The organism is Streptomyces sp. NPDC020898 (assembly GCF_044333925.1).
Classification (GTDB): Bacteria; Actinomycetota; Actinomycetes; order Streptomycetales; family Streptomycetaceae; genus Streptomyces.
This window is the reverse complement of the sequence record NZ_JBIRRV010000011.1, coordinates 110,675-226,017: the sequence shown is the minus strand read 5'-3', so window position 1 is coordinate 226,017 and position 115,343 is coordinate 110,675. Positions and strand designations below refer to the sequence as shown.

General features: G+C 69.4%; 90 protein-coding genes and 6 pseudogenes (2 of these 96 running past the window's edge). 57 read left to right on the top strand and 39 right to left on the bottom strand.

Features of this window, described 5'->3' with window-relative positions:
* A protein-coding gene (locus tag ACH4TV_RS31170) for an MFS transporter (protein WP_398403947.1) crosses the window boundary here: on the bottom strand, nucleotides 1-913 show its 5' portion. It extends 356 nt beyond the left edge of the window; only the first 913 of its 1,269 coding nucleotides appear in the window; it begins with the start codon at nucleotides 911-913; the stop codon falls past the left edge of the window.
* A 478-nt stretch (nucleotides 914-1,391) separates the two neighbouring features.
* Between ACH4TV_RS31170 and ACH4TV_RS31165 the strand changes: the two genes are divergently transcribed.
* The 3 genes from ACH4TV_RS31165 to ACH4TV_RS31155 all read left to right on the top strand — a co-directional run bounded on the left by ACH4TV_RS31165 (nucleotide 1,392) and on the right by ACH4TV_RS31155 (nucleotide 5,013).
* Nucleotides 1,392-1,700, top strand: a complete 309-nt coding sequence (locus tag ACH4TV_RS31165; RefSeq protein ID WP_398403945.1) for an acyl carrier protein — start codon at nucleotides 1,392-1,394, stop codon at nucleotides 1,698-1,700.
* Nucleotides 1,697-3,322, top strand: a complete 1,626-nt coding sequence (locus ACH4TV_RS31160) for an HAD-IIIC family phosphatase (RefSeq protein ID WP_398403943.1) — start codon at nucleotides 1,697-1,699, stop codon at nucleotides 3,320-3,322. Before ACH4TV_RS31165 ends, ACH4TV_RS31160 begins: the two co-directional genes overlap by 4 nt.
* Before the next feature lie 74 nt (nucleotides 3,323-3,396).
* Nucleotides 3,397-5,013 carry a PQQ-binding-like beta-propeller repeat protein gene (locus ACH4TV_RS31155; RefSeq protein WP_398403941.1) on the top strand — a complete coding sequence of 539 codons (1,617 nt, stop codon included), beginning with the start codon at nucleotides 3,397-3,399 and terminating at the stop codon, nucleotides 5,011-5,013.
* 248 nt (nucleotides 5,014-5,261) lie between these two features.
* Here ACH4TV_RS31155 and ACH4TV_RS31150 read toward each other — a convergent pair whose 3' ends face one another.
* Nucleotides 5,262-5,699, bottom strand: a complete 438-nt coding sequence (locus ACH4TV_RS31150) for a hypothetical protein (protein WP_398404069.1) — start codon at nucleotides 5,697-5,699, stop codon at nucleotides 5,262-5,264.
* Between ACH4TV_RS31150 and ACH4TV_RS31145 the strand changes: the two genes are divergently transcribed.
* The 7 genes and pseudogenes from ACH4TV_RS31145 (at nucleotide 5,682) to ACH4TV_RS31115 (ending at nucleotide 11,708) form a co-directional block, all read left to right on the top strand.
* Nucleotides 5,682-5,831 carry a hypothetical protein gene (locus ACH4TV_RS31145; protein ID WP_398404065.1) on the top strand — a complete coding sequence of 50 codons (150 nt, stop codon included), beginning with the start codon at nucleotides 5,682-5,684 and terminating at the stop codon, nucleotides 5,829-5,831. The two genes, ACH4TV_RS31150 and ACH4TV_RS31145, sit on opposite strands and share 18 nt — an antisense overlap.
* Before the next feature lie 71 nt (nucleotides 5,832-5,902).
* Nucleotides 5,903-6,670 (top strand): annotated as a pseudogene (locus ACH4TV_RS31140) (ABC transporter permease); the annotation flags it as partial.
* 93 nt (nucleotides 6,671-6,763) lie between these two features.
* Nucleotides 6,764-7,687 (top strand): LLM class F420-dependent oxidoreductase, encoded by a 924-nt coding sequence (locus ACH4TV_RS31135; RefSeq protein ID WP_398403939.1) that lies wholly within the window; start codon nucleotides 6,764-6,766, stop codon nucleotides 7,685-7,687.
* A gap of 276 nt (nucleotides 7,688-7,963) precedes the next feature.
* A complete protein-coding gene (locus tag ACH4TV_RS31130) occupies nucleotides 7,964-8,572 on the top strand; it encodes a hypothetical protein (RefSeq protein WP_398403937.1) in 609 nt (202 codons plus the stop codon).
* Nucleotides 8,573-8,764: 192 nt separating this feature from the next.
* Complete coding sequence (locus ACH4TV_RS31125) at nucleotides 8,765-9,457, top strand: class F sortase (protein ID WP_398403935.1); 693 nt, start codon at nucleotides 8,765-8,767, stop codon at nucleotides 9,455-9,457.
* Between the two features lie 77 nt (nucleotides 9,458-9,534).
* A complete protein-coding gene (locus ACH4TV_RS31120; RefSeq protein WP_398403933.1) occupies nucleotides 9,535-10,608 on the top strand; it encodes a nitrous oxide reductase family maturation protein NosD in 1,074 nt (357 codons plus the stop codon).
* Nucleotides 10,609-10,661: 53 nt separating this feature from the next.
* Nucleotides 10,662-11,708 carry a methyltransferase gene (locus ACH4TV_RS31115; protein ID WP_398403931.1) on the top strand — a complete coding sequence of 349 codons (1,047 nt, stop codon included), beginning with the start codon at nucleotides 10,662-10,664 and terminating at the stop codon, nucleotides 11,706-11,708.
* 86 nt (nucleotides 11,709-11,794) lie between these two features.
* Here ACH4TV_RS31115 and ACH4TV_RS31110 read toward each other — a convergent pair whose 3' ends face one another.
* From ACH4TV_RS31110 to ACH4TV_RS31080, 7 genes are all read right to left on the bottom strand, one after another.
* Entirely contained in the window at nucleotides 11,795-12,127 is a 333-nt protein-coding gene (locus ACH4TV_RS31110; RefSeq protein WP_398403929.1) for a TcmI family type II polyketide cyclase, read from the bottom strand.
* A 39-nt stretch (nucleotides 12,128-12,166) separates the two neighbouring features.
* Nucleotides 12,167-12,646 carry an SRPBCC family protein gene (locus ACH4TV_RS31105; protein WP_398403927.1) on the bottom strand — a complete coding sequence of 160 codons (480 nt, stop codon included), beginning with the start codon at nucleotides 12,644-12,646 and terminating at the stop codon, nucleotides 12,167-12,169.
* 1 nt (nucleotide 12,647) lies between these two features.
* Nucleotides 12,648-12,908, bottom strand: coding sequence for a phosphopantetheine-binding protein (locus tag ACH4TV_RS31100; RefSeq protein ID WP_398403925.1), 261 nt, complete (start codon nucleotides 12,906-12,908; stop codon nucleotides 12,648-12,650).
* Between the two features lie 25 nt (nucleotides 12,909-12,933).
* Nucleotides 12,934-14,196, bottom strand: coding sequence for a ketosynthase chain-length factor (locus tag ACH4TV_RS31095; RefSeq protein ID WP_398403923.1), 1,263 nt, complete (start codon nucleotides 14,194-14,196; stop codon nucleotides 12,934-12,936).
* Nucleotides 14,193-15,461, bottom strand: a complete 1,269-nt coding sequence (locus ACH4TV_RS31090; RefSeq protein WP_398403921.1) for a beta-ketoacyl-[acyl-carrier-protein] synthase family protein — start codon at nucleotides 15,459-15,461, stop codon at nucleotides 14,193-14,195. Before ACH4TV_RS31090 ends, ACH4TV_RS31095 begins: the two co-directional genes overlap by 4 nt.
* Complete coding sequence (locus ACH4TV_RS31085) at nucleotides 15,458-15,940, bottom strand: cupin domain-containing protein (RefSeq protein ID WP_398403919.1); 483 nt, start codon at nucleotides 15,938-15,940, stop codon at nucleotides 15,458-15,460. Before ACH4TV_RS31085 ends, ACH4TV_RS31090 begins: the two co-directional genes overlap by 4 nt.
* 76 nt (nucleotides 15,941-16,016) lie before the next feature.
* Complete coding sequence (locus ACH4TV_RS31080; protein ID WP_398403917.1) at nucleotides 16,017-17,141, bottom strand: SchA/CurD-like domain-containing protein; 1,125 nt, start codon at nucleotides 17,139-17,141, stop codon at nucleotides 16,017-16,019.
* Between the two features lie 247 nt (nucleotides 17,142-17,388).
* On the opposite strand from ACH4TV_RS31080, the gene ACH4TV_RS31075 reads away from it, so the two are divergent.
* Entirely contained in the window at nucleotides 17,389-19,065 is a 1,677-nt protein-coding gene (locus ACH4TV_RS31075; protein WP_398403915.1) for an FAD-dependent oxidoreductase, read from the top strand.
* Nucleotides 19,066-19,127: 62 nt separating this feature from the next.
* Here the strand turns inward: ACH4TV_RS31075 and ACH4TV_RS31070 are convergent, their stop codons facing one another.
* The gene (locus tag ACH4TV_RS31070; RefSeq protein ID WP_398403913.1) at nucleotides 19,128-19,607 is read right to left on the bottom strand and encodes a hypothetical protein; all 480 of its coding nucleotides are present in this window, start codon (nucleotides 19,605-19,607) and stop codon (nucleotides 19,128-19,130) included.
* 516 nt (nucleotides 19,608-20,123) lie between these two features.
* Between ACH4TV_RS31070 and ACH4TV_RS31065 the strand changes: the two genes are divergently transcribed.
* From ACH4TV_RS31065 to ACH4TV_RS31045, 5 genes are all read left to right on the top strand, one after another.
* Entirely contained in the window at nucleotides 20,124-22,337 is a 2,214-nt protein-coding gene (locus tag ACH4TV_RS31065; protein WP_398403911.1) for a trypsin-like serine protease, read from the top strand.
* 194 nt (nucleotides 22,338-22,531) lie between these two features.
* The gene (locus ACH4TV_RS31060) at nucleotides 22,532-22,957 is read left to right on the top strand and encodes a GNAT family N-acetyltransferase (protein ID WP_398403909.1); all 426 of its coding nucleotides are present in this window, start codon (nucleotides 22,532-22,534) and stop codon (nucleotides 22,955-22,957) included.
* A gap of 146 nt (nucleotides 22,958-23,103) precedes the next feature.
* A complete protein-coding gene (locus ACH4TV_RS31055) occupies nucleotides 23,104-24,450 on the top strand; it encodes a hemolysin family protein (protein ID WP_398403907.1) in 1,347 nt (448 codons plus the stop codon).
* A complete protein-coding gene (locus tag ACH4TV_RS31050) occupies nucleotides 24,447-25,493 on the top strand; it encodes a hemolysin family protein (RefSeq protein ID WP_398403905.1) in 1,047 nt (348 codons plus the stop codon). The genes ACH4TV_RS31055 and ACH4TV_RS31050 overlap by 4 nt, the downstream gene beginning before the upstream one ends.
* Before the next feature lie 83 nt (nucleotides 25,494-25,576).
* Entirely contained in the window at nucleotides 25,577-26,416 is an 840-nt protein-coding gene (locus ACH4TV_RS31045; RefSeq protein WP_398403903.1) for an SGNH/GDSL hydrolase family protein, read from the top strand.
* Between the two features lie 422 nt (nucleotides 26,417-26,838).
* On the opposite strand, the gene ACH4TV_RS31040 is transcribed toward ACH4TV_RS31045, so the two are convergent.
* Nucleotides 26,839-27,144: a hypothetical protein gene (locus ACH4TV_RS31040; RefSeq protein WP_398404063.1), complete on the bottom strand. Its 306-nt coding sequence runs from the start codon at nucleotides 27,142-27,144 to the stop codon at nucleotides 26,839-26,841.
* 444 nt (nucleotides 27,145-27,588) lie between these two features.
* Here ACH4TV_RS31040 and ACH4TV_RS31035 point away from each other — a divergent pair, with 444 nt between their 5' ends.
* Nucleotides 27,589-30,819: a condensation domain-containing protein gene (locus tag ACH4TV_RS31035; RefSeq protein WP_398403901.1), complete on the top strand. Its 3,231-nt coding sequence runs from the start codon at nucleotides 27,589-27,591 to the stop codon at nucleotides 30,817-30,819.
* A complete protein-coding gene (locus ACH4TV_RS31030) occupies nucleotides 30,816-31,574 on the top strand; it encodes a thioesterase II family protein (RefSeq protein WP_398403899.1) in 759 nt (252 codons plus the stop codon). Before ACH4TV_RS31035 ends, ACH4TV_RS31030 begins: the two co-directional genes overlap by 4 nt.
* Here the strand turns inward: ACH4TV_RS31030 and ACH4TV_RS31025 are convergent.
* The 3 genes and pseudogenes from ACH4TV_RS31025 to ACH4TV_RS31015 form a co-directional block, all read right to left on the bottom strand.
* A pseudogene (locus tag ACH4TV_RS31025) lies at nucleotides 31,568-31,985 on the bottom strand (ISAzo13 family transposase); the annotation flags it as partial. The gene ACH4TV_RS31030 and the pseudogene ACH4TV_RS31025 overlap by 7 nt on opposite strands.
* Nucleotides 31,986-32,207: 222 nt before the next feature.
* A complete protein-coding gene (locus ACH4TV_RS31020) occupies nucleotides 32,208-32,921 on the bottom strand; it encodes a class I SAM-dependent methyltransferase (protein WP_398403897.1) in 714 nt (237 codons plus the stop codon).
* A gap of 27 nt (nucleotides 32,922-32,948) precedes the next feature.
* On the bottom strand, nucleotides 32,949-34,010 hold the full coding sequence (locus ACH4TV_RS31015) for a MupA/Atu3671 family FMN-dependent luciferase-like monooxygenase (RefSeq protein ID WP_398403895.1): 1,062 nt from the start codon (nucleotides 34,008-34,010) through the stop codon (nucleotides 32,949-32,951).
* 575 nt (nucleotides 34,011-34,585) lie between these two features.
* Between ACH4TV_RS31015 and ACH4TV_RS31010 the strand changes: the two genes are divergently transcribed.
* From ACH4TV_RS31010 to ACH4TV_RS30980, 7 genes are read left to right on the top strand one after another with little or no spacing between them, the layout of a single operon-like run.
* Entirely contained in the window at nucleotides 34,586-35,941 is a 1,356-nt protein-coding gene (locus ACH4TV_RS31010) for a class I adenylate-forming enzyme family protein (RefSeq protein WP_398403893.1), read from the top strand.
* Nucleotides 35,938-36,684: an SDR family NAD(P)-dependent oxidoreductase gene (locus tag ACH4TV_RS31005; RefSeq protein WP_398403891.1), complete on the top strand. Its 747-nt coding sequence runs from the start codon at nucleotides 35,938-35,940 to the stop codon at nucleotides 36,682-36,684. The genes ACH4TV_RS31010 and ACH4TV_RS31005 overlap by 4 nt, the downstream gene beginning before the upstream one ends.
* Before the next feature lie 46 nt (nucleotides 36,685-36,730).
* The gene (locus tag ACH4TV_RS31000; protein ID WP_389138425.1) at nucleotides 36,731-37,006 is read left to right on the top strand and encodes an acyl carrier protein; all 276 of its coding nucleotides are present in this window, start codon (nucleotides 36,731-36,733) and stop codon (nucleotides 37,004-37,006) included.
* A complete protein-coding gene (locus tag ACH4TV_RS30995) occupies nucleotides 37,003-42,381 on the top strand; it encodes a type I polyketide synthase (protein ID WP_398403889.1) in 5,379 nt (1,792 codons plus the stop codon). Before ACH4TV_RS31000 ends, ACH4TV_RS30995 begins: the two co-directional genes overlap by 4 nt.
* A complete protein-coding gene (locus ACH4TV_RS30990; RefSeq protein WP_398403887.1) occupies nucleotides 42,378-44,246 on the top strand; it encodes a condensation domain-containing protein in 1,869 nt (622 codons plus the stop codon). Before ACH4TV_RS30995 ends, ACH4TV_RS30990 begins: the two co-directional genes overlap by 4 nt.
* A complete protein-coding gene (locus ACH4TV_RS30985) occupies nucleotides 44,239-48,336 on the top strand; it encodes a beta-ketoacyl synthase N-terminal-like domain-containing protein (protein WP_398403885.1) in 4,098 nt (1,365 codons plus the stop codon). Before ACH4TV_RS30990 ends, ACH4TV_RS30985 begins: the two co-directional genes overlap by 8 nt.
* Nucleotides 48,336-51,737, top strand: a complete 3,402-nt coding sequence (locus ACH4TV_RS30980) for an aminotransferase class III-fold pyridoxal phosphate-dependent enzyme (protein WP_398403883.1) — start codon at nucleotides 48,336-48,338, stop codon at nucleotides 51,735-51,737. Before ACH4TV_RS30985 ends, ACH4TV_RS30980 begins: the two co-directional genes overlap by 1 nt.
* 71 nt (nucleotides 51,738-51,808) lie before the next feature.
* Here ACH4TV_RS30980 and ACH4TV_RS30975 read toward each other — a convergent pair whose 3' ends face one another.
* Nucleotides 51,809-56,167 (bottom strand): amino acid adenylation domain-containing protein, encoded by a 4,359-nt coding sequence (locus ACH4TV_RS30975; RefSeq protein WP_398403881.1) that lies wholly within the window; start codon nucleotides 56,165-56,167, stop codon nucleotides 51,809-51,811.
* Nucleotides 56,164-58,683 (bottom strand): beta-ketoacyl synthase N-terminal-like domain-containing protein, encoded by a 2,520-nt coding sequence (locus ACH4TV_RS30970; protein WP_398403879.1) that lies wholly within the window; start codon nucleotides 58,681-58,683, stop codon nucleotides 56,164-56,166. The genes ACH4TV_RS30975 and ACH4TV_RS30970 overlap by 4 nt, the downstream gene beginning before the upstream one ends.
* 169 nt (nucleotides 58,684-58,852) lie before the next feature.
* Here ACH4TV_RS30970 and ACH4TV_RS30965 point away from each other — a divergent pair, with 169 nt between their 5' ends.
* The 9 genes and pseudogenes from ACH4TV_RS30965 (at nucleotide 58,853) to ACH4TV_RS30925 (ending at nucleotide 67,741) form a co-directional block, all read left to right on the top strand.
* Nucleotides 58,853-59,089, top strand: coding sequence for an MbtH family protein (locus tag ACH4TV_RS30965; RefSeq protein WP_398403877.1), 237 nt, complete (start codon nucleotides 58,853-58,855; stop codon nucleotides 59,087-59,089).
* Entirely contained in the window at nucleotides 59,086-59,340 is a 255-nt protein-coding gene (locus tag ACH4TV_RS30960) for a phosphopantetheine-binding protein (protein ID WP_398403875.1), read from the top strand. The genes ACH4TV_RS30965 and ACH4TV_RS30960 overlap by 4 nt, the downstream gene beginning before the upstream one ends.
* 67 nt (nucleotides 59,341-59,407) lie before the next feature.
* Nucleotides 59,408-60,403 (top strand): glycosyltransferase family 2 protein, encoded by a 996-nt coding sequence (locus tag ACH4TV_RS30955; protein WP_398403873.1) that lies wholly within the window; start codon nucleotides 59,408-59,410, stop codon nucleotides 60,401-60,403.
* A gap of 27 nt (nucleotides 60,404-60,430) precedes the next feature.
* Nucleotides 60,431-61,816, top strand: a complete 1,386-nt coding sequence (locus ACH4TV_RS30950; protein ID WP_398403871.1) for a condensation domain-containing protein — start codon at nucleotides 60,431-60,433, stop codon at nucleotides 61,814-61,816.
* Between the two features lie 52 nt (nucleotides 61,817-61,868).
* Nucleotides 61,869-62,007 (top strand): annotated as a pseudogene (locus ACH4TV_RS30945) (transposase family protein); the annotation flags it as partial.
* 344 nt (nucleotides 62,008-62,351) lie between these two features.
* A complete protein-coding gene (locus ACH4TV_RS30940; protein ID WP_398403869.1) occupies nucleotides 62,352-63,590 on the top strand; it encodes an MFS transporter in 1,239 nt (412 codons plus the stop codon).
* A 45-nt stretch (nucleotides 63,591-63,635) separates the two neighbouring features.
* On the top strand, nucleotides 63,636-64,988 hold the full coding sequence (locus ACH4TV_RS30935) for an NAD(P)/FAD-dependent oxidoreductase (RefSeq protein WP_398403867.1): 1,353 nt from the start codon (nucleotides 63,636-63,638) through the stop codon (nucleotides 64,986-64,988).
* A 55-nt stretch (nucleotides 64,989-65,043) separates the two neighbouring features.
* Entirely contained in the window at nucleotides 65,044-66,855 is a 1,812-nt protein-coding gene (locus tag ACH4TV_RS30930) for an amino acid adenylation domain-containing protein (RefSeq protein WP_398403865.1), read from the top strand.
* Nucleotides 66,856-66,964: 109 nt separating this feature from the next.
* Nucleotides 66,965-67,741 carry a thioesterase II family protein gene (locus tag ACH4TV_RS30925; RefSeq protein ID WP_398403863.1) on the top strand — a complete coding sequence of 259 codons (777 nt, stop codon included), beginning with the start codon at nucleotides 66,965-66,967 and terminating at the stop codon, nucleotides 67,739-67,741.
* 77 nt (nucleotides 67,742-67,818) lie between these two features.
* Here ACH4TV_RS30925 and ACH4TV_RS30920 read toward each other — a convergent pair whose 3' ends face one another.
* A complete protein-coding gene (locus tag ACH4TV_RS30920; protein WP_398403861.1) occupies nucleotides 67,819-68,535 on the bottom strand; it encodes an LmbU family transcriptional regulator in 717 nt (238 codons plus the stop codon).
* A 620-nt stretch (nucleotides 68,536-69,155) separates the two neighbouring features.
* Between ACH4TV_RS30920 and ACH4TV_RS30915 the strand changes: the two genes are divergently transcribed.
* The 3 genes from ACH4TV_RS30915 to ACH4TV_RS30905 are packed head-to-tail and all read left to right on the top strand — an operon-like array spanning nucleotide 69,156 to nucleotide 70,844.
* Nucleotides 69,156-69,905: a thioesterase II family protein gene (locus tag ACH4TV_RS30915; protein WP_398403859.1), complete on the top strand. Its 750-nt coding sequence runs from the start codon at nucleotides 69,156-69,158 to the stop codon at nucleotides 69,903-69,905.
* Nucleotides 69,874-70,557 (top strand): class I SAM-dependent methyltransferase, encoded by a 684-nt coding sequence (locus ACH4TV_RS30910; RefSeq protein WP_398403857.1) that lies wholly within the window; start codon nucleotides 69,874-69,876, stop codon nucleotides 70,555-70,557. Before ACH4TV_RS30915 ends, ACH4TV_RS30910 begins: the two co-directional genes overlap by 32 nt.
* Before the next feature lie 47 nt (nucleotides 70,558-70,604).
* Entirely contained in the window at nucleotides 70,605-70,844 is a 240-nt protein-coding gene (locus ACH4TV_RS30905) for an acyl carrier protein (RefSeq protein ID WP_398403855.1), read from the top strand.
* 182 nt (nucleotides 70,845-71,026) lie between these two features.
* Here ACH4TV_RS30905 and ACH4TV_RS30900 read toward each other — a convergent pair.
* The 4 genes and pseudogenes from ACH4TV_RS30900 to ACH4TV_RS30885 form a co-directional block, all read right to left on the bottom strand.
* A pseudogene (locus ACH4TV_RS30900) lies at nucleotides 71,027-72,142 on the bottom strand (IS1380 family transposase); the annotation flags it as partial.
* Nucleotides 72,143-72,327: 185 nt separating this feature from the next.
* Nucleotides 72,328-72,459, bottom strand: a complete 132-nt coding sequence (locus tag ACH4TV_RS30895; protein WP_398403853.1) for a hypothetical protein — start codon at nucleotides 72,457-72,459, stop codon at nucleotides 72,328-72,330.
* A gap of 28 nt (nucleotides 72,460-72,487) precedes the next feature.
* The gene (locus ACH4TV_RS30890; protein ID WP_398403851.1) at nucleotides 72,488-72,748 is read right to left on the bottom strand and encodes a hypothetical protein; all 261 of its coding nucleotides are present in this window, start codon (nucleotides 72,746-72,748) and stop codon (nucleotides 72,488-72,490) included.
* A gap of 93 nt (nucleotides 72,749-72,841) precedes the next feature.
* Nucleotides 72,842-74,221 (bottom strand): condensation domain-containing protein, encoded by a 1,380-nt coding sequence (locus ACH4TV_RS30885; RefSeq protein WP_398403849.1) that lies wholly within the window; start codon nucleotides 74,219-74,221, stop codon nucleotides 72,842-72,844.
* A 305-nt stretch (nucleotides 74,222-74,526) separates the two neighbouring features.
* Between ACH4TV_RS30885 and ACH4TV_RS30880 the strand changes: the two genes are divergently transcribed.
* The 7 genes from ACH4TV_RS30880 (at nucleotide 74,527) to ACH4TV_RS30850 (ending at nucleotide 81,985) form a co-directional block, all read left to right on the top strand.
* On the top strand, nucleotides 74,527-74,670 hold the full coding sequence (locus ACH4TV_RS30880) for a hypothetical protein (protein WP_398403847.1): 144 nt from the start codon (nucleotides 74,527-74,529) through the stop codon (nucleotides 74,668-74,670).
* A 963-nt stretch (nucleotides 74,671-75,633) separates the two neighbouring features.
* A complete protein-coding gene (locus ACH4TV_RS30875) occupies nucleotides 75,634-76,287 on the top strand; it encodes an SIS domain-containing protein (RefSeq protein ID WP_398403845.1) in 654 nt (217 codons plus the stop codon).
* On the top strand, nucleotides 76,284-76,967 hold the full coding sequence (locus ACH4TV_RS30870; RefSeq protein ID WP_398403843.1) for a D-glycero-alpha-D-manno-heptose-1,7-bisphosphate 7-phosphatase: 684 nt from the start codon (nucleotides 76,284-76,286) through the stop codon (nucleotides 76,965-76,967). The genes ACH4TV_RS30875 and ACH4TV_RS30870 overlap by 4 nt, the downstream gene beginning before the upstream one ends.
* 267 nt (nucleotides 76,968-77,234) lie before the next feature.
* Complete coding sequence (locus ACH4TV_RS30865) at nucleotides 77,235-78,251, top strand: NAD-dependent epimerase/dehydratase family protein (RefSeq protein ID WP_398403841.1); 1,017 nt, start codon at nucleotides 77,235-77,237, stop codon at nucleotides 78,249-78,251.
* On the top strand, nucleotides 78,248-79,903 hold the full coding sequence (locus ACH4TV_RS30860) for a DUF4931 domain-containing protein (RefSeq protein WP_398403839.1): 1,656 nt from the start codon (nucleotides 78,248-78,250) through the stop codon (nucleotides 79,901-79,903). Before ACH4TV_RS30865 ends, ACH4TV_RS30860 begins: the two co-directional genes overlap by 4 nt.
* Nucleotides 79,900-80,934, top strand: a complete 1,035-nt coding sequence (locus ACH4TV_RS30855) for a hypothetical protein (protein ID WP_398403837.1) — start codon at nucleotides 79,900-79,902, stop codon at nucleotides 80,932-80,934. The genes ACH4TV_RS30860 and ACH4TV_RS30855 overlap by 4 nt, the downstream gene beginning before the upstream one ends.
* Nucleotides 80,935-80,983: 49 nt before the next feature.
* Nucleotides 80,984-81,985, top strand: coding sequence for a glycosyltransferase family 2 protein (locus tag ACH4TV_RS30850; RefSeq protein ID WP_398403835.1), 1,002 nt, complete (start codon nucleotides 80,984-80,986; stop codon nucleotides 81,983-81,985).
* Between the two features lie 224 nt (nucleotides 81,986-82,209).
* On the opposite strand, the gene ACH4TV_RS30845 is transcribed toward ACH4TV_RS30850, so the two are convergent.
* Nucleotides 82,210-82,578, bottom strand: a complete 369-nt coding sequence (locus ACH4TV_RS30845; protein ID WP_398403833.1) for a hypothetical protein — start codon at nucleotides 82,576-82,578, stop codon at nucleotides 82,210-82,212.
* Nucleotides 82,560-83,187 (bottom strand): annotated as a pseudogene (locus tag ACH4TV_RS30840) (ATP-binding protein). The gene ACH4TV_RS30845 and the pseudogene ACH4TV_RS30840 overlap by 19 nt, the downstream one beginning before the upstream one ends.
* A gap of 210 nt (nucleotides 83,188-83,397) precedes the next feature.
* Here ACH4TV_RS30840 and purB point away from each other — a divergent pair.
* Together purB and mug are read left to right on the top strand one after the other, a co-directional pair.
* Entirely contained in the window at nucleotides 83,398-84,840 is a 1,443-nt protein-coding gene (gene purB, locus ACH4TV_RS30835; protein WP_398403831.1) for an adenylosuccinate lyase, read from the top strand.
* On the top strand, nucleotides 84,837-85,388 hold the full coding sequence (mug, locus tag ACH4TV_RS30830) for a G/U mismatch-specific DNA glycosylase (protein ID WP_398404061.1): 552 nt from the start codon (nucleotides 84,837-84,839) through the stop codon (nucleotides 85,386-85,388). The genes purB and mug overlap by 4 nt, the downstream gene beginning before the upstream one ends.
* Before the next feature lie 32 nt (nucleotides 85,389-85,420).
* On the opposite strand, the gene ACH4TV_RS30825 is transcribed toward mug, so the two are convergent.
* Together ACH4TV_RS30825 and ACH4TV_RS30820 are read right to left on the bottom strand one after the other, a co-directional pair.
* On the bottom strand, nucleotides 85,421-86,146 hold the full coding sequence (locus ACH4TV_RS30825) for an ABC transporter permease (protein WP_398403830.1): 726 nt from the start codon (nucleotides 86,144-86,146) through the stop codon (nucleotides 85,421-85,423).
* A gap of 2 nt (nucleotides 86,147-86,148) precedes the next feature.
* Nucleotides 86,149-87,084, bottom strand: a complete 936-nt coding sequence (locus ACH4TV_RS30820; RefSeq protein WP_398403828.1) for an ABC transporter ATP-binding protein — start codon at nucleotides 87,082-87,084, stop codon at nucleotides 86,149-86,151.
* 108 nt (nucleotides 87,085-87,192) lie between these two features.
* On the opposite strand from ACH4TV_RS30820, the gene ACH4TV_RS30815 reads away from it, so the two are divergent.
* The 3 genes from ACH4TV_RS30815 to ACH4TV_RS30805 all read left to right on the top strand — a co-directional run bounded on the left by ACH4TV_RS30815 (nucleotide 87,193) and on the right by ACH4TV_RS30805 (nucleotide 90,321).
* A complete protein-coding gene (locus ACH4TV_RS30815) occupies nucleotides 87,193-88,386 on the top strand; it encodes a sensor histidine kinase (protein ID WP_398403826.1) in 1,194 nt (397 codons plus the stop codon).
* 14 nt (nucleotides 88,387-88,400) lie between these two features.
* Nucleotides 88,401-89,063, top strand: coding sequence for a response regulator (locus tag ACH4TV_RS30810; RefSeq protein ID WP_398403824.1), 663 nt, complete (start codon nucleotides 88,401-88,403; stop codon nucleotides 89,061-89,063).
* A gap of 100 nt (nucleotides 89,064-89,163) precedes the next feature.
* Complete coding sequence (locus ACH4TV_RS30805) at nucleotides 89,164-90,321, top strand: ROK family transcriptional regulator (protein ID WP_398403822.1); 1,158 nt, start codon at nucleotides 89,164-89,166, stop codon at nucleotides 90,319-90,321.
* Nucleotides 90,322-90,430: 109 nt separating this feature from the next.
* Here the strand turns inward: ACH4TV_RS30805 and ACH4TV_RS30800 are convergent, their stop codons facing one another.
* Nucleotides 90,431-91,192, bottom strand: a complete 762-nt coding sequence (locus ACH4TV_RS30800; protein ID WP_398403820.1) for a GntR family transcriptional regulator — start codon at nucleotides 91,190-91,192, stop codon at nucleotides 90,431-90,433.
* A 111-nt stretch (nucleotides 91,193-91,303) separates the two neighbouring features.
* Complete coding sequence (locus ACH4TV_RS30795; RefSeq protein WP_398403818.1) at nucleotides 91,304-92,197, bottom strand: RNA polymerase sigma-70 factor; 894 nt, start codon at nucleotides 92,195-92,197, stop codon at nucleotides 91,304-91,306.
* Nucleotides 92,198-92,358: 161 nt separating this feature from the next.
* Between ACH4TV_RS30795 and ACH4TV_RS30790 the strand changes: the two genes are divergently transcribed.
* The gene (locus tag ACH4TV_RS30790; protein WP_398403816.1) at nucleotides 92,359-93,201 is read left to right on the top strand and encodes an alpha/beta fold hydrolase; all 843 of its coding nucleotides are present in this window, start codon (nucleotides 92,359-92,361) and stop codon (nucleotides 93,199-93,201) included.
* A 42-nt stretch (nucleotides 93,202-93,243) separates the two neighbouring features.
* Here the strand turns inward: ACH4TV_RS30790 and ACH4TV_RS30785 are convergent.
* Nucleotides 93,244-94,101: pseudogene (locus ACH4TV_RS30785) on the bottom strand (EamA family transporter); the annotation flags it as partial.
* Between the two features lie 47 nt (nucleotides 94,102-94,148).
* Here ACH4TV_RS30785 and ACH4TV_RS30780 point away from each other — a divergent pair.
* From ACH4TV_RS30780 to ACH4TV_RS30765, 4 genes are all read left to right on the top strand, one after another.
* The gene (locus tag ACH4TV_RS30780; RefSeq protein WP_398403814.1) at nucleotides 94,149-95,579 is read left to right on the top strand and encodes a PLP-dependent aminotransferase family protein; all 1,431 of its coding nucleotides are present in this window, start codon (nucleotides 94,149-94,151) and stop codon (nucleotides 95,577-95,579) included.
* 155 nt (nucleotides 95,580-95,734) lie between these two features.
* Nucleotides 95,735-97,324, top strand: coding sequence for an alkaline phosphatase D family protein (locus tag ACH4TV_RS30775; protein WP_398403812.1), 1,590 nt, complete (start codon nucleotides 95,735-95,737; stop codon nucleotides 97,322-97,324).
* 111 nt (nucleotides 97,325-97,435) lie between these two features.
* Nucleotides 97,436-98,704, top strand: a complete 1,269-nt coding sequence (locus ACH4TV_RS30770) for a GNAT family N-acetyltransferase (protein ID WP_398403810.1) — start codon at nucleotides 97,436-97,438, stop codon at nucleotides 98,702-98,704.
* Nucleotides 98,705-98,838: 134 nt separating this feature from the next.
* On the top strand, nucleotides 98,839-100,530 hold the full coding sequence (locus ACH4TV_RS30765) for a DUF885 domain-containing protein (protein ID WP_398403808.1): 1,692 nt from the start codon (nucleotides 98,839-98,841) through the stop codon (nucleotides 100,528-100,530).
* A gap of 114 nt (nucleotides 100,531-100,644) precedes the next feature.
* Here ACH4TV_RS30765 and ACH4TV_RS30760 read toward each other — a convergent pair whose 3' ends face one another.
* Nucleotides 100,645-101,163 (bottom strand): Imm21 family immunity protein, encoded by a 519-nt coding sequence (locus ACH4TV_RS30760; protein ID WP_398403806.1) that lies wholly within the window; start codon nucleotides 101,161-101,163, stop codon nucleotides 100,645-100,647.
* A gap of 34 nt (nucleotides 101,164-101,197) precedes the next feature.
* Nucleotides 101,198-101,680, bottom strand: coding sequence for a rhodanese-like domain-containing protein (locus tag ACH4TV_RS30755; RefSeq protein WP_398403804.1), 483 nt, complete (start codon nucleotides 101,678-101,680; stop codon nucleotides 101,198-101,200).
* A gap of 137 nt (nucleotides 101,681-101,817) precedes the next feature.
* Between ACH4TV_RS30755 and ACH4TV_RS30750 the strand changes: the two genes are divergently transcribed.
* On the top strand, nucleotides 101,818-102,264 hold the full coding sequence (locus ACH4TV_RS30750; RefSeq protein ID WP_398403802.1) for an Lrp/AsnC family transcriptional regulator: 447 nt from the start codon (nucleotides 101,818-101,820) through the stop codon (nucleotides 102,262-102,264).
* 12 nt (nucleotides 102,265-102,276) lie between these two features.
* On the opposite strand, the gene ACH4TV_RS30745 is transcribed toward ACH4TV_RS30750, so the two are convergent.
* The 3 genes from ACH4TV_RS30745 to ACH4TV_RS30735 all read right to left on the bottom strand — a co-directional run bounded on the left by ACH4TV_RS30745 (nucleotide 102,277) and on the right by ACH4TV_RS30735 (nucleotide 107,315).
* On the bottom strand, nucleotides 102,277-105,261 hold the full coding sequence (locus ACH4TV_RS30745; RefSeq protein WP_398403800.1) for an AAA family ATPase: 2,985 nt from the start codon (nucleotides 105,259-105,261) through the stop codon (nucleotides 102,277-102,279).
* A gap of 148 nt (nucleotides 105,262-105,409) precedes the next feature.
* Nucleotides 105,410-106,573, bottom strand: a complete 1,164-nt coding sequence (locus tag ACH4TV_RS30740; protein WP_398403798.1) for an exonuclease SbcCD subunit D — start codon at nucleotides 106,571-106,573, stop codon at nucleotides 105,410-105,412.
* Nucleotides 106,574-106,688: 115 nt separating this feature from the next.
* A complete protein-coding gene (locus ACH4TV_RS30735) occupies nucleotides 106,689-107,315 on the bottom strand; it encodes a YigZ family protein (protein ID WP_398403796.1) in 627 nt (208 codons plus the stop codon).
* 143 nt (nucleotides 107,316-107,458) lie between these two features.
* Here ACH4TV_RS30735 and ACH4TV_RS30730 point away from each other — a divergent pair, with 143 nt between their 5' ends.
* Nucleotides 107,459-109,402, top strand: a complete 1,944-nt coding sequence (locus tag ACH4TV_RS30730) for an amino acid transporter (RefSeq protein ID WP_398403794.1) — start codon at nucleotides 107,459-107,461, stop codon at nucleotides 109,400-109,402.
* Here the strand turns inward: ACH4TV_RS30730 and ACH4TV_RS30725 are convergent.
* Nucleotides 109,399-109,950: a SixA phosphatase family protein gene (locus ACH4TV_RS30725; protein WP_398403792.1), complete on the bottom strand. Its 552-nt coding sequence runs from the start codon at nucleotides 109,948-109,950 to the stop codon at nucleotides 109,399-109,401. The two genes, ACH4TV_RS30730 and ACH4TV_RS30725, sit on opposite strands and share 4 nt — an antisense overlap.
* The gene (locus ACH4TV_RS30720) at nucleotides 109,947-110,666 is read right to left on the bottom strand and encodes a hypothetical protein (RefSeq protein WP_398403790.1); all 720 of its coding nucleotides are present in this window, start codon (nucleotides 110,664-110,666) and stop codon (nucleotides 109,947-109,949) included. The genes ACH4TV_RS30725 and ACH4TV_RS30720 overlap by 4 nt, the downstream gene beginning before the upstream one ends.
* A 381-nt stretch (nucleotides 110,667-111,047) precedes the next feature.
* Here ACH4TV_RS30720 and ACH4TV_RS30715 point away from each other — a divergent pair, with 381 nt between their 5' ends.
* On the top strand, nucleotides 111,048-112,508 hold the full coding sequence (locus ACH4TV_RS30715; RefSeq protein ID WP_398403788.1) for an MFS transporter: 1,461 nt from the start codon (nucleotides 111,048-111,050) through the stop codon (nucleotides 112,506-112,508).
* Nucleotides 112,509-112,792: 284 nt separating this feature from the next.
* Here ACH4TV_RS30715 and ACH4TV_RS30710 read toward each other — a convergent pair whose 3' ends face one another.
* The 4 genes in view from ACH4TV_RS30710 to ACH4TV_RS30695 are tightly spaced (at most 52 nt apart) and all read right to left on the bottom strand, a layout consistent with a single transcriptional unit that may run on beyond the window.
* Nucleotides 112,793-113,734, bottom strand: a complete 942-nt coding sequence (locus ACH4TV_RS30710; RefSeq protein WP_398403786.1) for an SDR family NAD(P)-dependent oxidoreductase — start codon at nucleotides 113,732-113,734, stop codon at nucleotides 112,793-112,795.
* Nucleotides 113,735-113,786: 52 nt separating this feature from the next.
* Complete coding sequence (locus ACH4TV_RS30705) at nucleotides 113,787-115,025, bottom strand: cytochrome P450 (RefSeq protein ID WP_398403784.1); 1,239 nt, start codon at nucleotides 115,023-115,025, stop codon at nucleotides 113,787-113,789.
* A 49-nt stretch (nucleotides 115,026-115,074) separates the two neighbouring features.
* The gene (locus tag ACH4TV_RS30700) at nucleotides 115,075-115,269 is read right to left on the bottom strand and encodes a ferredoxin (RefSeq protein ID WP_398403782.1); all 195 of its coding nucleotides are present in this window, start codon (nucleotides 115,267-115,269) and stop codon (nucleotides 115,075-115,077) included.
* Nucleotides 115,270-115,316: 47 nt separating this feature from the next.
* On the bottom strand, nucleotides 115,317-115,343 hold the 3' end of the coding sequence (locus ACH4TV_RS30695) for an NAD(P)/FAD-dependent oxidoreductase (RefSeq protein WP_398403780.1). The gene runs 1,164 nt beyond the window's last position; 27 of the gene's 1,191 nt are visible here — the last part of the coding sequence; the start codon falls outside the window, past its right edge — the gene reads right to left on this strand; its stop codon occupies nucleotides 115,317-115,319.

Genomic DNA, 115,343 nt, shown 5'->3' with positions numbered 1-115,343 from the left:
TCATCCCGGCCAGCGAACCGGCCACCGCGACCTGCGGCTTGAGGTACTTCATCGACAGCGGCACCAGCGAGAGGAACGCAGCCGCGAGGCCCACGCCGACGACCGAGATCAGGTTGGTGACCCCGCGCTGGTCGAAGCCCTCGTTCGCCGTCAGGTACAGGCCGATGAACTGGAAGAAGGCGGTCCAGCCCAGGGACATGAACAGCAGGGTGGCGGAGAGCACTCGGACCCCGGGGAAGGCGAAGGACTCCATCAGGTGCTTCACCGGGTTGGGGAAGGCCATACGCCCCGCCGGCTTGGGCGCCGGGGCCTCACGGTAGGCGGCGAGCAGGATCAGCAGGTTCAGCACTGTGGCACCGGCCACGAAGACGAACGGGGTCCTGAGGTTGAACCAGGAGACCAGGGAGGAGTCGCTGAGGTATCCGCCGATGAGCGGACCCACCACGTACCCGGTCGAGACGCAGAACATGATCAGCCCGATGGAGTTCACCCGCCGCTCCTTCGGCGTGACATCGAGGATCGCCGCCTGGGCGACCGGCAGGCTGCCGGAGAAGAGGCCGCTGATCACCCGTGCGGCGACGAACATGGAGACGTCCCGGTCCAGCATCGCCCAGATGGTCAGCGCATAGCCCAGCGCCAGCCCCGTCAGGCACAGCGCAAGGGTTTTCTTGCGGCGGAAGTGATCAGACAGCGAGCCGAGCAGCGGAGCGCCGAAGAACATGGCTAATGAATAGCTGCCGATGGCTACTCCGTAGAACACGTCACGAGTACCGGATCCCGCGCTGCTCATGATGCCGGCATGGGCATCGTAGGAGATAGGAATCAGCACAGGAATGATGAGACTGACACTCAAGTTGTCAATCAGGATGATGAAGTAGAAAGGGATAAGACTGGCCAACCCGTTTTTGCGCATGACGCTTTCTCCTTTTTCGGCTCGGTCGGCACCGGTGGATCGCCGGGCGCGCTGGCTGCAACGAGTCGTGGCCGGTCCGGGGGCTGTGCAGGCGGTAGCGCGGTCGTACCGTCGTCCGGAACCGGGGCGTCCGGAACCGCCTTCGGCACACAACGCGTTGGTGAAGTGGGGGATTGGATTGGTCCGCGTTGCCTTCTGGCGAGCCGGAGGGGACGGTGACTGCGGACGGCATAATAACGCACCCGCAGTGGCAGGGTGATTGCGAGTGGTGATGGCCGCGGCGGCCCGAACTCCCCTGCCGACCCCGGCTGTTCATTTTCCGCGTCGCCGCGCGAACGGCCGTCGTATCAAGCGAAGTTGCGGCGCGCGGCGAGCGGTCCCTAGGCTCGGGATCCGGCTGTCGAGTGACGGCTGTTGGGGATTGCTTCGCCTTTTCCGCCATATGCGTTGCGATCACGGCCGAAACGAGGGTGTTCTCGTGACCGAAACGAACGAGCTGGAAGCCACACCCGACGAGACCTCCGAGCGAACGCGAGTTCCTGCCTCCGCCCAGCAGGCGGAAAGCACGGTGGTGGAGACGTTCCGCGAGGTACTGGGTCTGGACACCGTCGCCCCGGACGTCCCCTTCGCCGCACTGGGCGGGGACTCGATGCGGGCCGTGCGCGTGCTGTCGCGCCTGTGGCGTGAACTGGGCGTGGAGCTGCCCGTGCACGCGCTCAAGAACGACACGACCGCCACCGAACTCGCCGCGGCCGTCCGCGCCCATGCGGAGGGCCGGCCCGGATGAGCGACGCGAAGAATCCGGGGATCGCCCTCGCCACGTCCTTCACCGCGGACGGGCTCAGGGCCGTGATGGCCCGGCTGCTGCAGGGCACGGGCCGCGAGGTGGTGGCGGCATCGTACGGCCAGATCGTGGAACCGATGCTCGACCCGGGCAGCGTGCTCCTGACCCACGCCGGGGTGAACGTCGTGCTGCTGCGAGTCGAGGACCTGGGCCGGGGTGCCACTGACCCCGCACGTGGCGACCTGCTCCTGGACGAGCTGCTCTCTGTACTGTCCAGCGCGCCCGCCCGCAGCGCGGCGACCTGGCTGGTGGCCCTTACCCCACCGTCGCCGGGGGCCCTCGCCAACCCCGGCAGGGCACAGTGGATCGACGCCGCCACGCGGCGGATCACCGACGCCGTCGGCCCGCTGCCCGGCATGCACCTCATATCGCTGGAAGACCTCACCGACCGCTACGGCGTGCCGGAGACACACGACGAGTACGCCGACCGCATCGCTCATCTGCCGTACACCGATGGGTACTTCGACGCGCTGGCCGACTGGCTGGTGCGGATGGCCGCCACGACGTGGAACAGGCCCCGCAAGGTCGTGGTGCTCGACTGCGACAACACCCTGTGGGCCGGAGTGTGCGGCGAGGACGGGCCGCTCGGGGTGGAGATCGGCCCGGGGCACCGTATGGTCCAGGAGTTCCTGCTGGGCCAGCGCGGGCGGGGAAAACTGCTCTGCCTGTGCAGCCGCAACGAGGAGGCCGATGTCCAGGCCGTGTTCACCGAGCACCCGGACATGGTCCTCACGATGCGGGACGTCACCTCCCACCGGATCGGCTGGCAGCCCAAAGCCCAGTACCTGTACGAGCTCTCCGAGGAGCTGGGGCTGGCGCTGAACTCGTTCGTCTTCGTGGACGACGATGCCGTGGAATGCGCGTCGGTGCGCGCACAACTGCCCGAGGTCGCCGTGGTGGAACTGACCCGGGACGCCGACGCGGCGCCGGGTCAGCTGGCCCGTGAGGCTGCCTTCGACCAGCTCACGGTGACCGACGAGGACCAGTTGCGGGCCGACTGGTACGAGACCGAGCCGAAGCGCCGGGCCCTTGAGCGGTCCGCTGCGGACTATGAGGAGTTCCTGGCCCGCTGCGCGATCGAGGTCACGATGGAGGAGCTTTCGGACTCCGTGCTGGAGCGCGCAGCCCAACTCACCACCCGTACGACGCAGTTCACCCTGGCGGGCACCGCCTTCACGGTGCCGGGGCTGCGGCAGTTGCTCGACGGTGGCGGCCGGGGCTGGATGGTGCGGGTCCAGGATGTGTTCGGCGACTACGGCACGGTCGGACTCGTCCTGGCACAGGCCGACGGCGACGTGCTGAACGTCCCGGTCTTCCTGCTCAGTTGCCGGGTTCTCAACCGCCGGGTGGAGACACGGATGCTGCGGATGCTGAGCGCTCAGGCCCGTGCGGCCGGCTGCCGCACCCTGCGCCTGCCCTATCGGCCCACCCGGCGCAACGCGCCCGCGCGTCACTTCCTCCAGCAGCTCTCCGGAAGGGCCATCGGCGTCGATGACGCCGCCGGCGTCATCGACGTACGGACCGACGACTGGATCGACGTCCCCACGGCAGCGGCCACGCACTAGCCGCGCAGCCCACACCATGTGTGGCCGACGTCCGGTCGGCTGCCCCGCACAAGAGGGAATGAGGGAATCACTCCATGAGATCCGGTATGAACAGGCGGCCCGCGCAGGGCCGGAAGCTGTGGGGGCGCCTTGTCGTCGCGGCGGTCGGCTGCGCTGCCCTCACCCTGGCAACCGGCGCCCCCGCCGCGAACAGCGACGAGCCCACCCAGACCAGAAGCGTCCCCGTGCAGCCCGAGTGGGCCAGCGCAGGACAGAACAACCACAACACGCACCACGCCGCCACCGAGCGCACCATCAATCCGCGGAACGTGGGCCGACTGGCGCCGAAGTGGACCTTCACCACCGCGGGAGACGTCTCCGCCACCCCCACCGTCGTCAACGGCACCGTGTACGTGCCTGACTGGGGAGGCAAGCTCTGGGCCCTCGACGCCGACAGCGGCGAGGAGGTCTGGTCGAACACCATCACCAGTTACGACGGCATCGCCGGCGACATATCCCGGACCAGCCCCGCGTACTGGAAGGGCGACCTGTTCATCGGCACCGGTACGCTGATGACGCCCGAGATGAAGAGCGCCTACGTCATCTCCATCGATGCGAAGACCGGCGAGAAGCGCTGGAAGACCAAGGTCGACGCCGACCCGACGACCGTCATCACCTCCTCCCCCACCGTGGACAACGGCATCATCTACGTGGGCACGTCCTCCAAGGCGTCGACCTTGCAGGAGAAGCCGAAGTTCCGCGGCGCGGTGCTGGCGATCGACGCGCGGACCGGAAAGATCCTGTGGAAGACCCACACCATCCCGGAGGGCTACACCGGTGCCTCCGTGTGGGGCAGCCAGCCCGTGGTCGACCACAAGACCGGCCTGCTCTTCGTGGGCACGGGCAACAACTACACCTCTCCCCCCGGTGTCTGTCTCAACCCCAAGCAGACCGACTGCACCCCGCCGGCCGATGACGACCACTTCGACAGCGTCCTCGCCCTGGACCTGAAGACCGGCAAGATCAAGTGGGCCCACCACACCCTGACCGCCGACACCTGGATGATGTACCAGCCCAACCAGGCACCGGACTTCGACTTCGGCGCGGCTCCGAACCTGTACACCACCGTGATCGACGGCACGCCGACCGACCTGCTCGGCGTGGGGCAGAAGAGCGGCGTCTACTACGCCCTCGAACCGGCCACCGGCAAGGTCGTGTGGGAGACGCAGGCCGGCCCCGGCGGTCCGCTGGGCGGCATCCTGTGGGGTACCGCCACCGACGGAAAGCACATCTTCGCCGGCATCGGCAACGGTGATCACCTGCCCTACACCATCACCGCCGCCGACGGCACCAAGACCACGATCAACAGTGGGTTCTTCGTGTCGCTCGACGCCGCCACCGGCGAGATCGAGTGGCAGACCGCGGACCCGCAGGGCAAAGACGGCCAGTGGCTGGACGACTCCTTCGTGTCCAGTGCCAACGGCGTCATGTACGCGGGCTCGTCGGCGCCCAGCGGTACCAACATGTACGCCCTGGACGCCGAAACCGGCAAGATCCTGTGGGACTTCGCCAGCGGCGGCTCCGTCTTCGGCGGGGCGGCCGTGGTCGACGGCAGTGTGTACTGGGGCTCCGGCTACTACATATCCAATGTGGGCGAGGGCCTGAGCGGCCACAACAACAAGCTCTACCGATTCACCCTCGACGGCCGCTGACACACGCCCGTGCCACGTGAAGGGCCCGGGCCATCCGGCCCGGGCCCTTCACGGCTTCCTCAGGGATAGGCCTCGGCGAGCAGTCGCCACAGCGGAGCGAGCCGGCGGTGGTCACAGCGACGCCGCAGCCAGAGCCGCACCGACGTGACCCGCGAGCGGGTCCCCGGATAGGTGACACCCACGAAGAAACAGCAGGATGGACACCACAAGAAGGAACGCGACACCCGCCACGAGCTGCTGCGGCACGGTCATACCACTCCACCGGATGACGACGAAGACCGCGCGAACAGCGCAGACCAGCGCAGACCAGCGCAGACCAGCGCCATCATGCCGAGGCCGATGACGGCCATCCACAAGCCCATGGCGTGCGGGCGCAGCGACATGCGGGCACAGCGGCGAGTCCACCGGCCGGCGACACCGAGCGCGTACATGAGGTACAGGCCGGCGCCGCCGTAGAAGAAGGCGATCTGCGGGATCGCCATGTCCGCCATGCTGAAGGAACCGGCGAACACGTCGTGCGGGACCGGCAGCGTGGCGATCGCGATCGCCACTGCCACGACTGCCACGACTGCCACGACTGCCACGACTGCCACGACTGCCACGACGAGGGCTTCGCGCCTGGCGCGGAGGTTGCCTGTTTCGTCAGTGGCAACGCGGGGGTCGTCACGATCGATCTCGACGAACACCTCACCACGGCCGCCGCCGCCCGCCTTGCCGATCTCGGCTATCGGCCCACCGTAGTCAGGGGGGATGGCGAGGCGGGCTGGCCGGGCCGGGCGCCGTACGACTGGAGTACACCAAGAGATCACTGCCCGTGACGGAGCAACTGGCGGACGAGATCTTCTCACTGCCGATGTATCCGGCGCCTCCCGTCGGTGTGCAGGACAAGGTGATCGCGGCCCTGTATGAGGGTGCTGCGCGCGCTCTGAGGTGTTTCGGAAAGGTGGGGGATGTACGCGTCGGCAGTGTGCCACCGGTGGAGTTCCCGGCCGGGGGACGGACCGAGCTGACGGTCGGCGCCCTCACCTACCAGGACAGCGCCGACGGATTCGGGACACAGGGCGGGATCTACTTCGGGATCGCCGTCGCCGAGAAGTACGTGCCCGGCGGCCAGGATTCCGCGCTGTACGTCAACGCCACCGGCGGCACGAGCGCGGACCAGCTGCGCCCCGCGCTGGAGCGGACGCTCGACCCGTATCCGCAGGTGAAGGTGCGTGACCAAGCCGACTACAAGGAACTGATCCGCAACCAGATCTCGGTGCTGCTCTACCTCGTGTACGCGCTGCTGGGCCTCGCGATCGTCATCGCGGTGCTCGGCGTGGTCAACACCCTCGCTCTGTCGGTCGTGGAGCGCACCCGCGAGATCGGGCTGCTGCGGGCCATCGGACTCTCCCGGCGGCAGCTGCACCGGATGATCCGGCTGGAGTCGGTGGTGATCGCCGTGTTCGGCGCGGTGCTCGGGCTCGGGCTGGCGCTGGTGTGGAGTGTGTGCATCCAGCGGGTGCTGGCGCTGCAGGGCATGGAGGCGCTGGCGATTCCCTGGGGCACGATCGTCGCGGTGGCCGTGGGCTCGGCGGTGGTCGGCATCGTGGCGGCGCTGCTGCCCGCGTTGCGCGCCTCCCGGATGAACGTGCTGGCGGCGATCGCCCACGAGTGAGGGGACCCCGTCCTGGGATCGCGGCGACGGGCACGTGTTGTCGTCCGCTGCCTGGGCAGGTGGCCTCAAGTCCCCTTCTGGTGAGGAGAGTTCATGCCGCGTCCATTCCGTTTCGGTGTCAACCTGCTGGTGCCCGCGCCCGCCGAGGAGTGGCGTGCCAAGTGCCGCCGGGCCGAGGAACTCGGCTACGACGTGATCCTGGTCCCCGACCATCTCGGCATGGTCGCCCCGTTCCCCGCCCTGGTCGCGGCGGCCGACGCGACCGAACGGCCCCGCCTGGGCACATTCGTGCTCAACGCGGGTTTCTGGAACCCCACCCTGCTGGCCCGTGAGGTCGCCACCACGGACGCCCTGACCGGCGGGCGCCTCGAACTCGGGCTCGGCACCGGCTACGTACGCGCGGAGCACGACACGGCGGGCCTGCCGTACGGTTCGCCGCGCGAACGTGTCGACCATCTGCTGCGTACGGTCGAGGAGTTGGACCACCTGCTCGGCTCGGACGACCTCCCCCACTCTCGGCTTCGCTCGAGCGAAGGGACCCATATGCCGCAGCCCGCGCAGAAGCGGGTTCCCCTCCTCATCGGCGCCAACGGCGACCGGATGCTGCGGCTCACCGCCGAGCACGCCGACATCGCGGCCTTCACCGGAGGGCGCCTGGTGCCGGGCAGTACGACGGGGAAGGTGGAGCCGCTCACGTCGGAGGAACTGGACGAGCGAGTGGCGGCCTACCACCGGCTGGCCGTCGGCCGCCCCGAGCCCGCCGAGCTGAACCTGCTGGTGCAACTGGTCGCCGTCACGGACGATCCCGGGGCCGCGCTCCAGCCCCTTCTGTCCCGCCAGCCGCAGCTGACCGAGGATCAGGCCCTGGAGCTGCCGATCGTCCTGGTCGGCACCCTGGAGCAGATCACCGGGCAGCTGCGGGCGGCACGGGAGCGGTACGGGTTCACCTACATCACCGTCCTGGAGCCCTGCATGGAGTCGTTCGGGCAGGTGATCGAGGCGCTCCGGGCGGAGTGAGCCGCGCAGTCGTGTCGCCGCCGATCGGGTTGTGCGTACGGCGCGGCGCAGGCCGGGAAGTGACTGCCGATCAGCCGATCAAATGCCTGGTCAGGGCCCTGTTGCTCGCCCTCGGGCGCGGTCGGACGCCGGATGGGGTACCGCCGTGCGGGTCAGCCGGGTGGGCGGCTCGAGTGGTGCGTCGGGCTGGTCTGGCTGACGGTGGATCACGTCGGGGCCGGGAACCCTCAGCTGACATCACGTCAGCGCCCCAGCCGCGGCGGAAGGACTTCGACCATGCGCTCTGCCCGCCTGCTCCTCGCTACCGCGACGGCCACGGCCGCTCTCGCGATCGCCGCCCCTGGCGCCTTCGCAGCCGACGGTGGCGACTGGGACAACGGTGACTCTTCCTACAGCAAGGAGCACGACAAGGACAGCAAGCACGACAAGCCGAACGGTGGAATGCACACGGGTGGCGGTGCCCTCACCTCGGTGAACGCGGACGACTGGGCCAAGGACGAGACCAAGGACGAGGCGAAGGACGAGAGCAGCAAGAAGGACTGGGAGGCCGACAAGGAGGAGCAGGGCGGCAAGGGCGGCTGGGGCTCCAAGCACGACAAGCCGAACGGTGGAATGCACACCGGTGGCGGCGCCCTCACCTCGGTGAACGCGGACGACTGGACCAAGGACGAGAGCAGCAAGAAGGACTGGGAGGCCGACAAGGAGGAGCAGGGCGGCAAGGGCGGCTGGGGTTCCAAGCACGAGAAGCCCAGCGGTGGCATGCACACCGGTGGCGGCGCGCTCGCGGCCCCGGGTGTCACGGCCGGCGGGCTGGCGGCCCTGGCGGTCGTCGGCGTGGGCGCGTACACGATGCGCCGCAGGAACGCGGCCGACGGGGTGTCCTGACCGATGCCTGTCATAGCAGCCGGGGCCGCCGCGTGTGCACATCCGCCTGTGCACACTGCGGCGGCCCGGCCGGTTCTCCCCTGTTCTCCCCTGCGCTCCCCTGCGCTCCCCCGGCTTTCTTCTGCTCTCCGCTGCGCTGATTCCTGTGGGCGCTGTTCGCGCTCGGCCGTGTTCCTGTGAGGTGGTTTCCCGATGGCAGCCCGGTTGCCTTCCCCTGTCGACACCGAGTCCGCGCCGTCCAGGCCGGGCTCCCGCCCCGTCGTCCGACTGATCGCCTGGTCCGTGGTGATCCTGGTCCCGGCACTGATCCTTTTCACCGGTCATGACGAGCCGTCCGACGATGCCCGCGCGCCACGCGCCGTGGCGGCGCACGCACCGTCGCAGTCGGCCGCACCACCGTCCCCCTCCGCCGCGACGCCGGCCGGAAAGCACCTTCCGCGGGCCAGGCCCACCCGGCTGATCATCCCCGACATCTCGGTGGACGCCCCCTTCACCGGCCTCGCCATCAACGACTCGGGGCAGCTCGAACCCCCGCCCGCCGACGACGTGAACCTGGTCGGCTGGCAGGCCGACGGCATCTCCCCGGGCGAGGCGGGCACCTCGATCATCGCCGGGCACGTCGACACGGCGACCGCCCCCGCGGTGTTCGCGGAACTGAGCGAGCTGGACAAGGGGGACCGCTTCGCCGTCAAGCGGTCGGACCGGCGCATGGCCGTCTTCGTGGTCGACAGCGTCGAGACATTCGCGAAGGACGACTTCCCCGACCAACGTGTGTACGCCGACACCCCGCAGGCACTGGTACGGCTGATCACCTGCGCCGGTGACTACGACCACGCGGCGAAGGACTACACCGAGAACCTGGTCGTCTTCGCCCACCTCGTCTGAACCACCGGCCCCCGACAGGGGGCCCGCCTGGGTGATCAGCAGTGGCGAGCCGGAACACCCGCTCCTAGCTTCGGTTTATGACCAGACGACAGATCACCCACCTCGTATGTACCGCAGCAGTCGTGGCGTCGGGGCTGGGTGCCGCCGCGCCGGCGGACCACCGCACGGCACACCAGGTACACCGGGTACAGCCCGGCGAATCGATCCAGCGGGCTGTGAACGCCGCCCGGCCGGGGGACACCGTGGCCCTCTCCCCCGGCACCTACCACGAGAGCGTCCGCATCACCGTGTCGGACCTGACCCTGCGGGGCTCCGGCACCCGGCCCACCGTCATCGTGCCCGGCCCGGCCACCGCCGACAGCACCTGTGCCACGGCAGGCAACGGCATCTGTGTGATCGGTACCCGGAGCAGCCCCGTCAAGGGCGTCACCCTGCGCTCGCTGACGCTGCGGGGCTTCGCCAAGAACGGCCTGTGGGCCACGTGGACCGACGGACTGACGGTCCACCGCGTGACCGCCGAGAAGAACGGCCAGTGGGGCATCGCCCAGGAGAGATCCGTACGCGGCGTGTTCAGCCGTAACACCGCCGAGCGCAACGGCGACGCAGGGCTCTTCGTGGCCAACACCGTCGACCGGGAGGACGGGGCCCAGGACTCCAAGGGCACGGTGATCAGCCACAACCGGCTGGTCGGCAACCGGATCGGCGTCACCGTGAGGCGGCTGCGGAACCTGACCGTCGAACGCAACGAGGCGACCGGGAACTGCGCCGCCGTGTTCGTCGTGGGCGACGAGGGCCAGCCGCGCGCCGGGGCGATGACCGTCCGCCGCAACCACATCCACGCCAACAACAAACTGTGTCCGAAGACCCCCCGGCTGCCCTTCCTCCAGGGCTCGGGCATCGTCCTCACCGGCACCGAGAAGACGCTGGTGACGAAGAACAGGGTCGAGGACAACGTGGGCACCTCCCCGCTGTCGGGCGGCATCGTGCTGTTCAAGAGCTTCGTGGGCGCCCCCAACGCGAGCAACGAGATCCGCGACAACGTGGTGCTGCGCAACAGCACGGCCGATCTCGCCAACCGGGACACCGGCGGCCAGGGCAACACCTTCCGCGACAACAAATGCGGGGTCTCCGAACCCGCCGGACTGTGCTGACCGACCGCTCCCGAGCCCCCCGCACGCCACGACGAACAGAGGCGAGGCCACACATGACGACCGTTGATCCGGCTCCCCCCACTCCCCCCGCTCCCCCGGCGCCCATGCGGCTGAGGGAGCTCGTTTTCGGGGCGGCCGTCGCCGCCGCCGTACGCGCCGCCGCCCGCCTGGGCGTCGCGGACGCCCTGGCCGACACACCCACGACCGTCGACGACCTGGCGGCGGCCGTGAAGACCCAGCCAGGGACCCTGCGGCGGCTGCTGCGCGCGCTGTCCTGCCAGGGCGTCTTCGCGGAGCGCCCCGACGGCACCTTCGTCCACACGGAGATGTCCCGGCTGCTGCGCGAGGACGATCCGCACAGCCTGCGGTACATCGCCCTGTGGTGCACCGAGCCGTGGACGTGGAACGTCTGGCCGAAGCTCGACGAGGCGGTGCGCTCCGGCCGCAACGTCTTCGAGGACATGTACGACAGGGAGTTCTTCTCGTATCTCAACGAGGAGGCCCCCGAGTCCGCGTACGTGTTCAACCGGGCCATGACGACGTCCAGCGAGCAGTCGGCGCGGGACGTCGCGAACCTGCTGGACCTGACCGGGGTGTCCTCGGTCGCGGACATCGGCGGCGGCCAGGGCCGGGTCGTGGCCGGTCTGCTGGAGAAGCATCCCGCGATGCACGGCACGCTGCTCGACCTGCCGGGCGTGGTGGAGAACGCCGACCCACGGCTGCGCGACGGAGGTTCACTGGCCGAGCGGGTGAGCATCGTGGCCGGGGACTGCCGGCAGGACATCCCCGTACAGGCGGATGTGTACATCATCAAGAACATCCTGGAGTGGGACGACGACAGCACCCGCAGGGCGCTGGCGAACGTGCGGAAGGCGGCGCGGCCCGGTGCGCGGGTCGTCGTGATCGAGAACCTCGTGGACGACACCCCGTCGATGGGGTTCACGACGGCCATGGACCTGCTGCTGCTCCTCAACGTCGGTGGTGCGAAGCACACCCGGCAGAGCATGGTCGACCGGCTGACCGACGCGGGTCTGGTGATCGGCGAGATCCGCCCGGTCAACGCGTACCTGCACGCCTTCGAGTGCACCGTCCCCGGCTGACTCCTCCCGGCGGACGAAACCCCGAGGCCGGTACCGCAGTCGCGGTACCGGCCTCGGGGTTTTCTCCGGATTTCTCGGGGTCCTTCTCAGGAGACGCCGTCCCGCTCCCAGCTGTAGAAGCGGTGCGCCATGGCGTCCTTGGGGCTGCGCCAGGTCTGCGGGTCGTACGCGGTGACGTACGCCGACAGTTTGTCGCTGACGCTCAGGAACTCGGGGTGTCCGGCCACCTTCGCGATGGCGGGCGCCGGGTCCTGCTCGGCCTCGATGAAGTGCAGGTACACGTCGCCGTACTGGAAGAGGCTGCGACGGGTGACACCGACGAGGTGCGGGAGTTCACCGCGGTCGGAGGCGGCGAACAGGTCGGCGATCGCCGGCGCCGATCCGGGCGCCATGCGGGCGACGATCAGGGCGTGGTGCATGGGTGTCCTTCCTGAGTCCAGGCCCTAGGGCCCGACAGCTCAGCGGGGCAGGGCGGACGCGTTCTCGCGCTCGCGGGCGGCCTGTTCGATCCGGTCGCGGATGAGTGCCATCTGCGTACGGGAGTTGCGGTTGATGTTGTCCGTCATCCAGTCGTCGTCGACCGGGGCGTCGGGCTTCATCGCAAAGTCCTGCGTCCAGCGCATCTGGGTGCCGCCGGGCAGCTCCGTGTACTGCCACAGGATGTTCATGTGGGCGAAGGGACCCGTCTCGACCCTGCGGGCCCGGACGGTCCGTGCGGCGCGGTCCACGGTCCGTTCCGACACCCAGCTCCAGACCTTGCCGTTGTCGTCCGGGTGCATGGTCAGGCGGAAGGTCGTCGTGTCGCCCTCGCGGGAGAGCACTTCGAGGGAGGCGTACTCGGTGAAGAGCCGCGGCCAGTTCTCGATGTCGTTGGTCATGTCCCAGACGAGGTCGAGAGGGGCGTCGACGGTGATGCTGTTCTCGGTGTGTCCTGTCACTTCAGGCTCCAGCCTTGAGGGTGCTGTTGACGAGGTCGAGGAACTCGCGGGGCGTCCTGCAACGCTCCGAGTCGGGGGGAAGGGACTTGCCGTACTGGTTCTCCAGCTCGCCGACGATGCCGAGCAGACCGAGCGAGTCGAGGCCGAGGACCCCGAAGGGGGTGTCCGACGCCTGTTCCAGCTCCCGGGGGTCGAAGGTGACTCCGGCTCCCTTCTTGATCAGGACGGCCAGTTCGTCGTAGGTCACTTCGGTGGTGATCATGCGGGTGTTCTCCTTCCCGCCCGGTCTACCGGGCGCGGTCGTCTCCGCGGCGCACTACCAGCGCCGCGTTGGAACCCATGAGTCCCCGGCTGAGAACCAGGGCGGTGCGCAGCTCGGCGGGGCGAGCGTTGGACATCACCAGGTCGAGGTCGTGGCAGATGTCGAACACGTTGGGCGTGGGCGGGATCCGGCCGTGCTCCATGGCGAGCACCACGGCCGCGATGTCCAGCACGGGCGCCCCGCAGTAGGCGCGCCCGATGCCGGTCTTGGGCGCCGTGACGGGGACCTTGGCGCCGTACTCCCCGAGGGCGTCGGCGATGGCCCCGGCCTCGGCGCGGTCCGCCTCCGGTACGCCCAGGGCGTCGGCGAAGACGACGTCGATCTCCTCCGGTGCGCAGCCGGCCTCGTCGAGGGCGCCCCGGATCGCGTGGGCGAGTCCCTCTCTCGACCGGTCCCAGCGGGAGGCGCCGGTGAAGGTGGCGGCGTGGCCGGCGACGGTGGCCCGGACGGCCGCTCCCCGGTCGCGGGCGCGGTTCTCGTCCTCGACGAGGAGCATGGCGCCGCCCTCCGCGGGCACGAATCCGCAGGCTCCCGTGGTGAAGGGGCGGTAGGCGCGGGCCGGGTCCTCGACGGTGCTGAGTTCGGGGTATCCGAGCTGGCAGACCATCGAGTACGGGGCGAGGGGTGCCTCGGCGGCTCCGACGACGATCGCGCCGGTTCCGCGCCGTACGGCCCGTGCGGCGTGCGCGACGGCGTCCAGGCCGCCGGCCTCGTCGCTCGCGACCACTCCGCACGGCCCCTTGAGGCCGCTGCGGATGGAGATCTGGCCGGTGCTGGCGGCATAGAACCAGGCGATGGACTGGTACGGGCCGACGTACCGGGAGCCCTGGCTCCACAGTTTCTGGAGTTCCCGCTGCCCGAACTCGCCGCCGCCGGACCCGGCGGCGGTGACCACACCGATGGAGAACGGTTCCGCGGGTTCACCGCGGCCTATTCCGGCGTCGTCGAGGGCGAGGGCGGCAGCGGCCATGGCGAAGTGGCTGAACCGGTCGGTCTGGACGAGGAAACGCTCCTCGATGAGGCCGGCGGCGTCGAAGCCGCGGACCTCGCCCGCGACCCGGAGCGGCTGGTTCTCGCAGCCCTCCCGGGTGATCTTGTCCAGCACGACGAGACCTTCGCTGACGGCCTTCCAGTAGGAGTCGGCCCGCAGGCCGTTGGGCGCGATCACACCGATCCCGGTGATGGCCGCGCGCGGAGTGCGCAGGGTGCGCGTGTGCTTACTGCTCATCGGGTCCTCCCGCCCGGCCCGGTCAGGAGCACGGCGGACTGGAATCCGCCGAACCCGCTGCCGACGGAGAGCACGTTCCTCAGCTTCCGTTGGCGTGCGGTGCGCGGCACGTAGTCCAGGTCGCACTCGGGGTCGGGGGTCTCGTAGTTCGCTGTCGGCGGTACGACCTGGTGCTTGAGGGCGAGGACGCAGGCGACGACCTCGATCGCGCCGATCGCGCCGAGCGAGTGGCCCACCATGGACTTGATGGAGCTCATGGGGGTGTCGTAGGCGTGGGCGCCCAGGGACCGTTTCACCGCGGCGGTCTCGTGGCGGTCGTTCTGTTTGGTGCCCGAGCCGTGCGCGTTGACGTAGTCGATCATCGTGGGGTCGAGACGGGCCTGGTCGAGCGTGGTGTCGATCGCCCGGGCCATCTCCAGTCCCTCGCTGGTCAGACCGGTCATGTGGTAGGCGTTGCCGTAGGTGGCGTAGCCACCGATCTCGCAGTACACGTGCGCGCCACGGGCCCGGGCATGCTCGTACTCCTCCAGGACGAGCACGGCCGCGCCCTCGCCCATCACGAAGCCGTTGCGGTGGGCGTCGAAGGGACGGGAGGCGTGTTCGGGGTCGTCGTTGTTGTCGGAGGTCGCCTTGATGGCGTCGAAGCAGGCCATGGTGATCGGCGATATCGGCGAGTCCGCCGCCCCGGCGATGCAGACGTCGGCCCGGCCCTCCTCGATGGTGTGGAAGGCGTAGCCGACCGCGTCGATCCCGGAGGTGCAGCCCGTGGAGACGGTCTGCACCGGGCCCTGGGCGCCGAACTGCTCGGCGACGACCGAGGCGAGGGTGCTCGGCGAGAACGCCCGGTGCAGCTGCGGGTCGGCCGCGCGGTGGTCGACATCCCACCGCCGGCCGCCCGCGCTGACCTTGACGTAGTCCTGTTCCAGACGGGTGGTGCCGCCGACGGCGCTGCCCAGGGAGACCGCGACGCGCCAGGGGTCCTGCCGGTCGCTGTCGAGTCCGGAGTCCCGTACGGCTTCGTCGGCGGCGACCATGGCGAACTGGATGTAGCGGTCCGCGTGTTGGCTCAGCGCCGGGTCCAGGCCGTGCGCCGACGGGTCGAAGTCGCACTCGGCGGCGATGCGCGAGCGCAGGCCCGCCGGATCGAACAGCGTGATGCCGCGGGTCGCGGTACGGCCGCCGGCGAGAAGGTCCCAGAACGCCGTCGCCCCGGTACCGCCGGGAGCGACCACACCGATACCGGTGACAGCCACCCGCCGGGTCACCGTATGGCCTCGCTTCGCTCGGACGGCTGTCCGTGGTCCGGAGCGAGCCGGTCCGGCCCGCCGACGGCGAACTCCGTGCCGGGTACGGCGGTTTCGGTCACCTCCGTGTCGACGTGGCCGAGGCTGGGGCGCGGGGCGAGCGGTCCCAGGTGGAAGACCATGCGGGCCTCCACGTCACCGACGTTGCGGAAGCGGTGCCGCACGTCGATCGGGATCAGGAGGCCCTGGTCGGGCCTGAGGGCGTGCGTCTCGCCGTCCAGATCCACTTCGAGAGCGCCGGCGACGACGTACACGAACTCCTCGGAGTACGGGTGGTAGTGCTCGCCGATGCGCTCGCCGGGCTGGACGATGGCCAGCCCCATGAAGCCGCTGGTGGAACCCACCGTGGCGGGAGTGAGCATGGCCCGCAGGTCGCCTCCGCGTCTGCGGTTGGGTTCTGTCTCGCTCAGATCCACGATGCATGGATGCTGTCTGTTCATGGGTGACACCTCCGGGTGTGGCAGGGACGACGTCCGGGCGGGGAGGGAGCGGCGCGGGAGGCGCCGCGGTGGTCCGTCAGGAACGCGCCGAGCTGCGGTCGGTGACGGGCATCATGTCGGCGTGCGACAGGAGGCGGTTGATGTTGCGGTCCGTCTCCAGGGAGCCCTCGACACCGATCGCGGCGCCGTCGAGGAATCGCTCCAACTCCGCTGCCTTCCCGGACCCCTTGAGGCCGAGGGAGGACATGGGGTCGGCGTCGAGTTCACTGGTGAGGTCGACGAGTCGGACAACGATGTCATCGCGCTGGAAGACGGTGCTGCCGTACACCGGGCTGCCCGGGTCGTCCGCCGCGGCCTCGTCCTGGTGGGCGAGCAGCCGGGCCAGGTCCATCCCTCGGCCCTCCTTCGCCGGGTAGTACAGCGCGTGCCGCCGCAGCCCGGCGGGCGCCTTCTCGCCGGAGACCACGTGGTGGACGGCCGGGAGCGCCGCCCGGGTGAAGAAGACCCGCGCCGAGTCGGGGTCGCTGAGGTCCCGGTCCTGTTCCAGGTACGGGTTGATGGCCTCCTCGACCGCCCGCACCTCGGGCTGGCGGGCGACGTGGCGCAGTGCCACGAGGAGGTCGCCCTCGACCTCGACAGCCCGTACGACCCTGTTGCCGTGCATGAAGAGGGAGGTGCGGCGCAGCCGGGTGGTGTCGTCGACCTGGGCCTCGGGCGAGGTGTAGCCGGCCAGGATCTCGGCGACCTTCGACTCGGAGCCCGGCTTGACGGTGAACGTGAGGGCGTGGCGGGCGACGCCGTCGCCCACGCGGGCGGCCACCTGCATGCCCGCTTTCGCCGCCTTGGGGGTGAGCGGGGCGTTGGGGGTCGTCTCCCGGAGGATGCTGTAGCGCATCGACCGGGTGTCCCGGACGCAGCTGTGCATCGGCCGGACGGTCTCGACGTGTTCCTCGCTGTTCACCCAGGCGAGGAAGGGCGGGGCGCTCTCCCACTCGCTGGTGATGAGCCACTGCGAGGGGTTCTCGATCGACTGGCAGAGCTGGTCACTGAGGTGACCGGGCACGGACGCGACCTGGTTGCGCATGTGTTCGTACGCGTCCAGGAACTGCTGCTGGGCTCCTTCGTACAGGTCGAGCAGCAGGATCACCCGCAGCCTGGAACCGTCGAACGCCGACTGCGATATGCGTCCCGAGTTGGTCATCCGGCGCACCTCTCCTCTTCGTCGTGGAAGTCCTTCGTCATGGAAGGCGGGGGCGACCGCCGTGTCCGGAAGGCCGGCGCCGCCATGAGCCGATCGTTGACGGGAGTCCCGCTGCGCGCGAGCCCCGCGGGGTCGGGCGGGTGAACGGTGCGCCATCTGGGTGCCCCGGGCGGGCGCAACGGTCCGCGGGCGGGCAAGGTGCATCTGATCCCTGACCCACCTCGCAGGAGACATCTGGAGGCAAGAAATGAACCGAGCGGCAGAGGCCGGCGAGATCGGTCACCACACCCCCGTCCTGATCGTCGGCGGCTCCCTGGTGGGCCTGTCCACCTCCCTGTTCCTCGGACGCCTCGGGGTGCCGCACACTCTCGTGGAGCGCCATTCCGGCACCTCGATCCATCCACGCGGGCGGGGGAACAACGTGCGCACCATGGAGTTGTTCCGGGTGGCCGGGGTCGAGCGGCGCATCGAGGAGGCCGCGTCGGTGCTGGCGGACAACCACGGCATCCTCCAGACGCCGACGCTGGTGGGCGACGTGGGCGAGTGGCTGTTCAAGGAGATCGACCCCGGCGGCGGGCTCGCCCGGTTCAGCCCCAGCGGATGGTGCCTGTGCAGCCAGAACGACCTGGAGCCGGTCCTGCTGGAGAGCGCGCGGGCGCTGGGCGGAGATCTGCGGTTCTCGACGGAGCTGATGTCGTTCGAGCAAGGCCCCGAGGGGGTGATCGCCCAGGTCAAGAGCCGGGAGACCGGCGGGCACACCACAATCCGCGCCGACTACCTCGTCGCGGCGGACGGCCCGCGCAGCCCCGTGCGCGAGCAGCTCGGCATCGGGCAGAACGGCCCCGGCGACCTGTTCCACAACGTGAGCATCACCTTCACCTCCCGCGGCCTCGCGGACGTGGTCGGCGACCGGCGCTTCATCGTCTGCTACCTGACCAGCCCGGACGCCGACGGCGCCCTCCTGCCGGTCGACAACCGGGAGCACTGGGTGTTCCACGCCCCCTGGCATCCCGAACACGGGGAGACGCTGGAGGAGTTCACCGACGAGCGGTGCCGGGAACACATCCGGCGGGCCATCGGCGTACCGGATCTCGATGTGGAGATCACCGGCCGGGCCGCCTGGCACGCCGCCGAGCGCGTCGCCGAACGGTACGCGCACGGCAGGGTGTTCCTGGCCGGCGACTCGGCCCACGAGATGTCCCCCACCGGGGCGTTCGGCTCCAACACCGGTATCCAGGACGCCCACAACCTCGCCTGGAAGCTGGCCGCCGTGCTGGGCGGCTGGGCGGGTCCTGGTCTGCTGACGTCGTACGACCTGGAGCGCCGCCCGGTCGCGGAGGCGACGAGCGCCCGCGCCTCCTCGCGGTCGGTCGAGCACAGCCACCCCGGGTACACGCCCGGTCCCGGAGCCGGTGGCCCTGGAGGCCCTGGAGGCCCCGGGGGCAGGAAGGGCGGGATCCTCAACGTGGCGCTGGCCTACCGCTATCCGCGGGGCGCGGTCCTGGGCGCCGATCCCGCGGTGCCGGTCGTGCCGGACGGTGTGCGGCTGACGGGTGAGCCCGGGAGCCGGGCGCCCCACATGTGGCTGAACCGCGCCGGCACCCGGATCTCCACGCTCGACCTGTACGAGAGCTCGCTGGTGCTCCTCAGCTCCGCGGGCACCTCCGGCGGCTGGCACGACGCGGCGACGGACGTGGCGCGGCAGCTGTCCGTGCCGCTCGACTCGTACCGGATCGGCAGCGGGTCCGACGCCGAGCTGTCCTCCGCGAGCGATCTGGAGTGGGCGGAGGTTCACGGCGTCGGCGCGGACGGCGCGGTGCTGGTCCGCCCCGACGGCTTTGTCGCCTGGCGCAGCGAAGGGCCGGCGGCGGATCCCGGGGCGGAATTGCGGAAGGCCCTTGCGGCGCTTCTGGACCGGGGCTGACCGCTCGCCTCGAAACGCCGGTGCCTCCCGACGGGAAATCCCGTGGGGAGGCACCGGCGTTTTCAGCTCATCGGGAAATCACGGTCCAGGACCGATCGCACTTCCCTGATCTCACGCTTCCATCGATCGCTCTTCATGATCTCGAGATCCCAGACGACCACGGGTTCGTCCCCGGTCACGCAGTAACCGTAGTTCTGGTCAGCGATGTCATCCGTGAAGAGATGGTCGAAATGAAAGGCCCCCTCGAACGTCAGCCACGCGATTCCCTCCGCGTGCGCGGACGCGTTCCGCAGGCACTCCCGCAGATAGCCCGGGAAATGGGGGTCATCCAGGCGCCCCTCCTCGAAGGTGAGGTCGTACTCCCAGACGGTCGCTTCCCTCTCCTTGGGCTCGCAGACCATCTCATAGAACCTGACCTGGTCCGGTCGCATGCCGGAGAGCTCGAACTCACCCGCCTCCAGGCGGGAGTCGGGTCGCCCGATCGTGAAGAGAATGACGACCGCCGGGCCGCTCCACGCGATCGCGTCCTTCAGTGAACTCACAGCAGGCCCCACTCCGCCGGCCCTTCCTTTGCCACCATGATCACCATCATGCCCTCGACTCTTTTGCTCGTCTTCTCATTAATGGCCAATTTCAACCGACCGGTTGGCCTGATTTAATCCCTGGACGGTGCAACCTCCAGGGGTGTAAAGGGCCCGCCAATTCGCCCCCTTTCCACAGGGAGGCACACCCCCTGCGGCAAGTGTGACCGACCTCATATCTAATTCCCCGGAGCTCGTCCCATTTGTGAGAGTTCACGAAGTGGACAGGTTCGGGCACGCGGGGTTACATGAGCCGTTCAAGCAGCTTTCCGGCAAGTGGGCAGGGCCTATTCATTGCCGGGAGTGGGGGGCTGCGCAGTGATTTCGGTCGCCTTCACACCCGTGCGCGGAATATGTTCCGGCCCGTTGCCTGGAGCCGACGACTACGTGACCGAGTAGCCCCCGTGACGCGCCCGTTGCCCTTCTTTCTGTCCTGGGCTGTCCAGCCCGGCAGACCTCAGCTCAAGGAATGACGTCATGTCTCACCCCAGACGTGTGCGCCTTGCCGCACTGTCCACGGCCCTGATCGCGGGCCCGCTCGCCCTCTGCCCCACACCCGTGTCGGCTGTCACCGGTCCCGCCGTGTCCGCCACCGACACCACCTACGCCTACACCGCACAGGTGATCGTCGGCGACCACGACCGCGGCTGCTCCGGCGTCCTCGTCGACCGCGAGTGGCTGCTGACCGCCGCCAGCTGCTTCGTCGCCGACCCGGTCGCCGGCCTCGCCGTGCCCGCCGGGAAGCCGGCCCTGAAGACCACCGCGACCATCGGCCGCTCCGACCTCGCCGGCACCGGCGGCGCCGTCCGCGAGATCGTCGAGCTGGTCCCCCGTACCGACCGCGACGCCGTGCTGGCCCGGCTCAACCGCCCGGTCACAGGCGTCAACCCGGTCGCCCTGGCCACCGCGGCGCCCACCGCCGGCGAGGAGCTCACCCTGGCCGGGTTCGGCCGCAGTACGACCGAGTGGGCCCCGCTGAACCTGCACACCGGCGCCTTCTCCGTCGATGCGTCCACCGCCACCGCCGCCACGGTCACCGGCAAGAACGGCGCGGCCGCCTGCATGGGCGACACCGGCGGCCCCCTCGTCCGCACGACCTCCGGCACCCCCCAACTGGCCGCCCTCAGCAGCCGGTCCTGGCAGGGCGGCTGCTTCGGCACCGACGCGGCCGAGACCCGCACCGGCGGCATCGTCACCCGCGTCGACGACCTCGCCTCCTGGGTGAGCTCCAAGACCGGCGCCGTCCGCATCACCGACTTCAACTGCGACGGGGTCGAGGACATCGCCGTCGGCGATCCCCAGGCCACCGTGGGCGGCGACGCGAACGCGGGCGTCGTACGGGTCGTGTACGGCGGTGGCAAGGGCACCGCCGAGATCAACCAGGACCTCGACTGGGTGGCCGACGGTTCCGAGGCCGGCGACTGGTTCGGCGAGCAGATCGCCACCGTCGACTACGACGAGGACGGCTGCACCGACCTGGTCGTCGGCGCCGCCGGCGACGACATCGGCACCGTCGCCGACGCGGGCATGGTGGACGTCCTGCACGGCGCTCCCGGCGGCCTCGGCACCGGCGCCACCAAGGACACCCACTTCGAAGAGGGCAAGGGCTCCGGGGCCATCGGCACCTCCACCGTCGAGGCCGGCGACCGCATGGGCGACGCCATCGCAGCCGGCACCACTGCCGCAGGCGAGCCCTACCTGATCATCGGCGTGCCCGGCGAGTCCCTCGGCACCCTCGCCAAGGCGGGCGCCGCCTACTACCTGCGCGGCACCACCAACATGAGCATCGGCCAGGACAGCACGAACGTCCCGGACACCGCGGAGGCCAACGACGGCTTCGGCGGCGTGATCGCGGCCGACGGCAACCACTTCGCCGTCGGCTCCCCGGGCGAAGCCGTCGGCAGCGACGCGGGCGCCGGCATGGTGACCGTCTTCGCCCACACCCTCAACTCCGAGGGCAGGCCCACCCCGCGCTTCGGGCTCGACCAGGACCTCGACACCATCTCCGGCAGCTCCGATGCGGGCGACCAGTTCGGCTCCGCCCTGTCCATGGCCCCGTACCGTCCCTCGGGCGCGGCGGCCGCCACCGAGTCGGTTCTCGCGGTCGGCATCTGGGGTGAGGACCTGACCATCGACGGTGCCGCCAAAGCCGACGCCGGCGCCGTGCTCACCTTCCGCATCCCCGCCTCGGGCACCTTCACCCAGCTCAACTCCTACCTCCAGGGCACCGGCAGCGACGACATCACCGGCACCTCGGCAGCCAACGACTACTTCGGCTGGACCGTGACCGCCGTCAACACCGCACCGCGCGAGGTGAGCACCACGGCGACGATGAAGCTGGCCGTGGGCGTCCCCCAGGAGACCGTCGACGCGGCGTCGAACGCGGGTGTGATCCACACCTTCTCCCTGCTGGGCCTTCCCGGCGCCAACGACAGGTGGATGAAGCCGGGCGACGGCTTCGGCATCCCGGGCATCCCCGGCGCCAACCAGTACCTCGGCCGCAGCCTCCACTTCACCGGCACCAACCTGTACGTCGGCATGCCGAACGGCCCGAGCACCTACGGCGCGCTGTACGCACTGCCGATGGCCAACGTGACCGCCGGCGCCACACCGACCGCGATCACCACCTACCAGCCCGGCACGGGCGGCCTCCCGTCGGCCGGCGTCCGCTTCGGCTGGACGGCCCGGTAGCCGCAGGCCGACACCTGCACACCGGCTGACACCAAGAGCCCCTCCGAGGAGCGTCCCCTCCTCGGAGGGGCTCTCCCTTGCACCGAAGTCCTTTTCGTCGACCTCCTGTTGAGCCATGTACGCGTGGGTCCGCCGGTTCCCCGGCAGCCACAAGTCGTTCGCCACACAGGCAAGCGCACTGCTTGACTCACCCCATGAGTGATCTCGACATCCGCCCTGCCACCCTCCCGGACATCGACACCGTGCTGCGGTTCTGGCGCGACGCCGCCGAAGGTACGAGCATCAGCGACGACCACGACGGTGTCGCCCGGCTCATCACACGGGATCCCGAAGCCCTGCTCCTCGCCCTGCGCGACGATCTGCTCATCGGAACCGTCATAGCCGGCTTCGACGGCTGGCGCTGCCATCTCTACCGGCTCGCGGTGCATCCGGAGCGGCGTCGGCAGGGCGTCGGCTCGGCGCTGCTGGCCGCCGCCGAGGAGCGGTTCGTCCGGTTGGGCGGGCGGCGCGCGGACGCGATGGTGCTGGAGCGCAACGAGAGCGGGCAGCAGGCGTGGCGGGCGGCCGGGTACGGGCCCGAGGAGCAGTGGCGTCGCTGGGTGAAGCCCCTCACCGACTGAGCCGCTTTGCGCGTCCTTTACCATTGGCGGACGATTTACTTCTCCAAGGAAAGGTGTGAGCGTCCGCCCATGGGCGAGCCTCCCAGTAGCACTGGCCATCGAGCGATCCCCCCGACCCTGCCCGATCATGGGACGGAGGTGAACCGATGACAGAAGTGCTCCTTCTCCTGGTGGCGATCCTGCTCTCCCTCGCCTGCGGTGCCTTCGTCGCGGCGGAGTTCTCACTGACCACGGTCGAGCGCAGCGAGCTGGAGCGCGCGGTGGAGCGCGGCGAGCGGGGTGCCGCGAGCGCCCTGAAGGCCGTGCGGAACCTGACGTTCCAGCTCTCCGGCGCGCAGCTCGGGATCACGGTCACCAACCTGGTCGTCGGCATGCTCTCCGAGCCGTCGATCGCCGCGCTGATCGCGGGCCCGCTGGAGTCGCTCGGCGTCTCCGCCTCCGCGTCCTCCTCGCTCGCCCTGGTGATCGGTACGGGGCTGTCGACCGTCTTCCTGATGGTCGTCGGCGAACTGGTGCCCAAGAACTGGGCGATCTCCTCACCGCTGGCCGTGGCCAAGCGGGTGGCGACACCGCAGCGCTGGTTCAGTGCCGTGTTCCGGCCGTTCATCTCGCACCTCAACAACACGGCGAACCACATCGTGCGCCGTTTCGGCCTGGAGCCCGCCGAGGAGCTGGCCTCCGCGCGCGGCCCCCAGGAACTGGCGGCGCTGGCCCGGCACTCCGCCAAGGCGGGTGCCCTGGAGCCCGACACCGCGGAACTGTTCGTACGGACCCTGAACCTCGCCGACCTGACCGCGGAGAACGTGATGACACCGCGCGTCCAGGTCGTGGCCCTCGACGCCCAGGCGACCTGCGAGGACGTGGCGAACGCGACGCGCGCGACCGGGCTGTCCCGGTTCCCCGTCTACCACGGCAACCTCGACTCGGTCGTCGGGGTCGCGCACATCAAGGACTGCCTCGCGGTGCCCGCGGAGCGCCGCCCCCGGGTGCGGGTCTCCGAACTGATGCGCGAGCCGCTGCTCGTCCCCGAGTCACTGACCGTCGACCGGCTCCTCGACCGGCTGTCCGGCAAGCGCACGATGGCCGTCGTCATCGACGAGTACGGCGGTACGGCGGGCGTGGCCACGCTGGAGGACATCGTCGAGGAGGTCGTCGGCGAGGTGCGGGACGAGCACGACCCGCACGAGACGTCCGACCTCGCCCCGGCCGGCATGGACGACGAGGGCCGCGCCCTCTACTCCGCGGACGGCGCCGCCCGCACCGACCAGCTCGCCCGCGTCGGCCTGCGGGCGCCCGAGGGACCGTACGAGACGCTCGCGGGCCTGGTCGCGACCGAGCTGGGCCGTATTCCGCGGGCCGGTGACACCGTCGAGGTGGCCGACTGGCGCCTGGACGTGCTGGACGCGTCGGGCCGCAGGGCCGCACGCGTCCTGCTGCACGCGCCGCATACGGACAAGGACTCCGAGGAAGACAAGGAAGGGGAGGCGAAGTGACCACCATCCAACTGCTGATCGGGCTGGCGACACTGGTCGTCAACGCCTTCTTCGTGGGCGCCGAGTTCGCACTGATCTCCGTACGCCGCAGCCAGATCGAGCAGTATGTCGAGGGAAGCGCGGGAGGCGCCGAAGGGGACCGTGCGGACGGCGACCGGCGGGCGAAGAGCGTGCTGTGGGGCCTTGAGCACGTGTCCGCGCTGATGGCTGCCGCCCAGCTCGGCATCACCCTGTGCACGCTGATCCTGGGTGTGGTCGCGGAACCGGCGATCGCGCATCTTCTGGAACCGGTGTTCCACGCGGTGGGCGTCCCCGAGGGCGCGGGCCACGCGGTGTCCTTCGTGATCGCCCTCGCCCTGGCGACCTATCTGCACATGCTGCTCGGCGAGATGGTGCCGAAGAACATCGCGCTCGCGGAGCCGGTGCGCACCGCGCTGCTGCTGGGCCCGCCCCTGGTGGCCCTGGCGCGGGCGCTGCGACCCGTGATCTTCACGATCAACGCCTTCGCGAACACGCTCCTGAAGTTGCTGCGCGTCGAGGTCAAGGACGAGGTCACGGCGACCTTCTCCGACGCCGAACTGGCCCGGCTGGTCCGGGACTCCGGCGAGGCGGGACTCATCGACGACCGGGCGAGGGAACGGCTGCACGACGCCCTGGAACTGGGCCGCAGGCCTGTGCGCGATGTCGTGCTCCCGCTGGAACGCGTCGTCTACGCGCGCGTGGGGGTCACTCCGGAGGCTCTGGAACGGCTGTCGGCCGAGTCGGGCTTCTCGCGCTTCCCGGTGGTGGACGAGGGGCGCCGGATCGTCGGCTATCTGCACGTCAAGGACGCGCTGGACGCGGCCCCGCGGGATCTTCCCTTCCAGGTGCGGGACATGCGGTCCATCGCGAGCGTACGGGCGGACACTCCCCTGGACGACGTCCTCACGGCGATGCGGCGCAGCCGTACGCACCTGGCCGCGGTACAGGGCGAGGACGAGCGGCTCGCGGGCGTGGTGACCATGGAGGACGTGCTGCGGGAGCTGTTCGGGCAGCCTGTCTGAGAATCCGTGGACATCGTGGACATCTGTGAGTAAGGAGGCCGACCGACCGCCGGGTATGTGAACGGGCTATCATCTCTGACGCCATGCAGACGAACGCCTCATACACCAGCCTGGTCGCGGTCGGCGACTCCTTCACCGAGGGCATGTCGGACCGGCTGCCGGACGGCTCCTACCGCGGCTGGGCCGACCTCCTCGCAGCCCGGATGGCCGCCCGCACGCCCGGCTTCCGGTACGCGAACCTCGCCGTGCGCGGCAAGCTGATCGCGCAGATCACCGCCGAGCAGGTGCCCGTCGCGGCGGCCATGCGGCCCGACGTGATCACCCTGGTGGGCGGGCTCAACGACACGCTCCGCCCCAAGTGCGACATGGGGCGGGTCCGCGGGCTCCTGGAGGAGGCCGTGGAGCAGTTGGCGCCCGCGTGCAAGCAGCTGGTGCTGATGCGCAGCCCCGGTCGCCAGGGCCCGGTCCTGGCGCGTTTCCGGCCGCGCATGGAGGAGCTGTTCACCTGCGTCGACGATCTCGCGGCCCGGCACGGCGCCCTCGTGGTCGATCTCTACGGAGCCCCCTCGCTCGGCGACCCCCGGCTGTGGGACGTGGACCGGCTGCACCTGACGGGCGAGGGCCACCGGCGGGTCGCGGAGGCGGTCTGGCAGACCCTCGGGTACCAGGCCGAGGACCCGGAGTGGCGTACGCCGGTGCCGGCCACGGCGCCTCCCGGCTGGGGCGTCCGCCGCGTCGAGGACGCCCGCTTCGCCCGGCAGTACCTGCTGCCGTGGATCGGACGCCGGCTGACGGGACGCTCGTCCGGGGACGGCCGGACAGGCGCCCAGTTCAGCGCTGAGCTGGGCAAAGCCTTTTGGGTCACCCCTGTGGACCACACAAACCCCGGTCCTGTGACGGAATGGCGACAGACGGGGCCCTGACCCGGAGCCTCGCCCTGGACCGGTGACGCGGTCCGTTCGGGCTGGTACGCCGAAGGCCTGCGGTATCCGGACGGGGGGGCTGACCGCCGAGCAGCGCAGGCGCCGGGAAGAGGTACGGATGCGGGCCGTTGACCTCTTCGAGGACGGCGTGGAAGTCCCGTGCATCACCCGGGAGTTACGGGTGAGTCCTGGAGGACGGGCGGACGCGAGGCACTGCGTTCCAGAGGCCCCTCCGGCTACGACTGCCGCGCACGGCTGGAAGGACGACCAGGTGTGGACCGCGGCAAGGGTACGCAGGCTGATCGGGCGCAAGTTCCGGGTCTAATGGAGGCTCGATTCTCTGAGAGGACCGAAGGTGACGGAGGTGTCGGTCAGGTCCAGTGGTGCCAGCGGCGGCTGGAAGTGGGTGGTTTCGTTCGCCTTCACGCCGACTTCGGCCTGACCGCGGACAGCAGGTGGCGGCGGGATGCGTCCAGGCGGGCCGAGCCCTTGAGCGCCTTGCCGTCCACGGCGATGACACGCCGCGGTCCGGGAGTGGAAGCCGAGGGCGGCGTGCCCTCAACGGCCCCCAGGACGCGGCCGATCGTGGCCTGCGAGGGTGCGCGCCGCCAGCCGAGCAGATGACGGCGCACACCGATGGCCTCCAGTAGTACGTGCGAGGCCCGCGTACCCCACTCGGCGAGCTCGTCGAGGCTCCTCGCACCGGAGACTACCGCGCAGGCACACATCACCAAGATCGCTGTCAGCGAGTATCACCTGCCCGCAGCGAACGCGGATCGGGCACCGCATCGAGGTAGGGGAGAAGACCATGCGTTCGACAAGGGGAAGAAAGTCGTGCCAACTCCAGAGGCCGGGCGCCCCATTGCGGGGCCACCAGGAAGGAAAATGGAGAGTGGGGGCGCAGAGGTCGCAGCTCAGGTGACGTTGCCCACCACTATAACCACGTCCTGTCTAGCCGGCGAGACAGGATTCGGCCCTGTCCCGCAGTGTAATAGATAACTCCCCTTTGACGCCTGCGGCCAAATGGCTAGGCTTTCCCGGGTCGGGATGGGATGTTGCCTGGTGGGTACGGTTGATGGGGCCGCACAGGGTATGCACGTGCAAGCAGGAGAGAAGGTCCCTGTTTCCCCTTGAAGTTACGATTGATTGGTTGGCGGACTTCTATGTCTCAGATGCATCACGCGAAGGGGCAGGACGACCATCATTCGCGTGTGGTTCGCGCCTCATCCGCACAGCGGAGAATGTATTTCTCCTCAATCGTGCGACCAGCCAGTTCGGCTGATACCTGGGGGACCGCCCTCACCGGCGACGGGGATCTCGACATAAGCAGGCTTGAGTGCGCCCTACAGGTGCTGCGCGGCAGACATGAGACACTGCGCACCACATTCCTGGAACGCGACGGTGAAGTTCTCCAGGTCGTGCACGATGCGAACGGGGACGTTGCCAAGTCTTCGTTGCTCGACATCGTAGAAGCCGAGGGGGACTCGCACAGCAAGCGCCGCGACTGGGCGGAGGATGAGGCCAGGAGACTGCTTGACATTTCCTTCGACATTTCATCAGGGCCGCTCTGGAAAGCAAGCGCGATACGGGTGTCATCCCGGCTGCACCTGATAATCCTCGTGTTTCATCACATCATTATCGACGAAATTTCCGCACAGGTCTTCGCCGAAGAACTACGCCTCACTTACGCTGACGCAAGCGCGCTTGCTGTCGCGGCGCCGGCCGTTCAGTACGCGGATTTCTGTCTGGCGGAGAATGCCTCCGGGGTGGATCCTGCCGGCCTGGACTACTGGCGTGGCCAACTGGACGGTATCCAGTCGCCCCGGCTGCCCGAGGACAGCAGGGAAGACCCGGGCGTGATCGTCGGGTCCCGGATCCCGGTCGCCGTTCCAGAGAATGTGGTAGCGGAATTCGAAGAATTCTGCAAAGATCGCTCGATCACTCCGTTCATGGGAATGCTCGCAGTGTATTTCATTCTGTTGCAGCGCTGGGCGAGATCGAGCGATATAGCAGTGGGCACTCCGGTACTCAGCCGACCGGACTCGCACTTCTTCAGAACGATCGGATTCTTCGCCAACACGGTGGTACTGCGCTGCCCGGTAGCACCGACACTGACCTTCGATCAGTTTCTCGACCACGTGAGTGAAACAGTTCTGGACGCGCTCGACCACCAGGACGTGCCGTTCGAAGCAGTCGTAGAGGACATTGCCCCCCACCGGGACGCCGATCGCAATCCCCTCTTCCAGGCCGCTATCGGCTACGGCACTCTGGACCCGAGCGATACCTGGGCACTTGACGGCCTCCAGGTGACGCCCATGCCAGACCCCATGGAGTTGTCGCGCATCGAGTTTGACCTGCGTCTGGACATACAACGACTGGCGCACGAAACCTCACTCACCATCGAATACAGTCGTCAGCGGTTTTCCGAGGCAGCCATGCAGAGGTTTGCCGATGCCTACGGAAACCTGCTGCAGTCACTCAGCCGGGCACCCGATGTCCCGCTCGGGAGCATCCCGGTCCTCGACCAAATTTCCCTGGACGAAACGCTGGCGCTCGGCGCGAGTGGTGATACGCAGGACGGCCGTGCCCCCGCGGAATGCACATCCGCATGGGACCTCTTCGAATTGACGGCCGCAGCTGTTCCTGAACGGGAAGCAGTCGTTGCGGATGGGGAACGGCTCACCTTCGCCGAACTGGCCGGTCGGGCCCGGACGATGGCCACGGCATTACGCGCCCGCGGCGTACGGTCCGGCACCATGGTGGGGATCTGCCTGGCCAGGCGCAGCGATCTGATCGTCGCGATGCTCGCCACCTGGGGTGCGGGCGGCGCCTTTCTCCTGCTGGATCCACAGCAGGACGAGGCCCGCCGCCAGCTCCTTGAGGAGGCCGGCATCGCCCTGGTCGTCTCGGACGAACGCTTCGCCGAGGTGGAGACGGTCTCAGCGGCCGCGCTCCTCGCAGATGCGGCGACGACGGTCGGGGGCGATTCCACGCACGCGGTCGATGCCGCTCGTCGCCCGGCGACTGCTCCGGCCTGCATACTTTTCACAGCAGGTTCCACGGGACAGCCAAAGGGCGTGGTCATCGATCAGGCGAGCCTCGTCGCTCTCGCCACCACCCAACTGGCGCCGATGTACGCACGGCTGTCCGAAGGGCGCCAGGTGAATGTCGGCGCGCTGAGTTCCGTGACGTCCGACGTGTTCATCAACCAGTGCCTCGGCATGATCGCCTTGGGGCACCGGCTGCTGTTGATCGACGAAGAGGAGAGGACGGATCCGCTCCGGCTCCTTGCCCGAGGGTCGGATCCTGAATCATCGATTGACGTGTTCAACTGCACCAGCAGACAGATGGAGAGCTTGGTCGACGCTGGTCTCCTGACCCTTCCGTACCCGCCGAAGATGGTCGTCATCGGTGGCGAGAGCGTGTCGGACCGGCTGTGGCGGCGTCTGCACGACCAGCCTGGACTCCTCGCGTTCAACACGTACGGCCTGACCGAGTGCACTGCCGATTCGGCCAGGGCCGAGATCGGCGAACACGCACACCAGGTGGCCGGGCGCGCGGTGGGCGCGGCTCAGATCTACATCGTCAACGACCAACTGCACTTGCTGCCGCCCACGTTCGTCGGAGAGATCTGCATCGGTGGGCTCGGTGTGGCCCAGGGCTACGCGGGAGAGCCCGCGTACACCAGTGAACGGTTCATAGCCGACCCGTTCAGCCGTGTCCCCGGACAGCGCATGTACCTCACCGGTGACAAGGGCCGACTGCGTCCTGATGGGCAGTTGGAGTTCTGGGGCCGTCTCGCCGACCAGGTGACGGTCCGAGGTCTGCGCGTCGCGCCGGGTGAGCTGGAGGCTCTGCTCGACAGCCATCCCGCCATCGCCGGCGCCGCCGTCATCGCGACCGACCCAGGCACGGGCATGGCTCAACTGGTGGCGTATGTCGTGCCGGGCGACGGAGGCCGGGACGGGCTGACGTACTCCGCCGTACGGGAATTCCTTCGTGGCAAGCTGCCCTCCGCACTGTTGCCCGACCGGGTAGAGGTCCTTGAAGAGTTCCCGGTCGCCTTCAACGGCAAGCTGGATCGCAGGGCGCTGTCGGGCATCGAGTCGTCGGGCACCCTGCTGGAGGCCGGCCAGGGGACGACGCTGCTCGACATCTCCCGGGAACAGCGTCTGTGCGAGATCGTGGCTGAGGTGGTCGGAGTACCGCAGGCCAGCCCTGACGACAATTTTTGGGTACTCGGCGGAAACTCGCTGCTCGCCATGCAGGTCATCGGTCGAGTGCGCACCGCCTTGGGCTGCGAGTTGAGCGTCCGAGCGATTTTTGAAGCCGATTCGCTCGGGGACATGGCGGTTCAGCTGGTTGCCGTCGACGACAGCACAGAGAAAGGTGACGGCCGATGACCGCCACCGTGGAGAGCTTGCTGCGCTGCCGTTCCCCTCATCCGGACCCTGCCATGCGGCTGTTCTGTCTTCCGTGGGCCGGGGCCGGGGCGCTCGGATACAGCTCCTGGAAGTTGCCCCCTGACATGGCTGCCGAAGTGTGGGCCGTTCAGCTCCCCGGACGCGAGGACCGGGCCGAGGAACCTCCGCTGCCCTCCATCACCTCGATGGTCGACGTCCTGCGGGGTGCTGTGGAACCGCTGCTGGACCGACCGTTCGCGTTCTTCGGCCACAGCATGGGGGCTCTGGTGGCCTTCGAACTGACCCGCGCGTTTCGAGCCACGGGCGGACCGGCCCCTGCCCAGCTGTTCCTTTCCGGGATGCGTTCACCCGACCTCACCCCCTGGCGCCCGGCCGCGAGTGTTCTGGGCGACGAGGCCCTGCTGCATCGGCTGAACGAGATCGCCGGCCCCTCGGTCTCGGCTGTGCGCGACCGCGATGTGCTGCTGTGGCTGGCTCCCGCGCTGCGTGCCGACTTCGCGGCGTGCGAGAACTACCAGTACCGGGACGAACTGCCGTTGGACATACCGACCTGCCTGCTCGCCGCCGGCGACGACGCCGAGGTCCGGGTGGACGAGGTGTCCGCATGGCGGCGGCACTGCAGTGCCGCCGACTCTGTACGCGTCTTCGAGGGAGGCCATCTCTACCTGCTCGACCAGCGGGCGGAAGTGCTCTCCCTCATCGCCGCAGAACTCCAGGGGCCTGCCGATCAATAACTCGTCGATCTTGGTGGGGATTGCGGGAGGGTGGGGTCGTGCCCGGCGATCGCGGCGAGTTGTTGTGCCGTGGTCACGGTGAGGGCGCCGGCCGGGATTTGTGCCCGAGCGCGGTGAGCACGGGGGTGACCTCCTGGAGGGTCGCGCCGATTCTGCTCTTGGCCAGGCTGGTCGCCTCAGCGAGAACGGCGTTCGTCATGGACCAGCGCCTCTGGAAGACAACAAGCTGGTCGGAGACGGAGAGCCGTCTGCCGTCGGCGCCGGGGCCGCCGTCGGGGCGTTTCCCGGACAGGAAGATCGGCGGGTACTCGGCACCCGCCAGGCTCGGTAGCGGACGGCGAGATCGTCAAAGGCGGCGGGCTCGAGTCCGGCGAGGCTGGGGTGCCGCAGCCAGGCGGGGGGCTTGTCCCCGAACGCGGGCCGCGGCGCCCAGCGTCAGGCGCTGCTGGCGCTCATCGAGATGCGGCAGCAACAGCCCGAACGCATCCACCAGCTCCTCTGCCTTCGTCCCCTCCGACACCCCCGCAGTCTACGAACCAACAGCCCACGAAAACCGAAGAGTTATTGATCGGCAGGCCCCTGCGAAGAACTCGCACTCGGAAGGCCCCGGTTCCGCCCGCTGAGTACCCAGGATCAGCCGCCGGTGCCCCCACCAGCTTGGACTGCGAAAAGTCGCGCGTCGAAGTAGTGGGCATTCGGTGATGGCACCTCGGGTCCGTAGGGCACCCACACCTCTCGGCCTTCGACGGTGGGAACAAGCGCCCGCCCGACTAGACAGACAATGGCTGCTCGGGGGACACGGCTGATGGAGCGCTCGATGTTTTCCAGGACCTGCTCCGCCACAGCTGGACTGAAGGGCTCGTAGAAGTAGAACACTCCCGCACCGTCCGGGATCTCGAACTCGGTGGCGTCCTGGTGACATATCTCGATGGCACTGCACTTCTTGGACTTGGAGTCGTACCGCTGTACATTTTGCGCGGCAATCTCGCAGAGATGCCTGGAATGCTCGACTCCGATGATCCTCTTGAACGGAAACTCCGAAGCGACCAGCAGTGCGCGACCTTTTCCTGAGCCGAAATCGATGAACGTCGCCTCCTCGTACTTGACTGGAACGCGCGATATCACCTCCCTTATGGTCCCGGCAGGTGACGGGGAGTACCGATAGTTGTGAAGCAGGTCGGCCTCGTCGGCCTCGTCGATGTCCCAGGTCTCGAAGGGAGCGCTCGTTTCGACTCCGAATGAGGTGTCGAATTTTTCGACCTGATCGACCTCGGCGACCTTGGCGTCGAAGGTTTCCTTGAAGTCCAGGTAATCGAGGAAGTCCTGCCGCTTTTCGTCATCGGTCACTACACCCTCCTGAAAAGTCACAGACATTCACGTACCGCTGCCGCCGGCGACATCGCGCAGACGCTGGAGGTGCGTCAAGCCCGACATCACCTCGTCCGTCGAAAGCCCGAAGTCAACGAGACAGGCGATCTCATCCACACCGATCTCCGCGAGTCGCGCGACGACTTCCTTTGCTTTTTCGACCGAGCCGAGAAGGCCGATGTTGTCGAAGTAGTGCTCGAATGATCGCTCGACCAGGAAATCGACCTCGTCGTTTTCGAGGTTTTCGGGATCCTCCGAGCTGGAGCCGGGGTCCGAGGCCAGGATGAGATTGAGCGCGCTGCGCATGTAGGCCGACAGCGCCGGCCTGACCAGCTCACGGACCGCCTCGTTGTCCTCACCCAGGAAGGTGTGCACCATGACCACGACATGGCCCGTCCATGCACCCTGACTCGCCTCGGCCGCAGCCTTCCGGTACTCGGAGATTTTCTCGGCCAACAGCTCGGGGCTTTGGCCGAGCAGGTGGGTCAGCAACCCAGCGCCTATACGGCCCGCGCTCCGGAAGGTCTCGACGTCACCGACACTGGTGATCCAGACAGGCAATTCCTCCTGTACCGGCGGAGGAAAGGACCGCACCTTCGCCGGGTTTCCCATCCCGTCAGGGAGATCGACGGTCTCGCCACGCCACAGGGACCGTACTTGCTCGACCCGCTCGTACATCTCGGTCCGGCGGTCCGCGTAGGCCGACGGGTTCAGCACAAAATCAGTGGCGTGCCAACCTGAGGCAAAGGACACACCGACGCGGCCGTGCGAGATGTTGTCCACCACCGACCATTCCTCGGCGACCCGCAAGGGGTGATGGAGGGGTGCGACAACGCTACCTGCCCGAATTTTGATGCGTCTGGTGATCGCGGCAATCGCCGCACTGGTCACCGACGGATTCGGATAAGTGCCTCCGTAGTGATGGAAATGACGTTCCGGCGTCCATACGGCTTGGAAGCCGTGCTCGTCCGCGAAAAGAGCGCCTTCGATGAGCAGCTTATACCGATCACCCTCGGCGTTTCCACTGTCATTGGCGAAGTAGAAAAGACTGAAATCCGTAACACTCACACCCCTCATCGGTCAGCATGGAACCGGTGCCAGAATGCGCCGACATCAGTGACACGCATAGGCGCCCTACTGTGCGGCGGCATCGAAGGCAAGTCCAGCGTTGACTTAATCGGTGGCACGGCCATGTGCCACCGCTTGTCTCGCCGGCGGGACAGGCTCGACACACGGCTCCACGGCAGGCTCGCGGCGTATATCGGCCGACAATGACTGGGCGGAGGTGAAGATCGCCGTATCGCCGGACCGGATGAAACGCAGGTAGTCTCCGTGATCAGTCCGCACATAGACAGTAGATATGCGATATATCCGATCGGTCGGAGGGCTTCTTCGCGTTTGGCTGCAGCTTCTTCGAGTTCGCCGGGAATTGCCCGCCGGCTATGGGGGTCGTCGGTCGAGTGCGCGCTGTCCTGGGGCACGGTTTCCCTGGCCCGCCCGCGGTACTGAACCGAGCCGCGGTGTCACCGACCTGCCGCGGCGTCACCGGTCGGCCGTGACGCGGAGATCGCCCGAACACCCGGCTCACCACACGATCGTGCTCCGGAGTCGGAAGCAAGCACATGACGGTTAGGGGAGGCGCGATGGATTGGCTGTTGTCGCAGCTTCGGGGTCGAGCCGACGCCGAAGCCATGGTCGGACACGGCGGCAGGGTCACGTACGCCGACCTCGCGGAGCGGGCCACTGGCTGGCTGGCCGAGCTGGACCGGCTCGAAGTAACGGCCGGCGAGATCGTGGCGGTGGTCGGGAACACCTCACCGAACACCGTCGCGCTCTTCACGGCGCTCGCCGTCCGAGGCGCTGTCGTGATGCCCTTCGCTCCCGCCGATCCGCCGAGGGATCAGCGGAAGCGCCGGATCGAGACGGCACACGCGACCCGTGTCGTCGAGTTCAGCGGTCCTGACGAGTGGACGGTCCAGACCATCGCGGCACCGGACGTGCCACGGCCACGCCTTCTGACCGAGCTCGCCACCCTCGGGGAGGCCGGGCTGCTGCTGTTCTCCTCGGGCTCGACGGGCGAGAGCAAGGCCGCGCTGCTCTCGCTCCCCCGGCTGCTCGGCGGCTTCCGTGCGTCGTCGCGCCCTCGGCGAACGCTGCAGTTCATGGCGCTCGACCACATCGGTGGAGTCAACACGCTGTTCCGTACCCTCATCAGCGGCGGCACGGTGGTCACCGAGCCGCAACGCACCCCCAAGCACGCGTGCGAGGCCATCGAGCGTCACCGCGTCCAGGTGTTACCGACCACACCGACCTTCCTCAACATGTTGCTGGTCTCCGGCGCCTACCGGGACTACGACCTGTCCTCACTCGAACTGATCACCTACGGCACGGAGCCCATGCGCGAGGTCACCCTCGCGCACGCGGCCACCGAGTTCCCCCGTGTGCAGTTCAAGCAGACCTACGGCCTCACCGAGACCGGCATCCTGCCCACGCGATCGATCTCGTCGGACTCGTTGCGGATGGACGTCGGAGGGCGGGGATTCGGGACGGAGGTGCGCGACGGGGTGCTCTGGATCAAGTCGCCGAGCGCCATGCTCGGGTATCTCAACGCGCCCAGCCCGTTCGACGAGGACGGCTGGCTCAACACCGGAGACGCGGTCGAGGTGGCCGAGGACGGCACCCTCCGCGTACTCGGGCGGCTCTCGGCGCTGATCAACGTGGGCGGAGAGAAGGTGTCACCGGCCGAGGTCGAGAACGTGCTGCTCCGGGCCGTCAACGTCTGCGACGTCATCGTGACCGGACGCCCGAACGCCGTCACCGGTCACATCGTCACGGCCACGGTCGAACTGGCCGAGCCGGAGGAGCAGCGGGCACTGAACAGGCGGCTGCGCCAGTTCTGTACCGACCACCTACCGCCCCACAAGGTTCCGGCCGTCGTCACCGTCTCGGACGTGCCGTTGCACGGCGAGCGATTCAAGCGCATGGGGGGTGCGGTGTGAACGGCACCGTGGATCAGCGTCCGGTGGCTGTCGTCAGCGGAGGCAGCCGAGGTCTGGGACTGGCGCTGGTGACCGACTTCCTGGAGCGCGGTTACCGAGTGGAGACCTTCAGCCGGTCCGAGTCCGCCGAGCTCATCGCGCTGCGCAAGTCGACCGCTCCGGACACCCTGTTCTGGTCCTCGATCGACGGAACGAACGCCGAAGCCGTCGAGGAGTTCGCCCGCGCGGCCGTGCGTCGCCATCGCCGTATCGACACGCTCGTGAACAACGCGGCGATCGGGCTGGAGGGCCTGCTGACACTGACCGCCCCGACGGCCATCGACACGGCACTGCGGACCAACGTGACACTGCCGGTTCTGCTCACCCGGGCCTGTCTGAAGCCCATGCTGGCCCGTCGGGCGGGTGTGGTGATCAACCTGTCCTCCATCAACGCGCTGCGCGGGCAGACCGGCGTCGCCGTGTACGGCGCCGCGAAAGCGGCGCTCGACGGGCTGACGCGAGGTCTCGCCCGTGAGGTCGGCCCTGCCGGGGTCCGCGTGGTCAGTGTCGCCCCCGGCTACTTCGACAGCGAGATGACCGCGGGTATCGGCGAGGCCCAGCGCCGCCGCATCGTGCGCCGGACGCCGTTGGGCCGGCTCGGCTCGATAGAGGACGTGCTCGGCGTCATCCGGTTCCTCACCTCGCCCGCGGCGAACTTCATCACCGGCCAGACCATCACCGTCGACGGTGGCTACACCTGCTGAACCCCTACCGCGGGGGCTGGGTACATATGAACGGAGTGTGATTCCAATGAACAAGCGGGACACGGTCAAAGCCGCACTGCTCGAGATCGTGAACGAGGTGGCCGGGCCGGTCGAGCAGCTGGACGAGGACCAACTGCTCGTCGATCAGCTCGGTCTTGAGTCGCTGCACCTGGCGCGGCTCGTCGCCGTACTGGAGATGGAACTGGACACCGACCCGTTCTCCGACGACGTTCCCATCACCAGTGTGCGCACGGTCGGTGACCTGCTGCAGGCGTACGACCCGGTCGTGCTGCCCCGACTCGGTGCCGGCGAGCCGTCATGACGCAGCGCGCCCCGGGCGGGGAACCGATCGCGATCGTCGGCATGGCCGCCCGTTTCCCCGGAGCCGCGGACCTGGACCGGTTCTGGGACGCGATCCTGGCCGGACGCGAGGCGATACGCGACCTCGGTGACGAGGAGTTACTGCGCGGTGGGGTGAACCCGGAGTGGCTGACGAACCCTGATTACGTGAAGGCGACCGCGTCGATGGACGACGTCGACCTGTTCGACGCGGCCTTCTTCGACATCTCCGGCCGCGAGGCCGCTGTGACGGACCCTCAGCAGCGGATCTTCCTGGAGACGTGCTGGCACGCTCTCGAGAACGCGGGCCTGCGCACCGCGGCCGGGACGGGGACCTCGGTCGGTGTGTTCGCCGGCAGCGGCGGTGTTCTCACCAGCTACCTCCCCCAGGTGTTGAACAGCGTCGGGACGCTGGAAGATCCCACGGCTTCACTCGAACAGCTCGGGACCGACAAGGACTTCCTCGCCACGCGGGTGTCGTACAAGCTCAATCTGACCGGGCCCAGTCTGACGGTGCAGACGGCGTGCTCCACTTCGCTGGTCGCGGTGCACCTCGCCGTCCAGAGCCTGTTGCGCGGCGAGTGTGACGCGGCACTGGCCGGCGGCGTGAACATCCGGCTCCCCCAGGCCGCCGGGTACTGGCACCGCCGGGGCGGCATCCTGTCGCCGGACGGCCGGTGCCGCCCCTTCGATGTCGGCTCGCAGGGAACGATCTTCGGCAGCGGCGTGGGCGCCGTCGTCCTCAAGCCCCTCGCCGACGCGCTGCGCGACGGTGACACCGTCTACGCCACCATCCTCGGAACCGCGATCAACAACGACGGCGGCGGCAAGTCGAGCTACGGCGCCGCGAGCCTGCCGGGCCAGCTGGCCGCGATGCGTCAGGCGCTCCACGTCTCCGGCGTCGATCCCGCCACGATCGGCTACATCGAGGCGCACGGCACCGGGGTACCGCTCGGCGACCCCACCGAGATCGGCGCGCTGAAGCAGGTCTTCGGACAGGACGCGCCCTGCGCCATCGGCTCGGTGAAGGCGTTGATCGGGCACATGGAGGCGGCATCGGGCATAGCGGGCCTGATCAAGGCCGCACTGTCCCTGTACCGGGGGCAGATCCCGCCCAGCCCGTACTTCACGGAGCCGAATCCCCGGCTGAAGCTGGACGACACAGGCCTGTTCGTCAACCCGGCGCCGCTGCCCCTGCCCGGGACTCCCCGCCGGGCAGCGGTCAACTCCCTCGGCATCGGCGGCACCAACGCCTTCGCCGTGCTCGAACAGGCGCCGGAACGCACGCGGGCGGGCCGGCGTCCGGGGCACGACCTCATCACGATCAGCGCCAGGAGCGCGGACGCGCTGCGGGAACTCGCGGACCGGTGGGCGAACCGCCTGCGCGAGCCGGACGCGGCCCTGACAGACCTGGCCTATACGAGTCAGGTCGGTCGCCGCGCGCTGCGTCACCGGCTCAGCGTCGTCGCGGACACCGAGCACACGGCAGCCGAGCGCATCGAGTCGTGGCTGCGCGACGGAACCGGGCCGGCGGACACGGGTGAATCCGGGCGCGCCAATCCGAGGGTCGGGTTCCTCTTCCCCGGTCAGAGCTCCGAGTACGCCGGCATGGCGGTCGACCTCCACCGAGAGCATCCGACCTTCCGCGCGGCACTGGACCGCCACGCGGACACCTTCCGCCGCCTCACCGGCGTCGGCCCTCTCGACGTGTTCGCCGACCCCGCGGCCCAGACGCGGGCCGAGCTGCTCCAGCCTGCGGTCTTCCTCCTGCAGGTCACGCTGGCGGAGTTCTGGGCCGCGTGCGGAGTACGGCCGGACGCGGTGGTCGGTCACAGCCTCGGCGAGTACGCGGCCGCCTGCGTGGCCGGCGTGTTCGGCGTCGAAGAGGGACTCGAACTGGTCTGCGCGCGCGGCCGCGCCTTCGCGGCTGTTCCCGGCAGCGGCCGGATGGTCGCCGTCGGCTGCACCGACGTGGCCGAGCTGGAACGGCTGGTCGAGGCCAAGGGCGGTTCGGCGGCAGTCGCCGCGTACAACGCGCCGGAACGGATCACGGTCTCCGGCTCGGACACCGAGATGAGCGAGCTGGAAGCGGAATTCCGACAGCGGGGCTGGCCAACGATCCCTCTGGAAACGACGCACGCCTTCCACTCACCGTTGGTCGCCCCGGCCGTCCCCGCACTCGTCCAGGCCGCGAGCCGGATCACCCACCGGCAGCCCGTCGTGCCGATGGCGCTGAACCTCACCGGCACCTGGGCGGGCCGTGCCGAGCTCGGTGCGGAGTACTGGGGACGGCAGCTCACCTCACCGGTCAGGTTCGCGCCCGGCATCGGCGAACTGCTCGGCGGGGGATGCACGGTTTTCCTCGAAGTGGGCCCAGGCCGGACCCTCACGACCTCAGGGCGCGTCCAATCCGACGACGGTGCCGTCTGGTTGCCCGGCCTCGCCCCCAGGACCCCGGACCCGGTCACCGTGCTCACCCACCTGGCACGCCTGGACAGGGCGGGGATACCGGTCGACTGGGCGGCGTACTACGCCCCGTTGAAGGCGGGCAAGACTTCCGCTCCGCTCTATCCCTTCGCCCGGACCCGGCACTGGACCGCACCGGCGCTACCCCATGCCGCCGCGGCGTCCTCCGGCGCCGAGCTGTCCGCTCAACCGGCCGGGAATCTGCCCGAACTGAGCCGGCTGGCGCTGCCGCAGTCCACGCAGCGGCGTTACGAGACCACGGTGGCCGCGACGGCTCCGCGGGCGCTCGCCGATCACGAGATTTCCGGCCGCCTCGTCGTGCCGGGGGCCTACCACACTGCCTGCCTGGTGGAGGCTGTGGCCGGCGACGACTCCGCTGTGGTCATCGAGGATCTGGTCTTCCCGCGAGCGCTGGAGGTCGACAAGGCGCAACGCCGACTCCACCTTGTGCTCACCCCGGCCGGGAACCACCGGTTCGTCGCCCAGTCGCTCAGCCTGACCAACGCGGACGACCCGCTGGCCGACGAATCCTGGCAGGTGCACGCGGAGGGGCGGATCCAACGGACTGACGCCCTCGCACAACCAACGGATCCGGCGGCCCACCTCGCCGGCCGGCCGGTTTCCTCGGCTGAGCTCTACCCGCTGTTCGAGGCGGCGGGCTTCCGGTTCGGTCCGGCGTTCCAGTGGATCGAAGAGCTGCGTCTGGACGGTGAGGACAGCTCCGGCGACCTCGGCTTCGCGGCGGACTCGCCGCGAGAGCGGACCATGGCACTGCTTGACTCCTGCGTTCAGCTGGCGATCGCGGCACGGATCGTCCGCGCGGCCCCCGAGGACGGCGTGCTGTTGCCGTTCCGGATCGAGCGGGCCGTGTTCCACCCCTCCGACCACGCTGTGGCATCAGGTGTCGCGCTCGTCCGGCACCGCGAGGCCGATGCCTCTGGAGCACTGGCCGACGTCTCACTGACCGACCGCGAAGGCAACCCGCTGGTCGAGCTCATCGGCCTCCAGCTGAGAGCGGTCTCCTTCCGTTCGCCCGAGGCCGCGGTCTACGCCGACACCTGGGAGTTGGTCGAGGCGACCGGTGACACGTCGCCCACGACCGGCACGTGGATCGTGCTCGCCGACCGTCAGGGGCACTGGCGTCCCGCGGTCACAGCACTGGAGGCAAGCGGCAGCCGGTGTGTGATCGCCGAGGTGGGCACGACCTTCGCCCGCCTCGACGATCATCGATTCGCGCTGGATCCCACCGACGCGGATCACCTGGTCCGGCTGTTCCGCGAGAACGGGCCGGCGAGCGTGCTGCACTGCCTCGGCCTGGACGCCCAGAACACCCGCACCGCCTGCGGCAGCGTGCCCGCGCTCGTGCAGGCCACCGAGCGCACGGACTGGACGCCCGATTCCGTGGTGCTGCTGACCCGCGGTGCGGTGGCCGTACGCGAGCCCGCCGAGGTCGGCGACCCCTACGGGTCGATGCTGTGGGGCCTTGGCCGGAGTGCGGCACTGGAAACACCTCAGCTAAATGTGCGGCTGCTCGACGTGGACCCACGGGACGTCACCGGCGCGCTGAGCGTCCCGTCCGCATGGCCCGGCGCTGAAGCCGCGATCCGCAACGGGCTGCTCTACCGGCCCACGCTGCACCGCGAGTCGGGGCTGCCGACACGTCCTGGCCGACTGAGCGGCCACGGGTGCTACCTGATCACCGGGGGGACCGGAGCGCTCGGTCTGCGTACCGCGGCGTGGCTGGGCAGACGCGGGGTGCGGCACGTCGTACTCGCGTCACGACGTGCCGACGAGGCACGGGTCGAGGAGCAGGTCCGCGACCTGGAAAAGTCCGGGCTGAAGGTCACCCTGGCCGGCCTGGACGTCACGGACGAGGCCGCGGTCAACCGGCTGGTCGAGCGGGCGCAGCGGGAGTGGGGCGGCCTCAAGGGCGTCGTCCACGCGGCCGGTGTACTCGATGACGCGGTGCTGTCGCAGCTGAACTGGGACCGCTTCCAGTCGGTCCTGGACCCGAAGGTCGCCGGTGGTTGGCACCTGCACCGCGCCACCCTGGATCTCGACCTTGAGCACTTCATCCTGTTCTCCTCCACGGCCGCCCTGCTCGGGGCCCCGGGGCAGGCCCATTACGCGGCCGCCAACGCCTTCCTCGACGGGCTCGCCCACTACCGGCGCGGGTTGGGACTCCCCGCCCTCAGTGTCGGCTGGGGGCCATGGGAGGCGGGCATGGTGGCACAACTGAGCGAACGGCTCCAGGCCCGGCTCCTGGAGGGTGGGTTCACCCCACTGGAAACCGCTCCGGCATTCGCCGCGCTCGACCGGCTCCTGGCCGGGCCCGGTGCTCAGTACGGGGTCTTCTCCATGGACTGGTCCCGCTACCTGGACCGGTTCCCCACCGGGCGCGCGGTCGCCATGGGTGAGGGAACGCCTGCCGGGGACGGGGCGGAGGCGGTCAGGCGGCTGCGGCGGGACTGGCTCGGCGCCACGCCGGAACGTCGTCGCGAGCTGGTGCTCGCCTACCTGCGCGCCATGCTGGCCACGCGACTAGGCGTGGCCGAGGCCGCCATCGACGAGGACCTCTCGCTCCACGAAGCTGGGCTCGACTCGCTGGTGGCGGTCGAAGTACGCGGCCAGATCTTCCGCGACCTGGACGTCGACCTGCCGCTCACCGGTCTCCTCCAAGGCAAGGCCCTGCGACTGCTCGTCGATGAGCTGTCGGAGCGCCTGCTGCTCGACGCCCCGGCCCAACCCACCGCGTCCACGGCGGCGCCGACCGCCGTGGAGCCCTTCTCACCGGAGGAGGCCGAACGCCTCCTGGCCAACCTCGACTCGCTGACTGAGGACCAGATCCAGGCGCTGCTGCCCTGGCTGGCCGACCAGGACGGAACCTCATGACCTCCGACGACTTTCCAAAAGACGACCCTCAGCAATGGGCGATACGGAAGAAGCTGGAGGCGGCACTCCGGGCACGTGCCGGCCAGGCGCGGACCGAGCACCCGCTCTCGTACGCCCAGCGCCCGCTTCTGTTGCTGCATCGGATGAACCCGGACAGCGCGTCCTACAACGTCGGGTTCACCGCCCGGTTCACCGGCGGATTCGACTCCGCCGCGTTCCGCAGCGCGGTGTCGTCGCTCGTCGGACGGCACGCGGCCCTGCGTACGACCTTCCACGGCACCGACGGCCAGACAGTGCACGGGTGGCTCGAACCCGACTTCGCCGAAATGGACGCGAGCCAGTGGGACGAGCAGCGGATCGAGGACGCGGTGCGCCGCGCCTATCGCGAGCCGTTCGCCTTCTCGACCGGGCCGCTGGTCCGCGTACGGACGTATGCGGTGGCGCCGGGAGAGGCTGTGGTGCTGCTGGCCGTGCACCATGTGGTGTGCGACTTCTGGTCGCTCAGTGTCGTCGTGGCGGAGCTCGAACAGCTCTACCTCGCGGAGACCGAACGGCGTCCGTCGCGGCTGCCCGGACGCAACATCCCCTACAGCGACTTCGTCGCCCACCAGCGGGAGCTGATCCAGGGGGAGAAGGGCAGCGAGGCTCGCGCCTACTGGCACGCTCAGCTCTCCGGCCGACTTGAGCCGGCCGAATGGCCCCGCTTCGAACCCGACCCGGGTGCCGACGGGGGCGGATCGATCCTGTTCCCCATCTCCGCGGAGCTCGCCGACCGCGTGTTCGCGCTGGCCAAGGAGGAAGGGGTCACTCCTTACGCCGTGTTGCTGACTGCCTTTCAGGTCCTGGTCAGTCGCTACACCGGTCGGCGTGACGTCCTGGTGGGGTCCCCCTTCGCCGGCCGGACCAGTCCGACGATGGCCGAGTGCGTCGGAAACTTCGTCAACCCCGTCGTCCTGCGCGCCGATCTGAGCGACGCGGTGTCGTTCCGGGAGCAGCTGGGGCGGACTCGCCGTACCGTCATCGAGGCGCTGGAGCACCAGGACTACCCGTTCGAGCTGCTGGTCGGCGAGCTGGCGCCGCGCCGGGTGGACGACCGTAACCCGATCTTCCAGGCGATGTTCAGCTACCAGAAACCCAGCCGGTACCCGGCACTGGCGGGCCTGTACGTGGCTGACGACGCCGCGGCGCCGGCCGACTGGGCGGGGCTGACCGCGGTGCCGTTCCGCCTGGACCAGCAGGACGACCAACTTGAGCTCGTACTCGAGGTCGTGCACGACGGCGACCGGCTTGTCGGGCTGCTCAAGTACCGCAAGTCCGTCTTCTCGGCCCAGGCGGCTCGTCAGGTGACCGGGAACTATCTGGCGCTGCTGCGGGCCGCGCTCGCGGACCCCGGTCGTGGTGTGGCGGAGCTGCCGATGGCGTCCGAAGTCACCCCCGGCATCAGCCGGCGCACCGCCGCGGTGCGCGAGTCCGTCGGCGCGACTCCGCGGAGCGGCACCGCTCTGCGGGGTATCGAGCAGCGCATCACGGCCGTCTGGCGGCAGGTGCTGGGGCGCGAGGGTGTGGGGCCGGATGACAACTTCTTCGATCTCGGTGGCAACTCGATGCTGCTGATGCAGGTGCACGAGATGCTCGCCGACGAAGCCGCGGATACGCCGCTGAAGGTCAACGAGATGTTCCGCTATCCGACGGTGTCCGGTCTGGCCCGGCGCCTCGGCCAGACCGGACACGGGGCCGGTACGGACCCTGGCCGGGGCCGGGCGTCCAACAGACGGGCCCAGTTGGCGGGCGGAACGGCCCGCAGCGCTCGCCTGCGCGCGCGGGAGCGTCATGTCCAGGACACCGATGGGGGCAACGATGTCTGACGGTGGCATGGCCGATCCGACGGCTCGGCAGAATGACGTGGCCGTGATCGGCATGTGCGGCCGGTTCCCCGGCGCCGGGGATCTGGCTCAGTTCTGGAACCGGCTGCGTGCCGGGGACGACCTGCTGACCACCTTCACGGACGCCGAACTCGCGGCTGCCGGGGCGCCGGAGCAGGTGCTGCGTGATCCCGCCTATGTCAAACGGGCCGCGGTCCTGCCGGACGCGTTCGACTTCGACCACGAGTTCTTCGGCTTCACCAAGCGCGAGGCGAAACTGCTCGATCCGCAGCAACGCATCCTGCTTGAGGTCGCGTGGGAGCTGCTGGAGACAATCGGCTACTCGGGTGGAGCGGATGCTCAGGCCATCGGCGTGTTTGCCGGTGCGTCGATGAACACGTACCTGACGAATGTCGTGGCTCGTTCCTGTGACCCGCTGGGCTACGCCGGCACCGAGCTGATGATCGCCAACGACAAGGACTACCTGACCACCAGGATCTCGTACAAGCTGGATCTCAACGGGCCGAGCATCAACGTGCAGACCGCCTGTTCGACGTCGCTGGTCGCTGTGCATCTGGCCGTGCAGAGCCTGCTCACAGGTGAGTGCGACATCGCCCTGGCGGGCGGGGTGTCGGTCATCGCCAACAGCTATCCGGGCTACGTCTTCAGCGAGGGGATGATCCTCTCCCCGGACGGGCGGTGCCGGCCGTTCGACGCCGACGGAGCAGGGACGACCTTCGGTGACGGGGTGGGGCTTGTCGCCCTGAAGCGGCTGGCCGAGGCCATCGAGGACGGCGATCAGATCCTCGCGGTGGTGAAGGGATCGGCGATCAACAACGACGGCTCCGACAAGATCGGATACACCGCTCCGAGCATCGGCGGGCAACGGGCCGTGATCACCGAGGCGCAGGCGGTGGCGGAGGTGGACGCCGACACCATCACGTACGTCGAGGCGCACGGCACCGCCACGGTGCTGGGCGACCCCATCGAGTTCGCCGCGCTGAGCGAGGCCTTCGCCGACGGCGGGGCCCGGCCGGGCCAGTGCGCCCTGGGCTCGGTCAAGGCGAATGTCGGGCACCTCGCCGCCGCGGCGGGAATCGCCGGCTTCATCAAGGCGGTACTGGCGCTGCGGCACCGGGAGATCCCGGGTCACCCGGCATTCGACCGGCCCAACCCCCAGATCGATCTGGTGGGCAGCCCGTTCCACATCAACACCCTGCCGATGGCCTGGCCCTCGGGCGAGACCCCCCGCCGGGCCGGAGTGAGTTCGTTCGGTATCGGCGGCACGAACGCTCATGTCGTCCTGGAGGAAGCACTCCCACTCCCCGGCCGGCCGGCGACGACGGGCGGCCCGCAGACGCTTGCGGTGAGTGCCCCGAGCGACTTGGCGCTGCGCGAGCTGGCCGGTCGACTGGCCGATGTACTGGAGGGACCGGAGGCACCCGAGCTCATCGACGTGGCGTTCACACTGCGGCAGGGCCGACGCAGCCATGCACATCGTTGCGCCGTCACTGCGGCGGACCGCGCCACCGCCGCGGCCGGATTGCGCGCGCTCGCCGAGGGCGAGAGCGCGGGCGGGCGGGTGGCGGAGACCACCCCGGGCGTGTCGTTCCTCTTCGGCGACGTCCCGGCCGAGGAGTTCCGTGCGTTGTTCGCGCAGTTGCCCGCGGTCGCCGACATCAGGGAGCGGTCTTCCGGGGGTGCCGGGGGCGCCGTCCCAAGTGCGGACGACCCGTCGGCGGCTCTGGCTCTGGTGACCGCGAGCCAGGTGCTCGCGACGCTGTGGACGGAGTCCGGCGTCCGGCCGACGGCGGTCGGAGGGGCTGGAGTGGGAGAACTCCTCGCGGCCTGTTACGCCGGCGTCCTCGAACCGTCCGAGGCACTGGCACTGCTGTCCTGGCGAGCAGGACTGACCGACCACGCCCCCGAGGTGCGCCCGAGAGTTCCGGACATTCCCCTTCTGTCGGCCGTCGTGGGCGGTGAACTGCCGCAGGAACGGGTGCTCGACCCGCTGCACTGGACCCGGGACGTCTGGGAGGGCGACCGGCTGGCCGAGGCGTTCACCGGCCGCGCGGCGGACGGTGCGGCCGTGGTGGCTGTCGGCAACCCCCCCGTACTCCCGGCAGGCTCCGGCCTCGACGACGAACAGGCCCTGCCGCCCGTGGCCAGGCTTCTGACCGCCGCGGCACGACTGTGGACCGCAGGCGTGCCGGTGAACTGGTCCGGCTGGTACGGCGGACAGCGGCACCGCGTCCCCCTGCCGGTGCACCCGCTGCAGCGCACCTTCCTCCGTCTCGAACCGCCACCCGCATCCGGCCACAAGGAGCCGAGCCGTAGTCAGAACCCGGCCGAGTGGCTGTACACGCCGTCATGGCAGCGCCTCGGCCCGGGACCGGGCGTGCCCGCGGAAAGCACGTTGCCCGCCGGCCCATGGCTGCTGTTCGGGGACTCCGGTGGGGTCGGCGACTCGCTCGCAGGCTCCCTGCGCGAACGAGGCGCCGCCGTGGTCGTAGTACGTCAGGGTGGTGCTTTCCGCCGAGTCGACGCCGCTTCCTTCGTCGTCGATCCCACGGATTCCGGCGACTACGAGAAGTTGTTCGACGCGCTCGCGGTGGATGGGCTGACCCCCGAGCGGGTCGTGCATCTCTGGTCTCTCGACATCGCTCCGGGGCACCTCACGACCGACAGTCTGGACCAGGCCTGCGACCTCGGGCTGTTCTCCGTTCTCGACGTCGCCAGGCGGCTCGCCCGTGGTCCGGGCCACGAATGCGCGCACATCGGGGTGGTGGTCCGCGACGTGCACGACATCACGGGCGGTGAAACCCTCGCGCCCGCCGCCGCGATGACCGAAGCCGCGCTGAACCGTATGTCCCAGGAATTCGCCGGGCTCCGTTGTCGAGGCATCGACATCGGCGGGATCCCCCTCACACCGGAAACCCTCCTCGCGGAGATCGTCGGCCCGACCGGGTCCCCGGTCGCGTTTCGGCACGGGCACCGTTGGACGCGGCATCTCGTTCCCGCAGCGGCCGGCCCCGGCCCGTCGGTCCCGACCAGTCGGCTGCGCCCCGGCGGTGTGTACCTCATCACCGGCGGTCTCGGGCAGATGGGTCTGGCCCTCGCCGGCCACCTGGCCCGCGTCGCCGGGGCCAAGCTGGTGCTCACCGGGCAGTCCCCGCTGCCACGACCCGACGCGTCCGACCGGTGGATCGCCGAGCACGGAGCAGCCGATCCGGTCAGCCGGAAGATCGAGGCCGTCCGCGGCGTCGAACGCCTCGGCGCCACCGTCATGGCGGCGGCCGTCGACGTCACCGACGCGGGGGCGATGCGGGAGTTGGTCGGCACCGCCCGTCAGCGGTTCGGCCGGATCGACGGATGGTTCCACTGCGCCGACTCGCCACACGACCAGGGCGACCGCGGGGTCGACCCCACCGACCGGGCGGCCTGGCGGCAGGCCCTCGCCCCGAGGGTCCGCGGAGCGCTGGTGCTGGCCGAGATCTTCGCCGACACGCCCGTCGATTTCGGCGTCACGATGGGCTCCCTCACCTCGGTGCCGGGCGGCGGCGACCCGTGGCAGGCGGCGGCCGACCGCTTCCTCCATGCCCAGGCATCGGGCATGGACGGAGTGATCAACATCGACTGGGACGGCTCCCTGCCACCAGGGCAGCGTGCCAACGTCCTTGACCTTGTTCTGCGTTCCGACATGCCGTCCCTGCTCTCGGTCTCCACGACCGACCCGAACCGCCGCGTCCAGCAGCCGTCGGCCCTCACGGAGCCGGCGCGCCCCGCCCTCGCCTCCCCCAGGCCCAGGCAGCAGCTGAGTGGCGACGAGCTGAAGGCGGCGCTGGCGAATCTGTGGTCCGAAGTACTGCGGACCGAGATCAATCGGTACGACTTGAGCATTTTCGACGTGGGTGGCGACGAGTTGCTCGCGGTCAGGCTCGCCCGGCGCATCGAGGAAGAGCTCAGCCTGCCGCTGACGGCAGTCGAACTCCTCGCGAACCCGACGATCGACCGCCTCGCGGCAAGCCTGGCCGCGGGACGAACGGCAGCGCCGTCCCGCCGCCGCGTCGGCCGCCGAAGGGAAACAGCCTGATGTTCGACCACGAGGAGAGCACAGTGGAACCCCTGCTCCAGGAACTCGCCACCGTCGTCGGCGACTATTTCGACATCCAGCCCGAACAGTTGGACCCCAACCTCGCGCTCACGGAACTCGGGGACTCGATGTCGCTGCTCGGCATGTTGCAGCGCCTGGAGGACCGCTACAGCTGCAAAGTGCCGCTCCGGCAGCTTTTCGGTGACGTCCAGACCCTGCCCGACCTCGCCGGGTACCTTCTCGCGCACGCACCGGTGGAGAAGCTGCCGGGAGCGCGGACGGTACCGCCCTCGCCTGCTGTTGTGTCCACCACCGATGCCATGGCCGCCGTAGGTTCCGTGGCTGCCACAGCCGCCGTGGCTGACACGGCGCCGGTACCGGCACTCTCGCCGGCGGCGCCGATCGACAGCGCGCCAGCAGTCGCAGCATCATCGACCGCGTTGCCGATGCCAGGTGGTGCCTCGGTGCCGGGCGTCTCGACGGCCGTGCAGGACCTGATCAAGGAACAGCTCCTGGTCATGCAGCGCCAGCTCCAGCTGCTGGCGGGCAACGGGCCGACCGCCACGGCCCCCACGGCCGGCCCGGCCACCGGGCCCGCGTCCGAAGCCGGCGTGTCGGCGCCCGTGGCGCTCTCCCCTGAGCGGCCGGCACCGGCGAGGTCGGTGGTGCCGCTCGCACCCGGCGCACGGAGCAGCGCGATCGGCCCCGTGGAGACGCCGGAACGCGCCCGCTACCTGAAGGAGCTCGCCGACCGTCTCAGCGCCCGGACCAAGGGCTCCAAGGAATTCGCCCAACGGTTCCGGACGATGGTCGCCGACAGCCGGTCCACTGTCGGCTTTCGCCCCTCGACCAAGGAGATGCTGTACCCGATCGTCGCCGAGCGCGGGCAGGGCTCACGGCTGTGGGACATCGACGGGAACGAGTACGTCGACCTCACCCTGGGATACGGCGTCCACCTCCTCGGCCACAATCCACCCGTCGTCATGTCGGCCGTCCGCGAGCGGCTGGACGTCGGTTTCAGCCTCGGGCCGCGCACCCAGCTGGTCGAGGAAGTCGCCGCCGGAATACTCGAACTCACCGGCATGGAGCGCGTCGCCTTCCTCAACAGCGGCACGGAAGCGGTCATGACAGCGGTCCGGCTCGCACGGGCGGCGACCGGCCGCGACAAGATCGTGGTCTTTTCCACCGCGTACCACGGCCACTTCGACAGCGTGCTCGCCGTGCCCTCCCATGAGAACGGCGTGTTCGGCACCCGACCACTCGCACCGGGCGTCTCGCCGCATGCCGTGGAGAACGTGTACGTGCTCGAGTTCGGCTCCGACGACGCTCTCGACTTCATCAACAGGCACGGAGCGGACCTCGCCGCGGTTCTGACCGAGCCGGTGACGCTGCGCACTCCTGGCGTGCAGAAGCCCGATTTCCTGCGCGCGGTCCGGGAGATCACCAGGAGGCACGGTACGAAGCTCATCTTCGACGAGATGGTCACGGGTTTCCGTTGTCATCCGGCGGGCGTCCAGGGGCTGTACGGCATCGAGGCCGACCTCGCAACCTACGGCAAGATCGTCGGAGGCGGCATGCCGCTAGGCGTGATCGCCGGACGCGGTGGGGTCATGGACTCGATCGACGGCGGCGTCTGGAACTTCGGCGACGACTCGGGCCCGAGGGTGGAATCCACCTTCTTCGGCGGCACGTTCAACCAACATCCGCTGACCATGGCGACGGCCAAGGCGGTCCTCGAACACCTCCGCGCAGAGGGACCGGACCTGCAACGGAACCTCGACCGCACGACCGCGACGTTCGCGGACCAGCTGAACGCCGACTTCCGCGAGCTCGACGTGCCGATCGAAGTCCACAGGTTCTCCTCGCTCTTCAAGTTCGAGCACCAGGCGAACATGGACCCGTTCTACTTCAACCTGCTCGACCGTGGCGTGTTCGTCTGGGAGCTGCGCAACTTCTTCCTGTCCACCGCGCACGAGCAGGCCGACCTCGACCACATCCGTACCGCGGTGCGTGAATCGGTCGAGGAGCTGCGGGCCCACGGCCTACTCGGCAGCAGCCGTACGAATCCGGCCGGCCCCGTGCCTCATGCGGCAGCGCCACGCAGTACCCGCGCGCAGCGGCAGCTGCGGGCCCTCGACCAGGGCGCCGTGCCCGCCTTCGAGATGTCCGTCGGGTTCTGGCTCGACGGCCCGCTCGACCGCGACGCACTGCGCACCGCCGTGCGGGACCTGGTCGCCCGCCACGAGACGCTGCGGACCACGTTCGGTTCGGACGGTGACACGCTGGTCGTCCGTCCCGCGTCGGCGACACCTCCGCGCGAGGTGCTGACCGAGCACACCTGCGGGGACGAGGACGAACTCAGGCGCTTCCAGCGGAGCTGGGCCGAACGGCCGCTCGACCCGGTCGACGGGGAGGTGTTCCGCGCCGCTGTGGTGGAGGTCGGCCCGCAACGGCATCTGCTGTTGGTGACGGTGCATCACGCGATCGTGGACGGCTGGTCCTACAGCGTTCTGCTCAGCGACCTCGCCGCGATGTACAACGCCAGGTGCCGTGGCACGAGCCCCCAACTGCCGCCGGCCACGCAGTTCCGGGACTACCTCACCTGGCACCGGCGGGTCGCCGCCGGCCCCACCGCCGTCGAGCACCGCGACTTCTGGCGGTCCCTCCTGAAGGACGTTCCGGCGCTGGAACTGCCGTCGTCGGGGCAGCCGAGCGCGTTCCCTTACCGCGCGGTACGGCACAGCCTTCTCCTCGACCCCGAGTTCTGCGGTGAGATGCGCGCTGCCGCCCGCAACGAGGGCGTCACGGTCTTCGCCTACCTGGTGGCGGCCTGGGGGGCCTTGCTGCAGCGGCTGACGGGACAGGACGACGTCCTGGTGCCGGTCGCGGCCGCCCGGCGTCCGCCGGAGCTGGACCAGGTGGTCGGATACTGCTCGAACCTGCTGCCGCTGCGCCTGCGCCGGCCGGCGGACATGCTCGTCGGGGACTACGTGGCCGAGGTGCTCACGCAACTGGTCACCGGACTCGAGCACCAGGACTACCCGTTCGCGGACCTGATCACGGACTTCTCCCCGCCCGGGGCGGGTCTGCGCAGCGACTTGTTCACCACGTCGATGTCGTTCTACCGCCAGGTCGTGGTGCCCCCCATGGACGGGCTCACGGTCTCGGAAGCCGACCCGCTGCCGATCACCCACACCGGCAATCCCCTGGCACTGAACATCGTGGACGGCACGGACGGATTCCGGTGCGAGTTCGAGGCCGCAGGCGACCTCGTCGACTCCGACCTCGTCGAGCGCCTCCCGCAGTACTACCGGAACCTGCTCAGCGCCATGGTCGCCAACAGCGAGCGGCCGGTGGACGAACTCGACCACGAAGGCCAGGAAGCCGTGAACGCGAGCTAGGTACGAAGACAGGTATCTGCCTCCCGTGAGGCAGATACCTGAGCTTCCCCGCCGGTACGTGGCCGGAATCCCTACTCCGGATGCTTCCTCTCCTGCTGCCGACGGTTCTGCCGGCGCCGCGCGGCTGTGGCGTTGCGCGCACGAGGGCTTGTGGACTGTCCGTCGAAGGAACGACGTTCCACTTCTGGTTGGAGAGTTTCAGCGAGTGCGGTGATCGTCGGGTAGGTGAAGAAGGAAGTCAGCGGGACGTCGATACCGTGCCGGTCACGCAGTTCCTGGCGTATCCGCACCACGAGCAGTGATGTGGTGCCGGCGTCGAAGATGTTCTCCGTGACGCTGACGCGGGACACGTCCAGCACTTCGCTCCAGATCTCGTGCAGAAGATTCTGAACGGGTCCGCTGGGCAGGACTTGGTCCGTGCTGGAGACCTGTTGCCGGGCGAGGGCCTTCAAGGCGTTCCGGTCGGTCTTCCCGTTCGGGGTCAGCGGCAGTGCCGGCAAGGTCAGTACCCGGTTCGGCACCATGTACTCGGGCAGGCTCTGACGCAGAAACGCCCGCGCGCTGTGCTTCAGCACCCGCAGCAGAGCGCCCTGCCTGGGGTCGTTGCTGACGGGCCCGTCGACCGTCGGCCGCTCGTGGAGGAAGTCTCCGCCCCACTGGCCGCGGCGAGTGAAGACCGTCCGAATGCGTCCTTGTTCCGGGAGGCGAGGGGACCAGGCATGGTGAGTCTCCCAGCCGTGCCGGGCCGCAGCCTCGTCGAGTTCCTCCGGCGAACACGTGGAGTGGGGCGCCTCGTCACCCGCCACGAGCTGCGCGAAGCGGGCGACGCGGGTGTTCGGGATGCCGTCGACGACGACCGCGACCGAGCTCGACGTGTCGAGCAGCCCGTCCAGGCCTGCGAAGTCGGATACCTCCTCCCAGCCGCGGTACTCGCAGGGCTGCGGCTGTTCCGGTACCTCCCCGCCGACCTTCAGGAGGACGTCGTAGCGGAAGCGCGTCATTTCGTTGTCGAACCCGGAGGCCTTGAGCGAGACCTGAATTCCGGTCACCGCCGGAAGCGCGTCCTGCAGTTCCGCGAAATAGCCGGGGTCGATGAGGAGTTCGTCTTCTTCCAGTGCGTGCCGTGCGGCGAGGGCGCGCAGTTCCTCGGCGCCTATCCGGTCGTCCGTTTGCAGCACGCCGGCGTGGAACGCCTCTGCCAGCTTCAGGCTCCGCAGGTCGCCGACGAAGATGTGACCGCCGGGAACAACGATCTTGCTCGCTTCGGTCAGGACCTCCGTGAGGTAGTCCCGGCCGGGGAAATACTGGGCTACGGAGTTGATCACCACGCAGTCGAAGAGCTCTCCGCCGGCCACGTCCCCGATCTCCGTGGCAGCGGCCGTGGCCAGCCGCACCTGGTCGGCGAGCCCCCTTCGGGCAACCGCGTCCCGCACATGACCGATGGCTTCCGTGGAGAAGTCGATCCCCAGACAGCGGTCGGCCGCAGGGGCCAGGCGCAGCAGCAGCAATCCGGTGCCGCAGCCGATCTCCGCGAAGGTGCGGGCGCCCGTTTCGGTGATTCGGTCGACGGTCCGCGTCACCCAGTCCCGCATGTCCGTTTGCGGTAGTGGCTGCTTCGAGTAACTGCTCTGCCAGCCCTTCAGGTTGAAGTCGTCTTCGGCGGCGGGTTCGCCTTCGGCATAGGTGGTCTCCCAGATGGTGCACCAGTCCTCTGTGGTGCCATCGGCTCGCTCCGCCACGCTCTCCGGCGTCACGAAGGTGACCATCTGCTCCTCCCCTGCGGAGGTCGTTACGGCCAGCGTGCAGCCGTCGCGGACGCCGGGGCAGGCTCGGGCCGCGGCATCGACTTCCCCGGGTTCCACGCGGTGCCCACGGATCTTCACCTGGTCGTCGAGACGTCCGAGGTACTCAAGGTTCCCGTCGGACCGCCACCTGACAAGGTCTCCCGTGCGGTAAACGGGCAGCCCTTCGACGTCGACGAACCGCTGCGCGGTCAGTTCGGGGCGGCCGAGGTAGCCCAGTGCCAGCCCCGCACCGCCGATGCACAGCTCTCCAGGTACCCCCATGGGCGCCTGGCGGCCGCCGGCGTCGAGGACGAACAGGCGGGTGTTCGCAATGGGTCGCCCGATTCCGGTGACGGTGTCGGACCGCCCCAGCACCGCACGCGTCGACCATATGGTCGTTTCCGTCGGCCCGTAGAGGTTGTGCACTTCGGGCCCCATCGCTGTCAGCGCTCGGGCGAGCGAGTGCGGCAGGTGCTCTCCGCCGCTCCATATCTGCCGTAGCGCGGGCGGCGTGACGCGCTGGGACGAGGCGTAGAGCTTCCAGGTCGCCGGGGTGGCCTGTACCACCGTGATCTCCTCGTCGGAGAGCAGCTTGTGCAGGCGTTCCGGGTCGCCCCCGACACCTGGAGGCCCGATCACCAGCGTCCCGCCGGCGAGCAGTGGGAGCCAGAGTTCCAGTCCTGCGATGTCGAAGGACAGGGAGGTCAGTGCGAGCAACCGGTCTCGCGTGCCGAACCCGGACTCGGACACGAAGTCGTCCAGAAGGTTCCCGAGGCTCTTGTGGTTGACCATCACGCCCTTGGGGCGGCCGGTCGAGCCAGAGGTGTAGATCACGTAAGCCACGTCGTCGCCGCACGGCACGCAGGTCGGCTGTTCGGCCGGGAGCGGGAAGGCGGGCCAGTCCAGCAGCAGCACTTCGGTTCCCGGGGGCACGGGGATGCGGTCGGCGAGGTCGCGCATGCTCAGCAGCACCTTGATGCCGGCGTCCTGCGTCATGTGCTCCAGCCGGGCGCCCGGGTACGCCGGGTCGAGTGGTACGTAGGCTCCTCCCGCGGCCCAGACGCCGAGCAGGCCCGCCGGCAGGTCGCGGCCGCGGGGAAGAGCCACACCGACCAGATCGCCCGGCCGCAGCCCACGTGCCGTCAGCGCCGCACCGATCGCCTCCGCTCGTTCGACGAGCTCCGCGTAGGTGTAGGTGCCGTCGGACGCCTTCACCGCGACGGCGTCCGGTCGGCTGTGCGCAGTCGCGAACAGCCTGACGGGGAGCGCGCGAGCGTCGACCGGACGCGTGGGGCCCGTGCCCAGTGTGGCGAGTACGGCCCGCTCCTCCGCGTCCGCCAGGTCGATGTTCTCGACGAGGACGTCCGGGTTGACGGCGACGACCTCCCACAGCCGCCGCAGGTGCCGGACGAACCGCTCCGCCGTGTCCTGGTCGAAGAGATCGGTCGAATACTGGAGTCGGCAGTCGAGACCGTCGCTGAACGGAGTGACGTCGAGTACCAGGTCGAACTGTGAGGTTCCCGTCTGGTTGTCGATCAGTTCCAGTTCGGCGTCCGGCAGTTCCGTCTGACGGACGGAGCCGTCCTGGAATGCCACCATCACCTGGACCAGCGGGTTGTGGGACAGGCTGCGCTCGGGCGCGATGCCGTCGACGACTTCCTCGAAGGGGACGTTCCGCGACTCGACGCTCCGGTACACGTCACGTACACGCTCGATGTACGCGGCGAACGTTGGATCGCCGGTCATGTCCGTCGGGATCACGAGGGTGTTGGCAAAGGAACCGATCAGCTCTTCGGTGTCGACCGACGAACGGTTGTCCACCGGGGTTGCCACCAGCAGCCGTGACTGCCGCGACCACAGACCCAGTACTGCCGAGAACGAGGCCAGAACCGTCGTCCGGAGGGTCGCGCCGTGCTCTCGTGCCGCCTTCTCCAGCTCGCGAACCAGCGAGGGCGGGACGCGCCAGGACGAGGACGCCCCCGCGAAGGTCTGCACGGCCGGCCGAGGGCGGTCGGCCGGCAGATCGACCACCGTCGGGAAGCCCGTGAGCTCGCTTACCTGCGCGGCCCGTCGTTCCATGGCCTCCGGCGTGTTCGCCCACTCGCGCTGCCGTCTCGCGAAGTCGACGTAACGGGTGGGCGGCAACTCGGGCAGGTCAGGGACATCGCCTGCCCTGTCCTTTCGGTAGAGCTCGGCGACCTCGCGCAGAAAAATGTCCAGAGACCGGGGGTCGGCCACGACGTGATGCAGCACGAACACCAGAACTCTGGTGCCACTGCTGCCCTGCACCAGGCCTACCCGCACCAAGGGAGCGTCGGTCAGGTCGAACGGTTGGCGGGCGAGTTCTTCCGCTTTGGCGAAGACCGACGGTTCGTCGGACGCGTCGAGCTTCTGCACGGTGATGCGTGCCTCGTCCAGCACCTCCTGGACAAGGGCGTCCTCCAGGATGCCGAAGCGAGTCCGCAGGACCTCATGCCGTTCGATCACGCCGTTGACCGCATGCTCGAGAGTGGGTACGTCCAGTTCGCCGCGTACGACGAACCGCGCGCACAGGTTGTTCCGGGAGGTCCCGGGCAGCAGCTGTTCGGTGAACCAGAGCCGCTGCTGCGACAGCGAGGCCGGGTTTGCACTTGCGTCGAACGTCATCGGCTGACCTGCTTTCCCGACAGTTCCGCCGGGTCGATCCCGGGGCAATGCTCCAGCAGTGACGGATGCAGACAGGGGGTCCGCTCGAAAGTCCGCGGTGCCATGTCGATCCGGAGCGCATGATCACGCTCGGCGTAGGCCTGCCAGTCGATCCGCACACCACGTTCCCAAAGGGCTCCGACCGCCTGGAGCAGCGAACGTCGGCTGTCCGAGGCTTCTCCGTCGGACACCAGGGCCAGGGCAGCGTCTTCACGGAGCTGGGCCGTCCTCAGCAGACTCGTCCCGCCGTTCAGCTGGAGGTACACCGCCTCGGGGTGCTCGGACACCACCGAGCGCAAGGCCTCGTCGAACGGGGCGTGCTCACGCAGTTGCGCTCCCCAGTACCCGGGATCACAGGCCTCCTCGCTGGTCAGCCATGTCCCGGTGACGCAGGAAACCGTCGGCGTCGTGGGAGAGTTCAGCCGCACGTCGCGCATCCGACGGGTGAAGCGGACGGCGGCTTCGGCGCGTTCCGCAATATCTGACATGGTCTGGCTGCGCCAGCACACCGCCCGCGCCGCGTCCTCGAACGAGAGGACACCGCTCAGCTGGGCAGCGGTCAGCTCGCCGACGCCGTGTCCCACCAGCAGGTCCGGTCCGACTCCCAGGTCGCTGAGGAATGCGTGCTGTCCGACGCCGAGCAGGTGCAGCACCGGTTGAGAGACGTGCGTCACGGTCGGATACCTGCCGTGGAGGAACGCATCGCGCACGGCCGCGAACGTCTGGGGAGGCAGTACCTGTTCCATGGCGGCGAGGCCGTCGTCCACGGTCGATCGGAAGACCGGCTCGGCCTCGTAGAGAGCGAGCGCCGCATCCGACGCGCCGGCCTCCTCGCCGGGGAGCATGAAGACGAGTGTCGGCGTCCCTTCGGGAGCCGTATGGAACTGCACCGGCTGCGGCCACCTCACGCTGGTCGAGGTGTCGTCGACCGGGATCAGCGCGGCCGCGCGTGTGGTGAGTTCCGGGCGACCGGTGCGCCACGTGTGGCCGATGTCCTGTCGCGCCTCGGCCGATGCTCCGTCCACGGCCGCACGCACGGTGTCGACGGCTTCGGTGAGGCGTTCCGGGTCGTCCGCGGACAGCGGAAGCAGTTGCCAGGACCGCCCCTTGCGGGAGGCGAGCCGCAACTCCGGCTCGGCGTCGCCGATGATGACATGCGCGTTCGTCCCGCCCAGGCCGAACGAACTGACCGCCGCATAGCGGCTTTGGTCCGACCGTTGCCAGGCGGCCGTCTTGTCTGCCAGCTTGAACGGTGTGCCCCGCAGGTCGATGGGCGGGGCCCCCTCCACCAGGGGTGCGTTGGGAGGGATCTGGCCATGGCGTAGGGCCAGAAGGCAACCGATGATGCCTGCCGCGCCGGCCGCCGCGGTGAGGTTGCCGATATTCGCCTTGACAGAGTGGAGTCGGCACTCGCCGGTGCCGGAGCCGACGCCGGCTCCGCTGGATCGAAAGGCCTGGGTCGCGGCGTCAATCTCCAGCGCGTCCCCGATGCTCGTGCCTGCGCCGTGCCCCTCCAGCAGGCCGATGCTGGAGGAGTGCAACTCGGCGACGTCGAGGGCTTCTTCGATCAATTCGGTCTGACCGGCGACTCCTGGTGCCGTGAAGCCTGCGCGCTCTCGGCCGTCGTTGTTCACTGCGGTACCGGCGATGACTCCGAGGATCGGGTTGCCCGCGGCCAACGCCGCGTCCAACCGGCGTAGGAACAGGACGGCAACGCCATTGCCGTCCACCGTGCCGTCGGCTGACGCCATGTATGGCTCGCAGCGGCCTCGCCGTGAGTAAATGCCGCCCTCGATGAACGTATATCCCGCGTCCCGTACGTCCAGGGCGACGCCGCCCGCCAGTGCCGAGTCACACTCACCGGCGAGAATCGCCTGACAGGCGAGATGCACTGCCACACTTGAGGACGAGCAGGCGGTCAGGACCGTCATCGAGGGACCGGTGAGACCGTAGGTGTAGGAAACTCTGCTCGACATGTAGTCGGGATCGTTTCCAATGGCCAGACCGGCGAGATCCACATTGCTGTCGGCTGCGGCCGAGTAGTGTTCGATCTGCGCACCGTGGCCACTCGTCCGTGATCCGACGAACACTCCGACGCGATCCGGCAGCGAACCGATGAAGCATCCCGAGCTTTCCACTGCCCTATAACAAGCTTCCAACATGGCCCGATGCTGCGGGTCGGTCAGCTCCGCCTCGGACCGGCCGAATCCGAATGCCTTGAGATCGAACCCGAGGTAATCTTCCATGGAATAAGCAACGGGCACGTATGTCGGGTCCTTGTATCTGCGGCCCGGAATCCTACGTCGCACCAGTTCCGCATTGTCGATTTCACGCCGCCCGGAACGTCCCGTGCTCAGGAGTCGCCAGAAGTCCGTCGTGCTCCGCACACCGGCCGCACGAATCGACATTCCTATCACGGCAACACGATCAGACATTACCCTGCCCACCTCACCCATAGCGTCGACCAGGTCGCCCATGCGGACGACCAGGCGTCCGGCTCGCGATCAAGCTTGTCTCGCTGGCGAGACAAGCACAATAATCAGACTGGTGAGGCATGCCGGGTATAGCGGGCATACCTGCGCCCCATTTCGACACTTTGTCACCCTTGCGCTGCAAGGTCGTAGATTGATTCAGAAGGGGGAGCCCGTGGCGAATCCACTCGAAGACGACGAGGGCGTTTACCTGGTTCTGGTCAACGATGAGAACCAGCACTCCCTGTGGCCTGCGTTCAGATCAGTGCCGGCCGGCTGGAAGGTGGCACACGGAGAGGACACTCGAAAGAGCTGTCTTGAGTATGTTTCCGCACACTGGACTGATATGAGGCCGGCCAGCCTGGTCAGGGCTATGGACGACGAACCGCGCAGAGAGGCCTCGGGAGCATGACGAACGACAGCGAGTTCCGCAACTCCATGGACGCATTGATAGTCGACAGCGTGCGGAAACTGACGGGCAACGCCGGCATCGGCCTTGATGACGACTTCTTCGACGTGGGCGGCAACTCCATCATAGCCATCCGACTCGCACAGGCCCTGAGTGAGGAACTCGGGATACGCCGGAATGTCCGCATCGTTTTCAAGAATCCCGTACTCAGGGACCTCAGTGATGCCCTGGGAGCTCTTGACACGATCTCGTGAAGGTGCCCTGATCGCGTCCCAAGTCATCGACGGGCAACGAGTTGAGCTGCTGCACCGGTCGTAATCCATGGGAAAGGGTTGGTGTGCCATTCCGCCGACACTGAGCGTCGTCATTCCGATGTTTGACGTCGAGCCCTACGTCTCCGCCTGCCTCGAGTCGTTGCTCGACCAACAAGTCGCGGACGTCGAGATCATCGTGGTCGATGACGGGTCCACGGATCGCAGCCGCAGCATCGCCGAACAGTGGGCGCGCAAGAGCTCGCGTGTTCAAGTGCTCCAACAGCCGCATTCCGGAGTGAGCGCTGCCCGAAACGCCGGCGCTCGGGTTGCCCGCGGACGCTATCTCGCTTTCTGCGACGGTGACGACATCGTGCCGACCACCGGCTACGCCTCGCTCATCCGGTCGCTGGAACACACGGGATCCGACCTCGCTTCCGGAGACGTACGTCGACTGCACAGCTCCGGTGTGGAAACGTATTTCGGATACCAGGACGTGTTCGAGCAGGACCGGCGACGCACACACATCCGGAGCCACACCGCGCTGGTACGCGACCGTATGGTCTGGAACAAGGTGTTCCGGCGCTCGTTCTGGAATGCGCGAGATCTCGTATTCACCCTGCCCGAATACGAGGACGCGCCGGTGATGATACGCGCGCACATCGAGGCGTCGTCCGTCGATGTGGTGTCGGAGGTCGTCTATTTCTGGCGTATCCGCGAAAAGGGCTCGCTGTCGATCACTCAGCGGGGCGAAGAACCGGAGAACATCGCGGCCTGTATGCGGATGGTGCTCGACACATTCGAGGTCATCACGGATCTCGCCCCGGAACTTGTCCCCCCGTACGCGGACGACATGTGCCGCGGCAACGTTCGGCGGGCGCTCCGCACGCTGCATCTGCACAGTGACGCCACACTGCGCGACGCGCTGTCGCCCGCCCGCTCGTTCGTCAGGAGTCTTCCCGCCGACCTTCTTGACGCGTTGCCGGCCACGGACCGGCACCTCATGGCTCTGCTGGTCCGCGGTGAACTGTCGGAGATCCGTCGCCTGGTGGAGGAACCGGAATAAGTAGTGGCCGACGCGAGAGGCGGAGCAGTGTCAGAAAGTGTTGAGAACCCGACGGGGGAACGAGAAGGCCGTCTGAACTGGCCCCAGGCCGACTGGTTCGCCGAGCGCCCCACCGATCCTGAGGCGCTCAAGAAGCACAACGAGGATACTCACGAGGACAACCTGTACACCGTGGTCGACGGAAAGGGAGCCACGGTCCCTCAGGTGCTTCAGGCACTGACCCGGTTGGTCGCCCGGCACGAGTCGCTGCGCACCCTGCTGTCGTGGGGCGGAAACAGCAGTGACAGGCAGCGGGTCACCGCGGTGTCCGCCCCGGCGGTGGAGGCCGTCGTCTCGGTGAGCAGCGTCCAGGCAGCCGAGGAGCTCTTCAGCCGGGTCCGGCATTCGTCCTTCGAGCTGTCGTCGAAGTGGCCGTTCCACGCGGTTCTGTCGACCACGGGCGGGCGCGTCGAGGAGATCGGCCTGGTGACCGACCACAGCGCGGTCGACGGGTGGGGCATGAACGTGCTGCGGCAGGATCTTGACGGCTTTCTGCGGGGGGTGCCTCCCGCCGATCCGGACGTCACGCAGCCGTTGGACGTCGTCCGCTGGGAGGACTCGGAGGCGGGCAAGCGCCACCGCCGACAGGCTCTCGAGTACTGGACCGATCAGTTCCAGGAGCTGCGGAAGGCGGTGGGGCCACAAGGCGGCGTCGATGCGGGCTCGTCGGTCCTTTCCACGGACTCGGACCGGTATGCCGGCTGCATGCTGCGTTCCACCTCCCTGCTCAAGGCGACCGAGGTCGCGTCGGCCAGGCTCCGGGTGCCGGTGGCCACGGTGCTGCTGATGGCATACGGTGCGGCGCTGTGCCGTTTCTCCGGCACTCCGTCGATCGGCGTGCTGGCCCTCTCCCACAACAGGTGGCTGGAGAACGTCCGGTCCAGTGTGAGCAAGATGTTCCTGCAGGCTCCGGTGCTCGTGTCCAGTCCGTCGCCGGAGGGCCTCTCCCGCGCCGCGAGAGACACCTTCCGCCGGCACACCCAGGCCAACCTGTTCGCCCACATCGACCGTGCGGAGGCCGAGACCGTCAGGGATGAGCTGCTGCCCGGCGCGCACTCGATCCGGGTCGCCGACGCCCTGTTCAACTTCATCGACATATCGATGTTCGATCTCCACGTGGATCCACAAGGGCCTCTCGCGTCCTCCCTCGCGCCGCGGCTCCTCCCCGACGAGGAGATCGTCTTCGAGGAGGAGCGGAAACACGGTCCGCCTCTGATGCTGTTCGCCTGGCAGGAGTCGGACAGCATCGCCATGCGGCTAGCCTGGCGCCTGAACGGAGAACTCACCCGCCCGGGCGACCTCTTCCTGCGTGACATCGGCGACGCGGTCACAGCCCTGGCACGCGGCTTCGATCCCCACGCCGGCGCGTCGTGAGGCCGTCCAGGATGAGCGCCTGGCCACGCACCGGATACGGATCACGTCGCCATGGCGAGGGCTGACAGCGGGGTGTCAGGCCCTCCTCACTCTCGCGCATCTGCGGTACGGCGACACCTACGCCCAACTCCCGGCCTGGTTCGGCACAGGCATCGCCACCGTGTGCCGCTACGTCCACGAGGCCGTCGCCATCCCGGACGGCACCCCGCCGCCGCAGATCAGCGACCGGGTCGCCGCCGACCGCCTGTACTGCTCCCGGAAGGCTTTGCAACCGCGCCGCCCGCACCCACGGCTGCGGCGCCCCACCACCACGCACGCCAAGCCCCGGTGCGTCGGCGAACAGGCCACGGCCACGCTCCAGGGGGCGTGCGGGCCGCGGACCTGGGCCTCGGTGCCGTCGATCCGCAGGGGCACGTCTGCCGCGCCCGCGTAGGCGAAAGCCGGGGTGCCCATGAGTGGGCAGCAGCACACCCAGCCTGGTGCGAGGCCTGGATCCCGTTGACTGGCACGCCGCCCAGCCCTGACGATCAGGCCCATGTCTGCCGCCCTGGCGCCGCTGCGCCACCGTCCGTTCCGTCACCTCTTCATCGGTACGACGGCCAATCTGCTCGGCAACGGGGTGGCGCCGATCGCCCTGGCCTTCGCCGTGCTCGACGCCACTGGTTCAGTCGGCTCGCTCGGGTTGGTGGTCGGCGCCCACTCCCTCACCAGCATCCTCTTCCTGCTGTTCGGCGGGGTACTGGCGGACCGCCTGCCGCGCGGCCCGCTGCTGGTAGGCAGCAGCCTGATCAGCGCCGCGAGCCAGGCGGTGATCGCCGCCCTGGTCCTCACCCACAACGCCGCCATCCCCCTGCTCATGGCGCTCGCCGCGGTCAACGGGGCGTCGAGTTCCTGCTACCAGCCCGCCGCCCAGGCCCTGCTGCCCCAGACCGTGCCGGCCGAGTCCCGCCGCGCCGCCCTCGCGCTCTCCCGGATCGCGGGCAGCAGCGCGACGATCGTGGGCGCCTCGCTGGGCGGCGTGCTGGTCGCCGCCGTCGGCCCCGGCTGGGGCCTGGCCGTCGACGCACTCAGCTTCGCGCTCGCCGCCGCGGCCTTCGCCCTGGTCCGCCTCCAGGCCACGCCGCCCGCGCCCAGCCCCGGCGTGGTGCACGAACTGCGCGTCGGCTGGCAGGAGTTCACCTCCCGCAGCTGGGTGTGGGTGATCGTGGTGGCCTTCTGCTTCCTCAACGCCGGCGTCACCGCCTCGTTCACCGTCCTCGGCCCTGCCGTCGCCGACACCACCGGGATCGGCCGCAGCGGCTGGGGCCTGGCCGTCGCCGCGGGCTCGCTCGGCGCGGTCGCCGGCGGCATACTGTCGCTGAGATGGCGGCCCCGGCGCGCGATCCTGGTCGGCTGCGCGCTGATGGGCCTGACGGCGATGACCCCGCTGCTGCTCGCGCTCGCCCCGTACACCTGGGTGCTGGTCGTGGCCAACTTCGTGGCGGGCGTGGGTATCGAGCAGGCCGGCGTCGCCTGGTACTCGACCCTCAACGAGCAGATCCCCGAAGACCGCCTTGCCCGCGTCTACGCCTACGACGACCTCGGCTCCTACCTCGCGCTCCCGCTCGCCCAGTTCGCCGCCGGACCCGCCGTACTCCTCCTCGGCCTCCAAGCCACCCTCTACGCGGCCGCCGCGCTCATCCTCCTCGCCACCCTCGCCATGGTCGCCACCCCCTCCATCCGCGCGCTGGCCCCGAAGACCGCAGAACCACTGCCCGCCACCGAAGCGGTGTGACACGGGCCCCGGCGTGCCCCCTTCCGGAACACACAAGGAGACGAGTTGCCGACCAACGTATTGACGGTCGATTACCTGGTCATCGGCGCTGGTGCGATGGGAATGGCTTTCGCCGACGTCCTCGTCGGCGAAAGCGCGTCCACGATGGCCATCGTGGACCGCAATGATGCCCCGGGCGGTCACTGGACTGTTTCCTATCCATTCGTCAGGCTGCACGGGCCCTCGAACTTCTACGGCGTCGTTTCCCGGCCGATGCCCAGTGACGAGGGAACACGAAGCCTCGCGTCCCGCAACGAGATCCTCGACTACTACGACCGTGTGATGCGCGAGACGCTGCTCGCCTCGGGGCGCGTCACCTATCTGCCCAAGCACCACGTCGACGTGGCGGAGCCCGGCCGCCTGGCCAGGGCCCGCTCACTGGTGACAGGGGAGACGACGGAGATCGTCGTGCGCAAGCGCGTCGTCGACGCCTCGTACATGAACATCACCGTCCCCGCGATGCGGCCCGCCGGTTTCGACGTCGACGACGCGGCGACCGTGATCCCGATCAACCAGCTCGCCGAACTGGACCGCTCGCCCGAGCGGTTCACCGTCATCGGCGCCGGCAAGACCGGGATCGACGCCTGCCTGTGGCTGCTGGAGCGGGGCATCGACCCTGACCGCCTCACCTGGATCGTGCCCCGTGACGCGTGGCTGATCGACCGTGAACTCGAATGGCAGACCGGCGGCTCCCAGCCGCTGCTGAACCTGCTGGCGTGCCGCTCGGCCGACGAGGTGATCAGCGTCCTGGAGGAGAAAGGCGTCGTCATACGGCGTGACCCCGATGTCGAACCGGCTGCCTTCCGGTGCGCCACCGTCGACGCCGAGGAACTGGTCCAGCTCCGCCGGATCAAGAACGTGGTGCGTCTGGGACGGGTGCGTGCCGTCGGTGCCACGATCGTGACGCTCGACGAGGGAACGATCCCGACCACGCTGGAGACGGTGCACATCGACTGCACCGCGGACGGCCTGACGCAGAAGCCGCTGAAGCCGGTGTTCGAGGACCGCGCCATCACGCTCCAGCCGCTGCTGCCCTGTCTCCTTTCGCCCAGCGCAGCCATCGCCGCCCGCCTGGAGTGCATGGACGGCGACGACGAGTGGCGCAACGGCCTGTGCCCACCGGTCGTCAACCCCGGCTCCTCACGCGACCTGCTGTCCTTCTACTCCCTCAGGCTGAAGCAGATGGCGCGGTGGGCGCGGTCGCCCGAACTGTTCGAGTGGCTCGTCACGTCGCGCTTCGTGTCCGGGGCCGGACCGGAGAGGATGGCCGAACCGGACGCACAGGCCGCGGTCTTCTTCTTCGCCTCGCACATGGAGGGCCTCCTCAAGGCCGACGCCGCCGTGTCCGTCGCCGGGTGACACGGAGCCCCCAATTCGCAGCCGACCATCTGGAAAAGGCGCAGAGGGACCGAGAATGACATCGACCGCTGAATCGGTGCACGCGGCTTTTGAGCGGCGGGCGGCCACCTTCCCGGACGCAGTAGCGATATCCATGAGCGTCCAATGTGTCACCTATGCGGAGCTCAACGCGCGGGCCAACCAGCTCGCCCGGCACTTACGCGGTAGGGGAGTCGACGTGGAGACCCCGGTCGGGGTCTGCATGGAGCGATCCGTCGACACCGTCGTCGCCCTGATCGCGGTCCTGAAGGCCGGCGGGCACTACGTCGCGCTCGACCCGCGCCAGCCGCGCGAGCGTCACGCACTTCTGACGGCGGAGGCAGGCATCCGTCTGGTCCTCACTCAGGAGCGGCTGCTCGCGCAGGTTTCCGGGCTGGCCGACGTCCTGGTGCTCGACTCCGACGCCCTCGAACTCACCGGTCTGTCCACCACCGACCTCGCGCTACCCGTACAGCCGGACCATGCGGCGTACGTGGCTTACACCTCCGGGTCGACCGGCAGGCCCAAGGGCGCGTGCATCACGCACCGCGCCGTGCTTCGTCTCGTCCGGAACAGCAACTTCCTGGCGGTCGGACCCGACGACGCCTTCCTGATGTTCGCTCCGCTCGCCTTCGACGCCTCGACGCTGGAGATCTGGGCCCCTCTACTGGGCGGCGCCCGGCTGGCGGTCGTCCCGCCCGGAGAACCGTCCTTGGCGGAGCTGGCCGAGACGGTCGTACGGGAGCGGGTGACCGTGCTGTGGCTGACCGCGGGTCTCTTCCACCAGATGGCCGAGGGCCCGATGGCCCGGATGACCACGCTGCGTCAGCTGCTGGCCGGCGGAGACGTGCTCTCCCCGCACCACGTGGACCGCACGTTCGCCGCCCTTCCAGGAATCCGTCTGGTCAACGGCTACGGCCCGACGGAGAACACCACGTTCACCTGCTGCCACGTCATGGAGGCGCGGGTCGAGGGCGACACCGTCCCGATCGGCCGACCCATCACCGGCACCGAAGTGTACGTACTCGACGACCGTCTGCGGCCGGTGCCGGACGGCGAGAGCGGCGAACTCTACGCCGGAGGGGCCGGCGTGGCCCGCGGATACGTGGGACACGCGGACCTGACCGCGGACCGCTTCCTGCCCGATCCATTCAGTTCCGAACCCGGCGCACGGATGTACCGCACCGGCGACCTCGTGAGGCGCCGGGCCGACGGGGTCGTCGAGTACCTCGGCCGCCTCGACCACCAGGTCAAGGTCCGCGGCTTCCGCGTCGAGCCCGGTGAGATCGAGACGGTGCTGCTGGCTCACCCCGGCGTCAAGGACGTCTGCGTCGTGGTCCATACGCACACGGAGGCGGGAAAGCGCCTGACCGCCTTCTACGTCTGCGCCGAGAACGTCGGGGCTGCGGACCTGCGCGAGCTCCTCGGCCGCTCACTGCCGCCCTACATGGTTCCGGCGGTCTTCGCCCGGCTCGAAGCCCTGCCCCTGACGAGGAACGGCAAAGTCGACCGGGCCGCACTCGCGGCACGCCAGATCCGCGAGCGCCCCGAGACGAACGCCGACTTCCGGGCCGCGCGGACGCCGGTCGAACGGCAAGTCGCCGACTTGTGGGCCGATTTGATGGGGCTGGAGGAGGTCGGCGTGGACGACGACTTCTTCGAACTGGGCGGTGACTCCCTGCTGGTGACTCGGATCGTCACCCACATCGCCGAGCGCTACGACGTGGAACTCCGCCCGCGCGACCTCTACTTGAGCTCGACCGTCGCTGAACTGGCCGAGATCATCGACGAAGCGCTGCCACCGGGAGCCCCGGCCCCGTCAGGAGCGGACGCGGCGACGACGGACTGACCACGTTCCGCCTTGCCCCGCCGCCAGCTGCTTTCATCACCACTCGCCCCCCGTTTCCCGCTCTCCCGCCCCCCATTCCGACGTTCCGACGTTCCACATGAGGAGAAGGATGACTTCCGCCCAGCGTCCCTCGAAGTGGCTGCTGCGCCGCCCCAAGGACGACAGCCCCGCCCGCATCTTCCTGTTCCCCTACGCAGGAGTGGGAGCGTCGATGTATTCAAGATGGCCGCGGTACATCGGCGGCGCCGAGGTCTGCCTCGTGCAGTTGCCCGCGCGCGAGAACCGGCTGCGGGAACCGCACTTCGGCACCTACGACGCCCTGGCCGGCCCACTGTTGGAGGGGCTGGAGCCCTACCTCGACCGCCCCTTCACTTTCTTCGGCCACTGCAGCGGGGTCCTGCCCGCGTTCGTCGTCACGGTGGAGCTGGCCCGGCAGGAGCGGCGGCTGCCGGACCGGCTCTTCGTCTCCTCCCAGGTGGCCCCGCACGACGGCCCGTACGGGCGCCTGCTGGAGCTCGCCGAGGGCGAACTCCCCCAGGAGATCGAGGCCATGACCCGGGCCATGGGCGGCGAGCCGCATCCCGACCTCGTCGAGCTCGGCGTGCAGCTCCTCGCCGCCGACATCGAGGCCAACCGCCGGTACCGGCCCACCGAGCCGGTGCGGCTCGCAACCGGCATCACCACCATCGGCTGGCGGGAGGACACGGTAATCCCCGCCGGGCTCATGGACGGTTGGCGCCAGTACGCCGATGAGGGGCGCGTCCGCGAGGTACTCCTGGACGGCGCCCACTACGACTTCCTGGGCGCCCCGGACGCGTTGCTCACCGAGCTGGCCCACGACATGGAGAACAAGGAGGCCGGCTGGACAGCGGGATCGTACAGGTGACCTTCGGCGCGGGTTGGGTGGCCGGAGCCTTCTTGGCCTGGTCCACCCAACCGCGTACGCTCTCGGAACGGATGTGCTCAGGAACAGGCGATGGCGCGCCGTACGATCTTCGCCGCCCAGGTCTCGATCGGCTCGCCGTCCCTCCTGGCGGCTCTCTCCAGACCCTCCAGGTCCTCGGCCGAGAACTGGAGTTTCAGCGGGCGCGCTTCGGGCGCGGAGGTGGTGTCGAGCAGAGCCGGCGTCGACGTGGACCCGGCCGCTGCGCGGTCGATGCCGCTTGCCTCTTCGTCGCTGTCGGCATCTGAGGGCGTCAGATTGCCTTGCCGCATGAGCAGACTGCTGCGAACCTCACGGCGCAGCTTGTTTCTGCTCCAGCCCAGTTCTTCCGCCTTCCCCAGCCAGTAGTCCTGCTCCGGCTGTTCAAGGGCCACGACTTCGAGATGGTGGCTGAAGCTCAGGGCTTGACGCCTGCGGGACAACGAAAACGCACGCGCAACCCAGCTGTAGTTGCGCAGGGTCTGGTAACTGAGCGACGTACGCCTGATTGCTTCCTCGTAGCGGTCGTGGAACACGGACTCGCCGTAGACCAGCCAATCGGCGATCCACCAGGTGGAGGAGTCGGCGAAGGAGGACAGTTCGGTACCCAGATCTTCCCAGGTGCTGAAGCTCTGCTTGGTCGTGAACAGTAAGCCAGATTTGTGGAGCTGGACACCCGAGCCCCGCGGTCGCCACGCAACACTTGCCGTTGCTGTGTGCCGTGCGGCTTGGTTTGTCGAGCTGACAACTTTACGCACCGCTACCCCCTGGAAACGTTCCGTGCATCGTCCGGCCATCGGCGATGGTATCGATCACCGAAGGCCGTACGTACGGCCTATCGGGAAAATCTCACGCCGTGATCTTCTCGGTTGGCACCTTTCCCCAAAGTCTGGCATTTAAAGCCAGCTGAGTTACATAAAGATGTGACTGTCGGTGGGGCCACCGCGAAATAGCACTCGGCCGCACCTTGATGGCGCGATCACTGCGGGTCACTGCACCAACTTGACGCAACACAGGGGCGTCGACCGAATAATGGGTGATGAACTGCTCTTTCGTTAGCCTGTCGCGGTCTTCACGCCGGTTCTCCGGCCACCTGACGCTTGACGGCGGGTAGTCAAGGGCTCGAAAGATCCGCCGGACCCTTGACGAACTCTCGAGGTTCGAAGCAAGATCGACGGCGTAATGCAACCGGTTGCCATCGGCAGGCCACTCGACGCGATCCACCTTGTTCGGTATATCAAACACGCGGTACGGGGGCGCGCTTATCCCCTTACATTTCGCCCCCTCTCGGGTCATCGTCGCGAATCGGAAGGAAGGTAATTCCATCAGCGAGCGCATATTCCTGTACGGCCCGCCGTCCTCTGCAGCCGACCTCCGGATGTTCTGCCTGCCGTATGCGGGCAAGGGCGCCAGCCTCTATCGGCAGTGGTGGGAGGGCTCGGACCAACGGATCGAGTTCGTTCCGGTCCAGTTACCGGGCAGGGAGAACCGTTTCCGGGACAGCCTTGTCCACGACATGCACGAGCTGGTGGACTCCCTTGCCGCCGACCTCGCGCCGCATACGGATCGGCCTTATGCGCTGTTCGGCTACTGCATGGGGGCAGGCATCGCGTTCGAGCTGGCGTACAGGTTGTCCGACCTCACCGGGAACCGGGCCCAGCACCTGGTCGTCGCCGGGGGCGCCCCGCCGCACCGGCTGCAGGCCGCGCCGTCGGCGCAACCGCGCACGGACGAGGAGTTGATGGCCGAACTGCGGGGACTGGGAGGCACACCCCAGGAGGTACTGGACGACGAGCGGCTCCTCTCGTTCGCCCTGCCCGTGCTCCGCGCGGACTGGCGCGTCGTCGACAGGTACGGCTACCAGTCCAGACCGGCACTGGACATCCCGATCACGGTCCTCGGCTCCACCGACGACCCCGGTCTCCCGGCGGACGAGCTCCAGCACTGGAACCATCACACCCATGCCGGCACCAAGGTCCACGTCTTCCCCGGCGACCACTTCTTCGTGGACCGCTGTCGTGAGGAAGTCCGAAGCCTCCTGGTCAGCGAGCTGACTGTCGACACGAACGCGTCGCGCGCGGCACTGCACGACCTCGATGCCGCCGACGAAACGACATGCTCGTCGTGACGGACGATGCGGACAGACTGGTCCGGATCCGGCCGACAACGACCGGATATCGAAAGCGTGCGCAACGCTTGGCCACGTCGACGACCTGCGCGACAGGACTGGAACTGCGCTGGCCCGGATTCTGGAACTCGGGGACGGCATCGGCGCTGCCACGGATGACCTACTACCGAAGCTGGCCGCCACTGGGATCGAGCTGCGTTACGTTTACAGCGATATCTCACCGGAGTTCCTCGATGCGGCGCGCGAACGCTTCGCCGCCCACCCGTTCGTCGAGTTCGAGTGGCTCGATATCAAGGGGAAGAGTGGGCCGGCCGCACCGCCGGCTGACGTATTGCTGTCGGCGAATGTGCTCCACGACGCCCACGATGTCGGGGCGACGTTGACGCAACTACGGTGGATGACCGCGGACCGGAGCTGTTCATGCTGTCCGGCCCCCGAGGGAAACCCCCGGCCCAGCCCGGCCGACTTCCGGTCCGCCGAGAACCACGTTTCCCTCACCCCCGCAGAGTGGCACGAGCAATTGCGTCTGGCCGGCTTCACCTCGAAAGCCACAATGCCGGACGGAAGGGGGCTCTGCGGCGGTGCTGAAACAGCATCTCTACGTAGCCATCCCCCGGCGCGGCAGCATGACATGGGATTGCAGAGAATCTAGCGGGTCAGGAGACTGCATTGTCCTCGCACAGCAGCACTCGGGATGTCATGTCCCAGATGTGGCTCCAGAGGCTTGGCCGTTCGACCGATGGTCAGGTTGAGGATCACGAGAAGTTCTTCGGATGCGGAGGTGACTCGATCGGCGCGATCAAGCTGTACATGGAAACGGAAGAGCGGCTTGCCCCTCTCGTTGATGCCGCCGAATTTCTGGGGACCCTTGCGGAAGGCGATTTTGGGGACATCGTGCGTCTGGCGGAGGGCGCCGGGGGTGAAAAGGCTTCCGCGTAGGCCTTATAGCCTCGATCGTTCATGAGTCCTTGTCGGTTTGTTGACGGGGACTCTGCGTTTGTGTGGTGGGGTCTTTTCGGGGCTGGGGCAGGCCGAGGGCCCGGCTCTCGCGTCGGATGGGCGCCGGGTTCCACTTCACCGGTGTGGTGGTGCGGGTTTGTCGGGACGGGCGATGTGGCTGGTCAACCGGGGTTCGCCAGGGCGTGGAGCCTGACGATCGCGTGGCTGATGACGGCGGTCCAGGGCCATCGGGCGGGCAGGCGGAGCCAGCGGCGACGGCCGGTGTTCACGAGCTGCGCGGCGGCGGATAACAGCCGGAGCCGGAGCTTCTTGGGTTCCCAGCGGCGGGCCTCGCCGGTCAGCGCGAGCATCGGCATCCAGGCGAGGAGGTCGAGCGCGAGGGAGACGATCTCCAGCCAGATCCGGTTCTGTGCCGTGTCGTGCAGGGGCAGATTGCGCAGGCAGGTGGCGCGGGCGCCTCGGATGCGGTCCTCGCAGCGGGCCCGCCTGCGGTGGCGCAGTTCGAGGTCGGCGAGCTGGCCGCCTTTCGTGTTGGTCGCGAAGCAGGTGAGCCGTAGGCCGTCGAGGTCGGTGAAGCGCAACTGGGCGCCGGGGTGCGGGCGTTCCTTGCGGACGATCAGCCGCATGCCCGTGGGCCACGTGCTCAGATCGGGCATGCCGGTAATCTCGGCGACCCAGGCGCCGGGCCGCTCGGTGCCGCCGGCGTCGTAGGCGGGTGTCCATGCCTTCTTCGGGATCTTCAGTACGGCCTGGTGGATGGCGTCGGTGGTGGTCATTCCGACGGAATACGACAGCCACCGGCCCCGGCGGGAAAGCCAGTCGAGGAAGGTGTGGGTGCCGCCGGCGGAGTCGGCGCGGATCAGTGTCTGCCGTCCCCGCCGCAGGTGTTCGGGCAGCTGAGCCAGGGCGAGTTGGGTGGTTTCGATGTGGTCGGCGGCGGTGTTGGAGACCGCGTTGCCGGGCCGCAGCAGGGCCGCCACCGGTTCCCCGGACCCGGCTGGGCCGTGATCGACGAACGCGACGAGCGGATGATGACCGAAGGTCTTCTTCCAGGTCGGGGTGGCGTCCTGCTTCTCGGAGTGGGCGAGCACCAGCACCCCGTCGATGTCCACGATCACCTGCCCGTCGGCGGCCGGACTGCTTGCCCCGGCCAACTCCCAGACCCGCGTGCGTACTTCGGAACGTGCGCCCCGGATTGCCGCAAGAGCTTTCGGGCCGGACGCGGCGAGCGCGTCGACGAGGCGGGAGACAGTCGGATCGGAGGCCACCGGACCGAACGTACTCGTCCAGAGTGAAGCTCTTGTTCTCCTTCTTGCGGCCGTGCCAGGTGTGCAATCGGTAGGCGAAGCGCGGTCGGTGGCCGCCGGGGCGGTAGCAGGCCGCACGCCCGCGCTGGCGTACATGCACTCTGACACCTGCGGGCGAGCCCCACGCCTGGCCCAGGTCCGGCCCCGCGGCGGGCTCAGCCCCTGTCCCGACTCGTCGGCGAAGCACCTGTAGGCGCCGAGCTCGCCGGCGGTCTTTCCACGCCGGGCCAGGTCTCCTCCCGCCAGTGCGTGATCTCCTCCTCGTCGCGTGCCGCCGAGCGGCGCACCGGGACCTGCCAGGAGTAGCCGTGCCGGTCAAGCAGCGCTCATTCCGGTCAGGGTGTAACTGACATGGCAGATCCGGCCGATCAGGTCGGCGACCCGCGCCAGCGTCCAGCGCTGATCGTCCTCGAAGCCGCACACGCCGGGCCCGGCGTCCCGTAGCGCAGCCACCTTCGTCCACTGCCGCTTGCTCAGCCGCTCCCGCGCCACGGGCCCCGTCGAACACAGGGCCTGCGCTTCACCCTGCTTCCACGCCGCCCGCCAGCGCTCCACCGAGCGCTTGGTGACCCGCAACTCCTGCGCGATCTGCGCAGAGGATCATGAACCGTCACCACCCGAGGCGACGCTACAAGTTCAACCTGAGTGAACCCCGGCGCCCTTGTCTGATCAGCCGCCCCCTTGACTCACGACTGTTTCACCGGTCGGCATGGTGATATCGGAATTCAATATCCCGGCCGATTCGGCCAGGGAAAATTCCAGCCCCTTCAAGAACTCGACTATTCGAGCAGAAGGAAAGAGTGCCGTATCGGCGCGCAACAAGAAATAATACCCATCCATTTCATCGAAGACTTCTATGAAGAATTTCATATCGTCATAAACATATGACCTCACTTCGAAAAATGATGTTTCATCGCTCCCGGTCGAGGATGTATCGTACTTGAATCCGGAAAAGTGCGCATTGAATGCATATGAAACATCCGGGGCGGACCCGTCAGCCTCCTCAAGGCTGTCGATCACAGCCAGTGCAGCCTCCGGGTCACATTCGCAAGATAGTGAAGTTTCCAGCATTGCCTGATGAGTCAGGCGAACCTGTTCATTCATATCGGCACCCGTGTGCTCCAAAGCCACTGGAACGCTCTGCGTGAGCGGTCCGGAGTAACTTAGATCCGTTGGCCCGAAACGGTTGTGCGAGAATACCATAAAACCGCACCGCGTCTTGCCGTAATTTTCCTTGAGTATCTTGTGCACATAAGTAAGCAGCACGGCGGCAGGGCTGGACCTAAACCTTGCCGATAGCAATGTGACAGCCAGGGCCGCCCGTTTCGACCGCATGGAGTGCTCTTCAAACCTGGCTTCAATGGTTACTTCTGGCACTACTTCACCAGTCCACCGCGGAAACCTTTCCAGCTCCCTCTTCCAGAACTCCAGGGCCAGCCGCGAGCGGGCCACCCCTTCAGGCCCCTGCTCGACTTGAACTCTGTCTATCGGCTGCACGATGTCACCCAGGTCGGGTTGCCCGGCATGGATTGCAGCCGCCTCCATGAGTTGCTTCATCTCGGTAGTGACAACTGGAATACTCCAGCCGTCTACCGCCATGTGGAATATGGACAAAATCACAAACCTTGGCAAGTCGAATTCCGCGACGATTGCGGCTCGAATTGATATCTCGGGCATGGTGAACGGAGCACTGGTCATTTCCAGCTCAAGCTGCTTCGCCAATTCAGAAGGGGACGATCCTTCGACATTGCACAGCCGAACATGAAGCTTTCCTGAAGATGAGACGACTTGTTTCGCAACGCCTTGATCATCCACAAAATATCGCGTTCTCAGCACCTCATGGCGCTCAATCATTTTAGACAGCATGGCCAATACTCCGTCCACATTGCACCCAGGCGGCACCTCCACTCGGATCGGTATACCAAGGTGAGTATAATGCGGAGCTTGCGTGGAGACGGCCCTCCATAGCCATTTCTGCCCCCACGTCAAGGGATATATGCCGGACCTGTCTCCTGAATAGGGGATCTCTATGGCGCTCAACTTGGTCATCCAGGCCCTCCCATAATGGAAAGTTCATTTTGATGATCCAACAATAGTGCGACGATCACCACCCGTCAGCTCCGGCTGTCTCGCTGGCGAGACAGCCACCCACCAATGCCCGGCAAATTGTCAGGATCACTGTTGACAGGCGCCGCTCCAGACGGTGATCTATGCCGTATGCGCAGTTCTGCGGAAAAAATCGTCGCAACAACCCGAATAGGCGACAGTCTGGGAGAGATCGTCGACACCCATGGACACGTTCCGTATATCGACTGACCTTCGGCGATCGTGTCGATCACCAAAAGTCGTGTGCGGTGAAGGCCCTGGAAGACGACATTGCCGCGTGGATCGGCACCTGGGACGACAACCCACGGCCCTTCACCTGGACCACCAAAACCGCGGCGCGGTCGTTAATTCGGGGTATTCAAGCCGCCGAAGGGCCAGAGCCGGCGCTGTGATCAGGTGAGTAAATGCTCTCCGCCGCCAACGCCGGGAAATCGCGGCACCTTGAGAGCCGTGGCGTGTGCCACTGAGACTCCTGGTCTGCCAGCTGGAAAATTTTGCGAAGGCGACCGAACTCGGTGTTCCTGGCAGGGGTTCGAGTGGGTGATTCGGCACAGACTCTGGATGATCTATTCATGTTATGACTGAACGTCATTGGATCCGGACTCTACATGTCTCCCCATGTCTCCCCCTTTTTTCCGTGACAACTGCAATCACGAGAAATCGAACTCAGGGAAGAAATTGTCAGACCTTGCTGACTTACCTACAGGGCGTCTGCTGAAACTGTCGTGGGACTTTATATGACCGTTAGGCGATCGGCAAGAGGAAGGATCGGTGAGGGGTGCGTGTATTTTTTTCCGTCTCGGGGGTATCGCCCTGAGGTCCGCGCATGCCGGCCATGTCCCCGGCGACACCTGCTCCCGCTTGCGTACGGCACTGGAACTGGCGAAGAAGGCCGACTCTGCGGATTGCGCCCGGCCGGCCCGCGGTCAACTTCGTGGCTCACCTCTTGACTTGACCTCGAAGCGCTGTGATCATTGTGTGCGCAGTAAGCGCTCACTATGTGATGCCCTCTCGCCGCCCAGAGTCGAATCTTCGTGAACCATGAAAAGTGGTCTCCGAAGGGATGATGTCAGGATTGAATCATCAAATTGCCCCGTAGCCTTTCCTTTTTCCCTGGGAAGGATCATGCTGAGCCTTGGGCACGGCAGTACAAATAAAATCGTCATCGATCGCGGTGAAGAACACGTTTCTCCTCCGCAGCGTCCGGCGCGATGCAGAGCCTCAAATAGCTGATACCGCCGCGATGGTCCGCCCCATCACCGACATCCCTCGGACGATCATGCCCTGGCTCACCGTCAGGGATTCGACCGCCGAGCAATGTGACAAAGATCGCCCCCGTATGCAGAGGAAATACTGTGGTCTCTGAGCTCTCGTTACCCGTCGCGGCGGTAGAACAGAATTCCCACTACGCGTCGATCGTCGCCCAGTACCTGCGCCACCTCGCGGACGGCGCGCTACTCGTCGACGCCAAGGCTGTCGGCGATGTGGCGGCTTGTGTCGTCGAGACGATCTCCACCGGCCGGACCGTATTCGTCGCGGGTAATGGCGGCAGTGCGTGCACAGCCGACCACATGGCCTGCGACTGGGCGGTCAGTGCGCTCCGTGCGGGGCACCGCGTCGCCAGGGTGATCAGCCTTTCCGGTAGTTCGGCGTATGTCACCGCACTGGCCAACGACATCGACTTCACTGAGGTGTTCGCGCAACAGGTCAGAGCCATCGGTGCGGAGGACGACCTCCTGGTGCTCCTCAGCGTGAGCGGCGACTCGCCGAATCTGGTCCAAGCCGCCAAGGCGGCCCAGGAGCGAGGGCTGACCGTGGTGGCCCTGCTGGGCAATGCCGGCACGTTGGCCCAGCATTGTGACCTGGTGGTCGAGGCGGGCGCCGGGGACTACGGCCTGGCCGAGGACCTGCATCTGGCCCTGAACCACGCCATGGTGCGTATCTTCCGCGCTGGACGACCTCACCGGTACGGCTGGGGCGGCGACCCTGCCCAGGAGGAGGCGCAATGAGCACAGACGCCGTACCTCCCATCGTGATACGCGGCGCCGGTCCGTCCCGGTCCATGGACGAATACGGCCCCGGTGAACCCGGCCTGCTCTGCGACCGAGACGGCACGATCATCGAGAACCGTGCCGAGTACGTCCTGCGGTCCGAGGACATCCGGATTCTTCCGGGCGCCGTCGATGCGCTACGCGATGCGGTACGCGCGGGGTTCACCATTGGCATCATCTCCAACCAGTCCCCGGTCGGCCGCGGGTTGCTGACCGTGAACGAGGCAGTGAGTCTGCACCAGGAGCTGCTTGCCAGACTCGCCGCGGCCGACGTACCAGTGGCAGCGAGCTACCTGTGTCCGCACAGGCCCGAGCATCGCTGCCACTGCCGCAAACCGGAGCCCGCGCTGATCCGGCGGGCGGTGACAGAACTGCGACTGGACCCGGCGCGGACTTGGTACGTCGGGGACGCGGCGGCCGATGCGCTGGCGGCCCGAACGGCAGGCGTCCACGGCGCCCTCGTTCGGACCGGCCGGGGGGCCGCAGAGTCCCGCACTCTCGATCGCCATGGCCTGACCGGCCTGCCGGTCGTGGACGACCTGGCCGCAGCAGTGGAACTCGCGGGTCGTCGGCTACGCGCAGCGGGGGAACCCGCCTTCGACCGGTCCTGCCGGGAAACGACTTCATATGCCGAATAGCTCAGCCCCGCTTATCGCCGGCCAGCACCGTGACGTTCCCGGGTACTCCGACTCGGGCGTGACTCCCGGCGTGTGATCGCGAGACGGGGCACACCTCGGTGCTCGGGATCCAGGTACTGATTGCCGGGCATGGCCGGACCAGCTCTGGTCACAACCGGACCTGCGATGTCGCAGCCGATGACCACATGTGCCGTGACCACACCGACCTGCTGACCGTCGACGTGCTCGACGCTCGGACGGTCGTCTCCCTGAACCGGAGGTTGACGCATGACCCGCATGGTCGTCACTGGAGGCGGAGGATTCATCGGCTCGCACGTGGTGGAGCGGCTGGCTGCCCAAGGCCACACGGTGACTGTGGTGGACGACTTCTCCACCGGTCACCCTGGCAACCTGGCCCCGGTGCTTCAGCTTCACCCCGATGTGACCGTCCACGAGGCCGACATCGCCACCCCTTCAACGGCGGACCTGGTGCGTGAGGCGCGCCCCGAGGTCGTCCTGCTGCTGGCGGCCCAGATGAGTGTGAAGGTTTCCATGCGCGACCCGGTCCTGGACGCACGGCTCAACGTCGAGGGGCTGGTGCGCATGCTGGAGGCCGCCCGGACGGCGGGTGCGCGGAAGGTCGTCTTTGCGTCGAGCGGCGGAACGATCTACCGCGAGTCGATGGACGGTGAGGGACCCACCACGGAGACGTGGGAGCGTGTGCCCCGTTCCTTCTACGGCCTGACCAAGTCGGTGGCTCTGGACTACCTGCGGCTGTATGAGGAGGTGCATGGACTGTCGTCAGCGGCCCTGGCCCTGGGCAACGTCTACGGGCCGCGGCAGGACCCCGGCGGGGAAGCCGGGGTTGTCGCCATCTTCGCGCGTCGGATGCTGCGTGGTCAGCAGTGCGTCGTCAACGGTGACGGCCTGACCACAAGGGACTTCGTGCATGTCGACGATGTCGCGGAGGCCTTCACCCTGGCCGCCGAACGAGGCAGCGGGCTGATCAACATCGGTACCGGCCAGCCCTCGTCGGTACTCGACATCCATGCCGCACTGGCGGCCGCGACCGGTTTCACGAAGGCTCCGGTCTTCGGCGCTCCGCTGCCGGGAGAGATGCGGCACGTCCGCCTCAGCACGGAGCGGGCTGCAGAGCAGCTGGGATGGCGAGCAGGGATCGACCTCCAGAAGGGTGTGGACAGCGTGGTGCGCTGGGTTCGGGAGCACTCCGAGGGACCTGCGGAGGTACGGCATGTCGCCCCGCATGACAAGGCGGTCGCCTCCCCCGGAGAGGAGACCACGTGAGCCTCGTGACCAGCCGCTCGGGACGCCTCCGCTCGGCCCGGCCCCTGCGGCCGGCTCAGTTTCGGCGGCTGCCGACACGCCCCAGCCCGTGGCCCGACGGCTCGCAGGTGCTGCTCCGGCAGGTCCGTGCCGAGCACACTCGGCGCCTGCTGCCCGTCACCGTGCTGTACGACGACGGGCAGAGGTTCGTCTTCCGCGTACAGGCAGGCTCGACCTGGCTGGACGCGGTCCGCCCCGGTGCCGACCGCGCGCACGGTCGGCGCGGAAGCCGGCGACTGACCACCACCGCCGGGTCGGAGTACAACCTGACGTATGTGATGGACCGCGGCAGGTCGTACGCCGTTGCCATGAGCACCGACCCCGTCAGCGGTGAGCTGGTGAAGTGGCACGTCAGAGCCCAGAGCCTGATACGCCGACGATCCTGGGGCTTCGACGCTGTGGAGCGGGAGCTCGATCTCGAGCTCCCGCCGACGGGCGGAACGACGTGCTGGAAGGACCAGCGCCTGCTGGCGAGCCTCGTGGCGGAAGGCGCCGTCACCCCCACCACGGCCAGCCGGCTGAAGCGCGAGGCACGGCACGCGGTGGGACGCCTGGCCGATGCGGATCAGCGGGCCGCCCTGGTGAACTGGACCCGGCCGCCGGCGGACCCGCTCAACGTGCATCACGTGATGGACCGGTTGGCCCCGATATCGGGCGTACCCACATCCGGCGGGCCTGAGCCGACCGGGGCCGTTGCAACTGGCACTGCGGTGCCGGGCCCGGCCGCCTCCCCGGTGCTCGTGGCCGACGACCTGACACCACGTCGCGTCTACGTGGCGAGCGGGCGCGCCCGGCGTCCGGTGAGTGTCGCGGAGGGGTGCCCCTTCTGCCCCGGAGGCCGTGAGGTACCCGCGGACTTCGAGACGACTGCGTTCCCGAACCGCTGGCCGCCGATCGCGACCGGCCGCTGCGAGGTGCTGGTGCACAGTCCTGACCACGCCCAGGACTTCGCCACCATGTCCAGGGGTGAGGCACGCCGCGTGGTCGACCTGTGGGCACGGCGCGGCGAGGCGCTGGCCGGCCTCGACGACGTCCGGTGCGTACTCGTCTTCGAGAACCGTGGAGCTGCCGCCGGAGCCACTGTGGAGCACCCGCACAGCCAGATTTTCGCACTGTCCGTCCTTCCCCCCTTGCTGGGACCGGCGCAGGAGCCGGGCCCGTCGGCTCCGCCGTGCCCGGCCTGCGCCGAGCCGGACGCCGCTCTGCTGGTCGAGGAGAGGGACGGCTGGCGTGCCGCTGTGCCGCCCGCCCCGCCGGCGCCGTACACCGTGCGGCTGACCGCCCCGCGGCACGTGACGTCGCTGGCGGAGTTGGACCCGGCCGAGCGTGACGGGCTCGCCACGGCCCTGGTCGGTACCGTGCGCCGCCTCGACCGGTTGTTCCACGAGCCGATGCCGTACCAGCTGTGGACGTCTCGTTCGGCGCACGGATCACCGGGCGGCCATGTGTCGGTGACTGTCGCCGGACTGCTCTCCCGCCCCGGGCGGCCCCGGATACTCGGCGCGGCGGAACTGGCAACGGGCCTCTACTTCACCCCGGTCGGGCCGGCCGAGACGGCTGCGGCGCTGAGGGCCACCGATCCCCACTCGCAGCTACGGGAGGTACGGCGGTGACAGCGCGAGACACGGCCACGGACCGCGCCGGGTCGGCAGCGCGCCTGGTGGTGGCCCGTGCCCCGCTGCGCGTCTCCCTTGCGGGCGGTGGCACCGATCTGCCCAGCTACGCCGACCGCTTCGGAGGCGTGGTGATCAGCCTGGCCATCGATCGCTACGTCAGCGTGACAGCCTTCCCCCGTTCCTTCGGCAGTGGTGTCCGGGTGTGCTGGGAGGACGTCGAGCAGGTCGAACACGCCGAACAGCTACGCCATCGTTTCGCGCGTGCCGCCCTGCTGGACACCGGCACGCTGCGCAACATCCAGCTGGCGTCGTGCGCCGACGCCCCGAGCAGTTCCGGCCTCGGCGGTTCCGGAGCGTTCACGGTCGCGCTTCTGCACGCCCTCCTGCACCAGGACGGCCCTGATCCCCGGGAACTCGCGGAGCGTGCCGCTGCGATCGAGATGCGCGACCTGGGCCGTCCAGTCGGCAAGCATGACCACTACATGGCGGCCCTCGGCGGTTTGCGCATGCTGCGGATCAGCAAAGACAGGAGGGTGAGCCCGGAGGCGCTGCCGCTCCACAGTGCGTTCGAGGCCTATGTCCGGGAACGCCTGCTGTTGTTCTTCACCGGTGTGAGCCGGGACGCCGGCCAGGTCCTCACCGCTCAGGATCGGCTGACGCGTCGCGGCAACGTCGACACACTGCGTGCGCTCCAGTCCATTCACGCGCTGGTCGCGGAGATGCTCATCGCCGTCTCCACAGGCCGGGTCGACGACATCGGTCCCCTGCTTGACGCTCATTGGCAGGCGAAGCGCGGGCTCAGCGAGGGCATCTCGAACGACAGGACGGAGATGCTCTACAAGGTCGGCCGTGAGGCCGGTGCCGACGGCGGCAAACTCCTCGGCGCGGGCGGCGGTGGCTTTCTCCTGCTCAGCAGTGGACCAGGCAGAGCTGACGAGATCCGGGCCGCGATGGCTGAACAGAACGCTCAGGAGCTGCCGTTCGGGCTGGACACCACGGGCTCGCAGGCGGTGGGACTTTCCGTATGACGACGTCGATGCCCAGCAGGTGTGGTCCCCCAGGGAAGGTATGTGCGCCATGTCACCAATGTTGAGTGTCATCGTGCCGATGTTCAACGTCGAGCCTTACATCTCCGCCTGTCTCGAGTCACTGCTCGGCCAGCACTTCGCGAACGTTGAGATCGTCGTCATCGATGACGGGTCCACGGACGCAAGCCGGGTCATCGCCGAACAGTGGGCGCGCCAGGACTCCCGTATCCGCCTGATCGGGCAGCCGAACGCCGGATTGAGCGCCGCTCGAAACGTCGGCGTTCGTGCGGCACGAGGACAGTACCTCGCGTTCTGCGACAGCGACGACGTCGTGCCGGCAACGGGGTACGCCTCGCTCATCGGGTCCTTGGAGACCACGGGGTCCGACATCGCCTGTGGAGACGTACGTCGGCTCCACAGCGCCGGCTTGCGACCGCATCCCGGATATCACGACACGTTCGCCTGTGCCCGGAGCCGCACCCACATTCGTCGCGACACCTCGCTGGTGCGCGACCGCATGGTGTGGAACAAGGTGATCCGACGCTCGTTCTGGGACGAGCAGAAGCTGTTTTTCGAGTTGTCCGGGTACGAGGACGCCCCCGTCATGATCCGCGCACACATCGAGGCGTCAGCAGTGGATGTACTGACAGAGGTCGTCTACCTCTGGCGAATCCGCGAACAGGGGCCGCTATCGGGGACGCAGCGACGCGATGAACCGGACAATGTCGCAGCCTGCATGCGCATGGTGCTCGATACGTTCGAGGTCATCAGGCTACGCGCCCCGGAACTCATCCCTCCATACGCAGTGGACATGTGCTGCGGTGACGTCCGGCAGGGGCTCCGCGCGCTGCACTTGCACGACGACGAAGCTCTGGGCGAAGCACTGTCACTCGCCCGTTCCTTCGTCAGGGCTGTCCCCGAGAGCGTTTTCGACGAGTTGCCGCCGACAGACCGGCAACTCATGCGCCTGCTGGCCCAGGGTGACCTGACGGGGATCCGGCGGCTCGTGGAACATCCTGCTTCAGCGGTGGATTACTTCCGCGGTTGGTGACGGGCCGGATGTCCACCATGGAGAGCATGGGGGAGCAAAGCCTGATGTGCCGCCCTCCGGTGGCAGGATCCTGTCGGCGGTGCGGTGTGGCTCGACAGGAGTGTGCCGTGGCCTGACGCTGGTATCGGTCGATCCGCCGGCGGCTGGCGGAACTGACCGTCTGTGGACGGTCACGTGATTCCCCAGGTGCTGGGAGCAGGGCTCCGCTCTCGCGGAGCCCTGGGTCAGTCCCGCCAGTCGAGTTGCTGTTCAGGGACCCCGACGGAGCGCCCGTAGTCCTGGGCTTCGCGGCGGCCCTCGGCTTGCCCACGTGGATAGCGGAAGACCTTGTTGGCAAAGATCACGAACGTGTCGGACGAGGTGTGGAAGTCGGTGTACCAGCCTCCCGTTGAAGAGAGGCAGGAAGCCAGCTGATCTGCGAGGTGCTGGGCCTCGGGCTCCTCGGCGGCGAAGTCCAGCAGGGTCCAGAGCCGCGGCTGGTCATCCCCGGCGTCCGTCATCTCGATCCGTGTCAGCTTGGTGATCCGCAGTGGGATCCCGGTCAGCTCGGCTCCAGCCTTCAGGCTTTCGGCGATCAGCACACCTTCGAGCATCTGAACCTCCTTGATGTCGGTCGGGGGCGAGACCAACTGCCGTTCTTCGGGCGCTTGTCGGGGCGGTAGCTGGGGCCGTTCACGATGACCTGGTGGCTGGCGTTGATCAGCCGGTCCAGCAGCGACTCCGCGACGACCGGGTTGGGGAAGAGCGGATACCAGTCGCTGGGCGCCCTGTTGCTGGTGATGATCGCGGATCCGTTTGGTCCAGGTGCGGTCCGCGTGGCCGCCGGCCAGGTCCGCGAGGATGCGGCTGGTCTTGGCGAAGCGGACGTTGGCGCCCTGGCGGATGGCGAGATGGCCCAGCGCCTGGGCGATATGTGTCTTCCCGACCCCGACCGGGCCGAACAAAATGACCGACTCTCCAGCGTGGAGCCGGCGCAGGGCCCTCAGGTCGCGGATCTGGGCGGCAGGGAGCTTGGAGGAGGCGGCGAAGTCGAACTCTTCCAAGGTGGCCTGTTGCTCGAACCTCGCCCGGTGCAGGCGACGTTGGAAGGAGACGGTCTCGCGGCGGATGATCTCGTCCTGGCAGAGGATCTGGAGGAAGTCCAGGTGGCCGAGTTCGCCGCCGTGGGCCTGGGCCAGGCGGGCGTCGAGGGTCTCCAGCATGCCCGAGAGCCGCAGAGCCTTCCGCGAGTCGCGCAGGGCGGTGTCCATCACGCTCATCGTCGTGGAGGGAACCTGGGCGGGTGTCACACCGTCCGGGGACGGGCTGCCGGCGAAGCGGCCGGAGCTGTCGCCGTACGACCACCTCTCGTAGCTTCCTCCGAACATGCCGGTGGCGCGGACCTGCAGGAACCGCCAGTAGAATCCGTACACGTGACCGCCGCACCCGCAAAGCCCCGCATCCCGAACGTCCTCGCCGGACGTTACGCCTCCACCGAGCTCGCCGTGCTCTGGTCGCCCGAGCAGAAGGTGAGGCTGGAGCGGCAGCTCTGGCTCGCCGTGCTGCGGGCCCAGAAGGACCTCGGTATCGAGGTGCCCGACGCCGCCCTCGCCGACTACGAGCGGGTCCTCGACACCGTCGACCTGGCGTCCATCGCCGAGCGCGAGAAAGTCACCCGGCACGACGTGAAGGCGCGGATCGAGGAGTTCAACGACCTCGCCGGGCACGAGCACGTCCACAAGGGCATGACCTCCCGCGACCTCACCGAGAACGTGGAGCAGTTGCAGATCCGGCTCTCGCTGGAGCTGATGCGCGACCGTACGGTGGCCGTGCTGGCGCGGCTCGGCAAGCTGGCCGGGGAGTACGCCGAGCTGGTCATGGCCGGCCGCTCGCACAACGTGGCCGCGCAGACCACCACCCTCGGCAAGCGCTTCGCGACCGCCGCCGACGAGCTGCTCGTCGCGTACGGCCGGGTCGAGGAGCTGCTGGGGCGCTACCCGCTGCGCGGCATCAAGGGTCCGGTCGGCACGGCGCAGGACATGCTGGACCTGCTCGGCGGCGACGCGGCCAAGCTCGCGGAACTGGAGCAGCGGATCGCCGGGCATCTGGGCTTCTCCACCGCCTTCACCTCCGTCGGTCAGGTCTACCCGCGCTCGCTGGACTACGAGGTCGTCACCGCGCTGGTGCAGCTGGCCGCCGCGCCCTCCTCGACCGCAAAGACGATCCGGCTGATGGCCGGGCACGAGCTGGTCACCGAGGGCTTCAAGCCCGGCCAGGTCGGTTCGTCCGCGATGCCGCACAAGATGAACACCCGGTCCTGCGAGCGCGTCAACGGGCTCATGGTGATCCTGCGCGGCTACGCCTCGATGACGGGCGAGCTGGCGGGCGACCAGTGGAACGAGGGCGACGTGTCCTGCTCGGTGGTGCGCCGGGTCGCGCTCCCCGACGCGTTCTTCGCCCTGGACGGGCTGCTGGAGACCTTCCTGACGGTCCTCGACGAGTTCGGTGCCTTCCCGGCGGTCGTCGCGCGTGAGCTGGACCGCTACCTTCCCTTCCTCGCCACCACCAAGGTGCTGATGGGCGCGGTGCGCGCGGGGGTCGGGCGCGAGGTCGCGCACGAGGCCATCAAGGAGAACGCGGTGGCCTCCGCGCTGGCGATGCGTGAGCAGGGCACGGAGCGCAACGAGCTGCTCGACAAGCTGGCCGCCGACGAGCGCATCCCGCTGGACCGCGCGCAGCTCGACGCGCTGATGGCCGACAAGCTGTCGTTCACGGGCGCCGCGGCCGACCAGGTAGCCGCCGTCGTCGCCCGCGTCGAGGAGATCGCCAAGCAGCACCCGGAGGCCGCGGCCTACACCCCCGGAGCGATCCTCTGACCCGCTCGCCCCGCTTCACCCAGGCCGAACTGGAGGCCGCCCGCGACCGTCTCGTACCGGACGTCGTCGCGGACGGCCTCGGTGTTCTCTTCTGCGGCATCAATCCCGGCCTGATGACGGCGGCCACGGGTCATCACTTCGCGCGGCCCGGCAACCGCTTCTGGCCCGTCCTCCATCTCTCCGGTTTCACTCCGAGGCTGTTGAAGCCCGCCGAACAGGGCGAGTTGCTCTCGTACGGGCTCGGCATCACGAACGTCGTCGCGCGGGCGACCGCACGGGCCGACGAGCTGTCCGCGGAGGAGTACCGCGAGGGCGGACGGCTGCTGGCCGCGAAGGTGACACGGCTGCGGCCCCGCTGGCTGGCCGTCGTCGGCGTCACGGCGTACCGGGCCGCCTTCGACGACCGCATGGCCCAAATGGGCCCGCAGGAGCGGCAGTTCGGCGACACGCGCGTATGGGTGCTGCCCAACCCGAGCGGCCTGAACGCCCATTGGACGGCGGCGACCATGGCCGAGGAGTACGGGCGACTGCGGGAAGCGGCTTCGTAGGATGTGCGGCGGGTGGGGTGCGTGCACCCCCGTCACGCGTCCCGGCGCCGCACGCTCCACGCCCCCGCGAGCAGCGCGGCCGCCGTCCAGAGGGCGGTCACCGCGAGGCCGGTCCAGGGGCCGAGGATGCTGTCGGACGTCTCGTGGAGGATCACCTGGCCTGCCCGGTCGGGCAGGAAGTCGGTCAGCCCACCGGCGACGTCCCCGATCACGAACGAGATGATGAGGACGAACGGGATCAGGATGCTGAGCGTGGCGACGCCGCTGCGCAACAGGGCGGTGAGTCCGGCCGCGAGCAGCGCCATCAGCATGAGGTAGATCCCGCAGCCCACGACACCGCGCGCCTGTTCGCCCAAGGTGAGTCCGCTCGCCTCGTCGCCCAGGCCAGCTCGGCCGGCGGCGAGCGAGGTGGCGCCGGTGACCAGCCCCACCAACAGGGCGGGTACGCCGATGGCGGCGGTCTTGGCCGCGAACCACCGTCCGCGCTGTGGCACCGCCGCCAGGGAGAGTCGCAGGCCGCCGCCGTGGAACTCTGACGAGACGGCCGTCGCGCCGAAGGCGATGGCGGCGATCTGACCGGGCCCGACTCCGGAGAGCGCCATGAACAGCGGGTCGAACTCCGGGTCGGACGTACTGGAGACGCCGGCGAGCGCGGAGAACACCGTGGAGACGGCGAACACCGCCAGCAGTGCGCCGCAGAGTGAGCGGAGCGTCCGGATCTTCAGCCACTCGGAGCGCAGAACGGGTGCGAACGGCATGGTCAGGCCTCCTGTGGCTGCGCCGGGGGCTTCTGGCCGGCGAACTCGGTCTCGGACATCGTCAGATCGAGGTAGGCCTGCTCCAGCGTGCCTTCCTCCGTGGCCAGTTCGAGGACCGGCACATCGGCGTCCGACGCGAGCCTGCCGATGTCGTCCACGCGCGCGTGGTGCACGGTCAGGTGCCCGTCCTCGTGCTCGGTGGCCTCGTATCCGTGGCGAGCGAGGACCTCGTTGAATGCGGTGCCCTTTGTCGTGCGCACCCGCACACGTGGCTGTACGCGCGCGTGGATGAACTCCCGCATCGGGGTGTCGGCCAGGAGACGGCCGCGGCCGAGGACCACGAGATGGTCGGCGAAGGAGGCGGTCTCGTTCATGAGGTGGCTGGACACCAGGACCGTCCGCCCCTCCCGGGCCAGGCGGCGCAGCAACTCCCGGATCCAGATGATGCCTTCGGGGTCGAGGCCGTTCGAGGGCTCGTCGAGCAGCAGTACGGGCGGGTCGCCGAGGAGGGCGGCCGCGATGCCCAGGCGTTGGCGCATGCCCAGGGAGTACGTCTTCACGCGGCGCCTGGCGGCGGACGCGAGCCCCGTCTCGTCCAGGACCTCGTCCACCCGGCGCTCCGGGATGCGGTTGCTCACCGCCAGCGCCCGCAGATGGTCGCGGGCCGTGCGTGAGCCGTGGGCGGCCTGTGCGTCGAGGAGGGCGCCGACCTCGCGGAGGGGTTCGTCGAGGGTGGCGTAGGCCCGGCCGCCGACCGTGGCGGTGCCGGACGTCGGCCGGTCCAGGCCGAGCACCAGCCGCATGGTGGTCGACTTTCCGGCGCCGTTGGGGCCGAGGAAGCCGGTGACGCGGCCGGGCAGGACACGGAAGGTGAGGTGGTCGACGGCTCGCGTCGTGCCGTACTCCTTGGTGAGGTTCTGGACGTCGATGCTGGTCATGGCAGCAGCCTGACCGCCGGCCGGGGTCGGGCGCCTCCCCCGTCGGAGTGCTCCGTCTCCCCCGCCCGGGGGAGGCCCGTTGTCAGTGGCGGCTGTCAGGATGTCGGGATGGTCCGCATCCTGCGCCCGTTCACCCGGGCCGTCACGTACACACGATGGCTCCATCTGTTCATGGCCATCGTGTGGCCGGCCATGTGGCTTTTCATCGAGGACGAGTGGTGGATCTGGCTCCTGTCGGCCGCGCTGCTCGGACTCGCCGGGCTCGTGCCCGCGATGCGGACCGTGGAGGGGTTGCAGGCCAGACTGCTGCTCACCGACCACCGCCAGGACAGCAACAGTGAAGGCGTCGGCGACAGGGGCGATTCGGAGATAGTCGCCGTCTCGTCCGTCACCTGGGGCGACCGCGGCCGTACGGTGCTCTGGCTGGAGGCCCGGCTGGTACTCGGGGGTCTCGTCTCGATGCTGACCGTCCAACTGCCCATCACCACCCAGAATCTGATGGTGACCGCGCTGGGCGACACCCCGGGCGACGGTGCCCTGCTCCGCGTCGAGGGCCACCACTGGTGGTACGCCCTGCTCACGCCGCTGCCCCTGACCCTGCTGGCCGCGGTCGTGGTCGGTGCGGGCGAGCTGATCACCCGGCTGGCCGGGCGTCTGCTCGGCCCCTCCCCCGCGGAGCGGCTCGCGGCCATGGAGGAGCGCACCGAGCAGCTCCTGGAGCGCAATCGCATCGCCCGTGAGCTGCACGACTCCATCGGCCACGCGCTCACGGTGGCGGTGGTGCAGGCGGGCGCGGCCCGTGCGGCCGGCGATCCCGCGTTCACCGACCGGGCGCTGGAGGCCATCGAGGAGACCGGCCGGGCCGCGCTGGTCGACCTGGAGCGCGTCCTCGGCGTCCTGCGCGAGTCGGGCAGGCCGGCGAGCAGCCGTCCGGCGCTCACCGAGGCCGACCGTCTCCTGGAGTCGGCGCGCTTCTCCGGGGCGAAGGTCGACATCGAGGTGTCCGGCCCTCTCGACGGGGTGCCGGGGCCGGTGTCCCGCGAGGGCTACCGCATCCTCCAGGAGTCGCTCACCAATGTGCTGCGGCACGCGGGGGCCGTTCCCGTCCGGGTCCGTATCGGGGTCGCCGACGACACCCTCGCCCTGGAGGTCCGCAACCCGCTCACCGCCGGGATACCCGGCCCCGGCCGGGGCAGCGGCCTGCGCGGCATACGGGAGCGCGCGGCGCTGCTGGGCGGCCGCGCGCGCACGGGGCCCGACGAGGGCGACTGGCAGGTGCACGTCGAGCTGCCGCTGCGCTGATCTACGCTGGCCGGATGCCCATCACCGTGCTCCTGGTCGACGACGAGCCCCTCGTACGCGCCGGTCTGCGGGCCGTGTTGGAGGCGCAGCCCGATATCGAGGTCGTCGGGGAGGCCGCGGACGGGGCCGCCGTCATTCCGTTGGTCAGGCAGGTGCGGCCCGATGTGGTCGCCATGGATGTGCGGATGCCGTTGATGGACGGCATCGAGGCGACGCGGGCGCTGCTGCGGACCGTGCCGGAGCCGCCGAAGATCCTGGTGGTGACGACCTTCGAGAACGACGAGTACGTGTACGAGGCGCTGCGGGCCGGCGCCGACGGGTTTCTGCTCAAGCGGGCCCGGCCGGCCGAGATCGTGCACGCGGTGCGGCTGGTCGCCGAAGGGGAGTCGCTGTTGTTCCCGGCCTCGGTACGGCGGCTGGCGGCCGAGTACGGCGACGGGGGCGGGAACCGGGCCGCACGGGCCGTGCTGGAGCGGGCGCGGCTGACCGAGCGTGAGGCGGAGGTGCTGCGGCTGATGGCGCGCGGGCTGGCCAACGCGGAGATCGCCGCCCGGCTGGTCGTCGGGACCGAGACCGTGAAGTCGCACGTCAGCGCGGTGCTGGCGAAGCTGGGGGCCCGGGATCGTACGCAGGCGGTCATCGTGGCGTACGAGTCCGGGTTCGTGGCGCCCGGATGATCCCGGGCCGCCGGACAGGTCGGGGTCGTCCGGCTCTCGCCCGGGTGCTCCGCGCCGAGTACGATCCGCCCCACACTTGCACGAGCTGGGAGGACGTACCTTGGGGCAGCTGACCGGCGGGGATCCCTCGCTGCTGCGAAGGATCAACTCCGCGGTGGTGCTGCACGCGCTGCGTGCCACGGACTGCGCGACACTGACCGAGATCACCCGGGTGACCGGGCTGTCCCGGCCGACCGTCGAGGGCGTCGTCGAGGGGCTCATCGAGGGCGGGTTCGTCGTCGAGAAGGCCGCCGACGAGAGTGTCGCCCGGCGGCAGGGGCGGCCCGCGCGGCGGTTCCGGTTCCGGGCCGAGGCCGGGCATCTGCTGGGCCTGGAGATCGGGTCCCATCGGGTGGCCGCGCTGCTGTCCGACCTGGACGGGCGTCTCCTGGGGTCGATCGTGAAGGACGTCGACGAGGCGGCGCCCGCGGACGAGCGTCTTGAGCGGCTGCGGTCGGCGGTGGCCGAGCTGTTGCGCCGCGCCGGGGTGGCCCGCGACTCGCTGCGAGCCGTGGGCGTGGCCACGCCGGGGATCGTGGAGGCCGACGGAGTCGTCCGGCTGTGCTCCGCGCTGCCCGAGTGGACCGGGCTGCGGCTCGGTGAGCGGCTCAGCCGGTCCTTCAAGTGTCCTGTCCTGGTGGAGAACGATGCCAACGCGGCTGCCGTCGCCGAGCACTGGAAGGGCGCCGCCGTCGACTCCGACGACGTGGTGTTCGTGCTGGCCGGGCTGAGTCCCGGCGCCGGTTCGCTGATCGGCGGGCGGCTGCACCGGGGGTACGGCGGGGCGGCCGGGGAGATCGGCGCACTGCATCTGCTGGGCCGGGGGGCGACCCCGGAGGCGCTGCTGTCGACCACGGGCGAGCCGCTGCACCCCCTCGACGAGGTGGCCGTCGCCGAGGTGTTCCGCCGCGCCCGCGAGGGCGACGAGCAGGCCCGCGCGGCTGTCGACCGCTTCATCCAGCGGCTCGTCCATGACGTGGCCGCGCTCGTCCTGGCCCTCGACCCCGAGCTGGTCGTCGTCGGCGGCTGGGCGGCGGGACTGGACGGCGTACTGGAGCCGTTGCGCGACGAACTGGCGCGGTATTGTCTGCGACCGCCGGGCGTGGCTCTGTCGCTCCTCGGGGAGGCGGCGGTGGCTACGGGTGCGCTACGGCTGGCCCTCGACCATGTCGAGGAGCAGCTGTTCGCGGTGGAGGGGACTGTGACGGCCCGGCGTTAGCGTTCCGCGTGGAGTGGGGGGTAGTGACTGCGGTGTAGCGGCTGCGGGTTCGTCGTGGCTGGTCGCGCAGTTCCCCGCGCCCCTTCGGGGGCGCGGGGTCGTTCGACGGTCAGGACGCGCGGCGTTCCGGGCCGTGGTGTATTTCCACTCCTCCGGAGTCGCCGAAGGTCAGGCGGCATGTGTCGGCGCGGTAGGTGGCGACGGAGAGGGCGGCCGTGCGGCCCTGGGCGAAGAAGCGGGTCGTGACGACGAGGACGGGGGCCCCGGGGAGGCGGTCCAGTTCCTTGGCGTCGTCCGCGCGGGCCGAGCCGAGTTCCACGGCGCCGTCCTGGCCCTCCAGTTGCAGGCGCTGGAGCTCGCGCAGCACCGCACGCGCGCGTGCCGCACCGGACGGGGCGTCGATCGCCGTCAGGTCGGGCACCGAGGAGGCCGGGACGTAGAGCAGCTCGGCGGCGACCGGCTGGCCGCGCGAGACGCGGGAGCGGCGCACGGTGTGGACGGGCTCGTCCGGGCCGGTCTCCAGGGCGGCGGCCACGGCCACCACCGGTACGGTCAGCGCGCTGTCGACGGGCTGCCAGGAGTCGTCCGCCGTGCCCGGCCAGGCGTGCTGTGCCGTGCCGACGGCGACGCCCATGCGCGGCGGGGCGACGGTCGTACCGACACCGCGGCGGCGCTGGAGGCGGCCTTCGAGTTCGAGCTGTTCCAGTGCCTGGCGGAGCGTGGCGCGGGCGACGCCGAAGCGGGCCGCGAGATCGCGCTCGTTGGGCAGGATCTCGCCCACGGAGAACTCGGAGTCCAGTGCCTCACTGAGCACGGTCTTCAGATGCCAGTACTTCGGCTCCGGCACCGTTTCCAACTGCGTGGTCCCCACCCTGTCCTCCGCAATCGCCGTGGTCCGGCGGCGTTTTAGCGCCTTTGTTTATTAAAGGTTGTTGCACTTTCCTGCGACCATAGGGCGGCCCCGGTACTTGGTCAAGACCAATCAGTGTGCGTGGGGAGCGGCCAGGGCGCGCATCTTGTCCGGGTTGCGGATGATGTACACGCACTGGATACGGCCGTCCGCCACCTCCATCTGGAACACGCTGTCGGGCTTGTCACCGGACAGGACCAGCAGCGCGAGGCCGCCGTTGACCTCCAGGAAGCGGAACGACACGTCCGCGAGGCCCTTGCCCGCGGTGCCGACGATGAAGCGGCCCACATGGTCGGCCGACTCCAGGATCCGGCGCGGCGCCCGCGCCAGGCCGCCGCTGTCGGCGACGAGGCGGACGTCGGGGGCGAGGAGTTCCATGAGGCCCGCGAGGTCGCCCTGCTCCGCGGCGACGAGGAACCGTTCGGTCAGGTCACGGCGCTGTTTCGGGTCGACCTCGTACCGCGGGCGCCGTTCGTCGACGTGCCGGCGGGCGCGTCCGGCGAGCTGACGCACCGCCGGTTCGCCGCGGTCGAGCATGGCGGCGATCTCCGCGTACGGGTAGGCGAAGGCCTCCCGGAGCACGAACACCGCGCGCTCCAGCGGCGAGAGGGACTCCATGACGACCATGACCGCGAGGGACACCGTGTCGGCGAGCACGGCCCGCTCGGCCGCGTCCGGAACGGTGTCCACAAGGTCCGTCACATACGGCTCGGGCAGCCACGGGCCGACGTACGTCTCGCCCCGCGCCTTCACCTGGCGCAGCCGGTCGATGGCGAGCCGGGTCGTGACGCGCACGAGATAGCCGCGCGGTTCGCGTACGTCGGTCCGGTCGGCGGCGAACCAGCGCAGCCACGCCTCCTGGACCACGTCCTCGGCGTCGGCCACCCGGCCGAGCATGCGGTAGGCGACGCCCATGAGGACGGGCCGGTGCTCTTCGAAGACGTCGGTCACGGTGTCGGCGGTCACGGGTCCATCCCAACCCGGCACCGAGGGCCGTGTCCAGCGAGTTGGCGGCCGGTTACCAACGGGGGCTACCCGTCGGTAGCAGTTGCTGACAAGCTGTCTACGCATGCCCGCGCGCAGCCGCACAGACCACCGCACAAACACGTACGACGAGGAGCAACCGCATGTCCGCCACCGTCACCTTCGAGGTCCCGTCTCCGTACGGTCCGCGGGACGAGACCACGACCGTGAAGCTGTCGTACGCGCGCGTGGGCGCCGGCGAACCGCTTCTGCTGCTGCACGGCATCGGGCACCACCGGCAGGCCTGGGACCCGGTGATCGACATCCTGGCCACCGAGCGCGATGTGATCGCCGTCGACCTCCCCGGGTTCGGCGCGTCCCCGGCGCTGCCGGACAACTTCGTGCACGACCTGCCGACGATGACCGCGGTCTTCGGCGCCCTGTGCGAGGCGCTGGAGCTGGACCGGCCGCATGTGGCGGGCAACTCGCTGGGCGGTCTGCTGGCCCTGGAACTGGGCCGCGAACAGCGCGTCCGGTCCGTCACCGCCCTTTCCCCGGCGGGGTTCTGGTCGCAGGCGGAGCGGCGGTACGCGTTCGGGGTGCTGCTCACGATGCGGCGGGCCGCGCGGAGCATGCCGTTGCCCCTGGTCGAGCGGCTGTCGCGCTCGGCGGCGGGCCGAACGGTTCTGACGAGCACCATCTACGCCCGTCCCGGCCGCCGTTCACCCGCTGCCGTCGTCGCCGAGACGCTCGCCCTGGCGAACGCCCAGCGGTTCGGCGAGACCCTCAGGACCGGCCGCGACATCCGGTTCACGGACGACGTGCCGGGCATCCCGGTCACCGTGGCCTGGGGCAGCCGGGATCTGCTGCTCGTGCGCCGGCAGGGCATCCGCGCCAAGCGGATCATCCCCAAGGCCCGGCTGATCAGGCTGCCCGGCTGCGGACACGTCCCGATGAACGACGACCCCGCGCTGGTCGCCCGCGTCCTCCTCGACGGCAGTCGCTGACCGGCGTACGCGAGTGAACGCACCTGATCCCAGGGCGACTCCGGCGCCGACGAGGGCGCTTCCGGCGGCCTGGGCGGCGCCGTAGGAGCCCGTGCCGACGAGCGGGGCGGTGCAGGCCGCGGCGACCGGGATGAGGCCGGAGAAGAGCGTGGCGCGCTCCGCGCCGATCCGCTGCATGCCGATGTACCAGCACACGAAGCCGATGACGGTGACGACCGCCGCCTGCCACAGCAGCGCGGCGGCCTCGGTGGCGTCGGGCACGCGCAGCCAGGCGGCACCGTCGAGGAGCACCCCGGCGAGCGCGGACTCGGCGGCGGCGAGGCCGCACACGGTCGCCGACAGCAGCCGGGGCCCGAGGGGCCGTACCAGGGGCACGGCGAGCACCGCGAACCCGACCTCACCGGCCAGCGCGCACCCGGAGAACGCGATGCCCACGCCGTCCGTACGGCCCCACCCCTGGACCGCGAACGCGCCCACGGCGACGGTCAACGCCCCGTACAGCACCGCCCGTCGGGGTCGCCGCCCGGCCAGGAAGGGGACGAGGACCGCCACGACCACGGGCGCGCAGCCCACGAACACCCCCGGCACCGCCGGTTCCGCGCTGCGTTCGGCGGCGATGACGGCCAGGTTGAAACCGACCATGCCGACGGCCGCGAGCAGCGCGAGGCGGGTCCACCGGCGGGCGGTGAGCGAGCGCAGTGGGGCGGCGCCTCCCTTGCCCACCAGGGGCAGGAGCAGCAGACAGGCCAGTCCGTAGCGCAGGAACTGGCCTCCCGCGTACGGATACTCGCCGAGGACGCTGTTGGCGGTGAAGGAGCAGCCGACGAGGACGGCGGCGAGGGCGGTGAGGAGGGCCCCGCGCGCGGCAGTGATGTCGGCGGGTCGGGCCGTGGCGTTCATAGAGGTGACGCTAGGGAGCGCGGAGGGCCGGATTAAGGTCCACTTGCATGACGTCATCGGGGACCAGTCCGAACGGCCTGCCGGGCTCCGCCGCCTGGGAGTTGCTGCTCCCGGCGGCTTCCGCACCGCCGCGCGCGCGTGGGCGTTCGCTTCAGGAGGCGTTGCGGGAAGCGGTCCGCTCGGGACGGCTCGTACCGGGGACGCGGCTGCCGTCGAGCCGGGATCTCGCGGTCGATCTCGGGGTGTCGCGGGGGCTGGTCACGGAGGCGTACGAGCAGCTGACCGCGGAGGGCTATCTGCGCAGCGGGCGCGGGGCCGGCACCTGGGTGGGCGGTGCCGCCCGGGCCGCGAACCCGCGCGCGCGGGACCTCGCTCCGCGCTCCCCCGGTGCCCGGGCCGACTTCCGTCCCGGCACCCCGGACCTGTCGTTGTTCCCGCGTGCCGCGTGGGCCGCCGCTCAGCGCGCGGTGCTCGCGGAGGTCCCGCACCACGCCCTCGGCTACCCCGATCCGCGCGGGCTGCCCCGGCTGCGGACGGCACTGGCGGAGCTGCTCGCGCGACGCCGGGGCGTGGTCGCGGACCCGGAACGGCTGGTGGTCGTCTCCGGGGTGGCGCAGGCGACGACGCTGCTCGGACACGTGCTCCACGCGCGCGGGATGCGTGACATCGGCGTCGAGGACCCCGGGAGCCCGGAACACGGCTCCCTCCACACCTCGGCCGGCCTGAACGCCGTACCGCTGCCCCTGGACGACGAGGGCCTCGACCTCGACGCGCTGCGGGCCTCCGGGGTGCGGGCGGTGGTGACCACGCCGGCTCACCAGTTCCCGTCCGGGATCGCCTACTCCGCGGGCCGCCGTACCGAACTCCTCGACTGGGCGCGGTCGGTCGACGGGCTGGTGATCGAGGACGACTACGACGGGGACTTCCGGTACGACCGTGCGCCGGTGGGTGCCCTCCAGGGGCTCGATCCCGAGCGGGTCGCCTACACGGGGTCCGTCAGCAAGTCGCTCGCACCCGGGCTGCGGCTCGGCTGGCTGCTCGTACCGGAGTGGGTCGCCGAGGACGTCGTCGAGCGGAAGCGGACGATGGACCTGGGCCATCCCGCCCTCGACCAGGAGCTGTTCGCGCGGTTCGTGGAGCGCGGCGACTACGACCGGCATCTGCGTCGCTGCCAGCGCGCGTACCGCGAGCGCCGCGATGTGCTCGTGGCGGCGCTGGAGGAGCACTTTCCCGGGGCGGAGGTGTCGGGGATCGCGGCGGGCCTGCATGTCATCGCCGCGCTGCCGGAGCGGTACGGGCCGCAGGACCGTTTCCTGGAGCGGACGTCGGCGGCCGGGGTCGCGGCACGGCCGCTGACGGACTTCGCGCACGCGCCCGTGAAGGGTGAAGGTGTGCGGCTGGTGCTGGGGTACGCGCAGTTGTCGCCCGCGCGGATCGCGGCCGGGGTCCGGCTCATGGCCGGTGCGCTGGGCGGGTGACCGGTTTCCTTGCCTGCTTCCCCTCTCCGCCTTCCCTTGTCCGCCTTCCCTTGTCCGCAGGGCAGTTGTTCACTCGTGGTTTGCGTGGGCGCTGCGGGGCGCGAGTAGTTGTGGCTGTGCACACTCGCCGGATCCCGTCCCCGGAGGCACACCCCATGTCACCTTCTCCCCTGCCCGGTCGTCGCAGCGTGCTGCGCGGCTCGCTCGCCGCGTCGGCGGCCCTGGCCCTGCCCGCCGCCGTCGGTTCGGCGGCGCCCGCGTTCGCCCTGTCCGGGCGGCCGAAGGCAGGGTGGGGTGTCCAGACGGGCGATGTGACCGCCGACTCGGGGCTGGTGTGGGTGCGATCCGACCGGCCGGCCCGGATGGTCGTCGAGACGTCCGCCACCGAGTCGTTCCGCAACGCCCGCCGGTGGCACGGTCCGCTGCTCGGCGCGGACAGCGACTTCACCGGTACGACACGGCTGCGCGGGCTGCCGCCGGGCGAGCAGATCCATTACCGCGTGCTGCTGGCCGACCCGGACGACCCGCGCCGCACCGGCGAGCCGGTGTCGGGCACCTTCCGTACGGCGCCGGTCCGGCGGCGCGACGGAGTGCGGTTCCTGTGGTCGGGGGACCTGGCGGGGCAGGGCTGGGGCATCAACCCGGACCTCGGCGGCTACCGGATCTACGACGCGATGGGCAAGCTCGACCCCGACTTCTTCCTGTGCAGCGGCGACAACATCTACGCCGACGGCCCGATAGCCGCGACCGCCGCGCTGCCCGACGGCAGCACCTGGCGGAACATCACCACCGAGGAGAAGGCGAAGGTCGCGGAGACCCTCGCCGAGTTCCGGGGCAACTTCCGGTACAACCTGCTCGACGAGAACCTCCAGCGGTTCAACGCCCAGGTCCCGTCGATCGTCCAGTGGGACGACCACGAGGTGCGCAACAACTGGTACCCGGGTCAGACGATCCTCGACTCGGACACCCGTTACACCGAGAAGAGCGTCGACACCCTGGTCGGCCGGGCCGAGCGGGCCTTCAGCGAGTACTTTCCCGTCTCCACGCTCCGGCCGGGTGCCCGGGACGGCCGCGTCCACCGCGTCCTGCACCAGGGGCCGCTGCTCGACGTGTTCGTCCTCGACATGCGGACGTACCGCAACGCCAACTCGCCCGACGACCAGACCGTCGACCCGCAGGGCATCCTCGGCGCGGAGCAGCTGGAGTGGCTCAAGCGGGAGCTGTCGTGCTCGCGAGCCGTGTGGAAGGTGATCGCCGCCGACATGCCACTGGGCCTGGTCGTGCCGGACGCCACCGAGGGCAAGGCCAACATCGAGGCCGTCGCCCAGGGCGACCCGGGTGCGCCCCTCGGACGTGAGCTGCAGATCGCCGAGCTGCTGCGGTTCGTCAAGCACCGTCGGATCACCGGCACGGTCTGGCTGACCGCAGACGTCCATAACACCTCGGCCCAGCACTACCAGCCCTCTCGGGCCTCCTTCACCGACTTCGAGCCGTTCTGGGAGTTCGTGTCGGGCCCGCTGAACGCCGGGGCCTTCCCCGCCAGCGCGCTCGACGGCACGTTCGGTCCCGAGCGGGTCTTCGTGAAGGCGCCGACCACGGCGAACATCTCACCCGCCGGCGGCTACCAGTTCTTCGGCGAGGTCGACATCGACGGCGACAGCGGAGAACTGACGGTGCGGCTGCGCGAGCAGGACGGGACGGTGCTGTTCACGAAGGTGCTGCAGCCGGGACGGGTGGGGCAGTAGAAGCTCGCGATGGCAATCGTATAAAAGTTGACGAAATGTATGAAATGTGACTTAACCCTTAGGTCACAGTCCGTTCGTGATCACGCAACACCGGTACCGCAAGGTGGCTGCATGACTCGAAACATGTGTGACGAAACCTCCGTGAACAACGGGCGTCCCGTGCGCCGCTGGCGGCGGGACGCGGTCGAGCTCGCCGCGCTGCTGCGCACATGGTGGGCAAGCCGCCACGGTCATGCTCCACCGGCAGAGGACCCCGGTGTCGAAACCGGCACCGCCCCCGACACCGGCGCGAGTGTGCTGTGGCGGATGCGTACGACGGTGAAGGACGAGCCGGGATCGCTCGCCGCGCTGTGCATCGCCCTCGCCGAGCGGCACATCGACATCCTCAGCCTCCAGACGCACCCGCTGGCCCAGGGCACTGTCGACGAGTTCCTGCTGCGTGCCCCCGGTGACCTCGGCGCGGCCGAGATCTCCGAGTCGGTGTCCGGGGCGGGCGGCACCGGGACGTGGATCGAGCGGGCCGACGCCCACGATCTCGTCGACGCGCCGACCCGGATCCTGGGCCTGGCCACTCGTACGGCCCTGGACCGGGCCGAACTGCCGTTGGCGCTGCGTCAGTTGCTGGGCCGGTGCACGATCCGGTCGCTGCCCGGCGGCGACCAGCCGGCGCGGGCGGGCGTACCGGTCGAGGGAGCCCTCGAAGAGACGGACACGGTGATGCGGCTGCGCGCGCCGGAAGGCGGAGTGATCACTGTGGAGCGGCCGTATCTGCCGTTCACCCCGACCGAGTTCGCGCGGGCGCGGGCCCTGGTGGAGCTGGACGCGCGGCTCGGTGCCCGCGTCCCGCACGGCCAGGACGTGCTGACGCTGCCGCGCGGCAACGCCATCACCGTACGGCGGGCCGACGCGGGTGACCTGGACGCGGCGAAGGCGATGCACGAGCGCTGCTCACCGCGCACCCTCTCGCTGCGCTACCACGGCCCGATGGGCGACGCCGACCGCTATCTGGGCCACCTGCTCAGCCCGCGCTTCGGCCGCACCCTCGCCGTACAGACGGCGTCGGGGCGCGTCGTCGGCCTCGGTCACCTCCTCTGGGACGGCGACGAGACCGAGATCGCGCTGGTCGTCGAGGACGAGTGGCAGCGGCGCGGTATCGGCGGCGAGCTTCTTCGCCGCCTGGTGTCGATGGCGCGTGAGGCGAACTGCGAGCACGTGTACGCCGTCACGCAGTCCTCCAACACCGGCATGGTCGCCGCGATGCGCGGCCTCGGGCTGCCGCTCGACTACCAGATCGAGGCGGGCACGCTGGTGATCACAGCACGCCTGGACGCGTCCCCGGTGGCCGCTCCGCTGTCGTACGACCACAGCGTGCGGGACTGAACGCTCCGTCAAGTCCCGGTGCTCTGTCGGCGGGTCCGTCGTGGCCGAACCGCGCCTCGCCACGCCGGACCCGCTGGGCACGGTGGCGTCGAATCGACGTGACGCCAACCGTCGTCGCGTACGAGGATGGGCCCATGTCAGATACCAAGAGCCCGCTGCCCCGTGAGGTCGCCGACGCCTATGTCGACGAGCTCATCGCCCTCGACCCGATCACCGGTACGTACCTCGGCGTGAAGGAGAGTTCGAGCAGGCTTCCGGACACCTCGCCCGCGGGTCAGGAGGCCCTGGCGGAGCTGGCCCGGACGACGCTGGCGCGGCTGGACGAGGCCGAGCGGCGGCCCGGTGCGGACAGTGACATCGAGCGGCGCTGCGGGCGCCTGCTGCGGGAGCGGCTCACCGCCGAACTCGCCGTGCACGAGGCCGGCGAGGGCCTGCGCGCCGTCGGCAACATGCACACGGCCGCGCACTCGGTGCGGGAGGTGTTCACGGTGACGCCGGCGGAGACGGACGAGGACTGGGCGGCGATCGCGCAGCGGCTGCGCGCGGTGCCGACCGCACTGCGGGGCTACCGGGAGAGCCTGGCCCTGGGTCTGGAACGCGAGCTGTACGCGGGTCCGCGTCCCACCGCCACGTTCATCGAGCAGCTCGGCGAGTGGTCCGACCTGGACGGCAAGGGCATCGGCTGGTTCGCGGACTTCGCGTCGGCCGGCCCCGAGGCTCAGCGCACCGAGCTGGACGAGGCGGCGCGGATCGCGGACGAGGCCGTCGTCGCACTCCAGGACTGGATGCGGGACGTGTACGCGCCGGCCGTCGAGGGCGCGCCGAACACCGTGGGCCGGGAGCGGTACGCGCGCTGGTCGCGCTACTGGAACGGTACGGATCTGGACCTCAACGAGGCGTACGCGTACGGGTGGGCCGAGTTCCACCGCCTCCTCGGCGAGATGAAGCAGGAGGCGGAGAAGATCCTGCCCGGCGCCGCGACACCGTGGGTGGCGCTGGCGCATCTCGACGAGCACGGCAAGCACATCGAGGGCGTCGACGAGGTCCGCGAGTGGCTCCAGGGCCTGATGGACCAGGCGATCGAGGCGCTGGACGGCACGCACTTCGAACTCGCCGAGCGGGTGAAGAGGGTCGAGTCGCGCATCGCGCCGCCCGGCAGTGCGGCGGCGCCCTACTACATGGCCCCGTCGGAGGACTTCTCCCGCCCCGGCACCACCTGGCTGCCGACCATGGGCCTGACCCGCTTCCCCGTGTACGACCTCGTCTCGACCTGGTACCACGAGGGCGTCCCCGGCCACCACCTCCAGCTCGCGCAGTGGGCGCACGTCGCCGAGAACCTCTCCCGCTACCAGGCCACCATCGGCGGTGTCAGCGCCAACTGCGAGGGCTGGGCGCTGTACGCGGAGCGTCTGATGGACGAGCTGGGCTTCCTCACGGACGCCGAGCAGCGCCTCGGCTACCTCGACGCGCAGATGATGCGGGCGGCCCGCGTCATCGTCGACATCGGCATGCACGTGGAGCTGGAGATCCCGGCGGACTCCCCGTTCCACCCGGGCGAGCGCTGGACGCCGGAACTGGCCCAGGAGTTCTTCGGCGCCCACAGCAGCCGCCCCGCGGACTTCGTGGAGAGCGAACTGACCCGGTACCTGACGATCCCCGGCCAGGCGATCGGCTACAAACTGGGCGAACGGGCCTGGCTGCTGGGCCGCGAGAACGCCCAGCGCCGCCACGGCGACGCCTTCGACGCGAAGGCCTGGCACATGGCCGCGCTGTCGCAGGGGTCGCTGGGGCTGGACGACCTGGTGGACGAGCTGTCACAGCTGTGAGCAACTGACGCCGACGCGGCCGTGAGGTAACTCGGCGGGGCGGTACGGGGGTTGTGGGGCTCGAGGTACGCCCCGCACCCCCGGCCCCCGTCCTCGCGTAAGCCCTTCAACCGGTCAGCCGGTCAGCCGCCGCAGCTGTACGAGCCCCACCCACGTCTCCGGCCCCGGTTCCACGTACGCCGCCCGCACCGCGTACCGCCCCGGCGCCAGTTCCACGCGCAGATGATCGGTACGGTCCGTCTCCTTGCCCGGCCAGGCCGAGTCGAAGAGGAGCACGTCCCCCGGGATGTCCCACGCCCTGTCCGCCTCCCACTCCGCCGCGGCGAGCGCTGCCGGGACACTGGCCAGGAGTTCGTCCTCGGAGTCGGCGGCGCACCACCGTACGAAGGTGTCGTGCTCCGGCAGGAACGCGGTCGAGGCGGGTTCGTCGCCGAGGACGAGAGCCGTCATGTCGCCGACGGGCACGAACCCGATGCGACCGTCCACCTCGCAGGCCCGGTCGTAGTCCGTCGACAACTCGTCGCCGTCCGCGCCGGACCAGAACGGCAACACCGCTTCCGGTACCACGATGAGCGGTCCGCCGCCCGACTCCACCCACTCAACTGCCGCGCCAGCATTCGCGTTTCGTGCCATGCACAGCAACCTACACGCAGTGCGCACCCGTAAATCAGCAACCGCAGTCAGCCGCCTCCACCGGGGCCGTCAGCATGTCGGGGTCGCGGCGCTCGCGTCCCTCCCAGGTCTCGAACTCGAAGCCCTCGCGCACCCAGTACTCGAAGCCGCCAAGCATCTCCTTGACCTGGTAGCCGAGTTGGGCGAGGGCGAGGGCGGCGCGGGTTGCACCGTTGCAGCCGGGGCCCCAGCAGTACGTCACCACCGGTACGGACCTGTCGAGGAGGCGGTCGGCCTGCTCGGGGATCAGGGCCGTCGGCAGATGGAGTGCGCCAGGGATGTGGCCCTGGTCCCAGGACTCGGTGGAGCGCGAGTCGAGGACGACGAAACCGGGCTCGCCGTCGGCCCCGAGCACGGCGGCCACGTCGGACACGTCGGCGTGGAAGGCGAGGCTGGCGCCGAAGTAGGCGGCGGCCTCGGCCGGGGAGGCCGGAGCTACGCGCAGGACGGGGTTGACGACGGTCGTGCTGACGCTCATGGTCCGGCCTTTCCCTGGTGGGAGCCCCGGGCAGGACTCCATGGCCAGAAATCTACGGCCGGTGATCGCTTCACCTGAAGGTGTGATCCACGGCCTTCAGCTTGATCAGCCGGGGATTACCCTGCTATTCCTCGGGCATGAGCACGTTTTCCCCGGACGCCACCGACTGGCGCATCCTCGAAGTCCTCCAGCGCGACGGCCGCGCCACGTTCGCCGAGCTGGCGCGTGCCGTCGCGATGTCCGCGAGCGCGGTCACCGATCGGGTGCGGCGGCTGGAGGAGGCCGGTGTCATCCAGGGGTACGCGGCGGTGGTCGACCCGGAGCGGCTCGGGCTGCCGATCCTCGCCTTCGTACGGCTGAGGTACCCGAACGGCAACTACAAGCCCTTCCACGACCTGGTCGCCGTGACGCCCGAGATCCTGGAGGCGCATCACGTGACCGGCGACGACTGCTTCGTCATCAAGGTCACCGCGCGTTCGATGCGACACCTGGAGGAGGTGTCGGGGAAGATCGGCGCGCTGGGGTCCGTCACCACGAGCGTCGTCTACTCCTCGCCGCTCCCCCGCCGTCCCCTCGGTCACTGAGCGTCGGCGGGCTCACTCACCGCCCCGTTGCCGCACCACCGACCCCGATCTCCCCTTCACCACCTCCAGCTGGGCGTGGATCCGCCGGCGCAGGTCCGGCACATGGCTGACGATGCCGACGCTGCGGTCGCGCTCACGCAGCGAGTCGAGGACGTCGAGGACCTCGTCCAGGGTCTGTTCGTCGAGGCTGCCGAAGCCCTCGTCGATGAAGAGGGTGTCGAGGCGGACCCCGCCGGCCTCGTCCGTGACCACGTCCGCGAGGCCGAGGGCGAGGGCGAGCGACGCGAAGAAGGTCTCGCCGCCGGACAGGGTCGCCGTGTCCCGCTCGCGGCCGGTCCAGGCGTCGACGACGTGCAGGCCGAGACCGCTGCGGCCCCGGCCGGCCCGGTCGTCGGAGTGGACGAGGGTGTAGCGCCCGGACGACATGCGCCGCAGCCGTGCCGTCGCGGCGGCGGCCACCTGTTCCAGGCGGGCCGCGAGGACGTACGACTCCAGCCGCATCCTGCGTTCGTTGTCCGCCGAGGTGCCCGCGGTGAGGGTGGCGAGGCGGGCCACCCGGTCGTGGGCCGCACGCAGCGGCGCGAGCCGTCGGACCGCCGTGGCCGAGCGGGCGGAGAGGCGGTCGAGTTCCACGCAGCGGTTCGCGGCGGCGTCGCGCGCGGACGCGGTCTCCCGCAGGCGCCGGGCAGCTGCCGAGGCCGCCTGTTCGGCGCCCGCGAGGTCGGCGGGCGGCTGCTGGGCGGCGGCCGCGGTGTCCGGCTCGGCGAGGACGGCCCGTACGGCGGCTTCCTCGGACTGCCAGGCGTCCAGCCGCCGTTGGAGTTCACGGTGGGCCGCGTCGTCCAGCAGGGCTTCCGCCGCCGCCCGCGGGGTGTCGAATCCGGCGCGGTAGGCGGCGTCGGCGAGGCGGGCGTCGGCGTCCTTGAGGCGCTGGGCGGTGTCCTCGGCGGTGCGGGCGGCCTCGGCTGTCTCCGTGAGCAGCGCCGCCCGCCGCTCCAGTTGCGCGGCCCGCGCGGAAACGCTGTCGGCGCCGCCCCGGGCCTGCGCCAACTCCTCGTCCAGCGTGGCCTTTTCGCGGTCGAGGGTGTCCCGGTGGGCGACCCGGGATGCCGTCCTGAGTGCCGCCTCCTGCTGGGCGAGGGTGCGGCGCTCGTGCTCCTGCTCGGCCCTGCGCAGTTCCTCGCGGGCCGGGTGCAGCCCGGAGGCACCCCGTCGGGCGTCCTCGTACTGCCGCTCCAACTCCTCGGTCTGCTCGGCGAGTTGTGCGGTGGGCGCGTCCCCGGCCTCGGCTGTGGCGGCGGCCAGCGCCTCGCGTACGAGGCCCAGTCGGCGTTCGGCCTCGGCGCGCCTTTCGTCGGCCCGCTGGTAGGCGGCCAGCGCGCTTTCCTCCGCCTCGCGGTCGACGTGCCCGGCGATCTTCCGTGCGGGGGCCGGGTGTTCGGTGGCTCCGCAGACGGCGCAGGGTTCGCCGTCGGCGAGGTTGGCGGCCAGTTCGGCGGCGATGCCGTTCAGGCGCTGTTCCTTGAGGTCGAGCCAGTGTGCCTTGGCCTCCGTGGCGCGCTCGCGGGAGGCCAGTACGTGTGTCTGCGCCTCGTCCGTGTCCCGGGCGAACGCGTCGCGCTGCCGGGCTGCCCTGAGCCGGATCTGGGCGGGTTCCCGCTGGACGGCGAGCTGTTCGGCCCGGGTGGCGTCCTCCTGCGCCGACTCGATACGGCTCTGGAGGCCCGCCCGCGTCGCCTCCCACCCGCCCAGCCAGTTCTCGGCGTCGTGCAGCACGTCCTCGTCGGCGCGCTCCTGGCGGTCCAGGCCGGCGCGCTCGTCGATGACATGGGCCAGGCGTTGCTCCGCGCGGCGGGCCGACTCCAGCCCGCCCAGTTCCTCGGCGGCCCGGCGTGCGGCGGCGGCGAGTCCACCGGCACCGGCGTCGGCGAAGGTGTCCGGCAGCAGGGCACGCGCGCGTGCCTCTCCGTCGGCCGCGCGCCGGTGCTCGGCCTCGGCCTCCTCCCGCAGCTCCAACGCGGGCGCCACCGCCTCCGCCTTGCGGGCCCGCTCCATCCGCAGCCGATCCTCCCGGTGCGCGTCCGCCCGCTCCTCCAGCCGCCCGGCCCGCTCCCGCGCCTCCGCGAACCGCCGCTGCAACCGCGCCACTTCGCGTACGGCGGCCAGCGCGCCGTCGGCCGCGGCCTGCGCGGACTCGGCGGCGGCGCGGGCACAGTGGGCGATGGTGAGCCGCTCGCGCGCGGTGGAGCGGGCGACGGCGGCGGCTCCCATGATGGCCTCGGCCAGCCCCGGTTCACCCGGCGTGAGGCCGGGCAGCTCCATGGCGTCACCGGCTGCCTGTTGCATCCGGTGGGCGTCGGCCAGCAACTCCGCGTCCCCGTCGCGCACTTCGGCCTCGGCGGCGCGCCGGCGATCCGCGAGGCGTTTCTCGACCTCGGCGAAGCGATGCGTGTCGAAGAGACGGCCGAGCAGCTTGCCGCGGGCCTCGGCGTCGGCGCGCAGGAAGCGGGCGAAGTCGCCCTGGGGCAGCAGCACGACCTGGCAGAACTGCTCGCGGCTCATGCCGAGCAGCTGGGTGATCTCCTCGCCGATCTCCTGGTGGGAGCGGCTGAGGTCCTTCCAGGCGCCGGCCGAGGCGTCGTACTCGCGCAGCCAGCTCTGGGCCTTGTCGAGGGTCGTGCCCGCGCCGCGCTTCTTGGGGCGCTCCCAGGGCGGCTGCCGGGTGAGCTCCAACCGGCGTCCGGCGACGGTGAGTTCGAGGGTGACCTCCGTCCGGGTGCCGGGCGCGGCGTGGTCGCTGCGCAGGGAGCCGCCCTGGCGGGCGCCGGGTACCGAGCCGTACAGCGCGTAGCAGACGGCGTCCAGGACGGAGGTCTTGCCGGCGCCCGTCGGACCGTGCAGAAGGAAAAGTCCGGCGGCCGACAGGTCGTCGAAGTCGACCTTCTGGGCGCCGCCGAAGGGCCCGAAGGCGGTGATGTCCAGCCGGTGCAGCCTCACCGGGCGCCCTCCTTGTGCGGGGCGATGCCACCGCGCCGGTCCGTCCGCGCGCGGCTGCCCGTATCGTCGCCCGAGCCGGCCCGCGCGGGCACTGCCCTGCGGCTCCCGCCTCTGCCACCGCGCCCGGTCCCGTCAGCCCCTGCCGGATTCACCGGGCCACCTCCCGCACCGTCTCGTCGGCGCGCACCGCGTCGAACGCGTCCCGCAGCACGCCCCGTTCGTGCTCGTCCGCTCCCGCGCCCCGCACATGCATGACGAAGTCCTCCGCGATCTCCTGGTCGTCGCGCCCTTCCAGGCGCCGCGCATACGTCACGTCAGGGTCCTCCGGTGACCGCGCCGGGTCGAAGGCGAGGCTCAGGGTGTGCGGGAACCGTTCCATGAGCCGGGCCATCGGGTCGGCCGGGCGCACCGCGTCGGTGAGCGTCGCCTCGACCCAGGCCTCCTCGTGCCGGGCGAGGCCGGGATCGGCGAGCAGGTCCTCCAACGGCCCCCGGATACGGGCCAGCGCGCGAGGCACCGGGCAGTCGACGCGCTCCGCGGTGAGCGAGCCGTCGCCCGCCAGGTCGATCAGCCACATGCTCTTGCGGTGGTCGGCCTCCGAGAAGGAGTACGGCAGCGGGGAGCCCGAGTAGCGCACGCGCTCGGTGATGGTCTGGCAGCCGTGCAGATGCCCGAGGGCCACATAGTCGACGCCGTCGAACACCCCGGCGGGCACGGAGGCGACCCCTCCGACGGTGATGTCCCGCTCGCTGTCGCTGACCTCACCGCCGGTGACGAAGGCATGGGCGAGGACGACGGAACGGGTGCCCTCCGCGCGCGTGGCGAGGTCGGCGCGGACCCGGTCCACGGCGGCGGCGAGGACGCTCTCGTGGCCCGCCTTCTCCACCCCGAACTCGTCCTTCACCAGGGCGGGTTCGAGATACGGCAGGCCGTAGAAGGCCACGTCGCCGAAGGCGTCCCGGAGCACCACCGGGGTACCGGCGGCCGACGGGTCGGTGCGCAGGTGGATGCCTGCGCGGTCGATGAGCCCGGCGCCGACGCCGAGGCGGCGGGCCGAGTCGTGGTTACCGGAGATCATCACCGTCGGCACACCGAGGCCGGCGAGCCGGTGCAGGGCGTCGTCGAAGAGCTCGACCGCGGCCAGCGGGGGCACCGCCCGGTCGTACACATCACCGGACACGACCACCGCGTCGACCTCGCGCTCGCGCGCGACGGAGACGAGATGGCCGATGAACTCGGCCTGCGCCCCGAGCATGTTCACCCGGTGGAAAGCGCGGCCGAGATGCCAGTCGGACGTGTGCAGCAGCCTCATGATCCCCGAAACTAACAGCCGGGTCTGACATCACGGGCGGTTACTCCCGTATCGGCCCGATGTGCGGCCCCCGAGGCCACCGTGACGCACACGCACCCGAGTCCACTCACACCCGTCACGCGTCCCCGTAGGCCTCTGAGCCGAGTTCGAACCCGGCCGTCCCCGCTGTCGCGTCCGCCAGCCACGACCGGAACGTCTCCACCTCGGCGTCCGGGAGTCCGATCTCGATCGTGACGGCCTCCCCGTACCGCACGTCCCTGACCTCGCGGCCGGTCGACCGCAGGTCGTTCTGGACCTTGCCGGCCCGTTGGTGATCGACGGTCACCGTGGCGAGCCGGAAGCGGCGGCGGGTGCGGGTGTCGAGGGTGTCCAGGGCTTCGCCGACCGCTCCCCCGTACGCCCTGATGAGGCCGCCCGCGCCCAGTTTGACGCCGCCGTAGTAGCGGGTGACGACGGCGACGACGTACCGCATGTCGCGGCGCAGCAGCATCTGGAGCATGGGGACGCCTGCCGTGCCGCCCGGTTCGCCGTCGTCGCTCGCCCGCTGGACGGAGGCGTCGGCGCCGATGACGTACGCGTAGCAGTTGTGTGTGGCGTCCGCGTGTTCCCTGCGGACGGCGGCGACGAACGCCTGGGCCTCCTGTTCGGTGGCCGCCGGGGCGAGGGCGCACAGGAAGCGGGAGCGGTTGACCTCGGTCTCGTGCACTCCCGCGTGGGCCACTGTGCGGTACTCGTCCGGCATCCGGTCACCCTACGGGGGTTGGCGTGGTGGATACTCACTCCTCGTTGCCCAAAGGCCGCAGGCCAGGCCGAATACACAGAGACATCAACAAAGAAGTAAAAGAAGTAAACAGCAGACAAAGAAGACCTCAAGGAGATCACCGCATGACCGGCGTCCAGGTGCAGAGCAAGTGGCGGTCCTGGCTGCTGGAGGGGCTCAGTGAGCGGTCGGCCCGGCATCCGGGGCCGCATGCCGCTCCGGCCGAGGACCATCAGGGGCACAGATGGTGGCGGGTCATGTGCCTCACCGGCGTCGACTACTTCTCCACCCTCGGCTACCAGCCGGGCATCGCCGCGCTCGCGGCCGGTCTCCTGTCGCCGCTCGCCACGCTCGTGCTGATCGCGCTGACGCTGCTCGGCGCGCTGCCGGTCTATCGGAGGGTCGCGCGGGAGAGTCCGCACGGCGAGGGCTCGATCGCCATGCTGGAGCGGCTGCTGCCCTGGTGGTCGGGGAAGATCTTCGTGCTCGTGCTGCTCGGGTTCGCGGCCACGGACTTCATGATCACGATCACGCTGTCGGCGGCGGACGCGTCCGCGCATGTCGTGGAGAATCCTTTCGCCCCGCACTGGATGCACGGCGGGAACGTCTGGATCACCCTCGTCCTGGTCGTCGGGCTGGGTGCGGTCTTCCTCAAGGGCTTCAAAGAGGCCATCGGCATCGCCGTGGTGCTCGTGGGCGCCTATCTCGTCCTCAACGTCGTCGTCCTCGCCGTCTCCGCCGGGGAGGTGCTCAGTCACCCCGTCCTGGTCGGTGACTGGACCGACGCGATGACCGGGGAGCACTCCTCGCCGCTGGCGATGATCGGTGTGGCGCTGCTCGTCTTCCCGAAGCTCGCGCTCGGCATGTCCGGCTTCGAGACCGGCGTGGCGGTGATGCCGCAGGTCAAGGGCGATGCGACGGACACGTACGAGCGGCCCGAGGGGCGTATCCGCGACACCCGCAAGCTGCTCACCACCGCCGCCGTGATCATGAGCTGCTTCCTGCTGCTGTCCAGTCTGGCGACGACGATCCTGATCCCGCAGTCCGCGTTCGAGAGCGGCGGCCCGGCGAACGGACGCGCCCTCGCCTATCTCGCGCACGAGCACCTCGGCGAGGCCTTCGGCACGGTGTACGACGTGTCGACGATCGCGATCCTCTGGTTCGCGGGCGCCTCCGCACTCGCCGGCCTGCTGAACCTCGTACCGCGCTATCTGCCCCGCTACGGCATGGCGCCCGAATGGACGCGGGCCGTCCGGCCGTTGGTGCTGGTGTTCATGGCGGCGGCCGTGTTCATCACGCTCTGGTTCAACGCGAACGTCGACGACCAGAGCGGCGCGTACGCGACCGGGGTGCTGGTGCTGATGCTGTCCGCGTCGTTCGCGTCGGCGGTCGCCGTGCACAAGCGGGGGCACCGGGCCGCCACGATCGGCTTCGGCGTGATCACCGCGGTGTTCGCCTACACCCTGGTCACGAACGTGATCGAGCGGCCCGACGGCATCAAGATCGCGGCGATCTTCATCCTGGCGATCCTCGTCACCTCGTTCGCCTCACGGGTGCGCCGCGCCTTCGAACTGCGGGCGGCACAGGTCACGTTCGACGAGACGGCGGCCCGGTTCATCGACGAGGCGGCGGCCGGCGGACCGCTCCTCGTGATCGCCAACGAGCCGCAGGAGCACAGCACCCGGGAGTACCGCGCCAAGGAGTACAGCCAGCGCGAGCAGACGCACATCCCGGACGGCCGTCCCGTGCTGTTCCTTGAGGTGTTCGTGCGGGACTCCTCCGACTTCACCGCCGATCTCGCCGTGCGCGGCGACGAGAAGCACGGAGCGCGCCGGCTGCGGGTGGAGGGCGCGACCGTGCCGAACACCATCGCGGCGGTGCTGATGCAACTGCGCGACCGCACCGGCCAGGTCCCGCACGCCTACTTCAACTGGACCGAGGGCAACCCCTTCAGCCATCTGGTCCGCTTCCTGATCTTCGGCCACGGCGAGGTCGCCCCGGTCACCCGCGAGGTCCTCCGCCGCGCCGAACCGGACCTGGAACGACGCCCACACGTCCACGTGGGTTAGGGGCGCTTCTTCTTCCTGCCGCGCGGCACGGTCATGCTCGTCAGCAGGGCCGTGCCGGGTGCGAGGTCGCGCCAACTGTCGCCGTGCCAGGCCAGAACGGCGATCGCGGAGGTCGGGAACTTCGTCCGTACGTCGTCCAGCGCGTCGTCGAGCCCGTCCCCGGCCAGTTCCAGCACCAGTTCCTCCAGGCCGGGGTTGTGCCCGACCAGCAGCAACGTCCCCACCTCGGGCGGGGCTTCGCGCACGGCAGCCAGCAACTCCGGTACGTCGGCCCCGTACAGCCGCGGATCGTCCCGCACCGGCGGTGGGGTGCCCCACTGGGCCGCTGCCAACTCCCAGGTGCGGCGGGCCCGTTCGGCGGTGGAGCACAGGGCGAGGTCCGGCAGGCAGTCGGCCTCGGCGAGCGCGCGCCCGGCGGCGGGAGCGTCCCGCAGGCCGCGTGGCCCGAGCGGGCGCTCGTGGTCGTCGACGCCCGCCGGCCAGGCGGACTTGGCGTGCCGCAGGACGACCAGCCGGCGCAGCGGGCCCGCGCCGTGGCGGGCGATCACGCCAACGACCCGATCTCACGGGTGAGTTCGAGGCCTAGGACCCGGTCGGCGTAGGCATACGCCTCGAAGCGGGCCCCGTCCGGCAGCCCGCCGAGGGTCTCGACGCGACGCAGGACGTCCAGTACGGCGGGCACGTCCAGGTCGTCCTCCCAGGCGGCTCGCAGGTCGTGGCGTACAGCGTCGGGCACCGGCCGGGACGGCTGCCGGGCCCAGGCGGCGACCGACCGGCGCCAGTGCGCGAGTGTGTCGCCCGCGTCGGCCAGCGCGGCCCGGTCCAGGTGGACGGGCTCGGAGCGGGGGCGGGCGAGCAGGGCGAGGCGGAGGGTGGTGGGGTCGACGTCTTTGGGGACGCCCACGGAGTCGACGGCGGCGACGTCGAGCCGGACGCCGCCCGTCACGCCGTCACCCCGGTTCACCACGTGGATCACCTGGGTGTGCGCGGGCTCCGGTCCGACATCACTCCGGTCCTCGAAGGGCCGGATACCGAGAGCCGCGGCGCCCGCCCGGAGTTCGGCCACCTGTTCCTCACCGGCCAGCACGGCCCACACGGGGGTACCGCCGACCTCCAGGGCACGGAAGAGGACATCGGCGACCAGGAGCACACGCAGGGCCGTGGTGTCGAAGCCCGGGGCGTGCGCCTCGACACGGGTCAGGGCCCGGCGGGCCGGGGCGGCGACTACGGACTCGCCGGTTCGGGCGTCGAAGATGCGGAGCACGGTGTGAGCGTAACGCTCCGCTGGTCGGGCGGTTCGATTTGGCGCGGGTCCGGGTCGGTGGGCTGGTCGCGCAGTTCCCCGCGGCCCCTTTCATAGGCGGTTCATCTGGTGCGGGCAGTGGGGGCTGGTCGCGCAGTTCCCCGCGCCCCTTTGGGGCGCGTTCCGCAGGTGGGCTGGTCGCGCCCACGCGGCGGAGCCGCAGATCGACACAGCCCCGCGCCCCTTTGGGGCGCGTTCCGCACCGACATCTTCGTCCCGCTGAGCGGGATCGGTCGGGTCCGGAGGGCTCTTTACGCGCACCTTATTGATTGTACCGACCGTTGGGTCTACAAAATCGCGCCAACCTCCCCTCCGCTCACCCCTGCCCTGGAAGAGCCGCCCATGTCACAGACACAGACCGCCGCCGCTCCGCAAGAACACGAGAGACCGCTCTCCACCAGACGTAACGTGCTCGTCGTCATCGCCCTCGTGTGGACCGTCCAACTGGTCGCGCTCATGGCCGCGTTGTCCGGCATCTCGCAGGCCGAGGTCGCGATCCACTTCCGGACCACCGAGATCGCGTGGTTCACCCTGATGACCCTGCTGACCGGGACCTTCTTCCTGCCCTTCGCGGTCAAGGCCGCCGCGCTCTTCGGCAAGAAGAAGGTGCTGCTCGTCGCCATCGGTCTCGGCTTCGTCGGCGACCTGATCGCCGCCTTCGCCACCGATTACCGCACCCTGCTGATCGGGCGCGGCATCGCGGGCGTCTACGCGGCCACCGCTCCCCTCGCCTACGCGATCACCCGTGACGTGTTCCCCCGCCGCTGGGTCGGACTCGCCAGCGGAATCCTCGCCGGCGGTGTCGGCCTGGTCGCCTTCGGCGGGCCCTTCCTGTCCGGTTGGCTCCTGGACGACCACGGTTTCCGCGGCGTTCTGTGGTTCATGGCCGTCAGCACCGCCGTGAGCTTCGTGCTGGTGGCCGCCTTCGTGCCCGAGAGCCCGATCCGCGCGGCCGGCGGCCGGATGGACTGGATCGGCGGAATCCTCCTCGGCGGAGGGATCACGGCGCTCGTCTACGCCGTCGGCCAGGGCTCGCACTGGGGCTGGGACAGCGCCAGGTTCGCCGCCTGGGTCGCCGGGGCGCTGATCACGCTGGTCGTCTTCGTCCTCGTGGAGCGCCGCGTCGCCGAACCGCTGTTCCCGCCGGCCATGACCGGGCGCCGCCCGGTGTGGACCGTCCTGCTGGCCACCTCCATAGCGGCCGGTTCGCTCAGTGCCGTCGGCGTCGTGCTCCAGATGCTGATCCTGATGCCGAAGATCCCCGACGTCTCCGAAGGCCTGGGCTGGTCCGGCACCCACAACGCGATCGTCACCAGCCCCATCAGCGCCATGATCATCGTGGCGGCCGTCGGCACCGGCTTCCTCGCCCGCCGGACGGACGCACGGATCCTGCTGGGCGTCGGCTCCGCGCTCACCGTCCTCGGCTACGGCATCGGCACCCAACTGCACCACAGCGCCGGGGAGATCGTGGGGATGGGCCTGATCGCGGGCACCGGAACGGGCATGGTCATGGCCATCGTGCCCATCATGATCATCGAGGTCGTCACCCCCGAGGAACAGGCGCTCGCCAACGGAGCCCAGACCCTCGGTCAGGGCGTCGCGCAGATCGTCGTGTCCCAGCTGGCCTTCGTCGTGATGTCCCAGCACGGGGCGGTCATGCACGGCACGCAGTTCTACCTCGACACCGGCTTCACCAACGGGCTCTGGCTCGTGGTCGGATGCTGTGCCGTGGGCACGCTGCTGACCTTCCTGATCCCCAGGAGCAAGCGCCTCGACGAGGTCCAGGTCGGCCAGGCGGTCTGACGCCACGGTTCCCCCTCTCCCCTCCTCACGCACCACACGGCACCGGCCCGACCGCTTCCCCGAAGCGGCGGGCCGGTCCCGCGTTCCCCGGTGCCTCACCGCGTGCGGCGGTGAGAAGGTGCCGGTCAAGGGGGAGGCCTTACGGACCCCTACGGCTGGCTCAGTGATCGACGGCCGGGAGGGCGCCCAGCACTGAGCCCGACCTCCCGGGGGTCCTGCGGCAAAGCGCCGCTCACCGGCAGATCGGGCCCATGGTCACCGGCGGCCGCCGCCGGTGCACGTGCCTACGGGGCCGCGGGATCCGCGCTCTGCGCGAACTGGTGCTTGAGGAAAGAGCCGGACCACGCCATCAGGTCGGTCGGCACGTAGTAGTCCTTCTCGTCGTTGATCGTGTCCCAGTTCGCCGCGACGTCCTCGACCGTGGCCCGGCCGTCCTGGTGGGCGTAGCCCTCGGTCGAGGCGATGAAGAGGCGTGCGAAGCGGCCGGCGCCGGCCGTGTAGATCTCGCCGCTGACCGGGCAGCTCTCGTGCGCGAGGTACGCCACCATCGGCGCCACCGCGTTCGACGGCATGTGCGGCATGCCGGGGACGGGCTGCGCGTCGTCCGGCTGCTCGCCCCCGCCCATGCGGGTCATCGCCGCCGGCGCGATCAGGTTGACCTTGATGTTGTGCGGCTCCCCCGCCAGTCTGGCGCTGCGGGCCAGCCCGACCGTGCCGGCCTTGGCAGCCGCGTACGACAGGTTGTTGTCGAGCCCGAACATGCCGCTGGACGTGGTCAGCACGACCCGCCCGTACCCCTGCTCGACGAAGTGCGGCCAGGCGGCCCGCAGGGTGTTGAACGAGCCGACGAGGTGTACGGAGAGGTGGCGCTCCAGGTTCTCCGCGTCGATCTCCGGCAGGCCGGCGTACCTGATGATCCCGGCGTTGTTGACGAGGATGTCGATACGGCCGAAGTTCTCGATCGCGGAGTCGATGATCGCCTGGCCGCCGGCCTGCGTGGACACGTCGTTGGTGTCGGCGACGGCCGTGCCGCCCGCGGCGGTGATCTCCTCGACGACCGTCTGCGCGGGGCCGATGTCCGCGCCGTCGCCCTCCATCGACCCGCCGAGGTCGTTGACGACGACCTTCGCGCCCCGCTCCGCCAGCAGACGGGCGTAGGCCCGGCCGAGGCCGCGGCCCGCGCCGGTGACGACGGCGACGCGTCCTTCGAAGCTGAACTCGCTCATAGGTGACTCCTGTTGCGCTGCGGGTGTGGGAAGGTCGCCGTCCGGCGGGGTACTACCAGGTAACCGGCAGCTCGCTGATCCCGAAGGCGAGCGCGTCGGCCGGACGGAAGTCGAGCTCGTCGCGGTCGACGGCGAGGCGCAGGGTCGGGACGCGCCGGTAGAGCGTGCCGTAGACGACCTGGAGCTCGATACGGGCGAGCTGCTGGCCGAGGCACTGGTGGATGCCCCAGCCGAAGGCGACGTGGTGGCTCGCCTTGCGCGCGAGGTCGAGCTTCTCCGGGTCGGGGAAGGCCTCCGGGTCCCAGTTCCCGGCGGGCAGCGCGGCGATGATGCCGTCGCCCGCCTTGATCTGAACGCCCTCGAACTCGAAGTCCTCGGCGGCGATCCGGCGTTGCCCGAGCTGCGGGACGGTCAGGTAGCGCAGGATCTCCTCGACCGCGTTCGCGACGGCCTTCGTGTCGTCGATCGCGCGCAGGTTCGCCAGCTGCTCGGGGTTCTCCAGCAGCAGCGCGGTACCCAGCGTGATCATGCTGGAGCTGGTCTCGTGACCGGCGATCAGCAGGATCATGGACAGCATGACGGCCTCGGGAAGGGTGAGGTCACCGTCCTTGATCCGCGCGGCGAAGTCCGAGAGCACGTCCTCGGCCGGCTCCTCCATCTTCTTCTGGAGCAGTTCGGCCAGGTAGCCGCCGAGCGCCGCGTTCGCCGTGTTCTGCTGCTCGACCGTCTTGTCGCTCCTGGTGGCCCACTGGGCGTGTTCCTGGAAGAAGTCGTGGTCCGCGTACGGCACACCGAGCAGCGCGCAGATCATCAGCGAGGGCAGCGGCAGCGACACCGCGGTCACCAGGTTCGCCGGCTTCGGGCCCGCGAGCATCTTGTCGATGAGTTCGTCGGTGAACTCCTGGATCTTCGGCCGCAGCGCCTCCATCCGGGGGCGCGTGAACGGACGGGTCATCATGCGGCGGATACGCGTGTGGTCGGCGCCGTCCGCGTTGAAGATCGTGAGCGGGTGGTGGGGCGCGGACTCCGCCATGACGTGGTTCGGATACGGGAACCCGGCCTGCTTGTCGTCCGAGCTGACCCGGGGGTCGGACAGGATCGCGCGCTGCGCGGCGTGGCCGGTGACGAGCCACGGGGTGCTGTCGTCCCAGATGCGGGCCCGGGTCACCGGGGCCTTGTCGTTCAGGGCGCGCAGCCCGGGAGGCGGCGCGAAGGGGCACTTGGCGTCCCGGTCGTCCTGATAGAAGTACGTCTGCTCGTCGGGGGCCGGCCCGGTCTCTGTCTCAGCCATGGATTCTCCTCCAGTCGTGTGGGGGTACGCGCGAAAAGCTCGGGACGCTCTATTCCTCGATGCGGATGGCCAGCGCCGGGCAGACCGCGGCGGCGTCGCGCACGTCGGCGGCCAGTTCCGCGGGCGGGTACTCGTTCAGGAGGACGACGATGCCGTCCTCGTCACGCTGGTCGAACACGTCCATGGCGGCGGACACGCACTGCCCGGCGGCGACGCACTTCTCCTCGTCGACGACAACCTTCATGGCATCTCTCCTGATCGTTCTGGGGGCGTCGCCCGGTGGGCGATCGTTCAGTGGCCGGCGGCCGGAGCCGGGGC

Excerpts from the sequence above, each read along its gene's own strand:
- ACH4TV_RS30825 (WP_398403830.1), bottom strand. The coding sequence starts at position 86,146 with ATGCCGTTCGCACCCGTTCTGCGCTCCGAGTGGCTGAAGATCCGGACG.
- ACH4TV_RS30980 (WP_398403883.1), top strand. The coding sequence starts at position 48,336 with ATGTTCGACCACGAGGAGAGCACAGTGGAACCCCTGCTCCAGGAACTC.
- ACH4TV_RS31100 (WP_398403925.1), bottom strand. The coding sequence starts at position 12,908 with ATGATCACCACCGAAGTGACCTACGACGAACTGGCCGTCCTGATCAAG.
- ACH4TV_RS30865 (WP_398403841.1), top strand. The coding sequence starts at position 77,235 with ATGACCCGCATGGTCGTCACTGGAGGCGGAGGATTCATCGGCTCGCAC.
- ACH4TV_RS31055 (WP_398403907.1), top strand. The coding sequence starts at position 23,104 with ATGACAGAAGTGCTCCTTCTCCTGGTGGCGATCCTGCTCTCCCTCGCC.
- ACH4TV_RS30820 (WP_398403828.1), bottom strand. The coding sequence starts at position 87,084 with ATGACCAGCATCGACGTCCAGAACCTCACCAAGGAGTACGGCACGACG.
- ACH4TV_RS30775 (WP_398403812.1), top strand. The coding sequence starts at position 95,735 with ATGTCACCTTCTCCCCTGCCCGGTCGTCGCAGCGTGCTGCGCGGCTCG.
- ACH4TV_RS31080 (WP_398403917.1), bottom strand. The coding sequence starts at position 17,141 with ATGACCAACTCGGGACGCATATCGCAGTCGGCGTTCGACGGTTCCAGG.
- ACH4TV_RS31125 (WP_398403935.1), top strand. The coding sequence starts at position 8,765 with ATGGCAGCCCGGTTGCCTTCCCCTGTCGACACCGAGTCCGCGCCGTCC.
- ACH4TV_RS31160 (WP_398403943.1), top strand. The coding sequence starts at position 1,697 with ATGAGCGACGCGAAGAATCCGGGGATCGCCCTCGCCACGTCCTTCACC.
- ACH4TV_RS31000 (WP_389138425.1), top strand. The coding sequence starts at position 36,731 with ATGAACAAGCGGGACACGGTCAAAGCCGCACTGCTCGAGATCGTGAAC.
- ACH4TV_RS30870 (WP_398403843.1), top strand. The coding sequence starts at position 76,284 with ATGAGCACAGACGCCGTACCTCCCATCGTGATACGCGGCGCCGGTCCG.
- ACH4TV_RS30995 (WP_398403889.1), top strand. The coding sequence starts at position 37,003 with ATGACGCAGCGCGCCCCGGGCGGGGAACCGATCGCGATCGTCGGCATG.
- ACH4TV_RS31060 (WP_398403909.1), top strand. The coding sequence starts at position 22,532 with ATGAGTGATCTCGACATCCGCCCTGCCACCCTCCCGGACATCGACACC.
- ACH4TV_RS30740 (WP_398403798.1), bottom strand. The coding sequence starts at position 106,573 with ATGAGGCTGCTGCACACGTCCGACTGGCATCTCGGCCGCGCTTTCCAC.
- ACH4TV_RS30930 (WP_398403865.1), top strand. The coding sequence starts at position 65,044 with ATGACATCGACCGCTGAATCGGTGCACGCGGCTTTTGAGCGGCGGGCG.
- ACH4TV_RS30885 (WP_398403849.1), bottom strand. The coding sequence starts at position 74,221 with ATGACCAAGTTGAGCGCCATAGAGATCCCCTATTCAGGAGACAGGTCC.
- ACH4TV_RS30960 (WP_398403875.1), top strand. The coding sequence starts at position 59,086 with ATGACGAACGACAGCGAGTTCCGCAACTCCATGGACGCATTGATAGTC.
- ACH4TV_RS31130 (WP_398403937.1), top strand. The coding sequence starts at position 7,964 with ATGCGCTCTGCCCGCCTGCTCCTCGCTACCGCGACGGCCACGGCCGCT.
- ACH4TV_RS30735 (WP_398403796.1), bottom strand. The coding sequence starts at position 107,315 with ATGCCGGACGAGTACCGCACAGTGGCCCACGCGGGAGTGCACGAGACC.
- ACH4TV_RS30700 (WP_398403782.1), bottom strand. The coding sequence starts at position 115,269 with ATGAAGGTTGTCGTCGACGAGGAGAAGTGCGTCGCCGCCGGGCAGTGC.
- ACH4TV_RS31075 (WP_398403915.1), top strand. The coding sequence starts at position 17,389 with ATGAACCGAGCGGCAGAGGCCGGCGAGATCGGTCACCACACCCCCGTC.
- ACH4TV_RS30750 (WP_398403802.1), top strand. The coding sequence starts at position 101,818 with ATGAGCACGTTTTCCCCGGACGCCACCGACTGGCGCATCCTCGAAGTC.
- ACH4TV_RS30790 (WP_398403816.1), top strand. The coding sequence starts at position 92,359 with ATGTCCGCCACCGTCACCTTCGAGGTCCCGTCTCCGTACGGTCCGCGG.
- ACH4TV_RS30845 (WP_398403833.1), bottom strand. The coding sequence starts at position 82,578 with ATGCTCGAAGGTGTGCTGATCGCCGAAAGCCTGAAGGCTGGAGCCGAG.
- ACH4TV_RS30810 (WP_398403824.1), top strand. The coding sequence starts at position 88,401 with ATGCCCATCACCGTGCTCCTGGTCGACGACGAGCCCCTCGTACGCGCC.
- ACH4TV_RS31095 (WP_398403923.1), bottom strand. The coding sequence starts at position 14,196 with ATGAGCAGTAAGCACACGCGCACCCTGCGCACTCCGCGCGCGGCCATC.
- ACH4TV_RS30955 (WP_398403873.1), top strand. The coding sequence starts at position 59,408 with ATGGGAAAGGGTTGGTGTGCCATTCCGCCGACACTGAGCGTCGTCATT.
- ACH4TV_RS31035 (WP_398403901.1), top strand. The coding sequence starts at position 27,589 with ATGCATCACGCGAAGGGGCAGGACGACCATCATTCGCGTGTGGTTCGC.
- ACH4TV_RS30910 (WP_398403857.1), top strand. The coding sequence starts at position 69,874 with ATGCCGCCGACGAAACGACATGCTCGTCGTGACGGACGATGCGGACAG.
- ACH4TV_RS30705 (WP_398403784.1), bottom strand. The coding sequence starts at position 115,025 with ATGGCTGAGACAGAGACCGGGCCGGCCCCCGACGAGCAGACGTACTTC.
- ACH4TV_RS30815 (WP_398403826.1), top strand. The coding sequence starts at position 87,193 with ATGGTCCGCATCCTGCGCCCGTTCACCCGGGCCGTCACGTACACACGA.
- ACH4TV_RS30765 (WP_398403808.1), top strand. The coding sequence starts at position 98,839 with ATGTCAGATACCAAGAGCCCGCTGCCCCGTGAGGTCGCCGACGCCTAT.
- ACH4TV_RS31030 (WP_398403899.1), top strand. The coding sequence starts at position 30,816 with ATGACCGCCACCGTGGAGAGCTTGCTGCGCTGCCGTTCCCCTCATCCG.
- ACH4TV_RS31110 (WP_398403929.1), bottom strand. The coding sequence starts at position 12,127 with ATGCACCACGCCCTGATCGTCGCCCGCATGGCGCCCGGATCGGCGCCG.
- ACH4TV_RS31155 (WP_398403941.1), top strand. The coding sequence starts at position 3,397 with ATGAGATCCGGTATGAACAGGCGGCCCGCGCAGGGCCGGAAGCTGTGG.
- ACH4TV_RS31115 (WP_398403931.1), top strand. The coding sequence starts at position 10,662 with ATGACGACCGTTGATCCGGCTCCCCCCACTCCCCCCGCTCCCCCGGCG.
- ACH4TV_RS31120 (WP_398403933.1), top strand. The coding sequence starts at position 9,535 with ATGACCAGACGACAGATCACCCACCTCGTATGTACCGCAGCAGTCGTG.
- ACH4TV_RS30770 (WP_398403810.1), top strand. The coding sequence starts at position 97,436 with ATGACTCGAAACATGTGTGACGAAACCTCCGTGAACAACGGGCGTCCC.
- ACH4TV_RS31135 (WP_398403939.1), top strand. The coding sequence starts at position 6,764 with ATGCCGCGTCCATTCCGTTTCGGTGTCAACCTGCTGGTGCCCGCGCCC.
- ACH4TV_RS31045 (WP_398403903.1), top strand. The coding sequence starts at position 25,577 with ATGCAGACGAACGCCTCATACACCAGCCTGGTCGCGGTCGGCGACTCC.
- ACH4TV_RS30915 (WP_398403859.1), top strand. The coding sequence starts at position 69,156 with ATGTTCTGCCTGCCGTATGCGGGCAAGGGCGCCAGCCTCTATCGGCAG.
- ACH4TV_RS30755 (WP_398403804.1), bottom strand. The coding sequence starts at position 101,680 with ATGAGCGTCAGCACGACCGTCGTCAACCCCGTCCTGCGCGTAGCTCCG.
- ACH4TV_RS31010 (WP_398403893.1), top strand. The coding sequence starts at position 34,586 with ATGGATTGGCTGTTGTCGCAGCTTCGGGGTCGAGCCGACGCCGAAGCC.
- ACH4TV_RS31065 (WP_398403911.1), top strand. The coding sequence starts at position 20,124 with ATGTCTCACCCCAGACGTGTGCGCCTTGCCGCACTGTCCACGGCCCTG.
- ACH4TV_RS30985 (WP_398403885.1), top strand. The coding sequence starts at position 44,239 with ATGTCTGACGGTGGCATGGCCGATCCGACGGCTCGGCAGAATGACGTG.
- ACH4TV_RS30780 (WP_398403814.1), top strand. The coding sequence starts at position 94,149 with ATGACGTCATCGGGGACCAGTCCGAACGGCCTGCCGGGCTCCGCCGCC.
- ACH4TV_RS30975 (WP_398403881.1), bottom strand. The coding sequence starts at position 56,167 with ATGACGTTCGACGCAAGTGCAAACCCGGCCTCGCTGTCGCAGCAGCGG.
- ACH4TV_RS31040 (WP_398404063.1), bottom strand. The coding sequence starts at position 27,144 with ATGTGTGCCTGCGCGGTAGTCTCCGGTGCGAGGAGCCTCGACGAGCTC.
- ACH4TV_RS30760 (WP_398403806.1), bottom strand. The coding sequence starts at position 101,163 with ATGGCACGAAACGCGAATGCTGGCGCGGCAGTTGAGTGGGTGGAGTCG.
- ACH4TV_RS30730 (WP_398403794.1), top strand. The coding sequence starts at position 107,459 with ATGACCGGCGTCCAGGTGCAGAGCAAGTGGCGGTCCTGGCTGCTGGAG.
- ACH4TV_RS30715 (WP_398403788.1), top strand. The coding sequence starts at position 111,048 with ATGTCACAGACACAGACCGCCGCCGCTCCGCAAGAACACGAGAGACCG.
- ACH4TV_RS30940 (WP_398403869.1), top strand. The coding sequence starts at position 62,352 with ATGTCTGCCGCCCTGGCGCCGCTGCGCCACCGTCCGTTCCGTCACCTC.
- ACH4TV_RS30905 (WP_398403855.1), top strand. The coding sequence starts at position 70,605 with ATGTCCCAGATGTGGCTCCAGAGGCTTGGCCGTTCGACCGATGGTCAG.
- ACH4TV_RS30925 (WP_398403863.1), top strand. The coding sequence starts at position 66,965 with ATGACTTCCGCCCAGCGTCCCTCGAAGTGGCTGCTGCGCCGCCCCAAG.
- ACH4TV_RS30970 (WP_398403879.1), bottom strand. The coding sequence starts at position 58,683 with ATGGGCGACCTGGTCGACGCTATGGGTGAGGTGGGCAGGGTAATGTCT.
- ACH4TV_RS30710 (WP_398403786.1), bottom strand. The coding sequence starts at position 113,734 with ATGAGCGAGTTCAGCTTCGAAGGACGCGTCGCCGTCGTCACCGGCGCG.
- ACH4TV_RS31085 (WP_398403919.1), bottom strand. The coding sequence starts at position 15,940 with ATGAACAGACAGCATCCATGCATCGTGGATCTGAGCGAGACAGAACCC.
- ACH4TV_RS30850 (WP_398403835.1), top strand. The coding sequence starts at position 80,984 with ATGTCACCAATGTTGAGTGTCATCGTGCCGATGTTCAACGTCGAGCCT.
- ACH4TV_RS30990 (WP_398403887.1), top strand. The coding sequence starts at position 42,378 with ATGACCTCCGACGACTTTCCAAAAGACGACCCTCAGCAATGGGCGATA.